The organism is Burkholderia ubonensis, assembly GCF_001718695.1.
Lineage (GTDB): Bacteria > Pseudomonadota > Gammaproteobacteria > Burkholderiales > Burkholderiaceae > Burkholderia > Burkholderia ubonensis_B.
This window is the reverse complement of sequence record NZ_CP013420.1, coordinates 2,044,170-2,158,542: the sequence shown is the minus strand read 5'-3', so window position 1 is coordinate 2,158,542 and position 114,373 is coordinate 2,044,170. Positions and strand designations below refer to the sequence as shown.

The window sequence follows — 114,373 nt, the reverse complement described above, 5'->3', positions numbered from 1 at the left end:
TCTGATCGGCGACGAGCGGCTGCGCGCGCGCGACGACGACGCCGTTCGGATCGGTCACCTCGGCAATCAGGTACGGATTGACGCGGAAGCCGCCGTTCGCGAACACCGAATACGCGCCCGCCATCTGCAGCGGCGTGACGAGGCCGGCGCCCAGCGCCATCGGCAGATAGGCCGGGTGGCGGTCGGCGTCGAAGCCGAAGCGCGTGATGTATTGCTGCGCGTACTTCGTGCCGATGTGGTTGAGGATCCGGATCGACACGAGGTTGCGCGAGCGCTGCAGCGCGGTGCGCATCGACATCGGGCCATCGAAGCCGCCGCCGTAGTTCTTCGGCTCCCACGGCTGGCCGCCCGTTTCCGCGGCGCTGAAGTAAAGCGGACCGTCGTTGATGATCGTCGCCGGCCCGAGCCCCTTGTCGAGCGACGCCGAGTAGATGAACGGCTTGAACGACGAGCCCGGCTGCCGCCACGCCTGCGTGACGTGGTTGAACTTGTTCTTGTTGTAGTCGAAGCCGCCGACGAGCGAGCGGATCGCGCCGTCCTGCGGGACGATCGAGATGAACGCGCCTTCGATCTGCGGCAGTTGCGTGATCGTCCATGCGCCGGCGTCGTTCTTCACGACGCGGACGATCGCGCCCGGACGAATGCGCCGGTTCGGCTGCGCATTGGCCGACAGCGCGCTCGCGGCGAAGCGCAGGTTGTCGCCTTCGAGCGTCGCGCTGCTGCCGTCGATGAACGCGACGGTGATCTGGCGCGGGCCGGCGGCGGTCACGACCGCCGCGATCAGTTCGCCGTTGTCCGGATGCTCGAGCAGCGCGTCGTCGATCGCCTGCTCGCGATCGTCGGCGCCGGCCGGCAGCTCGATGAAGCCTTCCGGCCCGCGATAGCCGTGGCGCCGCTCGTAATCCATGATCCCCTTGCGCAGCGCGCCGTAGGCGACCTGCTGATCGGCGGAATCGATCGTCGTGACGACGTTGAAGCCCCGCGTGTACGTCTCTTCGCGATACTGCGCGTACATCATCTGCCGCACCATTTCGGCGACGTACTCGGCGTGCACGCTGAATTCGCGGCCTGCGCCCTTGACGACGAGCGGCTGCGCGACCGCCTCGTCGTACTGCCCGCGCGAGATGAAGTTCAGCTCGAGCATCCGCTGCAGGATGTACTCCTGGCGCACCTTCGCGCGCTTCGGATTGACGACCGGGTTGTACGCGGACGGCGCCTTCGGCAGGCCCGCCAGCATCGCGGCTTCCGCCAGCGTGATGTCCTTCAGGTCCTTGCCGAAGTACACCCGTGCGGCGCTCGCGAAGCCGTACGCGCGCTGGCCGAGATAGATCTGATTCATGTAGACCTCGAGAATCTGATCCTTCGTCAGCGCGCGCTCGATGCGGTATGCGAGCAGCATCTCGTAGATCTTGCGCGTGTAGGTCTTCTCGCTCGACAGGAAGAAGTTGCGCGCGACCTGCATCGTGATCGTGCTCGCGCCCTGCGACGCGTGGCCGTTGGTCAGCGCGACGAAACCGGCGCGGATGATCCCGGTGAGGTCGACGCCGCCGTGATCGTAGAAGCGCGCGTCCTCGATCGCGAGGATCGCCTTCTTCAGCGAGTCGGGGACGTCCTTGAAGTGGACGATGTCGCGGCGCTCTTCGCCGAATTCGCCGATCAGCACGTGATCGGACGTATAGATGCGCAGCGGAACCTTCGGACGATAGTCCGTCAGCGCGTCGAGCGACGGCATGTTCGGCGACGCGACGACGAGCGCATAGCCGAGCACGAGAGCGCCGCACAGGACGAGCGCCACGCACACCGTCACGAGGCCGATCAGGATTTTCAGCCACCAAGGGCGTTTCTTCGGCTCCGGGGCGGGGGGCGGGGACGTAGGGGACGTGGATTGCATAGGCATACCGGAAAACAGTCCCGCGATTATAGCTGGCCGGTATGACCGGTCCTGACACGGCGCGCGCCCGCGGCGAAGCGGCCAATCGCGGTGTCGCCGACACAGTGTCCACGCGCTCGGCTCGCGCCACAACTGGCCATTCGGCCGACTGTCGGCCGCGCCCGCCGCTCAGCAGAATCAGTGCTCGGAAACGCGGCGTGGGCCGCAACGATCGCGGGAGGCTGGGATGGGCGGACGATGGGCGGTGCGATTCGCGATGGGCAGGCGCACGGCGACAGGGATCGACGTCGCCGCGGGCGACGTGAGGGTGGCGGTGTTGAGCCGGCGCGGCCGGGCCGCGGAGGTGCGTGTCGACGGCCTTGAACGGGAGTCGGTGGGCCTCGCGGGCGGCCCCGACGATGCGCGCTGGGCCGCGGTCGCGCGCGCACTGGCGGCGGCCGTGGCGCGGCTGTCCGCGGCAGGCGTGCGGTGCGACGCGCGCGGCGTGATGGCGCTGCGGGACGACGAGATGCGCACGGCGACGCTCGACCTGGCCGGGCGCAACGACATCCCCGATGCCGCGCGCCAGGCCGCGGAACGCATCTCCGGGCTGGCGCCGGACAGTCTCGCGTTCGACTGGCGGCAGGACGACGGCGCATGCGTGGGCGAGATTGCGGTCGCCGTGGCGCCGCAGGCGTTGCTCGAGCGGCGGATCGACGTCGCCGCGCAGGCCGGCATCGACCTGACGGCCGTCGACGCAGAGTCGGCGGCCGCGCTGCGCGCGCTGCGCTATGCCGCGCAGTTCGAACCCGATGCGCACGGGCCGTACGCAGCGTTCTGGTTCGGCGATTCGGGCGTGTACGGTTGGCGGGTCGACGGACCGGTCGCCGCCTCGGTGCTCGCGATGTCGGGCAACGAGCGGTCGGGGTTGCCGGACGCGTTGCGGCGCTGCGCTCTCGAGCCCGTGCGCTGCGCGCTGGTGGCCGGCGACGAGCGCTGCATGGCCCGCTGCGGCACGTCGGTCGCCGACATCGGCGATGCGCTCGGCGTAGCGGCGGTGCCGTTCGACTGCACCGGATGGGACGGGCTGCCCAGCGGGCCCGTAGGCTGCGCGGGCGAGCCGGCATTTGCGCTCGCGATCGGGCTGGCGTTGCGCGGGGTGTGGGAATGATGGCCGGCATGGGAGCCGGGCCGGCTATCGCGAGCCGAGCCGCGCTCGGCGGCTTCAATCTGCTGCCGTACCGAGAGCGCGTCGCCCAGGTGTTGCGCCGTCGGCGCGCGACGCATCTGGGCGCGGCCATCGTGCTCGGCGTGCTCGCGGCCGGTCTTTGGACGGGAGCCGCGACCGTGTGGCGATGGAACCTCGACGCCGAGCGCGCGCGGCTGGACGCGCAGTTGCGCCAGTGGCAGCCGCAGCTGGATGTCGCCCGGCGTGCCGCCGGCGTGGCCGCGGATGCCGCGCAACGCGACGCGCGGGCCGCCGAGCTGGCTGCACCGTCCCGGCGCGTCGTCGCGTTGCTCGCGATACTGGCGCATGCGTCCGACGACTCGGTGCGACTCGACGCGCTGCGGACGACTTCGTCCGGCGCCGTGCTCGACGCGCGCGCGCCGACCTACGCTGCGGCCGCACGGTGGCTTGCCCGGATCGCGGGCGGGGAGCCCGGCTGGCAATTCGACCTCGGCGCGCTGACGCCCGCTTCGCGTGCGCCGGACGCGGGCGCCGCCGCGCCGTTCCGGTTCTCCGTGCAGGTGCGCTGGCACGATGCGTCGTCGCGGCCGAACGTGAAGGGAGGCGGCGCATGACGGCGCTCGCGCATCGCTCCATGCCCGGCGCGGCGCAGCGCCTCGGCCGCGTGACGCGGATGTCGCCGGCCGCCGCCCACGCGATAGGCTGCGTGCTGGCATTCGCCGCCGTCGCGTGCGGCGTCATATATCTGATGGACGCGGCCGACGCGAGCGGGCTCCATCGCAGCCGCGCACTGCTGGCGACCGCGCACGCGCGCGTCGCGGCTGCCCGGCGGATGCTTCCGACGGCAGCCGCCCAGCAGCGCGACCGCGGCACCGCCGCGCAGCGCGACACCGACGCGCCAGCCACACCGGCGTGGCCCGCGCTGCTGCTGGAACTGGCGGACCTGGCCGGCGCGAGCGGCTTGCGGATCGTGTCGATCGAGCCGGGCAGCACCGACCAGACGGCGCCGGAAGGCCGGCGAACCGTTCGAATGGTCGCGGAAGGCGGTTTCGCGGCGCTGCTGCGGCTGACGGACGGCGTGGCGCGCTTCCAAGCGCTGGTGGTGCCGACGCGCCTGCAGATCGAGCGGAAGGCGTCCGCCGCCCGGATGGACGTGACGCTCGACGTGTTCCCGGGGTTGCGGCCCGCTTCGATGCCCGGCGATGCCGCTGCGCCGCCTGCCGTAACGGCGGCCGGCGATCCGTTCGGCGGCACGGGCGAGCCGATGTCCGACGATTCCGCACCGCGCCTCGCCGGCACGATTCGCGACGCTCGTGCGGCGCTCGCATTGTTCGAATCCGGCAACGGCAAGTTCTCGACGGTCGCGCCCGGCGACGCTCTCGGCGCGGCGCGCGTGACGCGTGTCGAGGCTGGCGCGGTAACGCTCGTGACGGCCGACGGCGCACGCCGGTTCGTCGTGGACGACGGAGGCAACCCATGAGCCGGCATGCATGGTGGGCGATCGTACTCGGCGCCGGGCTGGGCGCGTCGGCGGCACAGGCGACGCTGCCGCCTTTGCCGCCGTCAGGATGGCCGATCGCGTCGATATCGCTGCACGGCGCCGACGTGCCGTTGCCGCAAGGCGCGCCCGACGGCCCGACCGTTGCCGCCGACGCGCCGGCCCGCGCGTCGGCCGAGCCAGCGCCGTTCAACGCGGCGGCGCGCACGGTGCACGACGCAGGCGCGAGCGCGTCGTCGGCGTTGCCGCAGCAGCAGCCGGTGCTGGAAGGTCCGCCGATTCCATTGCCGCCGCCCACGCGGATGAACGACCCCGCGGCGCGGCATGCGGGCGACGCGGACGATGCACGGCGAATCTCGCTGAATCTGCAAGGCGCCGCGCTGGCCGCCGCGTTCGACGCGTTCGCCCGGTTCACGGGGCTCAACATCATCGTCAGCGAGCAGGTGCGCGGCACGGTATCGCTCCGTCTGAACCATGTCCGCTGGCGGAATGCGTTCGACACGCTGCTCGACACGCATGGGCTCGCGATGTCCCGGCGCGACAACGTGATCTGGATCACGCCCGCGGCGGAGCTGGCCGCGCGCGAGCGCGAACGCTTCGAGGCGCACGCGCGGGCGGCGGATCTCGAGCCGCTCGCCAGCCGCACCTTCGTGCTCCACTATCCGCGCGCGCAGGACGTGCAGCGGCTCCTGACCGGCGCGGCGGGGCAGCGCCTGCTGTCGAAGCGCGGGGCGGCGGCGGCCGACGCGCGCACGAACCAGCTGTTCGTCACCGATCTCGCGCCGCGCATCACGCAGATTGCGGGCCTGATCGACGCGATCGACCGGCCGTCGAGGCAGGTCCGGATCGAGGCGCGCATCGTCGAGGGCGAGCAGGGCTTTTCGCGCAATCTCGGCGCTCGCCTCGCGTTGCGCGCCCACGGGCGCGCCCCGGCGGCCGACGGCGCGACGGCCGCAACCGACACGCGCAATGCGCTCGATCTGACGGCCCGCGCCATCGGCGGCTTCGAAGCGGCCACGGCCGGCTTCACGCTGTTCGCCGCGCCGTTGAGCCGCGTGCTCGACGTCGAGCTGAGCGCACTCGAGGCGCAAGGTCGGGGACAGATCGTGTCGAGCCCGCGCGTCGTGACGGCCGATCGCGCGAAGGCGATCGTCGAGCAGGGCGCGGAGCTGCCTTACCAGGCGAAGGTCGGCAACGGCGTGAGCGGCGTGCAGTTCCGCCGGGCGACGCTGAAGCTCGAGGTCGAACCGCAGATCACGCCGGACGGGCGCGTCGTGCTCGACCTCGACGTCACGAAGGACAGCGTCGGCGAGCCGACGGCGGCCGGCCCGGCGATCCATACCAAGCACGTGCAGACCCGCGTCGAGGTGGAGGACGGCGGGACGGTCGCGATCGGCGGGATTTACGAGCAGTTGCGCCGGGACGATGTGACGCGGGTGCCGCTCTTGGGCAAAATACCGATTCTGGGCGCGCTGTTTCGGCATCGCGCGCAGCGCGACCAGCGCAGCGAGCTGGTCGTGTTCATCACCCCGACGGTGGTCGGCGCGCGTTGCGACGCGGCTGGCGGCGGCGAGCCGGCGGCCGGCGAAACCGCCCCGGACGCCGCCGGCCCAGGCTCGACAAGGCAGCCGCTTTGCCAGTAAGCTGCGCCACACACCAGCAAGATTGAAGCAAAGGAAAAGCCGTTGCAAGCGCGGGATCCACACGCAAACGTATTTTTCGTCGGCCTTATGGGGGCGGGTAAGACCACCGTAGGCCGCGCGGTCGCGCGCCGGCTCGACAGGACGTTCTTCGACTCCGACCACGAGATCGAGGCGCGGACGGGCGCACGCATTCCGGTGATCTTCGAGATGGAAGGCGAAGCCGGGTTTCGCGACCGCGAAGCGCAAATGATCGCCGAGCTCGCGCAGCGCGAGCACATCGTGCTCGCGACGGGCGGCGGCGCGATCCTGCGCCCCGAAAATCGCGAATGCCTCAAATCCCATGGCATCGTCGTCTATCTGCGCGCCAATCCGCACGATCTGTGGCTGCGCACGCGCAAGGACAAGAACCGGCCGCTGCTGCAGACCGACGATCCGAAGGCGCGTCTCGAAGCGCTCTACGAAGTGCGCGACCCGCTGTATCGGGAATGCGCGGATTTCGTCATCGAAACCGGCCGCCCGTCGGTCAACGGCCTCGTCAACATGGTGCTGATGCAACTCGAGATGGCAGGCGTCGTCGCCAAGCCTATACAAGCATGATTACTGTCAACGTCGACCTGGGCGAGCGCGCCTATCCGATTCATATTGGCGCCGGCCTGATCGGCCGCACCGAACTGTTCGCGCCCCACATCAAGGGCTCGTCCATCACGATCGTCACGAACACGACGGTCGATCCGCTCTACGGCGATGCGCTGCGCGCCGCGCTCGCGCCGCTCGGCAAGCGCGTGTCGACGGTCGTGCTGCCGGACGGCGAGGCGTACAAGAACTGGGAAACGCTGAACCTGATCTTCGACGGCCTGCTGACCGAACGTGCGGACCGCAAGACCACGCTCGTCGCGCTCGGCGGCGGCGTGATCGGCGACATGACGGGCTTCGCGGCCGCGTGCTACATGCGCGGCGTGCCGTTCATCCAGGTGCCGACGACGCTGCTGTCGCAGGTCGACTCGTCGGTCGGCGGCAAGACCGGCATCAATCACCCGCTCGGCAAGAACATGATCGGCGCGTTCTACCAGCCGCAGGCGGTGATCGCGGACATCGGCGCGCTGACGACGCTGCCCGAGCGCGAACTGGCGGCGGGCATCGCCGAAATCATCAAGACCGGCGCGATCGCCGACGCCGCGTTCTTCGACTGGATCGAAGCGAACGTCGACGCATTGAACCGTCGCGAGCCCGGCGCGCTCGCCGAGGCCGTCAAGCGCTCGTGCGAGATCAAGGCGAGCGTGGTCGCGGCCGACGAACGCGAAGGCGGCCTGCGCGCGATCCTCAACTTCGGCCACACGTTCGGGCACGCGATCGAGGCCGGGCTCGGCTACGGCGAGTGGCTGCACGGCGAGGCGGTCGGCTGCGGGATGGTGATGGCGGGCGACCTGTCGGTGCGGCTCGGCCTGCTGGACGAAGCGTCGCGGCAGCGCCTCGACGCGGTGATCGCGGCCGCGCACCTGCCGACCCGCGCGCCGGCGCTCGGCGACGCGCGCTACATGGACCTGATGCGCGTCGACAAGAAGGCCGAAGCCGGCGCGATCAAGTTCATCCTGCTGAAGCGCTTCGGCGATACGCTGATCGCGCCGGCGCCCGACGAGGCCGTGTTCGCCACCCTGGCGCAGACGACCCGGTAACTGCGGCCCGGATGCCCCGGCGCCCCTGACATGGAGGAGACGTGAGCGAGACATCCAGCAGCAAACTGCCCCAGGCCAGCCGTGCAGTCGCCGCGCCGGTGGTGGCCGAGCCGCCGACGCTGGCGGCGCTGGAAGCCCATCTCGCTCCGTATGCCGCGCACGCGTCGTGCTCGCGCGGCCGGCGCCATCCCGAGCCGCCGCCGGCGGCCCGCACCGAATTCCAGCGCGATCGCGACCGCATCGTCCACTCGACCGCATTCCGCCGGCTCGAATACAAGACCCAGGTCTTCGTCAATCACGAAGGCGACCTGTTCCGCACCCGCCTCACGCACAGCCTCGAAGTCGCGCAGATCGCGCGCTCGGTCGCGCGCAACCTGCGGCTGAACGAGGATCTCGTCGAGGCGATCTCGCTCGCGCACGACCTCGGCCATACGCCGTTCGGCCATGCGGGGCAGGACGCGCTCAACGCGTGCATGCGCGAGCACGGCGGCTTCGAGCACAACCTGCAGAGCCTCGCCGTCGTCGACGAGCTTGAGGAGCACTACGGCGCGTTCAACGGCCTGAATCTCTGCTTCGAGACGCGCGAGGGCATCCTCAAGCACTGCTCGCGCGAGAACGCGCGCAAGCTCGGCGCGCTCGGCGAGCGGTTCCTGCAGGGGCGCCAGCCGTCGCTCGAGGCGCAGCTCGCGAACATCGCCGACGAGATCGCCTACAACAACCACGACGTCGACGACGGCCTGCGCTCCGGGCTCGTCACGATCGAGCAGCTCGCGGAAGTCGAGCTCTGGCAGCGTCACCACGACGAGGCGCTCGCCGAATTCCCGCATCTCGAAGGCCGGCGTCTCGTGCACGAGACGGTGCGCCGCATCATCAATACGCTGATCGTCGACCTGATCGACGAAACCACGCGCAATCTCGCGCGCATCGCGCCGGCCTCGCTCGACGACGTGCGCGCGGCCCCGCCGATCGTCGCGCACAGCGAAGCGGTCGCCGCGCAGGCGGCGGCGCTCAAGCGCTTCCTGTTCAAGAACCTGTACCGCCATTACAAGGTCATGAGGATGGCGAACAAGGCGCAGCGCGTCGTCAGCGGCCTGTTCGACGCGTTCTGCGACGATCCGCGCCTGCTGCCGCCGCCGTACCAGTCCGACGATCCGGCGAAGCAGCCGCGCCTCGTCGCCCACTACATCGCCGGCATGACCGATCGTTTCGCGCTGAAGGAATACCAGCGGCTGTTCGTCGTCAGCGACAACTGACTGTCACATTCGATCACTAGACTTCGCCGGTTCGCTGGCAACGGGAAAGCCGTACATGCGGTTGGTATCGTTTTCATAGGAGAAGAGGTCGATGAAGAAGAAGCCCGTAGGGACGCTGGTTCGCTCGCTCGCACTCGGGGGCGTGCTGATGGCCGGCGCGCAGCACGCAGCATTTGCGGCGACGGAAATCCAGTTCTGGCATGCGATGGAAGCCGCGCTCGGCGAGCGGGTCAACGACATCGCCGCGCAGTTCAACGCGTCGCAAAGCGACTACAAGATCGTGCCGGTCTTCAAGGGCACCTACGACCAGGCGCTCGCGGCGGGCATTGCCGCGTACCGCAGCGGCAACGCGCCGGCGATCCTCCAGGTCTATGAAGTCGGCACCGCGACGATGATGCAGGCGAAGAAGGCGGTGGTGCCCGTCTACGACGTGTTCAAGCAGGCCGGCGTGCCGCTCGACGAAAAGGCGTTCGTGCCGACCATTGCAAGCTACTACAGCGACGCGAAGACGGGCCATCTGGTGTCGATGCCGTTCAACAGCTCGACGCCGGTGCTGTACTACAACAAGGACGCGTTCAAGAAGGCCGGGCTCGACCCGAACCAGCCGCCGAAGACCTGGGACGAAGTGAAGGCCGACGCGGAGAAGCTGCGCAAGTCGGGCATGGCGTGCGGCTTCACGACCGGCTGGCAGGGCTGGATCCAGCTCGAGAACTACAGCGCGTGGCATGGCGTGCCGTTCGCGAGCCGCAACAACGGCTTCGACGGCGCCGACGCGGCGCTCGAGTTCAACAAGCCGCAGCAGGTCGCGCACATCCAGTTCCTGCAGCAGATGGCGAAGGACGGCACGTTCACGTACGCGGGCCGCAAGGACGAGGCGTCGTCGAAGTTCTACAGCGGCGACTGCGGGATCATGACGACGTCGTCGGGCGCGCTCGCGACGCTGCGCAAGTTCGCGAAGTTCGATTTCGGCACCGGCATGATGCCGTACGACGCGAATGTGAAGGGGGCGCCGCAGAACGCGATCATCGGCGGCGCGAGCCTGTGGGTGCTGGCGGGCAAGGACCCGGCGACCTACAAGGGCGTCGCGAAATTCCTCGCATACCTGAGCTCGCCGCCCGTCGCCGCGAAGTGGCACCAGGACACGGGCTACCTGCCGGTCACGACGGCCGCGTACGACCTGACGCGCCAGCAGGGCTTCTACGCGAAGAACCCGAGTGCGGAAACCGCGATCAAGCAGATGATGAACAAGCCGCCGCTGCCGTACACGAAGGGGCTGCGGCTCGGCAACATGCCGCAGATCCGCACGGTCGTCGACGAGGAGTTCGAGCAGGTCTGGGCGCAGAAGAAGGCGCCGAAGGACGCGCTCGATTCCGCGGCCACGCGCGGCGACGAACTGCTGCGCCGCTTCGAGAAGTCGGGCAGCTGAGCGCGCTTCGCCCTGCGCCGCCGGCCGTGTCGCACGAACCCGCGCGACGGCCGGCGGCCGTTCATCCCTGCCTTCTGGCCTGACCGGATCTCCGCGATGCAATCCCGTTCCCGTTTCGGCACGAGCCTGTTGCCGTACCTGCTGATCGCGCCGCAGCTCGCGATCACCGGCGTGTTCTTCCTGTGGCCCGCCGGCGTCGCGCTGTGGCAGTCGACGCAGATGCAGGACGCGTTCGGCACGTCGAGCGAGTTCGTCGGCTTCGCGAACTTCGCGCACCTGTTCGCCGATCCGCTGTATCTCGACTCGTTTCGCACGACGCTCGTGTTCAGCGCGCTCGTCACCGTGAGCGGGCTCGTCGTGTCGCTGCTGCTCGCCGCGTGCGCGGACCGCGTGGTGCGCGGCGCGCGCGCGTACCGCACGCTGCTGATCTGGCCGTATGCGGTCGCGCCGACGATCGCCGCGGTGCTGTGGGCGTTCCTGTTCAACCCGAGCATCGGCCTCGTCACCTATGCGCTCGCGAAGTCGGGAATCGTCTGGAACCACGCGCTGAACGGCGGGCAGGCGATGTTCCTGGTCGTGCTCGCGTCGGTGTGGAAGCAGGTGAGCTACAACTTCCTGTTCTTCTACGCGGGGCTGCAGGCGATCCCGCGCTCGCTGATGGAAGCGGCCGCGATCGACGGCGCGGGCCCGGTGCGGCGCTTCTTCCACGTGGTGCTGCCGCTCCTGTCGCCGACGAGCTTCTTCCTGCTGGTCGTGAACCTCGTCTACGCGTTCTTCGACACGTTCCCGGTGATCGACGCCGCGACCGCCGGCGGCCCCGCGCAGAGCACCAAGACGCTGATCTACAAGATCTTCGCGGAAGGCTTCCAGGGGCTCGACATCGGCAGCTCGGGCGCGCAGTCGGTCGTGCTGATGGCGATCGTCGTCGGGCTGACGGTGATCCAGTTCCGCTTCGTCGAACGCAGGGTGCAATACGCATGATCGAGAATCGCAAGGGCTTCGACCTGTTCTGCCACGCGGTGCTGATCGCGGGCGTCGCGCTGCTCGTGTTTCCCGTCTACGTCGCGTTCTGCGCGGCGACGATGAGCGCGCAGGAAGTGTTCACGGTGCCGTTGTCGCTCGTGCCGAGCACGCACCTCATCGAGAACGTCGCGTACATCTGGCGGCACGGCAGCGGCGGCACGACCGCGCCGTTCGGCCTGCTGCTCGCCAACAGCTTCGCGATGGCGCTCGGCATCGCGGTCGGCAAGATCGCGGTGTCGATCCTGTCCGCGTACGCGATCGTCTATTTCCGCTTCCCGTTCCGCAATGCGGCGTTCTGGCTGATCTTCGTCACGCTGATGCTGCCGGTCGAGGTGCGGATCTTCCCGACCGTGCAGGTCGTGTCGACGCTGCATATGACCAACAGCTACGCGGGGCTCACGCTGCCGCTGATCGCGTCGGCGACCGCGACCTTCCTGTTCCGCCAGTTCTTCATGACGCTGCCCGACGAGCTGATGGACGCGGCGCGCATCGACGGCGCGGGGCCGCTGCGCTTCTTCTGGGACGTCGTGCTGCCGCTGTCGAAGACGAGCATCGCCGCGCTGTTCGTGATCACCTTCATCTACGGGTGGAACCAGTACCTGTGGCCGATCCTGATCACGACGGAGGCGTCGCTGTCGACGTCCGTGGTCGGCATCAAGACGATGATCGCGAGCGGCGACACCGCGACCGAATGGCATTACGTGATGGCGGCGACGCTGCTGGCGATGATTCCGCCGCTCGTCGTCGTGCTGGCGATGCAGCGCTGGTTCGTGCGCGGCCTCGTCGATTCTGAAAAGTAACCACGGACACGCTACGAGGAGAAGGACGACGTATGGCTGCGCTGAGCTTGAGAGGCGTCAGGAAATCCTATGACGGGAAGCAGCAGGTGCTGCACGGCATCGACGTCGACATTGCCGACGGCGAGTTCATCGTGCTGGTCGGGCCGTCGGGCTGCGGCAAGTCGACGCTCCTGCGGATGATCGCCGGGCTCGAGAGCGTGACTGACGGCGAGATCGCGATCGGCGAGCGGGTCGTCAACGCGCTCGAGCCGAAGGATCGCGACATCGCGATGGTGTTCCAGAACTATGCGCTGTATCCGCACATGACGGTCGCGCAGAACATGGGCTACGGGCTGAAGATCCGCGGCGTCGAGCGTGCGACGATCGACGCGCGCGTCGCCTCGGCCGCGAAGATCCTCGAGCTCGAGCCGCTGCTCGCGCGGCGGCCGCGCGAGCTGTCGGGCGGGCAGCGGCAGCGGGTCGCGATGGGGCGTGCGATCGTGCGCGAGCCGTCGGTGTTCCTGTTCGATGAGCCGCTGTCGAACCTCGACGCGAAGCTGCGCGTGCAGATGCGGCTCGAAATCCAGCGGCTGCATGCGCGGCTCGCGACGACGAGCGTATACGTGACGCACGACCAGATCGAGGCGATGACGCTCGCGCAGCGCGTGATCGTGATGAACCGCGGCCACGCGGAGCAGATCGGCGCGCCGGTCGACGTCTACGAGAAGCCGGCGACGGTGTTCGTCGCGGGCTTCATCGGCTCGCCGGCGATGAACCTGCTGCACGGGCGGCTGTCGGACGATGGCGCGACGTTCGAGGTCGCAGGCGGCGGCCCCGCGCTGCCGGTCGCCGGCGCGCCTGGAATCGGCACGGAGATCGCGACGGGCCGCGACTGGGTGCTCGGCGTGCGCCCGGAGCACATGACGCCGCAGCCGGGCTTGCCGAATGTCACCCTGCCGGTCGATTCGTGCGAGCTGCTCGGCGCGGACAACCTCGTGCACGGCCGCTGGGGCGCGCACGACGTCGCGGTGCGCCTGCCGCACGCGGACCGCCCCGCGCGCGGCACGGCGCTCGCGGTCGCGCTGCCCGCGCACCGGCTGCATTTCTTCGATCCCGAGACCGGCAAGCGCGCCGGCTGACCCGACGAACCTCCGAACGAGCGACGAGGCTGACGATGACTTTCCGCCCTGACTGGCCGTACCCGCGCGTCGTCGCCCATCGCGGCGGCGGCACGCTCGCGCCGGAGAACACGCTCGCCGCGCTCGACGAAGGCGCGCGGCGCGGCCACGCGATGGTCGAATTCGACGCGAAGCTGTCGGCGGACGACGTCACGTTCCTGCTGCACGACAATACGGTCGACCGGACCTCGGACGGCCACGGCCCGGCGGCCGCGATGCGCTATGCGGAGCTCGCGGCGCTCGACGCCGGCGCGTGGTTCGACGCGCGCTTCGCGGGCGAGCGGATGCCGACGTTCGAGGCGGCGGCGGCGCGCTGCGTCGCGCTCGGGCTGGCGGCGAACGTCGAGATCAAGCCGTGCCCGGGACGCGATCGCGAAACCGGGCAGCGCGTGGCCGCGGATGCGGCTGCCTGCTGGCGCGGCGCCGCGGTGCCGCCGCTGTTGTCGTCGTTTTCTTTCGATGCGCTGCAGCAGGCGCGCGTCACCGCGCCCGGCCTGCCGCGCGGCATGCTGTACGAGACGGTGCCGGACGACTGGTACGCGCAGGCGGTCGACGCGCTCGGCTGCGTGTCGCTGCACGCGGATCACACGCGGCTCGACGAGCCGCTCGTGCGCGCAATCAAGGCGGCCGGGCTGGGCATCCTGGTTTACACGGTCAATGACCTCGAACGGGCGCGCGAACTCGTGCGCTGGGGCGTCGACGCGGTCTGCACCGACCGGATCGACCTGATTGGCCCGCATGCGCTGGACGGAATCCTCTAGCGAGCGAACCTGACGCGAAAAAACGACGCCCCGGCGGGTTTCCGTCCGGGGCGTTCTGCTTTGCGGAGGGTAACGCCAGGAAAATTCCGCTACAAATTGCAGCGGGATTAACCATTCCCCAAATATTCGACTACGCTTAGAAACGGTAGCCGACGTTGAGGTACGTGACGATCGGGTTGAGGCTGATCTTGGCCTTTGACGTTTCGGTCAGGGTGCCGACCTGGGTCCGCTTCGCCGACGTGAAGGTCGCGGTGACGCTCACCGGGATGTACGAAATCGACAGGCCGGCGAACCAGTGGTTGGTGAAGTTGTACGTGAAGCCCGCGTTGAAGACAGGCGCCCACTGGTTGCTGGTCGTCGCGCTGGTCGGGCCGCCGAGCACGCCGTTCTCGAACGCGCCGTTCGTGATCTTCGCGCCGGTGAACCACACGTACGTCGCGCCGATGCCGACGTATGGCCGGAACTTGGCGTTGGCTTCGTTGAAGTGGTATCGGAGCAGCACCGCAGGGCTCCACTGATACGCGCGGCCGAGCACGCCGAAATTTTCGAACCGACCCTTGCCGGTGATGTCGAACTTCGGCGGTATCCCCATGACGAGCTCGGTGGAGATGTGATCGGTGACGAAGTAGCCGGCGGCCAGCCCGAGCGTGTCGGCGTCGCTGATGCCGGCGCCGGTGTTGGGAATGGATTGGTTGACGGGCGTTCCGCCGACGCGGTAGACGAACAGCGGATCGCTGCTGTCCTGCGGCGAAAGATGGAGCCAGCCGGTGCTGACGTAGAAGCTGCCTGCGGATTGCGCGTGTGCCGTACCACCCGCGAACGTGAACGCGAGCGCTGCGGCCCCCGTAATGGCCAGTTTTCGTTTCATTGTGTCTCCTCCGATCAAAGGCGTGCTCATTATGACTACTGCGTTTAAAACCAAACAAGCTCGTAAGTTAGAGTTTTCTCCCTAGGATTCGCACGACCGTACGATTCAGCGCCGAGAGCGGGAGGATTCTACGCAAGTGCGCACAATTGGACCTTCGGGTATTTCCTAACGCGATCAAACGGACATTCAGCATGGCACGGTTAGCACGACTCTACGTTCCCGACCAGCCGCAGCACGTGATATTGCGCGGCCTGGATCAGCAACCCGCGTTCGTCGACGACCAGGACTACGAGCTCTTCATCGATTGCCTGAAGGCCGCGGCGCGCGATCATCACCTGGCGGTGCACGCGTACGTGCTGTTGCCGCGCCAGGTGCAGCTGCTCGTGACGCCGAGCGACGAGGCCAGCCTGCCGAAGGCGATGCAGGCGGTCGGACGTCGCTACGTCGCGCATTTCAACCGCCGCTATTCGCGGCGCGGCACCCTGTGGGAAGGCCGCTATCGCGCGACGGTGATCGAAGGCGAGCGGTATTTCCTGCTCGCGAGCCGCGTGGTCGAGCTGAGCCCGGTGCGCGCGCAGCTCGTCGCGACGCCCGACGCCTATCGCTGGTCGAGCTACCGGCATCACGTCGGGCTCACCGTCGACAGCCTGATCACCGACCACCCGCTCTACTGGGCGCTCGGCAATACGCCGTTCGAACGGCAGCGCGCGTACAAGGAGCTGTGCGAGCAGCCGCTCGACGAGCGGCAGGCCGACCAGCTGCAGCAGGCGACGCTGAAGGGCTGGGTGCTCGGCGGCGAGACCTATCGCGAATGGGCGGCGCGCACCGCGAACCGGCGCGTGTCGCCGCTGCCGCGCGGACGCCCTCGAAAGGTGCGCGAGAACACGCCGCCGATCCAGCAATAAAGCGCGGGCAGGCGGACCAGGAGGCGGCGCCGCGGGCGCCGCTTCTTTTTGCACCAAAACGATACGGCCCCAATAAAACGGCACCAGATCGATGCATCTGTTTAAGTGGGGTCATATCAAGCGGTTTTTGTTGCTATTCCTTTGATTCGTCGCGTATATTCCGAATTCCGGTGGTTCCGGGCGAAGCCTGCCCAGCCCACTGTCGGCCGCGCCGACTCCTGCCGGGAGCGGGTAACGGCGGCAACAAGAAAATGGTTCAACGGCCCTCGAGGCCCCTTTACGACGGTGTCCCCATGAACGACCACCAGCAGCCGCTCACCGCGGTGCCCGCCGCGCAAGGTCTGTACGACCCGCAAAACGAACACGACGCCTGCGGCGTCGGCTTCGTCGCTCACATCAAGGGCAAGAAGAGCCACGAGATCATCGAACAGGGTCTGAAGATCCTCGAGAATCTCGACCACCGCGGCGCGGTCGGCGCCGATCCGCTGATGGGCGACGGCGCGGGGATCCTGATCCAGATTCCGGATGCGTTCTACCGTGAGGAAATGGCGAAGCAGGGCGTGACGCTGCCGCCCGCCGGCGAGTACGGCGTGGGGATGATCTTCCTGCCGAAGGAAAACGCGTCGCGGATCGCGTGCGAGCAGGAGCTCGAGCGCACCGTGAAGGCCGAGGGTCAGGTGGTGCTGGGCTGGCGCGACGTGCCGGTCGACCACGCGATGCCGATCTCGCCGACCGTGAAGGCGACCGAGCCGCTGATCCGCCAGATCTTCATCGGCCGCGGCAAGGACATCATGGTGACGGATGCGCTCGAGCGTAAGCTCTACGTGATCCGCAAGACCGCCAGCCACCGGATCCAGGCGCTCAAGCTGAAGCACGGCAAGGAATACTTCGTGCCGTCGATGTCGGCGCGCACGATCGTCTACAAGGGCCTGCTGCTGGCCGGCCAGGTCGGCGTGTACTACCGCGACCTGCAGGACACGCGCGTCGTGTCGGCGCTCGCGCTCGTGCACCAGCGCTTCTCGACCAACACGTTCCCGGCCTGGGAGCTGGCCCACCCGTACCGGATGATCGCGCACAACGGCGAGATCAACACCGTGAAGGGCAACGTCAACTGGCTGAACGCCCGCACCGGCGCGATCGCGAGCCACGTGCTCGGCGACGACCTGCCGAAGCTCTGGCCGCTGATCTACCCGGGCCAGTCGGATACGGCTTCGTTCGACAACTGTCTCGAACTGCTCGTCATGGCCGGCTATCCGCTCGTGCACGCGGTGATGATGATGATCCCGGAAGCGTGGGAGCAGCACACGCTGATGGACGAGAACCGCCGCGCGTTCTACGAATACCACGCCGCGATGATGGAGCCGTGGGACGGCCCCGCCGCGATCGCGTTCACCGACGGCCGCCAGATCGGCGCGACGCTCGACCGCAACGGCCTGCGCCCGGCGCGCTACATCGTGACCGACGACGACCTCGTGATCATGGCGTCGGAAGCCGGCACGCTGCCGATCCCCGAATCGAAGATCGTCAAGAAGTGGCGCCTGCAGCCGGGCAAGATGTTCCTGATCGACATGGAGCACGGCCGCATCATCGATGACAAGGAGCTCAAGGACAACCTCGCGAACGCGAAGCCGTACAAGAGCTGGATCGACGCCGTGCGCATCAAGCTCGACGAGATCGAGCCGAAGGCGGAAGAGGTCGCGGCCGGCCGCAGCCAGGGCGCGACGCTGCTCGACCGCCAGCAGGCGTTCGGCTATACGCAGGAAGACCTGAAGTTCCTGATGGCGCCGATGGCGCAGCAGGGCGAGGAAGCAGTCGGCTCGATGGGCAACGACTCGCCGCTCGCGGTGATGTCGAACAAGAACAAGACGCTCTATCACTACTTCAAGCAGCTGTTCGCGCAGGTCACGAACCCGCCGATCGACCCGATCCGCGAGAACATGGTGATGTCGCTCGTGTCGTTCATCGGCCCGAAGCCGAACCTGCTCGACACGAACAACATCAACCCGCCGATGCGGCTCGAAGTGTCGCAGCCGGTGCTGGACTTCAAGGACATCGCGAAGATCCGCGCGATCGACCAGTACACGGGCGGCAAGTTCAGCTCGTACGAGCTGAGCATCTGCTACCCGGTCGCGTGGGGCAAGGCCGGCATCGAGGCGCGCCTCGCGTCGCTGTGCGCGGAAGCCGTCGACGCGGTGAAGTCGGGCTACAACATCCTGATCGTGTCGGACCGCAAGACCGACGCCGAGCACGTCGCGATTCCCGCGCTGCTCGCGACCTCGGCGATCCACACGCACCTCGTCCAGCAGGGGCTGCGCACCAGCACGGGCCTCGTCGTCGAGACGGGTTCGGCGCGCGAGACGCACCACTTCGCGCTGCTCGCCGGCTACGGCGCGGAAGCGGTCCACCCGTACCTCGCGATGGAAACGCTCGCGCAGATGGCCGACGGCCTGAAGGGCGACCTGTCGCCGGAAAAGGCGGTGTACAACTTCACGAAGGCGGTCGGCAAGGGCCTGCAGAAGGTCATGTCGAAGATGGGCATCTCGACGTACATGTCGTACACGGGCGCGCAGATCTTCGAAGCGCTCGGCCTCGCGACCGACCTCGTCGAGAAGTACTTCAAGGGCACGGCGTCGAAGGTCGGCGGCATCGGCCTGTTCGAAGTCGCGGAAGAGGCGATCCGCCTGCACCGCGACGCGTTCGGCGACAACCCGGTGCTGCGCGACATGCTCGATGCGGGCGGCGAGTACGCGTATCGCGTGCGCGGCGAGGACCACATGTGGACGCCGGATTCGATCGCGAAGCTGCAGCACGCGACGCGCAGCAACTCGTACCAGACGTACAAGGAGTACGCGCACCTGATCAACGATCAGACGAAGCGCCACATGACGTTCCGCGGCCTGTTCGAGTTCAAGGTGTCGCCGGCGAAGGCGATTCCGATCGACGAAGTCGAGCCGGCGAAGGACATCGTCAAGCGCTTCGCGACGGGCGCGATGTCGCTCGGCTCGATCAGCACCGAAGCGCACGCGACGCTCGCGATCGCGATGAACCGGATCGGCGGCAAGTCGAACACCGGCGAGGGCGGCGAGGACGAGAAGCGCTACCGCAACGAGCTGCGCGGCATTCCGATCAAGTCGGGCGAGTCGCTGAAGTCGGTGATCGGCGACGAGATCGTCAGCGACATCCCGCTGAAGGACGGCGATTCGCTGCGCTCGAAGATCAAGCAGGTCGCGTCGGGCCGCTTCGGCGTGACGGCCGAGTACCTGGCATCGGCCGACCAGATCCAGATCAAGATGGCGCAGGGCGCGAAGCCGGGCGAAGGCGGCCAGTTGCCGGGCCACAAGGTGTCCGACTACATCGGCAAGCTGCGCTACTCGGTGCCGGGCGTCGGCCTGATCTCGCCGCCGCCGCACCACGACATCTACTCGATCGAGGATCTGGCGCAGCTGATCCACGACCTGAAGAACGTGAACCCGAGCTCGAGCATCTCGGTGAAGCTCGTGTCGGAAGTGGGCGTCGGCACGGTCGCGGCGGGCGTCGCGAAGGCGAAGGCCGATCACGTCGTGATCGCCGGCCATGACGGCGGCACCGGCGCGTCGCCGCTGTCGTCGGTCAAGCACGCGGGCACGCCGTGGGAGCTCGGCCTCGCCGAAACGCAGCAGACGCTCGTGCTGAACCGCCTGCGCGGCCGCATCCGCGTGCAGGCCGACGGCCAGATGAAGACCGGCCGCGACGTCGTGATCGGCGCGCTGCTCGGCGCGGACGAATTCGGCTTCGCGACGGCGCCGCTCGTCGTCGAGGGCTGCATCATGATGCGCAAGTGCCACCTGAACACGTGCCCGGTCGGCGTCGCGACGCAGGACCCGGTGCTGCGCGCGAAGTTCTCGGGCCAGCCGGAACACGTCGTCAACTACTTCTTCTTCGTCGCCGAGGAAGTGCGCGAGATCATGGCGCAGCTCGGCATCGCGAAGTTCGACGACCTCGTCGGCCGCGCCGACCTGCTCGACACCCGCAAGGGCATCGAGCACTGGAAGGCGAAGGGTCTCGACTTCTCGCGCGTGTTCCACCAGCCGGAAGACTGCGAGGACGTCGCGCCGCGTCACGTCGACGTGCAGGACCACGGCCTCGAACGCGCGCTCGACCATGTGCTGATCGAGAAGGCGAAGGCGGCGATCGAGAACGGCGAGCACGTATCGTTCATCCAGCCGGTGCGCAACGTGAACCGCACGGTCGGCGCGATGCTGTCGGGCGCGATCGCGAAGAAGCACGGCCACGAAGGCCTCGACGACGACGCGGTGCACATCCAGCTGAAGGGCACGGCGGGCCAGAGCTTCGGCGCGTTCCTCGCGAAGGGCGTGACGCTCGATCTCGTCGGCGACGGCAACGACTACGTCGGCAAGGGCCTGTCGGGCGGCCGGATCATCATCCGCCCGACCAACGACTTCCGCGGCAAGTCCGAGGAAAACATCATCTGCGGCAACACGGTGATGTACGGCGCGATCGAAGGCGAAGCGTTCTTCCGCGGCGTCGCCGGCGAGCGCTTCTGCGTGCGCAACTCGGGCGCGACGGCGGTCGTCGAGGGCACGGGCGACCACGGCTGCGAATACATGACGGGCGGCACGGTCGTCGTGCTCGGCGAGACGGGGCGCAACTTCGCGGCCGGCATGTCGGGCGGCGTCGCGTACGTGTACGACCCGGAAGGCACATTCGCGGCGAAGTGCAACAAGTCGATGGTCGCGCTCGATCCGGTGCTGCAGCAGGCCGAGCAGGAGCGCACGGTCGACCGCGCGCTCTGGCACGCGGGCACGACGGACGAAGCGCTGCTCAAGGGGCTCGTCGAGCGTCATTTCCAGTTCACCGGCTCGCCGCGCGCGAAATCGCTGCTGGAAAACTGGGACGCGGCGCGGCGCCAGTTCGTGAAGGTGTTCCCGCACGAATACAAGCGCGCGCTGGGCGAGATCGGCGCGAAGAAGGCGGCGAAGGAAGAACTGGCCGCCTGAGCGACGAACGACACAGCAGAGGCCGCGCGCGCCTGACGGGCCGCGCGGCTCCCCCACCCGATACACGGAATCAGAAGAGCACCTTATGGGCAAGGCAACCGGTTTTCTGGAGTTCGAACGCCGCCACGAGGCGTACGAGGCACCGCTCACGCGCGTGAAGCACTACAAGGAATTCGTCCAGGCGCTGTCCGACGCGGACGCGAAGGTCCAGGGCGCGCGCTGCATGGATTGCGGCATCCCGTTCTGCAACAACGGCTGCCCGGTCAACAACATCATCCCGGACTTCAACGACCTGGTGTATCGCCAGGACTGGAAGCAGGCGATCGAAGTCCTGCATTCGACCAACAATTTCCCGGAGTTCACGGGCCGCATCTGCCCGGCGCCGTGCGAGGCGGCGTGCACGCTCGGGATCAACGACGACCCGGTCGGCATCAAGTCGATCGAGCACGCGATCATCGACAAGGCATGGGCGGAAGGCTGGGTGCAGCCGCAGCCGGCCGCGCACAAGACGGGCAAGAAGGTCGCGGTCGTCGGCTCCGGCCCCGCGGGCCTCGCCGCCGCGCAGCAGCTTGCGCGCGCGGGCCACGACGTGACGGTGTTCGAGAAGAGCGACCGGATCGGCGGCCTGCTGCGCTACGGGATTCCCGACTTCAAGCTCGAGAAGTGGCTGATCGACCGCCGCATGCGCCAGATGGAGGCGGAAGGCGTGACGTTCCGCACCAGCGTGTTCATCGGCAAGGATGCGCTGCCGGACTCGATCGGCAACATGGCGAAGGAAACCATTTCACCGGCGACGCTGAAGGAAGAATTCGACGCGGTGGTGATCGCGGGCGGCTCGGAAACGCCGCGCGACCTGCCGGTGCCGGGCCGCGAGCTGGCCGGCATCCACTTCGCGATGGACTTCCTGCCGCAGCAGAACCGCGTGAACGCAGGCGACAAGCTCGTCGACCAGCTGCTCGCGAAGGGCAAGCACGTCGTCGTGATCGGCGGCGGCGACACGGGTTCGGACTGCGTCGGCACGTCGAACCGTCATGGCGCGAAGAGCGTCACGCAGTTCGAGCTGCTGCCGCAGCCGCCGGAGCAGGAAAACAAGCCGCTCGTGTGGCCGTACTGGCCGATCAAGCTGCGCACGTCGTCGTCGCACGAGGAAGGCTGCGAGCGCGACTGGGCGGTCGCGACGAAGCGCTTCGAAGGCAAGAACGGCAAGGTCGAGAAGCTGATCGCGGCGCGCGTCGAGTGGAAGGACGGCAAGATGCAGGAAGTGCCGGGCTCGGAATTCGAGATGAAGGCCGACCTGGTGCTGCTCGCGATGGGCTTCACGCAGCCGGCTTCTCCGGTGCTCGAGGCATTCGGCGTCGACAAGGACGCGCGCGGCAACGCGCGTGCGGCGACCGAAGGCGATCGCGCGTACTACACGTCGGTCGACAAGGTGTTCGCGGCGGGCGACATGCGCCGCGGCCAGTCGCTCGTGGTGTGGGCGATCCGCGAAGGCCGGCAATGCGCGCGGTCGGTCGATGCGTACCTGATGGGGCATTCGGAACTGCCGCGCTGATTTCGGCCGCGAGCAGGTTTCGACGAGACGGGCGTCCGCGAGGGCGCCCGTTTTTTTATGGCAGCCGACCGCCCGTGGTGCGCGGTCGCATCGTGCGCGTCGACGCATCTTCGCGATGCGTCGCCTAATCTGATCACATCGGGTCGCGATGTCATGCGAGCGCCGATCGTTTCCGTTTGCGGTTTTCGGGCGGGCTGCCCGATCCGATCATGTCGTCCCGACGGCGGCGTTCGCGCGGCCGGCGCATATGACCGAGCCCTGTAGAAGGATTGAGGATGAGCGCATCCGTGCCTGGTCTGTTCAACGCCGCCTACGGGATCGTGCCGGCGATGGCGGTCGTCAACTTCGTTGCGAGCCTCGCGCCCGGCAAGCATGCGCGTGCCGCGTGGGGAGACTATCGCCGGCAGCGCATCGCTAAGCCGGCGTTCGCGCGCCACACGATCCCGGCACGCGCATGCGTGCTGCCGGCCGGCGCCGATGCGCTGGCCGACCCGCGCGTCGCGGCGCGCGAATCATGAACGGCGACCGGCTCCGTGCATTCGTCGCGCTGATGCCCGACGCGGCGTCGCGCGACGCATTGCACGCGCTGCCGGTCGCGCGCGGCGCGCGGCGCACGCAGCTGGAGCAGCTGCACGTGACGCTCGCGTTTCTCGGCGCGATCGAGCGCGACCGGTGCGACGCGCTCGCCGCGCGGCTGCCGGCGCTGGCGGCCGAGCACGCGTTGCCGCTGCAGCAGGTCGAGCGGCTTGCGTGGTGGCCGAGTCTGCCGCGCGCCAGGCTGATCGTGGCCGAACTCGCGGCCGATCCCGCGTGCGCGGCGCTGAACGCGGCGTTGTCTGCGGTGTTGCGCGAGCTCGGCATGCCGACCGATCGCCGGCCGTTCCGGCCGCACGTGACGCTCGCGCGGCTGCCGCACTACGCGGTCGGGCAGCCCGCGCATGGCGGCGCGATCGGCCGGCCGCTCGCGCTGCGCTTCGAAGCGCTGACGTTGTTCGAAAGCCGGTTGTCGCACGAAGGCGTGTCGCATGTGCCGATCGTGTCGGCGCCGATCGCGGCTGCGGGCGGGTAGGGCAGAAGGGACGGCGAGCCGGTGCAGCGCGCCGGCTCGTTGCTTCGCTGCATAACGAGTGCAGCGCTAGTCAGGAATGCCGCGCCATGCAGGAGCGCAGCGTTACAGGGCGCTACGCGGCGACCTTGTCGCTGTCGCTCACGCGTTCGACGTTGATCGTGCCGCCGTGGTACGCCGCGAGCGATTCGCGGTGCGCGATGCTGACGATCGCGGCCTGCGGCAGCCGCTCGTTGAACAGGTGATAGAGGCGCGCTTCGTTGTCGGCGTCGAGCGCGCTCGTCGCTTCGTCGAGGAACAGGAAGTCCGGCTTGTGCAGCAGCACGCGCGCGCCGGCAAGACGCTGCTGCTCGCCCGGCGACAGTACGCGGGTCCAGTGCGCGGTCTCGCCGAGCCGGTCGACGTACTCCTCGAGCCGGCACGCGCGCAGCGCGTCGCGGCATGCGTCGTCGCTGTAAGCGTCGGCCGTGGCCGGATAGGTGAGCGCGGCCTTCAGCGTGCCGATCGGCAGGTAGCTCGTCTGCGGCACGAACATCATCCGCGCGCTGACCGGCGCGTCGATCGCGCCGTCGCCGAACGGCCATAGCCCCGCGAGCGCACGCATGAACGTGCTCTTGCCGGAGCCCGACTTGCCGATCACGAGCCAGCGCGAGCCGGGCTCGATCGTGACGCTGCCGATGTCGGCGAGCGCGTTGCCGTTCGGCAGCGCGAGCTTGAGCGACGACGTCGACAGACGCTCGCTATCGACGTAATGCAGGTTGATGCCGCCGTGCTCGGTCGCGGGCGACACGCTTTCCTTCAGGTGCGACGCGCGCATCACGCGCTTGAATTCGCGCAGACGGTTGACGGTCGCGCGCCATTCGACGAGCGTGCTGTAACTGTTGATGAACCACGAGAACGAGTCGCTGACGGTGTTGAACGCGGACGAGATCTGCATCAGCACGCCGAACGAGAACGCGCCCGCGAAGTAGCGCGGCGCGGCCACGACGAGCGGGAAGATGATCGCGATCTGCCCGTAGAAGCTCAGCACGAACGTGAGCCGCTTCGTGTACTTCATCACGCGCCACCAGTTGTCGCGGATGCGCATGAACAGGTTTCGCGCGTTGCCGGTCTCGGTCTGCTCGCCGTCGTAGAACGCGATCTGCTCGGCGTTCTCGCGCACGCGGATCAGCCCGAAGCGGAAGTCCGCCTCGACGCGCTGCTGCTGGTAGTTGATCGACACGAGCGGATGGCCGACCTTCTGGATGATCAGCGAGCCGACCACCGCGTACAGCGCGGCCGCCCACACCATGTAGCCGGGAATTGCGATCGGCGTGCCGCCGAGCGTGAACGTCAGCGCGCCGGCGAGCGACCACAGGATCGTGATGAACGACACCAGCGTGACGATCGTCGACAGCAAGTCGAGCGACAGCGAGAGCGTCGTCGTCGCGAACGATTGCAGGTCGTCGGTAATCCGCTGGTCGGGGTTGTCGGCGAGGCGGTCGCGCTCGATCCGGTAGAACGCGCGATCGCCGAGCCATTCGTTCAGAAAGCGGTTGGTCAGCCATTGCCGCCAGCGGAACCCGAGCATCTGGCGCAGGTAGCGTCCATACACGGCGAGGATGATGAAGCCGAACGCGAGCGCCGAGAACTGCATCAGCAGACCGGGGAAGTCGTGGACGTTCTTCGCCTGCAGCGCGTTGTAGAACTGCGCGTTCCACTGGTTCAGCTTGACGTTGATCCAGACGACGCAGAGATTGATCACGACGATCGTGACGAGCAATCCCCACGCGACTTTCCATTCGGACGAGACCCAGTAGGGCTTGATGAGGCTCCACGCGGAAACCGGGCGCTCGTCCTGCGGCGCGTCGGGGGCGGTATGGGTCGATTGGGTCATGTGCTTCCTGATGTGTAGCCGGCGCGCAGGCCGGGCGGTGCCGGGTGCGCGCCGCGAAACGGCGGGCCGGGAAAAGGTGCCGCATGACGGCGGGCGTCGCGCATTGTGGTCCGCCCGTCTTAAACGGGTCTTAACGGCCAGCGGTGAAACGGCAACCGGCGCGCCCAAGCGCACCGGCCTGCGGGCATTGTGCCAGAGCGGCGCGCGGCATCGGTGAAATTGCCGACCGGGGACAGTTTGCGGCGATTTCCGCTTTTATGGTCTAATGGCCGTCGACGAAACAGGGGTGCTTCGTGCACGGCCGGCAGAGATACCGGCGCCGCAGCGAGGCTGAGAGAGACCCTTCGCACCCGATCCGGGTAATACCGGCGCGGGAAGTTTCCGATCCCGCCGGGCTGCGCTGGCTGCGTCCCCATTGCCAGCGCGCTGTTCCGTCCGGCCGGCCTTTGCTGCCGGTTTCGTCCTTTTGGGTACGCGCGACGCGCGTTACGGAAGGATTCGATGGCCGATCAATCTTCAGTCTTTTGTCCCGCCCCGCGCGCGTTCGCACGGGATCACGCACGCGTGTCCGCTCCGCATGGACGCGCTTTTCGCGGGGAGGGCGTCCGATGAGCACGCCGACCTCTCGTCCGGATTTCGCCGTGCTGGGCGGCGGCCTCGTCGGCCGCCTGATCGCGTGGCGGCTCGCGGGCAACGGGCATCGCGTCGCGCTCTACGAGCGCGGCGGCCCCGACGGCGAGCAGTCGGCCGCGTGGATCGCGGCCGCGATGCTCGCGCCGCTCGCCGAGGCGGCCAGCGCGGAACGGCTGATCACCGAGCTGGGCGTGGCGTCGCTCGCACGGTGGCCGCAGTGGCTCGCCGAACTTCCCGAGCCGGTGTTCTTCCAGCACCACGGCACGCTCGTCGTCTGGCATCACGCGGATCGCGCCGAGGCGCCGCTGTTCGAGCGGCGCGTGCGCGCGAACGCGCCGGCCGCACTGCTCGACGGCGGCCTCGTCACGCTTGCCGGCGCGCAGGTCGATGCGGCCGAGCCGGCGCTCGCGGGCCGCTTCGCGCGGGGCCTGCTGCTGCCGCGCGAAGGCCAGCTCGACAACCGACAGGCGCTGCGCGCCATTGCCGCGGGCCTCGCGCAGCGCGGCGTCGCCACGCACTGGCACGTCGCGATCGACGCGCGCAACCTGCCGGACGCGCATTTCACGATCGACTGCCGCGGGCTCGGCGCGAAGCCGGTGCTGCCCGCGCTGCGCGGCATCCGCGGCGAAGTCGCGCGCGTGCATGCGCCGGGCATCGGCCTGACGCGGCCGGTGCGGCTGCTGCATCCGCGCTATCCGCTGTACATCGCGCCGAAGCAGGACGACCTGTACGTGATCGGCGCGACCGAAGTGGAGGGCGAGGACATGTCGCCCGTCAGCGTGCGCTCCGCGCTGGAGCTGCTGAGCGCCGCGTTCTCCGTGCATCCGGCGTTCGGCGAGGCGCGCATCCTCGAACTGAATTCGCAGTGCCGGCCGACGCTGCCCGACCATCGCCCGGCGCTGATCTGGGACGGCGCCGCGACGCTTGCCGTCAACGGCCTGTACCGGCACGGCTTCATGATCGCGCCGGAGGTCGCGCACGCGGCGGTCGCGTTCGCCGAGGCGGCGCTGTCCGGCGCGCCGTCCGGCGCGCCCGGAGGCACGTTCGGCGGCGCGGATGCGTTCGCCGCGTGGCGCGGCGCGGCACGCTGGCCGGATCTCCTTCATCACCGCGACGTTGCGCGCCAGCCGGCCTGACGCGCGTCGCCTCCCGTATTCGACGAAGCAAGCCATGAATATTCAGATCAATCAGCAGACCCTCACGCTGCCCGACGGCGCGACGGTTGCCGACGCGCTCGCCGCGTACGGCGCGCGGCCGCCGTTCGCGGTCGCGCTGAACGGCACGTTCGTCGCGCGCGCGCAGCATGCGGCGCGCGCGCTCGCCGCGGGCGACAAGCTCGACGTCGTGCACCCCGTCGCGGGCGGCTGAGCGCCGCCGGTGCATCCCCGATCTTTTCCAGGAACACGAGATGACGTCCCTCCCTTGCGCCGATGCGCTGACGCTGTACGGCGAAACTTTCGCAAGCCGCGTGCTGCTCGGCACGTCGCGCTATCCGTCGCTGCAGTCGCTGTCCGATTCGATCGCGGCTGCGCAGCCCGGCCTCCTGACGGTCGCGCTGCGCCGCCAGATGAGCGGCGGCACCGCCGAAGCCGGCTTCTTCGACCTGCTCAAGCGTCACGCGGTGCCGCTGTTGCCGAATACGGCCGGCTGCCAGACCGTCGCCGAGGCGGTGACCACCGCGCACATGGCGCGCGAGGTGTTCGAGACCGACTGGATCAAGCTCGAGCTGATCGGCGACGACTACACGCTGCAGCCCGACCCGGTCGGCCTGATCGAGGCCGCCGCGCAACTGGTCAAGGACGGCTTCAAGGTGCTGCCGTACTGCACCGAGGATCTCGTGATCGGCCGGCGCCTGCTCGACGTCGGCTGCGAGGCGCTGATGCCGTGGGGCGCGCCGATCGGCACCGGCAAGGGCGTCGTGAACCCGTACGGGCTGCGCGTGCTGCGCGAGCGGCTGCCGGACGTGCCGCTGATCGTCGACGCGGGGCTCGGCGTGCCGTCGCACGCGTGCCAGGTGATGGAGTGGGGCTTCGACGGCGTGCTGCTGAACACGGCGGTGTCGCAGGCGACCCATCCGGAAATCATGGCGCGCGCATTCGCGCAGGGCGTCGCCGCCGGCCGGGCCGCGTACCTCGCGGGGCCGATGGATGCGCGCGAAACCGCGCACGCGAGCACGCCGGTCGTCGGCATGCCGTTCTGGCACCAGGACGGGGGCGGCGCGTGAGCGCGGGGCTGGCCGCCGCATTCTGGCCGCCCGCGGACGAGCTGACGGAGGCGGCCGAGCGGATTCGCGCGCGGCTCGGCGAGTGGCCGCGCGGCGCGGCGTCGTGGCGGTTGTGCGTCGCGCCGCCCGACCTGCCGGCCGACGGCGACGTGCTGATCGTGTCGGCCGGCGACCGGGCGGCCCAGGTGCGCGCGTCGGCCGCATCGCGCCCGGCGTCCGCCGACGCGGTCGCGATCGAATTCGACGAGCGCGGCGCGGTGCTGCATGCCGCCGGCGCGCGCCATGCGCTCGAAGGTGCCCATCCGCTCGCGGACGACTGGATGCCCGCGCTCGCCGCGTTCCTCGATTGCGGCTTCGCGCCGCCCGACGCGCTGGTGCTCGCGCTCGCGTGGCGCGACGGCGACGAAACCGGCGACGCGGACCCCTGGCCCGTCGACCCGGCACGATTCCCGCGCGTCGCCGGGCTGCCGCCCGCGCCCGAGCCGGCCTTCCCGCCGTGTCCCGCGCGGCTCGGCCTGTATCCGGTCGTGCCGAGCGCGGAATGGGTCGAGCGGGTGCTGGACTGCGGCGTGCTGACCGTGCAGCTGCGCGTGAAGGGCGCCGCGCCGGATCTGCTGCGCGCGGAAATCGAGCGCGCGGTTGCCGCGGGGCGCCGCCGTCCGGACGCGCGCGTGTTCATCAACGATTACTGGCAGATTGCCGTGGAAGCAGGGGCATACGGCGTGCATCTGGGCCAGGAGGACCTCGAGACGGCCGACCTTGCGGCGATCGCGCGCGCGGGGCTGCGGCTGGGCCTGTCGAGTCACGGATATTACGAAATGTTGCGCGCGCTGCACGTGCGCCCGAGCTATCTCGCGCTCGGGCCGGTGTTCGCGACCACGACCAAGGCAGTCGCCGCGCCGCCGCAGGGGCTCGCCCGGATCGCCCGCTACGCGCGCTTCGCGGGCGCGCAGGCGCCGCTCGTCGCGATCGGCGGGGTCGGGCCGGACACGCTGCCGGCCGTGCTGGCGACGGGCGTCGGCAGCGTCGCGGTGGTCAGCGCGGTGACCGGGGCCGCGGATTATCGGGCAAGGATTATTGCGCTGCAGCAATTGTTTCCCGGATAATTTGACATTCATTGACCGGAAGGCCGAGGGCAACGTCACGACATCATTCCGATGCAGGCCCTATAATTCGGCGTTCTGCGTAAAAGGAATGTCAGCTCCGTGAGCGCCGCCCCCACCACTTCCGAGACCCTGCTGGAACTCCGCGATGTCGACTTCGGCTACGGCGACCGCCTCGTCCTGTCGAACCTGAACCTGCGCTTCGCGCGCGGGCAGGTGGTCGCGGTCATGGGCGGCTCGGGCTGCGGCAAGACCACCGTGCTGCGCCTGATCGGCGGGCTCGTGCGCGCACGTCGCGGCCAGGTGCTGTTCGACGGCGCCGACGTCGGCGCGCAGACGCGCGACGGCCTGTACGCGCTGCGCCGCAAGATGGGCATGCTGTTCCAGTTCGGCGCGCTCTTCACCGACATGTCGGTGTTCGACAACGTCGCGTTCGCGCTGCGCGAGCATACCGACCTGCCCGAGGAGCTGATCCGCGACCTGGTGCTGATGAAGCTCAACGCGGTGGGCCTGCGCGGCGCGCGCGACCTGATGCCGTCCGAGGTGTCGGGCGGCATGGCGCGGCGCATCGCGCTCGCGCGGGCGATCGCGCTCGATCCGCAGCTGATCATGTACGACGAGCCGTTCGCGGGCCTCGACCCGATCTCGCTCGGCATCACCGCGAACCTGATCCGCACGCTGAACCACGCGCTCGGCGCGACGTCGATCCTCGTCACGCACGACGTGCCGGAGTCGTTCGCGATCGCCGACTACGTGTACTTCCTGGCCAACGGCGGCGTGCTCGCGCAGGGCACCCCCGACGAGTTGCGCGCGTCGACCGATCCGAGCGTGCGCCAGTTCATCGACGGCGCGCCGGACGGCCCGTTCAAATTTCATTACACGAGCCCGCCGCTCGGCGTGGATTTCGGGCTCGGCGGAGGGCGCGCATGATCAGCGCGATCGGACGTTTCGTCATCGGCGGCCTCGTGCGCGCCGGCTATGGCGCCCGCATGTTCGTGCGGCTCGTGCTGGAATTCTTCCCGCTGCTGCGCCGGCCGCGGCTCGTCACGAAGCAGATCCACTTCCTCGGCAACTACTCGTTCGTGATCATCGCGGTGTCGGGCCTGTTCGTCGGCTTCGTGCTCGGCCTGCAGGGCTACTACACGCTGAACCGCTACGGGTCCGAGCAGGCGCTCGGCCTGCTCGTCGCGCTGTCGCTCGTGCGCGAGCTCGGGCCGGTCGTCACGGCGCTGCTGTTCGCGGGCCGCGCGGGCACGTCGCTGACCGCCGAGATCGGCCTGATGAAGGCCGGCGAGCAGCTCACCGCGCTCGAGATGATGGCGGTCGATCCGATCAAGACGGTGATCGCGCCGCGCATGTGGGGCGGGATCATCGCGATGCCGCTCCTCGCGGCGATCTTCAACGCGGTCGGCGTGCTCGGCGGCTATTTCGTCGGCGTGATCCTGATCGGCGTCGATTCGGGCGCGTTCTGGTCGCAGATGCAGGGCGGCGTGCAGGTCTGGGCCGACGTCGGCAACGGCGTGCTGAAGAGCATCGTGTTCGGGTTCGCCGTGACCTTCATTGCACTGTTTCAAGGGTACGAGGCGAAGCCGACGCCTGAAGGCGTGTCGCGCGCTACCACCAAGACGGTCGTGTTCGCGTCGCTCGCCGTACTCGGCCTCGATTTCCTGCTGACCGCGCTGATGTTCAGCTAAGCCTCAGCCAAGCCATATTTTGGGATGACGATGAAAAAGACTGCTCTCGACTTCTGGGTCGGCCTGTTCGTGGTGGTGGGCTTCCTGGCGGTACTGTTCCTTGCGCTGAAGGTCGGCAACATGAGTTCGCTGTCGTTTCAGCCGACCTACGCGGTGAAGATGAAATTCGACAACATCGGCGGGCTGAAGCCGCGCGCCGCCGTGAAGAGCGCGGGCGTCGTGGTCGGCCGCGTGCAGGCGATCGGCTTCGACACGAACACCTACCAGGCGCTCGTGACGATCGATCTCGACAAGCAATACCAGTTCCCGAAGGATTCGTCCGCGAAGATCCTGACGTCGGGCCTGCTCGGCGAGCAGTACGTCGGCCTCGAGCCGGGCGGCGATTCCGAGATGCTGAAGGCGGGCGACACGATCGCGATGACGCAGTCGGCGATCGTGCTCGAGAACCTGATCGGCCAGTTCCTGTACAGCAAGGCGGCGGACGCCGGCGGTGCGAAACCGGCCTCCGGCGCGCCTGCCGCGACGGCGCCCGCGGCGTCCGGCGCCCAATAACCACACGAGAGATCACAATAAGAGGGGAAACGAACATGCAGACGATTCGGATCAGGCACGCCGCGCTCGCGGTGGCTGCGGCAGCCGCGCTGAGCGGCTGCGCCACCGTGCAGACGCCGACCAAGGGTGATCCGCTCGAGGGCTTCAACCGGACGATGTACAAGTTCAACGACACCGTCGACACCTATGCGCTGAAGCCGGTCGCGAAGGGCTATCAGTACGTGGTGCCGCAGCCGGTGCGCGACAGCGTGACGAACTTCTTCTCGAACATCGGCGACGTCTACATCGCGGCGAACAACCTCGTGCAGCTGCGGATCGCGGACGGCGTCGGCGACATCATGCGCGTCGTGATCAACACCGTGTTCGGTGTCGGCGGCCTGTTCGACGTCGCGACGATCGCGAAGCTGCCGAAGCACACGGCCGACTTCGGCGTCACGATGGGCCGCTACGGCATGCCGGCGGGCCCGTACCTGGTGCTGCCGCTGCTCGGCCCGAGCACCGTGCGCGACGCGGCGGGCCTCGGCGTCGACTATCTCGGCAATCCGCTGACCTACGTGAAGCCGGACGGCGTGAGCTATGGCCTGTTCGGCCTGAACCTCGTGAATACGCGCTCGAACCTGCTCGGCGCGGGCGACGTGCTGGAAGCGGCGGCGATCGACAAGTACTCGTTCGTGCGCAATGCGTACCTGCAGCGGCGCCAGATGCTGATCAGCAATGCGCGCGGCGAAGCGGGCGGAGCGTCGGACGGCGACGCGCTGCCGAAATACGACCTGCCGGATGACGGCGCGGCGGCGCCGGCGGCTGCATCCGGTGCGGCCGCACCGGCGCCGGGGTCGGAAGCGGCCGTTGCGCCGAATCCGGCCAGCGCAACGAACGTGCCGCCGATGCAGGTGACGCCGCCCGCGCCCGGCGGGCTGCGCATCCCGAGCATCCGGCTGCATTGATCGGACTTACATTCGTTACAGCCGGAAACGATTATGCCGGCGGCGCACGCGAACTTGCGCGTAAGCTACCGGCTCCAACTTCCGCCTCGACTCATTCATGCAGGTCAATATTATGAAGAAACTGTTCCTGATCCCGGTCTTCGCGGCGCTGTTCTCGTTCGGCGGCGCAGCCTACGCGGAAGTCGACCAGTCGAACCCGCAGGCACTGATCAAGAGCGCCACGCAGCAGGTGCTCGATGAAGTGAAGCAGCAGACGATCAAGCAGGGCGACACGAACCGCATCATCACGATCGTCAACAAGGACATCCTGCCGTACACCGATTTCCGCCGCACCACGCAACTCGCGATGGGCCGCCACTGGCGCACCGCGACGCAGGCGCAGCAGCAGCAGGTGATGGAGCAGTTCAAGCTGCTGCTGATCCGCACTTACTCGGGCGCGCTTGCGCAGCTGAAGCCGGACCAGCAGATCCAGTACCCGCCGTTCCGCGCGAGCCCGGAGGACACCGACGTCGTGGTCAAGACGGTCGCGATGAACAACGGCCAGCCGGTCCAGATCGACTACCGCCTGTACAAGACGCAGCAGGGCTGGAAGGTGTATGACCTGAACGTGCTCGGCGCGTGGCTGATCCAGACGTACCAGCAGCAGTTCAACGAGAAGATCCAGCAAAGCGGCGTGGACGGCCTGATCCAGTTCCTCGCGCAGCGCAACCAGGAGCTTGCCGCCGGCAAGCAGGCGTCGTGAGCGGCTTCGCAGCCGGTTCCACGCTGACCCACGCGAGCGCGAAGGCCGCGCTCGCGGCGGGGCTCGCGCAGATCGGCGCGGGCGCCACCGCCGTCGATTGCGCGGCGCTCGCGGAATTCGACTCGTCCGCGCTCGCCGTGCTGCTCGCATGGCAGCGCGCCGCAAAGGCGCGCGGCGCCCGCCTCGACATCCTCAATTTCCCTCCGAAGCTCGCCAGCCTCGCGCAGGCCTACGGCGTCGACGCGCTCATCAACGGGCGACATTGACGCTGCCGCTGAACGCCGGCCCCCGCGGGGCGCCGGCTGCCGCACGGCCGATTCCGATGGCCGTCCCCTCCCGCCGGTTTGCCCTATAATCAAGCGTTTTGCGGGACTGCCGGTCGGCGTCGGGCCCTCATTTTCTTTCGCAGCAAGCACAGAATAGGCGTCGCGGCCGTTGCGCCGCGCACAGTCCCATGTCAGCCATAGAAATCCGTCACGTCAAGAAGCGCTACAAGTCGCTTCAGGCGCTCAAGGGCGTCAGCCTGTCGGTCGAGGAAGGCGAGTTTTTCGGTCTGCTCGGCCCGAACGGCGCAGGCAAGACCACGCTCATCAGCATCCTCGCCGGGCTCGCCCGGGCCGACGAAGGCAGCATCTCGGTGCGCGGCCATGACGTCGTCAAGGACTTCCGGGCCGCGCGCCGCGCACTCGGCGTCGTGCCGCAGGAACTGGTGTTCGATCCCTTCTTCACGGTGCGCGAGACGCTGCGGATCCAGTCCGGCTACTTCGGGCTGCGCCGCAACGACGACTGGATCGACGAGGTGATGGCCAATCTCGACCTGACCGAGAAGGCGGACGCGAACATGCGCGCGCTGTCGGGCGGGATGAAGCGCCGCGTGCTGGTCGCGCAGGCGCTCGTGCACCGGCCGCCCGTGATCGTGCTCGACGAGCCGACCGCCGGCGTCGACGTCGAGCTGCGCCAGACGCTGTGGAAATTCATCTCGCGCCTGAACCGCGAAGGCCACACGATCGTGCTGACCACCCACTACCTCGAGGAAGCCGAGTCGCTGTGCGACCGCATCGCGATGCTGCGCCGGGGCGAAGTGGTCGCGCTCGAGCGCACCGACGCGCTGCTGCAGCGCTTCGCGGGCCTGCAGCTGTACCTGCGCTTCGCGCTCGGCGCGCTGCCCGCCGAGCTGCGCGCGCTGGAAACCGATCCGGCCGCCCGTGCGAGCGGCGAGCACCTGCTGCGGCTCGCGAACTACGACGACGTCGAGCGCATCCTCGCGCAGTGCCGCGCCGCCGGCTGCACGTTCGACGAGATCGAGGTCAGGAAGGCCGACCTCGAGGATGTGTTCGTCCAGGTGATGAACGGGGCCGAGGCGATCGAGGGGCTGGCATGAGCGGTTTTCAGACGCTGTTCTACAAGGAAATCCTGCGGTTCTGGAAGGTGTCGTTCCAGACGGTGCTCGCGCCCGTCGTCACGGCGCTGCTGTACCTGACGATCTTCGGCCATGCGCTGACGGGCCGCGTCGAGGTGTATCCGGGCGTCGAGTACGTGAGCTTCCTCGTGCCGGGCCTCGTGATGATGAGCGTGCTGCAGAACGCGTTCGCGAACAGCTCGTCGTCGCTGATCCAGTCGAAGATCACCGGCAACCTCGTGTTCATGCTGCTGCCGCCGCTGTCGTACAAGGACATCTACGGCGCGTACGTGCTCGCGTCGGTCGTGCGCGGGCTCGCGGTCGGCGCCGGCGTGTTCGTCGTGACGGTCTGGTTCATCCCGATGCAGTTCGCGGCGCCCGCGTTCATCCTCGGGTTCGCGCTGTTCGGCGCGGCGATCCTCGGCACGCTCGGCCTCATCGCCGGGATCTGGGCGGAGAAGTTCGACCAGCTCGCCGCGTTCCAGAACTTCCTGATCATGCCGCTGACGTTCCTGTCCGGCGTGTTCTACTCGACGCATTCGCTGCCGCCCGTGTGGCGCGAAATCTCGCGTCTCAACCCGTTTTTCTACATGATCGACGGCTTTCGCTACGGGTTCTTCGGCGCGTCCGACATCAACCCGCTCGCGAGCCTCGCGATCGTCGCCGGTTTCTTCGTGCTGCTCGCGCTGTTCGCGATGCGGCTGCTCGCGACCGGCTACAAACTGCGTCATTGATATGAATCGGCCGCCGCGCGCGGCACCGCTCCCCTCGGGGAGCGCGGCGCCGCGCGCGGTCCGGCGCGCACCGACAGGAGCATCACATGTTGCCGACTCCCGAACAGGTCAAGCAATACATCGCGGGCGGGCTTGCCTGCACGCATCTGGAAGTCGAAGGCGACGGCCAGCACTTCTTCGCGACGATCGTGTCGCCGGCCTTCGAGGGCAAGCGGCCGATCCAGCGGCATCAGCTCGTCTACGCGGCGCTCGGCGACCGCATGAAGCAGGAAATCCACGCGCTCAGCATGAAGACGCTGACGCCCGCCGAATGGCAGAACGCATAACCGGAACCACTGAGTGCAAGTCACCGTCAACGAGCGCGACGCCGTCGAGAGCGTCGCCGCGGCACACCCGGCCGGCAATCGGGATACGCAGGGACATGGGATGGACAAGCTCGTGATCGAAGGCGGCCGCCGGCTGTCCGGCGAGATCGTCGTGTCGGGCGCGAAGAACGCGGCGCTGCCGATTCTGTGCGCGGGCCTGCTGACGGCCGATCCGGTCCACCTCGACAACGTGCCGAACCTGAAGGACGTCCGCACCACGCTGAAGGTCCTGAACCAGATGGGCGTGAAGAGCGAGACGGACGGCAGCCATGTGCAGCTCGACGCGTCGCGCGTCGACAACCTCGTCGCGCCGTACGAGCTCGTGAAGACGATGCGCGCGTCGATCCTCGTGCTCGGGCCGCTGCTGGCGCGCTTCGGCGAGGCGAAGGTGTCGCTGCCGGGCGGCTGCGCGATCGGTGCGCGGCCGGTCGACCAGCACATCAAGGGCCTGCAGGCGATGGGCGCCGAGATCAGCATCGAGCACGGCTTCATCGAGGCGCGCGCGAAGCGCCTGAAGGGCGCGCGCATCGTCACCGACATGATCACGGTGACGGGCACCGAGAACCTGCTGATGGCGGCGACGCTCGCCGACGGCGAGACGGTGATCGAGAACGCCGCGCGCGAGCCGGAAGTGAGCGATCTCGCACACTTGCTGGTCGAAATGGGTGCGAAGATCGACGGCATCGGCACCGACCGGCTCGTGATCCAGGGCGTCGAGCGGCTGCACGGCGCGCGTCATTCGGTCATTCCTGACCGCATCGAGGCCGGCACGTTCCTGTGCGCGGTCGCGGCGGCGGGCGGCGACGTGACGCTGACGGGCGTGCGCCCGCACATCCTCGACGCAGTGATCGACAAGCTGCGCGAGGCCGGCGTGACGGTCGAGGAAGGCGACACCTGGCTGCGCGTGAAGATGGATCGCCGGCCGTCCGCGGTGACGATCCGCACGTCCGAATACCCGGCGTTCCCGACCGACATGCAGGCGCAGTTCATGGCCCTCAATACGGTCGCGACGGGCACCGCGCAGGTCGTCGAAACCATTTTCGAGAACCGTTTCATGCACGTGCAGGAGCTGAACCGGCTCGGCGCGAACATCACGATCGACGGCAACACGGCGCTCGTGACGGGCGTCGAGAAACTGTCGGGGGCGAACGTGATGGCTACCGACCTGCGCGCGTCCGCGAGCCTCGTGATCGCCGGGCTGCGCGCCGACGGCGAGACGCTCGTCGACCGCATCTATCACCTCGACCGGGGATACGACCGGATGGAAGCCAAACTGACCGCCGTCGGCGCGAACGTGCGCCGCGTTTCCGGGAGCCAAGCATGACCCCGCCGCTGACCCTTGCCCTGTCGAAGGGCCGGATTTTCGAGGAAACCCTGCCGCTGCTCGCCGCGGCCGGCGTGCAGGTGGCCGAGGATCCGGAAACGTCGCGCAAGCTGATCCTGCCGACGACCGACCCGAACCTGCGCGTGATCATCGTGCGCGCGAGCGACGTGCCGACCTACGTCGAATATGGCGCCGCCGACTTCGGCGTGGCCGGCAAGGACGTGCTGATCGAGCACGGCGGCTCGGGCCTGTACCAGCCGATCGATCTGAACATCGCGCGCTGCCGGCTGTCGGTCGCGGTGCCCGCCGGCTTCGACTATGCGAAGGCGGTGCGCCAGGGCGCGCGCCTGCGCGTCGCGACGAAGTACGTCGAAGCGGCGCGCGAGCACTTCGCCGCGAAGGGCGTGCACGTCGACCTGATCAAGCTGTACGGGTCGATGGAGCTCGCGCCGCTCGTCGGCCTCGCCGACGCGATCGTCGACCTCGTCAGCTCGGGCGGCACGCTCCGGGCGAACAATCTGGTCGAGGTCGAGGAGATCATGCAGATCTCGTCGCGCCTCGTCGTGAACCAGGCTGCGCTGAAGTTGAAGCGCGCGGCGCTCAAGCCGATCCTCGACGCGTTCGAACGCGCGTCGCGCAATGGCGCGTGAGCGCACACCGTAACGGAACTTCCATGTCCATCACCATCCGCAAACTCGATTCGACGAGCGAAGGCTTCGACGCCGCGCTGCGCGCGGTGCTCGCGTTCGAGGCGAGCGAAGACGACGCGATCGAGCGCTCGGTCGCGCAGATCCTCGCCGACGTGAAGGCGCGCGGCGACGCCGCGGTGCTCGACTACACGAACCGCTTCGACCGGCTGGGCGCGGACAGCGTCGCCGCGCTGGAGCTGCCGCAGGAAGCGCTGCAGGAAGCGCTCGACGGCCTTGCGCCGAAGGCGCGCGCGGCGCTGGAAGCGGCCGCGGCGCGCGTGCGCGGGTATCACGAGAAGCAGAAGATCGAGTGCGGCAGCCATAGCTGGCAGTACACGGAAAGCGACGGCACGGTGCTCGGCCAGAAGGTCACGCCGCTCGACCGCGTCGGCCTGTACGTGCCGGGCGGCAAGGCGGCCTATCCGTCGTCGGTGCTGATGAACGCGATTCCCGCGCGCGTCGCGGGCGTCGGCGAGATCGTGATGGTCGTGCCGACCCCGGACGGCGTGAAGAACGACCTCGTGCTCGCCGCGGCGCTGCTCGGCGGCGTCGACCGCGTGTTCACGATCGGCGGCGCGCAGGCGGTGGCCGCGCTCGCGTACGGCACCGCGACCGTGCCGGCCGTCGACAAGATCTGCGGGCCCGGCAACGCGTACGTCGCGTCGGCGAAGCGCCGCGTGTTCGGCACGGTCGGCATCGACATGATCGCCGGGCCGTCGGAGATCCTCGTGCTGTGCGACGGCACCACGGACCCGAACTGGGTCGCGATGGACCTGTTCTCGCAGGCCGAGCACGACGAGCTCGCGCAGTCGATCCTGCTGTGCCCGGACGCGTCGTTCATCGAGCGCGTCGAGAAGGCGATCGACGAGCTGCTGCCGACGATGCCGCGCGAGGCCGTGATCCGCGCGTCGCTCGAAGGCCGCGGCGCGCTGGTCAAGGTGCGCGACATGGCGGAAGCGTGCAGGATCGCGAACGACATCGCGCCCGAGCACCTCGAGATTTCGGCGCTGGAGCCGCAGCAGTGGGGCCAGCAGATCCGCCACGCCGGCGCGATCTTCCTCGGCCGCTATACGAGCGAGAGCCTCGGCGACTACTGCGCGGGCCCGAACCACGTGCTGCCGACGTCGCGCACCGCGCGCTTTTCGTCGCCGCTCGGCGTGTACGACTTCATCAAGCGCTCGAGCGTGATCGAAGTCAGCGCCGAAGGCGCGCATACGCTCGGCGAGATCGCGTCCGAGCTCGCGTACGGCGAGGGGCTGCAGGCGCATGCGAAGAGCGCCGAATACCGGATGAAAGGCGGCGGCCAGGGCTGATTGCCCGGGCCGCAGACGGGCGCGGCGGCTGCCGCCGCGCTGACCCATTGACGCCGGCGCAATGCACGCCGGCCTGCAGACCATGACGACGCCACAAGACATCATTCGCCGCGACGTGCTCGCGATGACGAGCTACCCGGTGCCGGACGCGAGCGGGTTCGTGAAGCTCGACGCGATGGAGAACCCGTACCCGCTGCCCGAACCGCTCGCGGCGGCGCTCGGCGCGCGCCTCGCGCAGGTCGCGCTGAACCGCTATCCGGCGCCGCGCCCGGCCGCGCTCATCGACAAGCTGCGCCGCACGATGGGCGTGCCGGCCGCGTGCGACGTGCTGCTCGGCAACGGCTCCGACGAGATCATCAGCATGATGTCGGTCGCGTGCGCGACGCCGGGCGCGAAGGTGCTCGCGCCGGTGCCGGGCTTCGTGATGTACGAGCTGTCGGCGAAGTTCGCGCAGCTCGAGTTCGTCGGCGTGCCGCTCGCGGCCGACCTGACGCTCGACGTCGACGCGATGCTCGCGGCGATCGCCGAGCACCGCCCGGCGCTCGTCTATCTCGCGTACCCGAACAACCCGACCGGCACGCTGTACGACGCCGCCGGCGTCGAGCGGATCATCGCGGCCGCGCGGCACAGCCTGGTCGTGATCGACGAGGCATACCAGCCGTTCGCCGAGCGCTCGTGGCTGCCGCGCGCGGCGGAGTTCGACAACGTCGTCGTGATGCGCACGGTGTCGAAGCTCGGCCTCGCGGGCATCCGCCTCGGCTACCTCGCCGGGCTGCCGGCGTGGCTCGCGGAGTTCGACAAGGTGCGTCCGCCGTACAACATCAACGTGCTGACGCAGGCGACCGCCGATTTCCTGCTCGACCACCTCGACGTGCTCGACGCGCAGGCGGCCGAGCTGCGCGCCGAGCGCGCGCGCCTCGCGCAAGCGGTGGCCGCGCTGCCGGGCGTGACGGTGTTCCCGAGCGCCGGCAATTTCCTGCTGGTGCGCGTGCCGGACGCGGCGGCCGTGTTCGACGCGCTGCTGACCGAGCGGGTGCTGGTCAAAAACGTGAGTAAAATGCATCCGTTGCTGGCCGAATGCGTGCGGCTGACCGTCGGTTCTCCCGATGAAAACGCCCGCCTGCTGGCCGCATTGAAACTCGCGCTGCCCGGTCGAGCCTGACGGCGCCGCGGCGCGAAACGATCAATCCCCATTTACATCGACTCAGTCAAGGAATTGCCATGCGTGTGGCGGAAGTCGTTCGCAATACCAGCGAAACGCAGATCCGTGTGAAGCTCAATCTCGACGGCACCGGCCAGCAGAAGCTCGCGACCGGCGTGCCGTTCCTCGACCATATGCTCGACCAGATCGCTCGACACGGTCTGGTCGATCTCGAGGTCGAGGCGCATGGCGACACGCATATCGACGATCACCACACGGTCGAGGACGTCGGCATCACGCTCGGCCAGGCGGTCGCGAAGGCGATCGGCGACAAGAAGGGCATCCGCCGCTACGGCCATTCGTACGTGCCGCTCGACGAGGCGCTGTCGCGCGTCGTGATCGACTTCTCGGGCCGTCCGGGCCTCGAATTCCACGTGCCGTTCACGCGCGCGCGGATCGGCACCTTCGACGTCGACCTGTCGATCGAGTTCTTCCGCGGCTTCGTGAACCATGCGGGCGTGACGCTGCACGTCGACAACCTGCGCGGGATCAACGCGCACCACCAGCTCGAGACGGTGTTCAAGGCCTTCGGCCGCGCGCTGCGGATGGCGGCGGAGCTCGACGAACGCGCGGCGGGGCAGGTCCCGTCGACGAAGGGCAGCCTCTGAACCTCGCACCTCGCCTTCTGAACGGACGCACGTACAAGACAACCTCACGGCTTCGGCGCGTCGCGCCGGCTTGCGATGGATCTGCTCAAATCGTTCATTTCGCTGCTCGCGCTGATCAACCCGGTCGGCGCGGTGCCGTTTTTCCTGAGCCTGACCGCGCAGCAGACGGACGACGAGCGGCGCCGGACGATCAGGATCGCGTCGGTGTCGGTGTTCTGCGTGATCACGGTGACGACGCTGCTCGGCCAGCAGATCATCGACTTCTTCGGCATTTCGGTCGGCTCGCTGGAGGTGGGCGGCGGGATCATCATGCTGCTGATGGCGATCAGCATGCTGAACGCGCAGGCCGGCAACACCCGCTCGACGCCGGAGGAGCGCCACGAAGCCGAGCAGAAGGACAACATCGCGGTGGTGCCGCTCGCGATCCCGCTGCTGACGGGCCCCGGCTCGATCAGCACGGTGATCATCTATGCGGCGAACTCGCGTCACTGGTATGACCGGGTGGGGCTGGTCGCGATCGGCGCGGTCCTCGCCTGCCTGTGTTTCTTTGCGATGCGGCTCGCCGAGCCGATCGCGAACTGGATCGGCCGCACCGGCATCAACATCGCCACGCGGCTGATGGGACTGATGCTGTCGGCGCTGGCGGTGGAATTCATCGTCAACGGACTGAGGGCGCTACTGCCTGCACTGAGATGAAAACTTCGATTGCGATTGTGGATTATGGGATGGGCAACCTGCGCTCCGTCGCGCAGGCGCTCATGAAAGCCGAACCGGCTGCCGACGTGGCGATCGTCGACACGCCGGCCGCGATTCGCGCGGCCGACCGCGTCGTGCTGCCCGGCCAGGGCGCGATGCCGGACTGCATGCGCTGCCTCGGCGAATCGGGCCTGCAGGAAGCGGTGCTCGAGGCGTCGCGCACGAAGCCGCTGCTCGGCGTGTGCGTCGGCGAGCAGATGCTGTTCGACTGGAGCGCTGAAGGCGACACGAACGGCCTCGGGCTGCTGCCCGGCAAGGTCGTGCGCTTCGCGCTCGAAGGCCAGTTGCAGGACGACGGCTCGCGCTTCAAGGTGCCGCAGATGGGCTGGAACCGCGTGCGCCAGTCGCAGCCGCACCCGTTGTGGGACGGCGTGCCGGACGACGCCTATTTCTACTTCGTGCACAGCTATTACGTGACGCCGGACAACCCGGCGCATACGGTCGGCGAAACGGTCTACGGTGCGCCGTTTACGTCCGCGGTCGCGCGGGACAATCTCTTCGCGACCCAATTCCACCCGGAGAAAAGCGCGGAAGTCGGGTTGCGTCTGTATCGCAACTTCGTACACTGGAAACCGTAAACGTGGCGCGCGAACCACAGTCGGCGGGCGCGGAACGACCGTCGCACGGGGCTCGCCTGCCGAAGCGCCGAACGAGTTGTACTAAACTAGCGAGACGACGCGGCGCCGGAAACGGCCGGTGCGCGTCGAACCTTTTTCCTTTTCCCAGACGACAACCGATTGCTATGTTGCTGATTCCGGCCATCGATCTCAAAGACGGTCAGTGTGTGCGCCTCAAACAGGGCGATATGGACCAGGCCACGATTTTCTCCGAGGACCCCGCGGCGATGGCCCGCAAATGGGTCGACCTCGGCGCCCGGCGGCTCCATCTCGTCGACCTGAACGGCGCGTTCGCCGGCAAGCCGAAGAATCTCGACGCGATCGAGGCGATCCTCGAAGAGGTCGGCGATGAAATTCCCGTGCAGCTCGGCGGCGGCATCCGCAGCCTCGAGACGATCGAGAAGTACCTCGACGCCGGCCTGTCCTACGTGATCATCGGCACCGCGGCCGTGAAGGACCCGGGCTTCCTGCAGGACGCATGCAGCGCGTTCGCGGGCAACATCATCGTCGGCCTCGACGCGAAGGACGGCAAGGTCGCGACCGACGGCTGGAGCAAGCTGACGGGGCACGAGGTGATCGACCTCGCGCAGAAGTTCGAGGACTACGGCGTCGAATCGATCGTCTATACGGACATCGGCCGCGACGGCATGCTGCAGGGCATCAACATCGAGGCAACCGTGAAGCTTGCGCAGGCGGTCGGCATTCCGGTGATCGCGAGCGGCGGCCTGTCGAACCTCAACGACATCGAGAAGCTGTGCGAAGTGGAAGAGCATGGCGTCGAAGGCGTGATCTGCGGCCGTGCGATCTACTCCGGCGATCTCGACTTCGCGGCCGCGCAGAAGCGCGCGGACGAACTGAACGGCGAGCTCGACAACGCCTGATCCGGCCGTCGTCACCCTTGCCGGGGCTGCCCGCCGGGCGGCCCTGACCGGGAGGCCGCTCGCGGCCGCCCCTAATTGCGGCACTTGGCGCACATCATGGCTCTAGCTAAACGCATCATCCCCTGCCTGGACGTTACCGCCGGGCGCGTCGTCAAGGGCGTCAACTTCGTCGAACTGCGCGACGCGGGCGACCCCGTCGAGATCGCCCGCCGCTACGACGAGCAGGGCGCCGACGAACTGACGTTCCTCGACATCACCGCGACGTCCGACCAGCGCGACCTGATCCTGCCGATCATCGAGGCGGTCGCGTCGCAGGTCTTCATCCCGCTGACGGTCGGCGGCGGCGTGCGCGCCGTCGAGGACGTCCGGCGCCTGCTGAACGCGGGCGCGGACAAGGTCAGCATGAACTCGTCCGCGGTCGCGAACCCGCAGTTCGTGCGCGACGCGGCCGACAAGTACGGCTCGCAGTGCATCGTCGTCGCGATCGACGCGAAGCGCGTGTCCGCCGACGGCGAGACGCCGCGCTGGGAAGTGTTCACGCACGGCGGCCGCAAGGGCACCGGGCTCGACGCGATCGAGTGGGCGCGCAGGATGGCCGAGCTCGGCGCGGGCGAGATCCTGCTGACGAGCATGGATCGCGATGGCACGAAGTCGGGCTTCGACCTCGCGCTTACGCGCGGCGTGTCGGACGCGGTGCCGGTGCCGGTGATCGCGTCGGGCGGCGTCGGCTCGCTGCAGCACCTGGCGGACGGCATCAAGGACGGCCGCGCGGATGCGGTGCTCGCGGCGAGCATCTTCCACTACGGTGAACACACGGTCGGCGAGGCGAAGCGCTTCATGGCCGGCCAGGGCATTCCGGTGAGGTTGTGATGAGCACGGATACGCAATCCCTGCCGGCGTGGCTCGACAAGGTCCGCTGGGACGACAACGGCCTCGTGCCGGTGATCGCGCAGGAAGCGTCGACCAATGACGTGCTGATGTTCGCGTGGATGAACCGCGAGGCGTTGGCGAAAACGATCGAAACGCGGCGCGCGGTCTATTATTCGCGCTCGCGCAAGCGCCTGTGGTTCAAGGGCGAGGAGTCGGGCCACGTGCAGCACGTGCACGAGGTGCGCCTTGATTGCGACGAGGACGTCGTGCTGCTGAAGGTCGAGCAGGTGTCGGGCATCGCGTGCCACACCGGCCGGCATTCGTGCTTCTTCCAGAAATTCGAAGGCACCGTCGAAGGCGGCGACTGGGTCGCGGTCGAACCGGTGCTGAAAGACCCCGAACACATCTACAAATGACGCAAACGACCGAAGACACGCTGCTGCGCCTCGCGGCCGTGATCGACAGCCGCAAGGGCGGCGATCCCGACCAATCCTACGTATCGCGCCTGTTCCACAAGGGCGACGACGCGGTGCTGAAGAAGATCGGCGAGGAGGCGACCGAAGTCGTGCTCGCCGCGAAGGACGTGCGCCAGGGCGGCGCGCCGACGGCGCTCGTCGGCGAGGTGGCGGACCTGTGGTTCCATTGCCTCGTGATGCTGTCCCATTTCGACCTGAGCCCGGCCGACGTGATCGCCGAGCTCGAGCGTCGCGAAGGGATGTCCGGCATCGAGGAAAAGGCGCTGCGCAAGCGTCGCGAGCGCGAGGAAAACGGCGGCTGACACGCATCGTCGCGCGGCCGGCCGCCATATCGTGGCAAACTGTAAGAATTGTCATCGAACGGGGGTAGCATCATGACGGATACGCCAAGCCAGTTCCCGCCGCCGGTTCCGGGCAGCGCGGAAAGCGAGCGCCTGAACGGGCTGCGCACGCTGACTCACGTGCTGTACGGGCTCTATGCGGTGCACTGGCTGACGGGCGGCATCACGGGCCTCATCGCGATCATCATCAACTACGTGAAGCGCGGCGACACGGCCGGGACGCCGTACGCGGATCATTTCGAATGGCAGATCCGCACGTTCTGGCGCGCGCTGATCGCGTACGTGATCGGCTTCGCGCTGCTGTTCGTCGGCATCGGCTTTCTGGTGCTGGGAGCGGTCTGGATCTGGACGCTGTACCGTATCATCAAGGGCTGGCTGTATTTGAACGACAACAAGGCGCTCGATCCGCAGGCGTGGTTCTGACACCGCGACGCGCACCTTCAGGAGCAACATGAGTCACGATCCGAATTGCCTGTTCTGCAAGATCGCGGCAGGCGAGATCCCGAGCACGAAGGTGCACGAGGATGAAGAGTTCGTCGCGTTCCGCGACATCCGCCCGGCGGCCGAGACGCACGTGCTCGTGATTCCGCGCAAGCACCTGCCGACGCTGTCGTCGGCCGGGGAAGAGGACGCGCCGCTGCTTGGTAGAATGCTGGTGCTCGTCGCGCGCCTGGCCGAGCAGCTCGGCGTGGCCTATCACGGCGGCGAAACCGGTTTTCGCACGGTGATCAATACGGGCCCCGGCGGCGGGCAGGAGGTGTACCACCTGCACGCGCATATCCTGGCGGGTCCGCGCCCCTGGCACCGGATGGGTTGACGGCGCGGGGCGTTTCCCGCGTCGATGGTCGAAGCCGGCGCACTGCCGGCGATTTGCGCCGCAAGCGGCGTGGTTGAGGAGAGTTTCATCATGGGTGGATTGAGCATTTGGCACTGGCTGATCGTGCTGCTGATCGTCGCGCTGGTTTTCGGCACGAAGAAGCTGCGCAACATCGGCAACGATCTTGGCAGCGCCGTGAAGGGTTTCAAGGACGGCATGAAGGACGCCGACGCACCTTCGGCCGACGCGCAGCAACTGCCGCGTTCGGGCTCGGTGGACGTCAACGCGAAGGAAGCGACGCGTTCCGATTCGAACAAGGCATGACGCCGGCACGCTGACGGGCATTCTCCATGCTGGATCTCGGTCTTTCGAAGATGGCGCTGATCGGCGTCGTCGCGCTCGTGGTGCTCGGCCCCGAGCGCCTGCCGCGTGTCGCACGCACGGCGGGCGCGCTGTTCGGCCGCGCGCAGCGCTACATCAACGACGTGAAGGCCGAGGTCTCGCGCGAGATCGAGCTCGACGCGCTGCGGACGATGAAAAGCGATTTCGAGACCGCCGCGCGCAATGTCGAGACCACGATTCACGACAACCTGCGCGAGCACGAGCAGGACCTGAACGCCGCGTGGCATTCGGCGGTCGGCGGTCTTCATGAAGGCTCGGTCGATGCCGGCACGTCGGGCACCGATTCGCCCGCCGCGCCGTCGTCGTGGCGCGCCAGCACGATCGCGCTGGCGCGCAAGCGCCGTAACTGGCGGGTCAAGCAGGCGGCGACGCCCGCCTGGTACAAGCGCGCCACCACGCGCCGCACGCACGTGCAGTCCGGCGCCGCGCGCGTCGCGCGCCACCAGCCGGCAAGCCTGCGCCGGCCGGCGCGCTTCTTCTGAGCCGAGCGCATGCTCGCTCGTCAATCCAACCGAGGGCCGGTGTGAGCGACCCCCAGCAGAATCCGGACGAAGGCCCGGAAGAAACCTTCATCTCCCATCTCGTCGAGCTCCGCGATCGCATCATCCGCGCGGGGCTGTCCGTGATCGTCGTGTTCCTCGGGCTCGTCTACTGGGCGCCGGACATCTTCCGGCTGCTCGCGCGCCCGCTGATGGAGAACCTGCCGAAGGGCGGCAGGATGATCGTCACGGATGTCACCGGCTCGTTCTTCGTGCCGATGAAGGTGACGATGCTCGTCGCGCTCGTGATCGCGCTGCCGGTCGTGCTGTACCAGATCTGGGCGTTCGTCGCGCCGGGGCTGTATCAGCACGAGAAGAAGCTCGTCGTGCCGCTCGTCGGCAGCAGCTACGTGCTGTTCCTGTGCGGGATGGCGTTCGCGTACTTCCTCGTGTTCCCGACGATCTTCCGCGTGATGGCGCACTACAACGCGCCGCTCGGCGCGGAGATGTCGACCGATATCGACAATTACCTGAGCTTCGTGCTCGGAATGTTCATCGCGTTCGGGGTGACGTTCGAGGTGCCGATCGTGGTCGTGCTGCTCGTCCGGATGGGCGTGCTGACCGTGAAGAAGCTGAAGGAGATCCGGCCCTACGTGATCGTCGGCGCTTTCGTCGTCGCGGCGGTCGTCACGCCGCCGGACGTGTTTTCGCAGCTGATGCTCGCGCTGCCGCTCGTCGTGCTGTACGAGGCCGGAATCCTCGCGGCGCGATTCTTCGTGCCGAAGCCGGCGCAAGCCGAGCCCGAGAACGGCGAGGCCGCGAGCTGACGCTGACGTGCCCGAGCGGCGTGACGGAGCACGGTCGGGCGACTCCCCTCACGCGCAGCGATTCTCCCAGCAAAAATGGCAGCCAATCGGCTGCCATTTGTTTTATGCAGGAGAACCGGAAAAAAGGCGGCGCGCTGGCGGCGGCGTCATTCGGTGTCGCTGTCCTGCTCGTCGAGCGCCTGCTTCGGCGGCGGCGGGCGCTTGCCGATCATGACGTGCACGTCGAGCTCCTTGCCCTTGCGCACGACGTGCACCTTGGCCGTCGCGCCCGGCTTGATCTGCGCGACGACGTTCAGCAGCTTGGTCGTGTCGGTGATCTCCTCGCCGTTGACCGACACGAGGATGTCGCCCGGCTTGATGCCCGCCTTGTCGGCCGGGCCGCCCTGCAGCACGCCCGCGACGATCGCGCCCGATTTCTGCTGCAGGCCGAACGACTCGGCGATCTCCGGCGTGACGTCCTGCGGCTCGACGCCGATCCAGCCGCGCGTGACCGAGCCCGTCGTGATGATGCTCTCGAGCACGGTGCGCGCGGTCGACACCGGAATCGCGAAGCCGATGCCGAGCGAGCCGCCCGAGCGCGAATAGATCGCCGTGTTGATGCCGAGCAGGTTGCCGTTCACGTCGACGAGCGCGCCGCCGGAGTTGCCCGGGTTGATCGGCGCGTCGGTCTGGATGAAGTTCTCGAACGTGTTGATGCCGAGGTGATTGCGGCCGAGCGCGCTGATGATCCCCATCGTCACCGTCTGGCCGACGCCGAACGGGTTGCCGATCGCGAGCACGACGTCGCCGACGCGCGACTGGTCGGAGCGGCCGAGCGTGATCGTCGGCAGGTCGGTCATGTTGATCTTGAGCACCGCGAGGTCGGTCTCCGGATCGATGCCGATCACCTTCGCGGTGGCCGTGCGGCCGTCGGCGAGCGCGACTTCGATCTGGTCGGCGCCGTCGACGACGTGCTGGTTCGTTAGAATGTAACCTTCCGGGCTCACGATAACGCCCGAACCGAGGTTGGCCGCCGGCTCGTCCTGCTGCTTGCGGGCGTTGCGGTCACCGAAGAAATAGCGGAACAGCGGATCCTTCGCGCGCGGATCGGGCGGCAGCGAGCCGTCCTTGCTGGAGAACACGTTGACGACTGCCGGCATCGCCTTTTGCGCGGCGTCGGCGTACGACGTGGTCGCAGGTGCGCCGCCGATGCCGGGCGCGACTTCGCGCAGGGCGACGATCGGCGTGGCGAGCTGCTTGCCGAGCTGTCCTTGCCGTTGCAGCCATTGAGGCTTGAGCGTCACGACGATGAACATCAGCGCGAGCAGCACCGTGACCGCCTGCGCGAAGAACAGCCAGAAGCGTCTAAGCATCTGAATGGACTAGAGGTTTATATGGATCGGATCGAACTCGAATTGTACTTGAACAATACCCTCGAAACGGCGCGGTTCAAGGACTATTGCCCGAACGGGCTGCAGGTCGAGGGCCGCCGCAAGATCGAGAAGATCGCGACCGGCGTGACCGCGTCGGCGGCGTTTCTCGAAGCGGCGCTCGAATGGGGGGCGGATGCGGTGCTGGTCCATCACGGCTACTTCTGGCGCAACGAGGCGCCGCAGATCACCGGCCGCAAATACCGGCGCCTGAAGCTGCTGCTCGCGAACGACCTGAACCTGTTCGCGTTCCATCTGCCGCTCGACGCGCACCCCGAATTCGGCAACAACGCGCAGCTCGGCGAGAAGCTCGGGCTGATCGGTGAATCGCGTTTCGGCGACGGCGATCTCGGCTGGATGGCCACGCTGCCGATGCCGGTGACGCTCGAGCACTTCGTCGCGAAGGTCGAGCGCACGCTCGGCCGCACGCCGCTCGTGCTCGGCGACCCGGAGCAGCAGCTGCGCCGCATCGCGTGGTGCACGGGCGCCGCGCAGAGCTATTTCGACGCGGCGATCGACGCCGGCGCCGACGTGTTCCTCACCGGCGAGGTGTCGGAGCCGGTCACGCACGCGGCCGCGGAGAGCGGCGTCGCATTCGTTGCGGCGGGGCACCATGCAACCGAACGCTACGGAATCCAGGCGCTTGTGGGGCCCATTTGTCCGAGCGATTCGATCTCGAACACCTGTTTATCGATATCCATAATCCGGTCTGAACGGCCGGATTGCGGCGGCGCATCGAAAGCACGCAATGTAGCAAGCGCTTAAAAGAGAGTTGGATTATTCACTCGGGTGGTGGGGGAAAACCCTTGACTATCAACCACTTCGAAGGGATTTTCATTTCCGGGCCTTGTAAATGACGACTCCATTCGAGCAAACTAGCGGCGGAATGGAAAGTCGTGACGGAAAATCCAACTCAGAAGTGGGGCGTGTGATGCGAGACAAGGAAGAGAAACGCGTCGACAGCGGCCGCCGTACCTGGCTGATTGCGACATCCGTAGCAAGTGGAGTGGGAGGCGTCGCCACCGTCATCCCGTTCGCGGCGTCGCTGGCGCCGTCGGCGAAAGCGAAAGCGGCCGGCGCGCCGGTCGAAATCGATATCAGCGCGCTGAAGCCCGGCGAGATGCTCACCGTGCCGTGGCGCGGCAAGCCCGTCTGGGTGCTGAACCGCACCGACGCGATGCTCGCCGACGTGACCAAGGCCGACAAGGAAGTCGCCGATCCGACCAGCAAGACCCCCTATTCGATGCCGTTGCCGGCTTACTGCGCGAACGAATATCGCTCGCGGGCCGACCACAAGAACATCCTCGTCGTGATGGCCGTGTGCACGCACCTCGGCTGCACGCCATCCCAACGCTTCACGCCGGGTCCGCAGCCGAACCTGCCCGACGACTGGCCGGGCGGCTTCCTGTGCCCGTGCCACGGTTCGACCTACGACCTCGCCGGCCGCGTCTTCAAGAACAAGCCGGCGCCGCAGAATCTCGACGTCCCGCCCTACATGTTCACGTCGGCGACGACGCTCGTGATCGGCAGGGACGAGAAAGGAGAAGCGTAATGGCGACGACCGAGCACAACGAAGTCACGACGACGACGACGGGTCTCACCGCCTGGATCGATGCGCGCTTTCCATGGACGGTCATGCTCAAGAAGCATGTGACCGAGTACTACGCGCCGAAGAACTTCAACTTCTGGTACTTCTTCGGCTCGCTCGCGCTGCTCGTGCTCGTCAACCAGATCGTCACCGGCATCTTCCTGACGATGAACTACAAGCCCGACTCGACGCTCGCGTTCGCGTCGGTCGAGTACATCATGCGCGAAGTGCCGTGGGGCTGGCTGATCCGGTACATGCACTCGACGGGCGCGTCGATGTTCTTCGTCGTCGTCTACCTGCACATGTTCCGCGGGCTGATGTACGGCTCGTACCGCAAGCCGCGCGAACTCGTGTGGATCTTCGGCTGCGCGATCTTCCTGTGCCTGATGGCCGAGGCGTTCTTCGGCTACCTGCTGCCGTGGGGCCAGATGTCGTTCTGGGGCGCACAGGTGATCGTGAACCTGTTCTCGGCGATTCCGTTCATCGGCCCGGACCTGTCGCTGTGGATTCGCGGCGACTACGTCGTGTCCGACGTGACGCTGAACCGTTTCTTCGCATTCCATGTGATCGCGATTCCGCTCGTGCTGATCGGCCTCGTGATCGCGCACCTGGTCGCGCTCCATGAAGTGGGGTCGAACAACCCGGACGGCATCGAGATCAAGAAAAAGAAGGATGCGAACGGCATTCCGCTCGACGGCATCCCGTTCCATCCGTACTACTCGGTGCACGACTTCTTCGGCGTGTGCGGGTTCCTGATCGTGTTCGCGCTGATCGTGTTCTTCGCGCCGGAAATGGGCGGCTACTTCCTCGAGGCGAACAACTTCGTCCCCGCGAATCCGCTGCAGACGCCGCCGGAAATCGCGCCGGTCTGGTACTTCACCGCGTTCTACGCGATGCTGCGCGCGACCACCGACCCGTTCAAGATCGTGCTGATGATCGTGATCGCGCTGCTCGGCGTGCTCGCGCTGCTGCGCGCGCGCGGCAAGTGGCGGCTTGGGCTGCCGGTGCTGTCGGCAGCGATCGTCGTGTTCATGTACCTGACGGAATCGAAGTTCTGGGGCGTCGTCGTGATGGGCTCGGCGGTCGTGTCGCTGTTCTTCCTGCCGTGGCTCGACCGCAGCCCGGTGAAGTCGATCCGTTATCGCCCGCTGTTCCACAAGGTGTTCCTCGGAATCTTCGTCGTCGCGTTTCTGACCCTTGCGTTCCTCGGCACGCGGCCGCCGTCACCGACCGCGACGGTGATCGCGCAGGTGTGCGCGCTGATCTACTTCGCGTTCTTCCTCGGCATGCCGGTCTGGACGCCGCTTGGCACGTTCAAGCAGCCGCCGGAGCGGGTGCGCTTCAAGCCCCATTAACGTGAGCGAGGAGAGAACGACATGAAGAAACTGCTTTCGACGCTCGCGCTGATCGGGGCGACCGCCTGTGCGTTGCTGACGGCACCGCTGGCGGCCGCGGAGGGCAATTTTCCGCTCGACCGCGCGCCCGATAACACGGAAAATCTCGTTTCGCTTCAGCACGGCGCGCAATTGTTTGTAAACTATTGCTTGAACTGCCACAGCGCGAACCTGATGCGCTACAACCGTCTGACGGATCTGGGCATATCCCAGAAGGAGATCGAAAAGAATCTCCTGTTCACGACCGACAAGGTCGGCAACACGATGTCCGTTTCGATGCGGCCCGAAGATGCGAACAACTGGCTCGGCGTCACGCCGCCCGACCTGTCGGTCGAAGCGCGGGCGCGCGGCCGGGACTGGCTGTATACGTATCTGCGGAGCTTCTACCGCGACGATGCGCGGCCGACCGGCTGGAACAACGCGGTGTTCGAGAACGTCGGCATGCCCCATGTGCTCTGGCAGCTGCAGGGGCAGCGCATCGCGAAATTCGAGGAAAAGACGGACGAGGAGACGGGCGAGAAGGTGCGCGCGCTCGTCGGCTTCCAGCAGATGACCCCGGGGACGCTGTCGCCGGTGGATTATGATTCTGCGGTGGCCGACCTGGTGGCGTACATGACATGGATGGCCGAACCGGCCCAGCAGACCCGCAAGCGCCTCGGCGTCTGGGTGCTGGTGTTCCTCGGCGTCCTGACTTTCCTGGCCTGGCGGCTCAATGCCGCATACTGGAAAGATATCAAGTAATCACGCCTGACCGGCGTGGGGCCGGCGCAAGGCAGAACCCGGAGGAGGGTTCTTCCGCGCGCTGGCCCTCGGCTTTTTTGAGGAAACGCAAATATGATGGTTCTGTATTCCGGCACAACTTGCCCGTTCTCCCAGCGTTGCCGGCTGGTGCTGTTCGAGAAGGGCATGGACTTCGAGATTCGCGACGTCGACCTGTTCAACAAGCCGGAAGACATTTCGGTGATGAACCCGTACGGCCAGGTGCCGATCCTCGTCGAGCGCGATCTGATTCTGTACGAATCGAACATCATCAACGAGTACATCGACGAGCGCTTCCCGCACCCGCAGCTGATGCCGGCCGACCCGGTGCAGCGCGCACGCGCGCGCCTGTTTCTGCTCAACTTCGAGAAGGAACTGTTCGTGCACGTCAGCACGCTCGAGAACGAGAAGGGCAAGGCGGCCGAGAAGAACCACGAGAAGGCGCGCCTCGCGATCCGCGATCGCCTGACGCAGCTCGCGCCGATCTTCGTGAAGAACAAGTACATGCTCGGCGAGGAGTTCTCTATGCTCGACGTCGCGATCGCGCCGCTCTTGTGGCGTCTGGATCACTACGGGATCGAGCTGTCGAAGAATGCGGCGCCGCTGATGAAGTATGCGGAACGGATCTTCAGCCGTCCGGCGTATATCGAAGCACTGACGCCGTCCGAAAAGGTCATGCGTCGTTGATGGCATGACGAAGGGCAAGACGGAGCGGCGCGCGCGGAGGGCCGCGCGCTCCGCTCCGGTTAGAGGATTGTGATGCAAGAGATTTCAACGAAGCCTTATTTGCTGCGCGCGCTGTACGAGTGGTGCACCGATAACGGTTACACGCCGCACATCGCGGTGAGGGTCGACAATTCGACGCGCGTGCCGCGCCAGTTCGTTCGCGACGGCGAGATCGTGCTCAACATCAGCTTCGAGGCGACGAGCCAGCTGCAGATGGGCAACGAGTGGATCGAGTTCACCGCGCGGTTCTCCGGCAAGGCGCACAAGCTCGAGATTCCGGTGGCCAACGTGCTCGCGATCTATGCGCGCGAGAACGGGCAGGGCATGGCGTTCCAGGTCGAGGCGGTGGCGGGTGAGGGCGAGGATTCGGGCGTGGCCGAAGACGAGGGCATGCCGAGCGACGATGCTGCGTCGCCGTTGACGCCGGTCGCTGAAAGCGGGGCGAACGAGGAGCCGTCCGAAGGCGCCGACGAGCCGCCGAACACCGACGGCGACGGCTCGAAAGGCGGTAGCAGACCTCGCCTCAAGATCGTGAAATGAGGTAGAATCTCCCGCTTACGCCGGCTTAGCTCATCTGGTAGAGCAGTTGATTTGTAATCATCAGGTGGCGGGTTCGAGTCCTGCAGCCGGCACCAAACACTAGTTTCAAGTAGTACCCGGAAGTCCCAAAACCCGCGTCCAGTCTAGCGCTGACGCGGGTTTTTTGTTTCAGGACGTCCCGTGAGAGGCCGGGGCATCCCCAAAATTTGGGGGTAAGATTCGGGGTATGACTTCCGGGATTTGGGGGTATGCCGTACCCCCGACGAACAATGAAAACCAAACCTCTTACCGACGCCAAGTGTCGCAACGCTAGATTCGATGAGGCCGGGGGAAACAAACTCTTCGACGGCGGTGGCCTGTATCTCGATCTGCGCTCCAGTGGTTCGAAGAAATGGCGGCTCAAATACCGGTTCAATGGCAAAGAAAACCTGCTGACGTTCGGCGACTATCCCGCGACGTCGCTCGCCGATGCTCGGTCGAGGCGTGACGAAGCGAAGCGGCTGTTAGCGGAAGGGAAGAACCCTGCGTTCGAGCGTGACGTCGAGAAGCAGACTCGCGCCATTGCCGCACAGAACACCTTCGAGGCCGTCGCGCTGGAGTGGTACGAGGCGCAGCAAGCGACATGGAGCGCTTCGCACGCGAACCGAGTCAAGAAACAGCTCGATCGCGAGGTGTTTCCCCTGATCGGCCAGCGCCCGATTTCTTCGATCGGCGCCCCGGATTTGCTCGCGGTCATTCGACGAATCGAAGGACGAGAGGCGTTCGAGACGGCGCGCAAGACGTTGCAGACATGCGGCCAAGTCTTTCGCTATGCCGTTGCAACGAGCCGTGCCGAGCGAGATCCGTCGCCGGACCTGCGAGGCGCATTGAAGGCGGTGCCCGTCAAGCATATGGCGCGAGTCGGCGAAAGCGAGCTGCCGGAGTTGCTTCGCTCGATCGCTTCCTATGAAGGCGAGCCCGAGACCCGGCTCGCTTTGCGATTCCTGGCATTGACGTTCGTTCGCACCATCGAGCTGCGGCAGGCCGAGTGGACGGAGATCGACTTGGAGCGCCGAGAGTGGCGCATTCCGGCCGAGAAGATGAAGATGCGCCGCGTGCATATCGTGCCGCTCGCCGAGCAGACGATCGCGCTGCTTTCCGAGCTACGCGCGCTGACGGGCCACCGTCGCTGGCTGTTCCCGAACAGCCGCAGACCGTTGCAGCAGATGAGCGAGAACACGATCCTGTACGCGCTATACCGGATGGGCTATCGCAGTCGCATGACCGGGCACGGATTCCGTGGTCTTGCCTCAACGATCTTGAACGAGAAGGGCTTCAATTCCGACTGGATCGAGCGTCAGCTCGCGCACTCCGAACAGGACGGTGTGCGGGCGGCATACAACCACGCCGAGTATCTGTCCGAGCGCCATCGCATGATGCAGTGGTGGGCGGACTATCTCGACAAACAGGGTGGGGCGAAGATCATCCCGATCGCGGCGGCAAGATAGACCCGTGCTGCCACGCGTATGACCCCCTTGCGGCGCGCCTCCCACCGATTTTTCAGAGTTGGCACCGCACTGTCGGTCCCCTGCACGTTGGTATGAATATGACCCCCCTTAGGCGGGCCGGAAGTAGGAAAAACACGCGGGTGTGAGCCCCCGCGTCTTTGCCCTAGACGCAGGGTCCCCCGCTTTCCCGCCACCCCGACACTTGCGACCGGCGCAACAATGCCCGATCGGGGCGCGTCGCGGACACCCCCTCGAAAACACGTCATCGACGCCCTTCGAATCCCGGAGAGCCGCGCCCCGTCTGGCTTCGCGGTCGACGCAGACGGTCGACGCCTGTCCGCTCAGTGCAAAACGAGTTGGAGATTTGGAGATAAACGCCCGAATCGGCCGCAAAGCCTTATGGGGTAAGGCTTCGTGTGTCTCCAAACGATTTGGAGAACGCTGGAGATACTGGAGATAAACCGGGCTGGATTGTTACATCCCCAGCAAGAGTCGAGGCAACCGCCGACCCGGTTCCATCTGGAGCGTATCGCTCAAAGTAACTTTGACGCACGGGCCAAAAGTGCCGCGCAAAGGGATGCCCGCCACCGCCCTCCCGGACGGCGGCGGTGCAGCTTAGATTTCGAGTGAGAAGATGGACGGCAGGACGCGATAGACCATGAGGCGCTTTGTCATGCCGGGGATATGTTCTTGTCGATACGGACGCCCATCGCTACGCAGCATCAGCACACCCCGCTTCATCAAAGCCTTCTCGACGATCCTATGGTCGTAACCGGCGCATACTTCCTTGCGAAACACGGTTAACTCGATCAGGTATTCCGTCTCGACGCTTTCCGCGTCTTCGGCGCTCATCTTCTCGCCGAACTCAGCGTAATACGCTTGATCCGACTCGATGGCGATGCTGCTCTTATCGTGTTTCACGAGTCGCTTCCAGCCCGCACGGTGCGGCGCGTTCGGTCGATGGTCGTCCTGCGCCCGGTTCATCCAAACGAAACGGTTGTCGCCGTGCGCGACGAGGAAGTGCAGCACCTGCCGCACCGCATCCGCCTCGTCGGAATTACCCGTGCCGCCGCGCAGTTCGAGCCAGCCTTCGAAGCAGCGACGCGCGGCCTCGACCGCTTCGCCCTGCGGCCAGCCCGTTAGCCCGTGCGCCGTCGCCAGCTCGCCGGCCACCGCGACGAGGCAGAACCGCTTGGCGACGCGCGCGACCTGCGAATGCGAGCCGTCCGGCACCCATTGCCCGACCAGCTCATCGACGCGCATGCGCAGATGCTCGGCCAGCTCGTCGGCCTGCGACGACGCCCATTCGATAAACGCGGGGCCGGCCGTGCCGTAGTGCCGGCCGGCGTGCCGCTCTAGATGCTCGATCAGCGCGGCCGGCGTCGGGAAGCCGTGCAGGTTTTCTACGACGCCCATTTCGCCAACCTCGGCGGGAATCGCGGGCAAGCGCACCTCGATACCGCCTTTCATCGGCTTGTTGCCTTCGGCCATCAGCGCGGACACGCTCTTTTCGCCGTTCGACAGGAACAGCAGCCGCCACGTGAGAACCGGCTTTGCCGAGCCGCTACGCGACGCACGGGCCTTGCCCGACTCGTTCGCAAGCATGTAGATCACATCGCCAACCAAGCGCGGCTCGACCTGTCCGATTTCGTCGAGGATCAGCAGCGCGTCGCTATGCTGCGTGGCGACCGCTTCGAGCGCGTTGTCGGTCGCCTTCCAGCTCCGCACATAGTCCGGCGAGCCGAACACGGACGCGGCGATGACGCCGCCCGTCGACTTGCCCTTGGACGTCGTGCCGAGCAGGTGGAAGCCGCCCGACTGAAGCCCGGAGAAGTGCAGCAACGGACCAGCGAAGGCGGTAGCGACGCAGAACAGCAGCCGGCTATTGCCGACGCAGTAGGCTGCGACCTCGCGTTGCCAGTCGTCCAGCGTGCCACGCTCCTTGAACTGGCTCTGGATCGGCGTGTCGGCCTGATAGATCAGCGCCTCTTTGCCGGTGCCGATGACGCGATCGGGCAGCACGAACGCGCCGTGATGCCAGCCGACGCGCGGCACGCAGCGCACGCGCTCGTCCGGCTGCGCCATCTGCACATAGTTCGCGATCTGCGTGCGGGCGATCTGCGTCACTCCAAGCTTTACGCCCATATCGAGCAGCATGCGGCGCAGCTCCGTGCCGTCGCCGGCAAAGAGGCCGGCCGGCACCGCCCACCGTTTCAGGATGCCGTCGCGATCGGTGAATTCGAGCAGGTAGCCCCACTCGCTGTTCATCTCGTTGCGCGTCTCCGCAATCACGTCGATACGCGTGCTGACCCAATGCGGCGGGAGCGGGTCGCCCTGATTGTTGAAGCCGTGAAACCACACGCCCTTGTCGTCGACGACGAACCGCGACTTGCCGTCCTGCGCGCGGGCCGTTTTCGGGCGCTTGGCGGGCTTCGCGGCGGGCAGTGCAGCCTTGTCCTTGCCGGGATCCGCCGAGCCGGCTGGAGCGAGCGCAGCGTGCACGGCGGCGGCCACCGCATCGGGGCCGAGGTGCGTAGCCAGGTCGTTGAAGTCGGTGCCGGCCGCCGGGCGATTCGGACCGAAGTCGGGCACCGCGACGATGCCGGCGACGGCCTCGGCCGCCGCGCGGGCCTTCGTCACGCCCGGATTGCCCTTCGTCGTGTGGTCGTCATCGGCGCAAACGACGATCCGGGCGTCCGGATACTGGCCGCGCAGCGCCGTCGCGACCGCGTGCAGGTTGCCGGCGTCGAACGCAACGGCGGCCGGATAGCCGGTCGCGGCCGCGAGCGTCGCGCACGTGGCGTAACCCTCGCCAATCAGTACCGTCGACGGCGCGGAAGATAGCGTGCCGCCGATCAGCGAGAAGCAGCCCGCCTTGCGGCCGTTCGGCAGATAGCGTTTCTGGCCGTCCGTCAGGACGAACTCCAGCGTCCACAGCTTCCCGTCCGCGTCACGGGCTGGGATGACGAGTGCGCCGTCGCACGCGGCCGTGCCGATGCACAAGCCGCCGCGATAGACGCGCAGCGCGTCGACCGGGATGCGCTTGCGAACGAGATAGGGGTGATCGGCCGGCGCTGGCTCGGCCGCCGACCAGATCGATTCGGCGAGCGCCGACGCGGCTTGCTGCTTCTCGGTCAGTTCGGCCAGCTCGGCCGCTTCGCGGGCCGCGCGCTCGGCCTTCTGCCGCTCACGCTCCGCTGGATCGACCGGCTTCGCCCGATGCGCACGCGGATCGAAACCGCCTTGTTTGGCGAGGTGAAACAGCGTGTTGATGGTGATCTTGCCGCCCTTGAACGACTTCCACACATCGCGCGTGTCCTTGCCTTTGTAGTTCTGCGCGCCTTGGCTCCATTCGTTCCAGAGAGCGAAGCCCTCTTCGCCAAACTCGGCCTTAAGCGCCATCCCCACCTGACTCCACGTGTCGCGGTCGTCGGGCGGAACATAGCCGAGCGCGACTCTCGCCCGCTCGAATTCGGACATGGGTGCGTTACTCATAGGTTTCCACTGGACGCGCGTCGGTCGGCTTCCGATTAGTAGTCCATATCGGGTAAGCAGCTACCCGACGCGCGAAGAATTGAATGATGCGGCGATGCCTAGCGGCGAAGCGTCAACCGGCTGCGCGAGGCACCGACAGAACTGCTCCGCCGGCCGTGACGTCGTTGCTGTAGACGTAGCGGCCGAGCCGCGACTCGCCAAGGGCGTCGTTGGCCGCCTCCAGCGCCGCGCCGATCGACGGCAGGGACGCGCGGAACAGGCTCAGCACAAGCCAGTAGTCGTCATCGGACATAGCCTTGTCGGCCGCCCAATGCAGGCTGTCCAGCAGTTCCATGGCGTCACTGATCCGCGTGCCGATGCGGTTACGGTCAGGACGGTTCACCTCGGCCACAAAGTGCGACGCGAACGGTTGCACGGCATTCTTGTTCGTCTTTGCCATGACCGCCCCTCAGTGCGTCGTGCGCGGTTCGCGCGTGACAAGGCCGAGCGCAGCAAACAGGTGCTGCTGCACGCGCCCCATCAGGCCGGCCGCGAACGCCTGACGGCTGATCGTCACGCGGTGCGCGTCGACGTCGCCTGCGTCCTGCATGGCAGCTTCCATGCCGCGTGCGAACGCAGCGGCTTGATGCGCCGCGTAGTCGTGCAGCCGCACGTCGCCTTTCAGGTCGAGCCATGCGTCGGCGCAGATCGCGCCAAGGTCGACAGCGAATTGCAGCTCGATCGGTGCGCCGGTATCCAGCGGCGGTGCGTTGTCGAATCCGTCGACAACCGCGGTTCGGATGCGCTGGTCAGTCATGACACACCTCCGGTTGCGCGGTGCGGCGCATTTCGGCCGAATACCGGCTCGCGACGCTCTGCCCCATGTCGACGAGCGCTCGCTCGTAGGTGCCCTCCGCAAGATGCGAACGGACAGCATCGAACAGGGCTTCGAGCTGGGCGAACTGATGGGCCGCACACATGGCGATCATCGTGACTTCGTTCGGCAGGCGATATTTAGACATGGCGCACCTCCAGAATCGACGCGAGGAGTTGCCCGACATCGATCGCACAATCCAGCTCCGCTTCGCCGCGAATCGGCGTGAGGTTCCAGTCGTAGACGGCCGCGTGCGTGAATTCGCCGAACCGCCGGTCGTAGGCGCTGCGCCCCGAGACGGGGCCGCCCAAGATCCGCACGCGCCAATCGTGATCGGGCGTCGGGCGAGCTGATGCCACCTCGACCAGCATGCCGATGCGTGAACGCGCATCGCATTGCGTGACGATCGCCAGATCGCCAATCTTGCAGCGCAGGTCAGCCATGACGCACCTCCGCACGGACGAGCGCGGCGATGGCCGCCAATGCTGCGCCGGTTGCATCGAGCGCGTCCTGATACGTGTTGGCGGTTGCCGCGTCGCGCAGAGCTGCGCGGACAATGGATTGAATGAGGTGGGATTGCTGCCCGGTACGGGCGTGCGACGACTGGCGCATTGGGTGCGACCTCCTTTTGCTGAGTTCGGAACCCGGCCCCCAACGCCAATTGGGGTGGCCGAGCACATGACGGAGTTGGCGTACCGGCGCAAAAGGAAACCGGCGTGCCCGAAGGCACCCCCGCCAAGGCCCGACCATTGAAGGCGCTTAGCGTGCGGACGTAAAAAAACCGCGCTGCGGCGGTTGTCCGCCTTTTGCATGTTCCGGACGCCAATCCGGGTCGCTGTTGTCTCAACGACGTGCACAGGATACTGCGCACCGCCGCGATGTGCAAATCGGGGAGGGACGGGCCAGCGGCGGCCGCATGAGGCGGCCGACTCGCCGCACCCTTCACCACGGCAAAGTAACTTTGGCGAGACGTCATGCCGGGGCCTTCGGATCAAGCATGAAAACCGCGTGCTTGAGGAGTTCGACAGCACGCTTGGCACGCGACGGCATGCGTTCGGCATCGCGTTCGAACACCGTGGCCGCCGCCGCGATCCAGCAAGCGGCCTCGCGACGGGCTTCGTCAACGCTTTGCCCAAGCGCTTTGGCGAACCGCTCGCGCTGACGCGTCAATTCACTTTTGTAGAAAGCAGCGTCGGCTCGCTTTTTCTCGTCGCGTGCTACTGCGCGTGCGTTCGATGTGTCGTTCGTCATTGTGGTTGGCCCCGATTCGCACGCGCAGCGAGCCATGCCTCGATGTCGCGCTCGAGCCAGCCAACAGCGCGCACGCCAAGCGGAATGGGCCGAGGAAACGTTCCGGCCTGAATTTGCCTATAGATCTCGCTTTTGCTTAATCCGATGCGTTCGGTAAGTGGACGCAGGCGAACAACTCGATTTGTAGTGAGGGAAGGGTGCGGGTTTTGTATTTCCATTTGCGCTCCGGTGAAATGGAACCGCGCGGGACTGCACGGCACGAGAGTAGTGTCGTCATTTCCACGACAGCGCAAACGTCAGGTTTGAGGAAGCTATATTTATAGGGCTGAGGTTTCTACCTTGACACCGGTGCTCCTCTCATGATCGGTAACACTCGATAGTCGTGCTCTATATATCGGCGAGCCGCGTCGAGCGCGTTTCTTGCATCTTGCACATAGTCGACGTCGTCGACGTCCAGTTTTTCGTTCATGAACTGATCTGCCAATTCGTTTAGTGCCTGTGCTTCGGATAACCCGAGGTCTTTCATTGCGCGAAACCCGTCGAATGCACGCAGATATCGAGGCAACAAATTCCATCGAGGTCTAGCAGCTTTCCGCGCAGCAGGGAGTTTGGATTGCTGGAATTCCAGCACGGATTTCACTTGCTCTAGCTGCCGAGAAATTGGCATAGAGGCATCAAAAATCACCCTGTACTCAGTGTCGCGCAACGGTCGGTCAAAGTATCGTGACGAGTCTACGGGGCCACTAATGAACCCGCATGGTGCGTCGAATTCCATGTTCACAAATTGTTGGGTTCCATCGTCGAGAGTTAGCGGCCAGCCCCACACCCAAGACGGCGGGTACCAATAGTCAATACCCCAGTCCATGAGGAATTTCGAATGCGCGTCGAAGTCGGGGTGAGATGCAAGGCGCTGCTCGCGAGGAATGCGTGCTAACCGGTTACAGAAATCGGCCTGCTGCTTGATGAACTTTTCATTCCGACGCAGGAATTCCCACGCCCACCTGTCGCCGCTGACGGATGGTGGTGGGTACGCGGCTGGGTTACGCCAATCGGGAATTCGAAACCAACTCCGAACGCGACGCCGCGCATGAATAGAACCAAGTCGCCTACCATTAAAGACAAACAATGCGTGCTCTCCATACGCCCTTCAGACCCGAAGCCGAGTCAGCCGGAGAAGGTGTCCGGCTTTCGGGCGATCGCCCTAGGCCCGGCGGGCGGTATTTTCTCACGGGTCAACTTGGTTTGATCTTGACGTATTTGGAGCCCGTTACATCCATATGGCTTGTGCAACCGTATTCTTGATGCGGAAAAAGAACTTGGTGCCAATGCCCGACAGTTTTCGAAGGTCCTCGTCTGGCGCGGTGGCCAAATCTGCAATGGTTACTATGCCTGCATCGCGAAGCGTTCTGATTTTCTGCTCGGTCAATCCATAGGGATATACGTTTCTATTTCCAAGTACTTCTATGCCGAGCGCGAGGACAGCCAGGTTGCGCGACAGGTCTGGCTCGGGAACAGAAACATTGAGTACATCATTGGCGGAGTAAATCTCCGCCGGCTCGTCCGTGGCGGCTGACCAGTCGAGAAACAAATCTTGCGTTATCCGGCGCTGCGGTACGTGGTCGAGGAGCGTGCAGAGGTTGGATGCATACCGCCCACCTCGTCCACCGGATTTCAGAGCTCTAGACGCTTCGCGCCGAGAGATGAATCCCACGTATTCAAGAATTTCGAGTACCTTAACGAGGCGATGCTGATGGTCTTTGTGTAATAGCACCGATGTTGCACGTTTTTCCGCAAGATGCTTGAACAATCGCTCGGCAACGTCCTGCGCTGGATCCAGGAGCGGTTCATAAATTCCAAGCTTTGGCTTCAATTCGTCAAGCAGCGGCCAGTAGTAGTCTGCTCCGAGTTTAACGAAGGAGGAAGTCAATTCATTTAACCCGATAGTCTCGTGCTCGCTCAAAATATTGCAGGTGAAGATGAACGCTCGGGCATTTCCAAGTACTGCGCGACCAAGAAATCTGAAAATTCGTTCCTCGTCCACGAGTACGGATTTCGTAAATCTGCTTTCTAATCCGGTGTATCTTGCGGCGATCACTTCTCGAAAGAATTCCGAAAAGGCCGGGGTGCGTTCGTCTCTGGCTAAGTCGATAACGGTCGCATCGTTGTAGACGTCGAAACGCGTTCCAAACTTAGTTACTCCAGGATAGATTGCTGCTTTGCATGAAACTCCGTTCCCGGAAAGAGTGCGGAATAATCCAAAGAAATCTCCAAGATCTGTTTCACGGCCGATGTGAGCTGCATCGTCGAACATTAAAATTAGCCGCTTGTTTATCTTGGAAGCCAACCCAACGAGAGCGGATCTTATGTCTTCCGGTCCAATTCCTGACGCTAGTTGTTCGGCTGATCCAGTGCTGCTCAGAGCCTCGTTTACCGCTTCAACAAGGAGGCGCGTAAAGAATTGTTGATAGTCATTGCCGGTCGACTGCAACAACGGAAGATGGCGCAGGCTGAGATAGACTGGCAAGGCCGTAGGCAACGAAATCCGGGCGCGACGCGTCGCTTCGATGAGAAGTGCGCTCTTGCCGCTACCGCGACCACCACGTAGCAGAACGGGGCCGTGTGCCATTAGACTTTTGATGATCCTGTCTTCGTATTCCGTGAAGCGATGGAGACGAACGAAATCCGTCTCTTCACAGTCTTCTGCGGCGAGGACCAAACCGTCGTCATTCATTTCCAAAAACCCCCAATTCTATTTGCGAAGTCGATCGCCTTTTGCTCACTCCATCGGTATAGGAAGTGATCGCTAAAATGGCTTAGCAGCGCAAAGCACGTTAATCGTTGGGCAACAGTGTGAAAGTCGCTCTCAATTGATACGGCATCGAAGGCCGCGGCCGGATTGGACAGTAGTTCACTATGGACGCCCTTTGAGAATTTTGAGAAGAGTCCCTCTAGGCTGCTGCGAAGTTCGGCGCAAAATCGCTCCGGCTGCTTATTCGATAGGTCGGAAATCCAGTCGTGAACAACGCCAAATTTCGCAATGGCGTCACTTAATCTATCGAATGCGGGAATCCAAATTAGCTCGTTTGTCCATGGACCTAACAGAGAGCGACATCCATTCTCCCTCGTGTTTATGGACCACATTTGTGTTCCGGGCTTTTCGGGTGAAATGATATCGCCGGTCCACTGGATTCCGGATTTACTTCGTGCTTCGAACTCGTAATAGGACGCTTCCTGATGTCGCTTTGCTGCAAGAACCCTAAAGGGGTCCAAGCGCGCCAAAAGAGCGGTACACGCCGTTTCAAGATACGCTCGCCCCAGGTAAGGGCCATACAGAGGGATCGAATGAGCGTTCTCTTGCTTTCCTCGCAAAGTACGCGAGGCAATTTCCATGCGCAACAGTCGCAAGCGCAGGTCTCTCAAAACGCCTTGCAATTCGCTATCGGCGCTTGCAAGGTCCCCGACGACAATCCTGTTTAACATTTTCGAGCTTCCGAGTCTCGTTATGAGCATTGGCATCGCCGATCGTGTGACGACCCGGACCAGGCGAAGCCAGGGAAGTATAGCCGGTTCAACAGCCACGCCAGATAGACGACATACGGAACGCTGTTGGAAAGAGCTCATCGGAATGCACGGAGCCATGCGTCAAGCGATATGCCCTGGCTCATAGTCGGCAACAGTGTCCAAAACCGATCCTTTGCGGACAGGGGCATTTTGCCCTGTCCGTAAATAAGGGTTGAAATGTTTTGGACATTGCCTTACATTCGGACATCTATTTCGTACAGATTGAGTGCCCGATATGTCCCGAACCTTTGCCTATGCCCGTGTCAGTACGTCCGACCAGACCACCGCGAACCAGTTACGAGAGATCGAGGCGGCCGGCTTCTCGGTCGACAAGCGCCGCGTTGTGTCGGAAAGCATTTCGGGAAGCGTAAGCGCCGATCAGCGGCCGGGGTTTGCGCAGTTGCTCGTCAAGATGGAAGAAGGCGACGTGTTGATCGTGACGAAGCTCGACCGACTCGGCCGCAATGCGATGGACGTGCGGGCCACGGTCGAGGGATTGGCCGAACGCGGTATCCGGGTTCATTGTCTCGCCCTGGGCGGCGTCGATCTGACTAGCGCGGCCGGCCGGATGACGATGCAGGTGTTGAACGCGGTGGCCGAATTCGAGCGGGATCTGTTGATTGAGCGCACACGCGCTGGTATCGCTCGCGCGAAGGCGGAAGGCAAGGCGATGGGGCGGCCGTCCGCACTCTCGGACGAGCAGCGGGCGGACGTGCTGCGCGAGTTGGACGCGGGGGCAAGCGTGGCCGCGCTTGCTCGGCGATTTGGCACGAGCCGCCAGACGATCATGCGGGTGCGCGACGCAGTCTAAGCGGCGCGCGCCGTTCAACTCACGCCCTGCTAGAGCCCGGCTCAGCGGACCAAGCAGACAGTGTCAGGTTGTCTGGCTCAGTTCGGCCAGTTTGAGACATTCCACACCCCTGCTAGGATTGTCAACAATCGTGTATTGACGTAGCGCCGCACTACGTCACGCGACAAAGGTATCATCGCGTGTTATGGAAAAAATGACAAAAATCAAGGCGTTCATTGAACGCTGGCAAGGGGTAACAGCGAGCGAATTGGCGACCGCACAGTCTTTCGTGTTGGACCTGTGCGAGCTGCTCGAGGTGCCCAAGCCGCACCCTAATGCCGCGCAGGACTACATGTTCGAGCGTCCCGTTACTTTTTTGCACGGAGACGGCTCCAGGAGCGCCGGTCGCATCGATTGCTACCGGCGAGGGAATTTTGTGCTGGAAGCGAAGAAGCTGAAGGCTGGTACACATACTAAGGGGTTTGACGATGGCCTCTTGCGCGCCCGTAGTCAGGGTGAGGCCTATGCGAGGGCTTTGCCGCTCGCTGACGGACGACCGCCATTCGTGCTGGTTGTGGATGTTGGCACCGTAATAGAGGTGTATGCGGAATTCAGTCGCACGGGCGGGACGTACATCCCGTTTCCCGACCCTCGCAGCCACCGTATTATGCTCGCCGATTTGACCGACCCGGCCAAACTGGAGCGTTTGCGCCTGATTTGGACGAACCCGGACGCGCTTGACCCGGCCCGTATCAGCGCCAAAGTGACGCGTGAAGTCTCGGAACGCTTGGCAACGCTGGCGCGGTCGCTGGAACAGGCCGGGCACGCATCGCACGACGTTGCAGCCTACCTATCTCGCTGTTTGTTCAGCATGTTTGCCGAGGACGTCGGGTTGTTGCCCGAAGGCTCATTTCATGAGTTGTTAAAGCGGCATCGTGATGACCCCGCCACCCTCCAGCAAATGCTGCGCATCCTTTGGGCCGACATGGACAAGGGTGGCTTCTCCGCGGCCCTAGTTCGGCAGGTCTTGCGGTTCAACGGCAAGCTCTTTAAGGGAGCCACTTCCGACGTCTACAGCCTGCGCTTGTCAAGCGAGCAAGTGGACCTGCTCATTCTCGCGGCGCGAGCTAACTGGCGTGAGGTGGAGCCCGCCATTTTCGGCACGTTGCTGGAACGGGCGCTTGACCCGGACGAGCGGCACGCGCTCGGCGCCCATTACACGCCGCGCTCATATGTCGAGCGCCTCGTGTTGCCGACGGTGGTTGAGCCCCTACGAGCTGAATGGGCCGATGCGCAGGCCGCGGCTTTGTTGTTGGCGCATGAGGCTGCTGAGCTCGAAACGCGCCCTCCTGAAGTGAAAACGAAAAAGGATTTCGCCGCGCTCGATCGTCACAGCGCTGCCGTGCGAGCCAAGTGGCGGGATGCTCAGCAGCAGGTAAAAGATTTCCTGCACCGGCTATGCACGTTACGTGTGCTTGACCCTGCGTGCGGTAGCGGCAACTTTCTCTACGTGGCGCTGGAACATCTGAAGCGCCTGGAGGGCGAGGTCCTCAACCAGCTTGCAGCACTTGGTGACACGCAGACCGCTCTCGACCTTGGGCGCGAGACCGTCACACTGCAGCAGTTGCTGGGCATCGAAGTGAACGAACGCGCGGCGACCCTTGCCGAACTCGTGCTGTGGATTGGTTACCTTCAATGGCATATCCGGACCAACGGCAACAGCGCCGTCGCTGAGCCTGTGGTGCACGATTACGGCAACATCGAACATCGCGATGCCGTCCTGGCGTACGAACGACGCGAGCATATCCTCGATGCTAAGGGACACGTGATGACACGCTGGGATGGCGAGACCATGAAGTCTCATCCCGCGACGGGTCAGCAAATTCCGGACGAGTCGGCTCAGCTCGCTCAGTGGCGTTACGTGAATCCACGCCAATCACCTCCATGGCCAACTGCAAATTTCATCGTCGGTAATCCCCCTTACATCGGCAACAAGCGCATGCGCCTTCTGTTGGGCGATGGCTATGTCGATGCTCTTCGTGCGGCGTGGCCTGAAGTACCTGAAAGTGCAGATTTCGTGATGTACTGGTGGCAGCGTGCGGCAGAGGCTGTACGCAACGGAGAAGCTGAACGATTTGGCTTTATCACGACCAACAGCCTCACAATGATTTTCAATCGGCGGGTCGTCGAGTTTCACCAGTCGGCTACCCCGCCACTTAGCTTAGTTTTTGCCATACCTGACCACCCTTGGGTCGACAGTTCTGACGGTGCGGATGTGCGAATTGCCATGTCTGTCGGGGTTTCGGGAGCTGTTGAAGGGCGGCTTCTTACCGTCACCGAAGAGGTCGAGGCCGAAAATGGCGAAGTTGCAGTGCAACTGTCATCCCGGCAGGGCATGATTCACCCGGACCTGAAGGTCGGAGCCAACCTTACCAGCACAGCAAAACTGCGCTCGAATGCTGGCTTGAGTTCCATGGGCATGATGAGGGCTGGCAACGGGTTCATCGTGAAAAGTGAATCTGAGGTGCGCAACTTGGGCCTCGGAGAGACCCCTTTACTCAATGAGCGGATCCGGCCGTTTTGCAGCGGGAAAGACCTGACAAACCGCCCACGTGGATTCTGGCTGATTGACCTTTACGGATTGAGTGAGGAGGAAGTGCGAGCGCAGTTTCCACGCGTTTACCAATGGGTGCTTGAGCGCGTGAAACCGGAGCGCGATGTTAATCGACGGGCCCGGTTGCGTAACCAATGGTGGACCTTCGGCGAGCCCCGGCAAGGACTGCGTGCCGCACTTACGGGATTGCCGCGCTACATTGCTACGGTCGAAACGGCCAAGCACCGCCTGTTCGTTTTTCTCGACGCTTCTGTGCTCCCGGACCATAAGCTGGTTGTCATTGCCAGCGACGATGCATTTCACCTCGGTGTCTTATCCAGTGCTGCACACGTCCATTGGGCGCTCGCAGCTGGGGGCCGGTTGGGCGTTGGGAACGACCCCGTCTACAGCAAGTCCCGCTGCTTTGATCCGTTCCCTTTTCCCAGCACAGATACTGGCTTAACTGTCGAACTGGCGGACCGAATTCGTCAACTTGGCGAGAGCATTGACGCGCACCGAAAGCGTCAGCAGGCGGACCACGCTGATTTGAAGCTCACTCCTCTCTACAACGTTGTGGAGAAGTTACGTAGCGGTGAAGCATTGACCCCTAAAGAGAAGTCAACAAATGAAGCGGGGTTGGCTGGCGTCCTCAAGAGTCTTCATGATCAGCTGGATGCCGCTGTCCTCCAAGCCTATGGCTGGGCTGACCTGCATCTCCCTGCCGATGTCGATACGCTTCTGGATCGACTTGTTGCACTCAATGCCAAGCGCGCTGCAGAGGAAACGGCTGGTGCGGTTCGCTGGCTGAGGCCTGAGTTCCAGCAAGCGCAGGCCTTAGGCGAACAGGTGGCCCTTGAGGTCGAAACTGAAAGCGATCTTGACGAAGAGGCGGAGGGATTGCCCGTTAGCGCTGGGGCCGTGACTACGCGTCCGTGGCCCTCTAGCCTGACTGAGCAAATTAAGGCCGTCGCCGAAGTGCTGGCGCAATCGGGCGCGGGCCTCGATCGAGACGCGGTGGCTGCACGCTTTAGCGGCCGCGGTCGATGGCGCGAGCGCCTTCCGACGTTGCTGGAGACATTGGCGGTACTCGGTCGCGCTCGGGTGAGCGCTGATGGGAGGTGGACAGATGCCGGCCGTTGACGGGAGCCTACGATGACCCACCTGGCAAGTTTCACCTCTGTCGCAAGGCATATTCGATGACGATTGCACTGTCACTCGTACCCGCTTCCATAATGTCTGCCGGTGGTGAATTCGATCTAGCCTATCACGTCGGAGTGTCCGTTCTGGAGTGAGTTGGAGGGCGGCTGTGGGTCGGCAACCGTCGGCCACATCCGTCGGTTGGCGGCCAGGAACAGCCACTCGACGTCGCCCGCTGAATCGTTTCAATCTTGCCTTCTGCGGCCACGCAAAGGCATCATCCGATAAATCCCGCAACAGCTCCGAAGGGCAGATCATGTTTAACTGCAAAGCTAAACGAGCCCAAGCCGAAGTCGACGTCAACGCAATGATCGAACTGGACGATGTTTTGCGGAGCGTCATCGCCATACTGAAATCGGCGCCTGAGGGCTCAACCATTTCGCAGGTCCGCATCACGTTTCATCAAGATTCGTCATCAGGTTCCATGACGATGAATCCAATCTCTTTCGAGCGCGGTGGCAGCCCCTCGGCTGCGGCGGAGGCTGATTGGAACAAGCTGGATCAGGTCGTCATCAGCAAGATCAAGCATACGAACCTGGGAGCGGCGGTGAGGATTTATACGAAAAAATACTCTCGCCTCCGCGAGCACGACGAGATATTGATTACCGCCACGAAAGTTACCCATATCTATCGGCACGTATCCATTCCGATCTAGGGCCGTGAACGGCCGTCTTGGGGAAACCCGACTGGCCGCTGCGGGTCGGCTACGGCCGACCGCGTCGGGCGGCAGTCGGCCACTAGCTGACATTTGGCGTCTGAAGTCGAAAATGCTGGCTTCTCGGCTATCTCCGGCCGCTCCTGATATGAGACCCTCCCGGACAAGCGCACGTCTGCTGCCGAGCAAGCGAGCAGACTATTTCCCGACCGACAGATCCGGGAGAGACAGGAAACGAGGGCATTCACCCCCAAGGAAGAGGCCGACTATCAAACTCAAACTCGACTACGTTAGCGCGTCGTTGCGAATACCCATCACGTAACGAGCATTGCGCGCCACGGACGGGTCTGGATCGGCGGCCAGCCGGGCAAGCAGGGCCGACGCCGTGCCATTGAATTCGGCGAGCGCCTGACAAATACGTACACGGGTCTGGACATCGGCTTGACCGTCTGAGATCGCTGCTTCAAAGCGCTCCACAATTTGCTTTGCGATCGCAGGGTCTTCCGCCAAATCGGCTAACGCATCGGCCGCCTCGACATCGTGAGTCCCGCCAAGAACCTGCTCGATCAGCAGGGGAATGGCGTCGCGTATCCCCCATCCGCCAAGCACCCGCGCAGCGCGATACCGCACGCGCTCCGCGGGGTCGAGGAGCGAGCCACGCAAGGTCTCCACCGCATCGGAACCTCCGAGTTTCGCCAGCGCGAGCACGGCCCGTTCGCGTACTACCGGATCGGGCTGTTGAAGCGCCGCGCCAAGTACGCTGGCACCGCTGCCTATGGTTCTTGCCAGCGCCCAGTGCAGCGCACCTGCGACATTCGGCTCTTGTTCCTGGAGCAGTGCGTGGGCGATGAGTGCTGCAAGCGGGGCATCGCTGGACGCGGCGTCAAATGCAGCACGCTGTCTCTCAGGCGCATGCGTCGAGTCCAGTCCTTTCAGCAGATGCACGACCTCAAGCACTGCGGACCAATCCTCGGGGGAGGTGGCGGACACAGCAGTCAGCCGGCAAAGCAACGCTTGCTCTGCGGCCAGCCGCTCGCGGCTGCGAACCATCAGCGCGTCAATGAGCACATCGGGGTGAGGCGCTTGTTGGCTGAGCGCCTGACGCACCTCGGCCAGCCCGAGGCCCAGCGAACGCAGGCTTTCCACTTGGAACAGGCGCAAGGCATCGGCTTGCGAATACTCGCGATATCCCGCTTCCGTACGTCCCGATGGGCTGACCAGTCCGACCGCGTCGTAGTGCCGCAGCATGCGCGCGCTGACGCCGGAACGATTGGCCAACTCGCTGATGCGCATCACTTGTCTCCGGTGTCATCTGGTTCACGCCGCCTCGTGTCTCGGCCTTGGCTCCAATCGAGCCTCGAAAATTCTAACAAACCGCCAACGGCTTCCATCACCTCGGCCAACACGTGGCTCATCACATCGATCGCCGTAAACCCGCCTATTCATCGGCGTAGGGCAACGGTGCACCTGCGCGCCACGCATCGGCTGGATCGAGCACAAACGCACTCTCCGGGTCGGCGATGAGCCTGAGGCTCGCGCAGGCATGCACGCGAACCGCCGGGTCCGTGTGTCGGGCCGCCGCCGCATCGAGCGGGGCCATGGCGTCGTCTCCAAGCATGAGTAATGCCCGGCTCAGACTCCGCTTGAGGTCCTTGTCGCCGCGGCCTAGCTCGCGAACCAGTTCGCGAGCCAAGGCGGCTCGTTGCCAGGTGGGCACCAGCCCCGCTGCGGTGCGCCACGCAGTTCGTGCCACCTCCGGATCGGGGTCATGTAGATGCCTGAGGCCGGTCGGAAAAAATGGAAGCCAACGTTTCGTAAAATCGAGAAACGGAGGCATGGATGAATCGAATTCCAAGAGCGGTCTATACGAAGGAGCTTCGCGACGAAGCGGTCAAGTTGGCGTTGGCCGAAGGTGTGGGGGTATCGGAAGCTTCCCGGCGCTTGTCGATCCCAATCAAGACGCTGGCAAACTGGGTGCGCGCGGCGAAGGCCGGTAAGCTGAAAGATGTCGGCCGGCACCAGAGGCCACTGACGGAAATGGAGGCCGAGCTGGCGCAGGTCAAGCGCGAACTGGCCGAGGTCAAAATGGAGCGCGATCTGCTAAAAAAGTTCGCGACGTACTTCGCGAAGGAGTCGCGGTGAAGTACGGCGTGATCGAACAAATGCGACAGGACTATCCCGTGCCGCCGATGTGCCGCGTGCTGGGTGTATCGGTGAGCGGCTACTATGCGTGGCGCAAGCGCGGGCCGTCCGAAAGAACGCAGCAGGAGCCTCGCCTGGAAGCGGAGGTACTTGCGGCACATCAGCGAACTCGGGAAAGCTTCGGGCCCGAGCGCCTGAAGCAACATCTCGATGAACGTGGCGTGCGAATCGGCGTGCACCGGATCAGGCGACTGCGTAGAAAACTGGGACTGCGCTGCAAGCAGAAACGCCGGTTCAAGGCCACGACGAATTCGAAGCACGACCTGCCTGTCGCGCCGAATCTGTTGAACCAGGATTTCTCAGTGACCGCGCCCAATCAGGCCTGGTGCGGTGACATCACCTATATCGCGACCGACGAGGGCTGGCTGTATCTTGCCGGCCTGAAGGACCTGTACAGCGGCGAAATCGTCGGCTATGCGATGAGCGAACGTATGACGAAAAATCTGGTCATGCAGGCACTGTTTCGCGCTGTCGCAACCCGACGACCGCCGGCGGGCCTGATTCATCATAGCGACCGTGGGTCGCAATATTGTGCGCTGGCTTATCAAGCACTCATCGGCCAGTTTGACATGCGCGCGTCGATGAGCCGCCGTGGCAACTGCTACGACAACGCGCCCATCGAATCCTTCTGGGGAACGCTGAAGAATGAACTGGTCTATCATCAACGCTTCGCCACGCGCGAGCAGGCGCGCCTGGCGATCAGCGAATACATCGAAATCTTCTACAACCGGCAGCGCACGCAGGCGCGTCTGAACTACCAATCGCCTGTCGCGTTCACGCAGCGCTTCTATTTGAATCAGATCGCTGCTTAACCCGTTGGCCTCCACGAATTCCGTCCGACCTCAGCCCGCTTGTGATCGCTGACCAGGTTGCCGGGTCTCCGATCTTTGAGAGCGTATGTAGCGCCTGGCTACGCGCTTGCGCCAACGGCGAGCGCAGCTCGTCAAGCAGCAATGGCAATGTCAGATCCTGCGCATGCCGGGTGAGCGCCCAGGTGAGCATGTCGCGAACGAAGAAATCCGGTTCGACACCGCAACGCTTCACCAGTAGCGTAATCTGGCCTGGATCGGGAGCTGTGCCGGCACCAAGCGCAGCCGCAAGACGGAGCGAAGCGTCTGGATGCTCGAGTGCCGTGGTCAGTGCGTGACGGGAAGTCGGGGGAAAGTGACGGGTCATGAACGCCTCCTCGCCCGACAGTGGACGCCTTGTCACTGTGACAAGGTCAAGTGTTTTCGGGCGAGGCGCGAATTGCACGCCCAGGCAGCCGTACGTGGGGCCGATCACCGCCTCCTCCGCAGGTGACGGGCGACGGGCGACCACAAACCGACGTTCCGACGTAACAATCGCAAGTCCGCTTATGGACAGTCACGCCTGTTGCATGATGCTCAAGCTTCAATCACTGCATGAGTCCGGCCGACGCTGCTGTGAGCCAATTATTTTGGCGTCTGATACATTCGGTTGGCATCCATTTCGGGGATACGTCATGAAACTTCGGACCGTGTATTTGAAGGTGAGTGATATGGAGACGTCCACTTCCTTCTGGGAGCGACTTCTCGGATATGAACCGCTGAAGCGGTCCGGCAAGTGGACTGAATTCATGATCGGCACAAACAGACTGGGCCTTTTGTTAAACGATTTTGGAGATGAGATAAAAGGTAGCAGCTCCGTCCCTGCCTTTGAGTTCGAAGAAAATGCACTTCACGAATTCGTGAATCGGGCAACAGAAAACGGGGCCTCCATCGTGATGGACGGATTGAAGATCGAGTCCATGAAAAGCATTGTATTGAGCAGCCCCGACGGACACGAGTTCGAGCTTTGCATGTGCCGCAACTAACCAACGGCTGTGCAGTTCATCGCATGTCCTACGAACGACCGCTTGGCGGCGACGAAGGGCCGTTGCAAGAGCCACGACGAATGTCCCTTCCGGGTCGATCACGGCCCTTGATGAGGTGACGTCCAGGCAATCTCAGACCTGATCTGCCTCCGACTGAGAGGTTAGGTCTGGACTTGCACATCTCGGTCCCCGAATCACCAATTTTGTCGCGATTATGCCGCGCTTGCTTGCGCCAATCACTGACGTGATGCGACGGTTGCAAAGTAACTTTTCATTGAACACAAGGCCAGCTTTTGCCGTCGCATCGGGGAGGGCTGCGGCACGGGAGTTTCTTTGCGCGCAGCGTTCCAGATCGCAGGGTGCTTCTCGACACGGCTGGCGTCATGCGACGTATTTGCCGGCTATCTCCAACTTTGTCTCCAAGTAAATGAGTGTTTTGGAGATACACTTGGAGATAGTTGGACCCTTGACCAGTAAGGCTTTCGGGGTGAATTGAGCATATATCTCCAAATCTCCAGAAGTTTTCTGTTCGGGCGGCCGATGATCGGCGACTTACGCCACAATTTTTCGCTCGATGGCCTCATCCGCATTGGCTCACCCGTTTGGGGGTATGTTTGGGGGTTCATGTTCCAACCGTCGATTTCATTTTCTTTTTGAATCAATGGGTTGGATATGGATTGTTGATCCTGCAGCCGCACCATATTGAACGAAGGGCCGGGAGATTGATTCTCCCGGCCCTTCGTCTTTTCTGCTTCCCCGCGCGACACACGTGATTCCGGGCGCATGCTTGCTTCGCGACCCGACGCCCGCATCCCCCGATTGCCGCCGCACATCGCTAACCGACGCCGTTGCGCTGCAGCCAGTCTCGAAGGCAGTGCTTGCATACCGATGTCCCGCTTTCGAGCAGGGCGCGGCTGCGGTCGCCCGATTCCATTCGATAGATGCCTGTAGAGAGATCGATATCCGGTCCCAGCGCACGAAGAAGGAAGGCTTCGTCGAACCAGAATCTGTTTTCTGCTTTCGTTGAGATCACGACTACATTGATTAGTCGGCCATGCGGCCCCGCGTCACGCTGATCGATCAAGCCTGCCAGGGCGGGCGATGTACGCGAACCGAACGTAATCCCGTGGATATCGCACTTGACGAGTGGACCCTCCACCGTCGCATTGTCGGCGACGACCGCCGTGTCGAACGCGCGTGACACGTGCGTTGGCGAGTCCGGTTGTTCGCCTGAACGTACGAGCAATTCATCCAGGCAAGCCGGGCAAACATGCTCGCACGCCCGGTCGAGCAACGCGAACTTTCGCAACTCGGTGACATGCGCGACGCCGTCGACATGGTTGGCGGTGACAGCATGCTCGTCCAGATCCGCGCGCGTCATCCATACGACGTGGCTGCGTTTGGGTCGATCCAGCGATACCCGCACCAATTCATCGGGCTCGAATCGTCCGCGCTCGCGAATTTGGTCGCCGATGCGTTTCGCAGCCACCGTGAATGGCCGCACGCCGTGTCTGGCGCACAACGTTTGAGACCTCCTCTGTCGTTACCTCGTCATCGACTACTTCACGCGTGGACCGACGCCATGTCGGTTGCGGAACGCCCACGCATGTCTGCCCTTCGCCGGAGCGTCGGCTCCCCCGGCGTTCAACACGTCCATCCCGTACGTCATGCAGCTGTTGTTGGACACGTCCTAGGCACCGTCTGGGTTGTCGCGAGTGGTGCGCACCATGCGCAGCGACGTGGCGGCAGCGTGTCATCGTCAGGAACGGCCGACCGAGTTCTCGCGCCCAGCAGGTGCCAACGCGTCACGCCCTCCCCAACGCGAAGAACGTGACGCATCGCCCGCCACAAGAGACGCCCTACTGCGCGACCGGCACGGTCACATCGCTGCCGAACCAGTGCATCGAAATCTTCTTCAGCGTTCCGTCCTGCTTCAGCGACGTCAGTGCGTCGTTGATCGCCTTCTCGAACTTCGGATTGCCCTTGCGGAACGGGATCGCCATTTCCTGCTTGCCGCCGTTCAGCACGGCGCCCGGGCGCAGCGGCAGGTTCGACGTCTTGATCATGTAAGGCAGCATCAGGCGATCGTCGAGGGTCGCCTCGATCCGGCCGGCCGCGAGGTCGCGCAGCTTCTCCGGCGCGCCCGGATAGGTCTGCACCTCGATGCCGGGCACGGCCCGCGCCATCTGGTCATAGTTGGTGCCGAGCGTCACGCCGAGCTTCTTGCCCTTGAAATCCTCGAGCGACTTGAAGTCGCGCTTGTCGTCCTTGCGCTGGATCAGCTGCGCGGCGGAATACGTGTACGGCTGGCTGAAGTCGAGGACTTCCTTGCGCTGCGGCGTGATGGTGACCTGGTTGACGATCACGTCGAACTTGCCGGCCTGCAGGCCCGCGATGATGCCACTCCATTCGGTCGGGACGAACTGCGTCTTCACGCCGAGCTTGGCGGCGACCGCCTTCGCGACGTCGACGTCGAATCCTTCGAGCTGCCCCGACGTGCCGCGCGAGTTGAACGGGGGATACGTGCCCTCCAGGCCGATCCTGAGCACGCCGGCCTGCTTCACCGAATCGAGCAGGTCCTCCGCGTGGGCGGCAACGGCTGTGAAGCCCAGGGCCGATGCGAGCAGCAGGCCCGAGAGCAGGAACTTCGAAGGTTTCATCGCGTATCTCCAGTGTTCAATGTGGTCAGAGGGCGCCGGGCATCGTCGTGCCCGAACCGGGCCGGACTACGGGCACGTAGACATTACGCGCAACCGGCCCCGACCGGAAGTCGAATTGGCCCCGATTGCAATCGATTTCAGCGAACGGAATGCGGGCGAACCGGTCGTCGACGCCATTCAGGACACGCTTAAAAGTACCCATTCGAGTCAGGGAATTTTTCCGAATCGCGCCGTAATTTGTCTGTAAAATCGCGCGAGCGAAATCGCTCAACGCGCCATCCGAGGGTGCGTCAAAAGAAGAAAAGGCCGTTGCCATGAACATGCAGAACACTGTTGCCGCATTGCGCGGGGGCTTGCTTCAGCACGACCGGCTGCTGAAGCTCGACACGCCACTGGGTGCCAACGTGCTGACCGTGCAACGAGCGGTCGGCCGTGCGCGCATCGGCCGCGCATACGAATTCACGCTGGACGTGCTGGCGGCGGACGGCGATGTGGAACTCAAGAAGCTGATCGCGCAGCCGGTGACGTTGTGGATCCAGCAGGCCGATCGCGACTACCGGCCGATGCACGGCTACGTGCATACCGCGCGCCGGCTGGGCGCCGACGGCGAGCTCACGACCTACCAGCTCGTGTTCGCCGATTTCACCCATTTCCTGAAGTTCCGCCGCGATCAGCGGATCTGGAGCGACGCGCCCGTCGACCAGATCATCAGCGACGTGCTGAACCGCCATCCGCAGGCGCGGGGACGTTTCCGCTTTGCGCTGTCGCAGCCGCTGCCGAGCCGCTCGTACACGCGCCAGCATGAGACCGACTGGCATTTCGTGCACCGGCTGATGGAGGACGAGGGCCTCTATTGCACATGGCAGCAGGCCGACGACGGCAAGTCGCACACGCTCGTGATCACCGACAACCTGCAGGCGTTCGCACCGCTGTCGCCGGAGATGGTGCGCTTCTATCGCGCGGGCACCGCGAGTGAGACGGACGCGTTCACGCAATGGAGCGGCACGCGCACGCTGCAGAGCGTCACGCGCACGACGCGCACCTTCGATTACAAGAATCCGTCCGTGCCGTCGAACCCGAAAGGCACGACGCTGCCGACGATGGGTACGCAGGGCGAGCTGCCCGACCAGCTCGAGGTGTACGAGTACACCGGCGCGTACACCTATCTGGACCAGTCGCGCGGCGACCACCTGACGAAGGTCCGGATGGAGGCGTGGGAATCCGAGGCGAAGCGCTTTCGCGCCGCGGGCGGTGTGCGCGGCATCGATGCGGGACGGCGCTTCACGCTGTCGGATCACCCGGAGCACGATCGCGACCCGGCCGACCAGCGCGAATTCGCGGTGATCGAGGTCGCGTGGTGGATCGAGAACAACCTGCCGGTGTCGAGCGGCAGCGCGAGTTTTCCGCATAGCCTGAGCGAGGCGCTGATGCAGGCGCAGGCCGGCTGCGCCGCCGATCCGGCATTTCGCGTGCCGCACGGCGACGGCTCGGTCGGCTTCTACCTCGTCGAGGTCGAAGCGCAGCGCGCGAGCATCCCGTATCGCAGCCCGTTCGAGCATCACAAGCCGCAGATGCATCTGGAGACGGCGATCGTCGTCGGGCCGCAGGGTGAGGAAGTCTATACCGACGAGCTGAATCGCATCCGCGTGCAGTTTGTCTGGGATCGCGTGAATCCGGGCAACGAGAACGCGTCGTGCTGGGTGCGCGTCGTGCAGTCGGATACCGGCGGCGGCTATGGCGGCGTGCACATCCCGCGCATCGGCGAGGAAGTGCTGATCGACTACGTCGGCGGCGATTGCGATCGGCCGTTGGCCGTGGGCCGCGTCTATAACGGCGCAGCGAAGCCGCAATGGCATAGCGACGGCATTCTGTCCGGGTACCGGTCGAAAGAGTATTCGGGCAGCGGCTACAACCAGCTCGTGATGGACGACGCGACCGGGCAGAACCGCGTGCAGCTGATGAGCAGCAGCGCGAACAGCCTGCTGCATCTCGGCTATCTCATCGACCAGAACGGCAACACGCGCGGGTCGTATCTCGGCAGCGGGTTCGATTTGCGCTCGGATGCGTATGGCGCAGTGCGCGCGAGCCAGGGCCTGTACGTGACAACACACCCGAAAGCGCCGAACAGCCAGCCGCTCGACGTGAAGGAAACGCAGCAGCAGCTCGTGAACGCGGAGAGCCTCGTCGAGGCGCTGTCGGGCGTCAGCGAACAGCATCAGGCCGAAAACCTGAAGGACGCGCACGAAGCGCTGCGCGCGTTCACCGACGCGACGCAGGGCAGCATGCCGGGCGCGGCGTCAGGCGGACGCACGGCGGGCGGCGGCACGGGCAATGCGAATGCGTTCAAGGAGCCGGTGATGCTGTTCGGCAGCCCGTCCGGGATCGGGATATCGACGCAGCAGTCGGTGCACGTGGTCGCAAACGATCACGTGAACGTTGCCAGCGGGCAGAGCGTGCATGTGGCGGCGGGCAAGTCGCTGCTGGCGAGCATCGGGCAGAAGCTGAGCCTGTTCGTGCAGAACGCGGGGATCAAGCTGTTCGCGGGCAAGGGCAAGGTCGAGATCCAGGCGCAGTCGGACAGCATCGAAGTGACTGCGCAGAAGACGGTGAAGGTGCTGTCGGCGACAGACAAGGTCGAGATCGCGGCCGACCAGGGCATCCTGCTGACGAGCGGCGGGGCGTACATCCGAGTCAAGGATGGCAACGTCGAAATCCACGCACCGGGCAAGATCGATGTGAAAGGCGCGTCGCATGCGTTCAGCGGGCCGGCGAGCATGGGGTATCCGCTGCCGAGCCCGCGGCCGGATCAGCCGGGGCAACTGGAGCTGCTGCACAAGTACATGAACGGCGAGGCCGTGAAGGGCGGGCTCTTCACGGTGAAGGACGTGAATGGCACGGTGCTGAAGAAGGGCGCGCTCGACAACAGCGGCTATACCGTCGTCAGCGGCTTGCCGCCGGGCGCGGTGCGCGTCGAGTTCGGCAAGGATCCGCGCGCGTCGGACCAGCCGGCGAATTACTTCAAGCAGGCGAAGTGGCCGGCCGAGCCGGTGGCGCCTTCGCCGGAAGCCGCGCAGGCGGCGGCGAGCGGACAGCTTGCGAGCCAGTTGCAAGGCATGGCGCCGGCGGCATCCACGGCGGCGATGGGGTTCGCGAGCGGCAGCGGCGCCGGCGCCGCACTTGGCGGGCTCGCGGGCGCCGCGTTGCCGGCCGCGGCGGCTGCGGTCGGCGGAGCGGGCGTCGCGTCGGCCGTGCAGACGGCCTCCAGCCTTAGTGGCGCGGCAAAGCAGGTGGCTGCAATGGTGCAGACCGCGCGCCAGGGCGGCCTGGCTGCGCTCGCCGCGCCTGCCGCAAATGCTGCGTCGGGCGCGCTCCAGAGCGCGTTGCCCAGTGTCGCCGGAGTTGCGGGCAAGGCCGCAACGACGACGGCGACGGCGTCGGCAGCAGGCGGCATGAAGCTGCCGACGAGCGGCTTCGGCGGACCGTTGAAATCCTGAGAGGGCGGCGCGTCAGCCGTCTTGAGAAAACGAATTGAACGAACCACGACATGGCACAACAACTTCCACCCGGCGCCGAGAAGGAAGAAGCCGTCACCTGGCTCAGTGACGTTTCGGCGAAGGACGTCGCGGCGGTCGGCAACCGCTTCGACGCATGGCTGCGCCGCATCAGCGGCAATCACATCACGTTCGAGGACGTGAAGACGTTTGCCGGCGCGGTGCCGATCGTCGGCAACATCATGGCGATGGTCGATGCGCTCGGCGACATCGCCGAGATCGTCGAGAAGCGCGGCGGGCAGGTGCTCGACTACATGAGCCTCGCGATCAACCTGCTCGGCATCATTCCGATTCCGCCGACGCTCGCGCCGTTCCGGATGTCGGCGCGCCCGTTGCTCGCGCTCGTGCGTCACGAGTTGCTGGCCACGCGCAGCAATCTCGGCGCGGCGATCATCTCCGTGCTGGTCACGCACGTCAACGCGACGTGCGCGACCGAGATCGAGGATTTCCTCAACAAGCTGAAGGCGGGCCTCGTCGAACTGCTGGACGGCTGCGCATCGAAATCCGAGGAGCTCATGCTCGCGCTGGCGACGGGCATGGACCGCGCGCTGCACGGGCAACTGCTCGACGCCAACGCGAACCTGAAGCGCCAGCAGCAGCTCGCCACCAAGATGGCCGACGACCGGCCGTGGTACAGCCCGAGCCGGGTCGGCGATGGCATCCAGTTCGCATACGAAGGCACCAAGGCGCTCGGCAAGCAGGTCGTCAACAAGACGGCCGGGACGATGGCGAAGCTCGCGCCCGACGCGTGGCTCGAGCCGTTTCGCGGCGCGGTGACGTTCCTGCGGACCGAGGCGCCGAAGATCGCGACGTCGATCCGTTCGCTTGCCGGCAGCGAAGAAGGCAAGATGATGTGGCTGGTGTTGCAGCTGATCGAGGCCGTCGGGCGCGTCAAGGCACGCGCGAAGCTCCATGAGCAGACGGCCGACGTCAAGGCTGCCGGGACGAGCCAGGCAAAGAAGACGCGCGGGCAGGAAGGTCTCGAGAAGACCAGCGGCCAAGCGCCGGCCGAAGGTCCGGGCAAGAGCGCGTGCAAGGCGTGCGGCATCGGCGCGTCGCCGGCTTCGATCGATTTCGCGTTCGGCGACGAAACCTTCTCGCACGTGGATTTCGATCTGCCGGGCGCGCTGCCGCTCGTGTGGGAGCGTACGTACCGTTCGCGGCTTTCCGCGTATGACGACGGCGAGCTCGGTGCGCGATGGATCACGCCCTATACGACGCGGATCGACATCGCGGACGGTCAGTGGATCTATCGCGATGCGGAAGGACGCAGCATCGAGTATCCGGCGCTGGCGGCCGGCGCAGTGCACGACGATCTGTCGGAAAACCTGACGCTGTCGCGACTCGACGACACCTGGGTGACGATCGCCTATGGCCATGACGCGCTGCATGCGTACGAGCGTCGTGGCGACGCGTTCCGGCTGGCGATGCAGAAAGATCGCGCCGGCAACACGATCACGCTCGACTACGACGCGCTCGACCGCCTTGCGCGGCTGATCGACGCGAGCGGCAACGTGCTCGCATTCGAGCACGACCGACATGGCCGGATCGTACGGATCGAGCATGTGCTGAAGGACGGTGCACGCCGGACGCTGGCGAGCTACGAGTACGACACCGCGGGCGACCTCGTGCGCGCGGTCGATCGTCATGGCAATGCGCGGACGTATCGGTATCACCGTCACCTCGTGACGCGCTACACCGACCGCACCGGCCGCGGGATGACGCTCGAATGGGATGGCGCGGATGCCGACGACAACGCGAACGCGAAATGCATCCGCGAATATGCCGATGACGGCAGCCTCGATCTGCGTCTCGCGTGGAACCCGAATATCCGCCTCACCTACGTGACCGACGCGCTCGGTCATATGACGCGCTACTACTTCAACATTCATGGCTACGTGTACCGGATCGTCTATCCGGACGGCAACCAGGAGTGGTTCCGGCGTGACGCGCATCACAATCTGGTGATGCATATCCGTCAGGACGGCAGCGTCGAGCGGCGCGAGTATGACGCGCGCGGCAATCTTGTCGAGCACGAACGCGCGGACGGCAGCGTCGTCGAAATGGCCTACGACGACAAGGACCAGATGATCCGGCTCGTCGATCCGAACGGGCACGTGTGGCAACGCAAGTACGACGATGCGGGCAATCTCGTCGAAGAGATCGATCCGCTCGAGCGCTCGACGAAGTACGCGTACAACGACAAGGGGTTGCCGACGCAGATCACCGATGCGAAGGGCGGCTCGAAGGCGCTCGAGTACAACGATGCCGGGCAGGTCACGAGCTACACGGATTGCTCCGGCAAGAAGACGGAGTGGCGGTACGACGATATCGGCCGCGTGATCGAGACGAAGGACGCATCCGGCGGCGTGATCGCTTATGCATACGGCGCGAGCGGCCAATTGAGCGAGATTCGCTCACCGGCCGGTGTCGAGCACGTGCAGTACGACGCCGAAGGCCGATTGCTCGCGCATACCGATCAGCTCAATCGGTCGACGCGCTATGGCTACGACGCGGTGGGCCGCATCGCGAGCCGCGCGGATGCGCTCGGGCAGACGATCGCTTACCGCTACGACCGCCTGGGACGTTTGACGGCGCTCACCGATGCGAACTTCGCGACGTACCAGTTCCACTACGATCCGGCGGGGAGGTTGATCGAGGAAGTCGCGTTCGACGGCAAGTCGACGCGCTATCAATACGATCCAGACAGCGGCAGCCTCGTATCGATGGACGAAGCGGGTTGCGTGACGTCCGTCGACGTCGATGTGAACGGCCGTCTGCTGAAGCGCGTCGCGGGGGACAGCGAAGAGCGGTTTGCGTATGACCGCAGCGGCCGGTTGATTGACGCGGTGAATCGATACAGCCGCGTGCAGTTCTTCTTCGATCCGGTCGGCAATCTGGTGCGTGAGCATCATGCATACGACCTGTTCGGCGAACAGCGCAGCTACGTGTGGCATCACGACTACGACGAACTCGGCAACCGGCGTCGGAGCGTGCGGCCGGACGGGCATGTCGTGGACTGGCTGACTTACGGCTCCGGGCATGTGCACGGCATGATGCTGGACGGCAAGGAACTCGTGCAGATCGAGCGGGATGATCTGCATCGGGAGACGTTGCGCGTGCTGTCGAGCAAGGTGGGGCAGCGCACGCACTACGATCCGGCGGGGCGCGTGCTGCAGCAGACGATTCAACGGTCGACGGCGCCCGCGCCACTGGTCGAGCGGCGGTATCGCTATGACGCGGTGGGACAACTGTCGCGAATCGAGGACAGCCGCAAGGGCGGGACCGACTATCGGTACGATCCGGTCGGACGGTTGGTCGAGGCGATCAGTCCGGTGGCGAAGGAGCGGTTTGCGTTCGATCCGGCGAGCAACATCATCGATCCGGTGCGGACTGCCGAGACGCCGGCATCGCGTCCGAGCCCGGTGCGTCCGGAAAGCACGTTGCCGGCCGAGGTGCCGAAGGTACTCGGCAACCTGTTGAAGGCGTATGCGGGGATGCACTTCGAGTACGACGCGCGCGGGAATTTGGTGCGCAAGCGGACGCCGGTGGGCGAGCAGCAATACGAGTGGGATGAGTTCAATCGCTTGCTGTCCGCGCGTGTTGCGGAGACGTCTCGGCAGAGCGAGGCGCGGTATTTCTATGACGCGTTCGGCCGGCGTATTGCGAAGGAGGTGGACGGCGAGCGGACCACGTTCGGGTGGGATGGCGACAGGCTGGCGTACGAGAGCGACGGCGAGCGCGGTACGCACTATCTGTACGAGCCGCGGACGTTCGTGCCGCTGGCGCAGTATGTTGCGGAGCCGGTGGAGGGCATTGCGACGCCGCAGTGGAAGAGCACCGATCGCTATGTGCCGGAGGAGGATCCGCTACAGAAAATGCCGGAGCGGCGGGGCGACGCGGCAGTGTTTTACTACCACTGCGACCAGATCGGGACGCCGCAGTTGCTGACCGATGACGACGGTGACGTTGTGTGGGAAGCGTCGTACAAGGCGTGGGGCGAAGCGCGGGAGGTGATTGCGCGGGCGTCGAAGGCGGCGGGGATCGTGGCGAAGAATGCGCTGCGGTTTCAGGGGCAGTGGGGGGATGATGAGACGGGGCTGCATTACAACCGGTATCGGTACTATGATCCTCATTCTGGCCGGTTCGTTAGCAAAGATCCGATTGGTTTGCAAGGCGGCCCGAACATCTATCAATACGCTGATAACCCGACGGGCTGGATTGATCCACTTGGTCTCGCGAAGCGATGCGGGTGCCCATGTGGCGTTGAGCCACACGGTAATCAACCGAGCCCCCGGCCGTCTGCCTATCAGAGTCACCACATCATTCAGGATCGTTGGGCGAAGGCGAACGAAATCAAGGGGTACAACTATCGAGAAGCTCCTGCAATTCTCATCCCACAAAACCCGATCCACAAAACGATCAGCGATAGCCAGAACGCACGTCGTGATGCAATGACGGCCGCAGGACAGGACCCGTGGGCTACAAGCATTCAGGATCAATTCAACTATTCGTCGCAAGATATGCGGGCTGCTGGGATCTCGGACGATTGCCGTAAGCGTGCCTTGAAGAAGGCGTACAAGTACTTCGACAAACTCGGAGCCATCAAATGACGGATTTCACAGCGTTGCTGGGTGTCGACTTTCACAGAAGTGCCCCCTCCACCCTCGCAGAAATCGCTGGCTTGGAAAAGACACTAGGCGTTCTGCTTCCATTGAACTATAAGGACTTCCTTGCGTGGTCGGATGGGGGCGAGGGCGAAGTTGGCGAGCTCTATCTGTCCATGTGGACCGTTGAGCAGGTCATCGAACTCAATGCCTTGTACTCGATCGCGACACGCATGGGCCGGGGCTTTGTGGGCATCGGTACGGACGGTGGGGATTATTGCTTTGCTCTGGATCTCCGAAGGGACGAACGTTTCGTTGTCGTGCCGCTCGGAGCGCTAGCTGAGGATGAAGTCAAATCACTGGCAAGCGATCTCGTTGCCGGGCTGACCGCCATCCGCGACGGCCGCATAACGGGCAACGATCTATAACCGGCACAGGCCCCATGATCCCAACACCGGTCGGTTTGTCAGCGTCAGCAAGGACGCGATCGGCTTGGCCGGTGGCTTCAACGTTTATCAGTACGCGCCCAACCCGATCTTGTGGACAGATGCACTCGGTCTAGCGCGTGAGCTGTCTGGATGCGATAGTTCAAACCGCCCTTTAAGCAGTAGCCAATATTCAGTGCTTCATGAGGTTCAGCTTGCTCCTGGTCAGGAGGTGGGTAGCGACCCATCGCATTTCAGGGAAGCAAATCGACAGTTCGATGCAGCAATGCAAAGCGATCCACAGTTCAAGCAAATGATGGATCAACATTATTCCGGGGTTTCGGATCACGTTGCGGCTGGCCCACGAGGCGGATACAAATCAAGTGCCCCGCCCGGGTTCTCGTGGCATCATCATCCGTGCCGTAAGGGGGTTCTGCAGTTGGTCCCGATGTCTCAGCATCAGGCGCCTGGCCCTGTTCAAGCTGTGCTGCATCCGGGCGGCCAAGGTGGCAAACAAAATTGGGGAGGCGGACGCGCTCGCTAATGAACAAGATCACGACCCTTCGAGACGTGCTTGACGGCATCGACAGGCAACCTTGGGACTTCGCGCTATACATGCCACACGGAGTCGACTGGAATGAAGGCACGCCTTGCGCAGTGCTCAATCCAGACGATTTCGACAATGAGCCAGATCCCGACAGGCCGAGATTCGCCGTCGATCACGGATTGCACTACGCACTTGGAATTCAAGTGATCAAAAGCGTCGTCGAAAATGCTAGAGCACAGCGGCAAGGCGCGACTGTGTCGGACTTGGTAAGCGCCTTCGTCTACTACTACGACAACGACGCCTACATCGACTGGTCAAACGGATGATGTCACACGTCTGCGAATTCGGCACGGTACCGAAACTGGCTGCACTATAACCGGCACAGGTACTATGATCCCAACAGCGGCCGGTTCGTCAGCAAGGACCCGATCTGTAGTGGTCAACTGATTGGCTGCTTGCTGTTTGAACTCGGGGGAAAACGAACGACGTTGCTTCGGCATCAGACACCTCTCCATGGGGACCTATCCGTGATTTCGTGGGCGGGGCATATCATGAGGTGTAAAAGTCATGGATATGCCAATGAAGAAGAAAAGGCAAACTGTAGCGCGTCAGGCAGCGGCCCGCGGGCCGCGGCCTGAACTGCCCAAGGAACTGCTGGACCAACTGGTCAAGGGGCCGATGACGCCGGCCGAGGTGCAGGACCTGATGCTGGCGTTCAACAAGGCGCTCATCGAACGCGCAATGGGCGCCGAGATGAATCTGCATCTGGGCTATCAGCCGGGCCAGTCCAAGCCGCCCGGCCAGGCCAACGAACGCAACGGCGCGAGCGGCAAGACCGTCATCACCGATCGCGGCCCGGTCCGGGTCGAGGTGCCTCGTGACCGCGATGGCAGCTTCGAGCCGATCCTGATTCCCAAGCACGAGCGCCGCTTCACCGGCTTCGACGAGCGCATCATCGCGATGTACGCGCGCGGCATGAGCGTGCGCGAGATTCAAGCCTTTCTGGCCGAGAGCTACGGCACCGAGGTCTCGCCCGACTTCATCAACTCAGTCACCGACGAGGTCATGGCCGATGCGCTGACCTGGCAGAGCCGCCCGCTCGAGGCGATGTATCCGGTGGTGTTCTTCGACGCGCTGCGGGTCAAGATCCGCGACGGCGTGGCCAGCAACAAGGCCGTGTATCTGGCGCTGGGCATCCAGGCCGACGGCCAGCGCGACGTGCTGGGCCTCTGGATCGAGCAGACCGAGGGCGCCAAGTTCTGGCTCAAGGTGTTCAACGAACTCAAGACGCGTGGCTGTCAGGACATCCTGATCGCCGTGGTCGATGGCCTGAAGGGGCTGGCCGAGGCCATCAGCGCAGCCTATCCCCGCACGACCGTTCAGACCTGCATCGTGCATCTGATCCGCAACAGTCTCGAATACGCCAGCTACAAGGACCGTAAGGCGCTCGCCGCAGCGCTGCGCCCGATCTACGCGGCCGCCAGCGAGGAGGCGGCAAGGCAGGCACTGCAAGACTTCGCTGACGGCCCTTGGGGCGCGAAGTACCCGACCATCGTGCAGTCGTGGCAGCGTGCATGGGAGCACGTCATACCGTTCTTCGTGTTTCCGCCGGAGATTCGACGAGTTGTCTACACAACGGATGAAATGCACAAGTCCCGCACCGCGCTTCGCTCGTTCGCTATGTTCGCGCCTGCGGCCACCGTATCGGCGCGCTGTCTGATTTGGGGCGCGACTGTTTCCACCGGTTAAACAGTCTCTGATAGGTTCGCTCAGACTGCTCGGCCACGGCTCGCTCTTGCTGACGCACACTCTTCAGACTGTAGGCCGCAGCCGAACCTTTGCGCGGGCCATGCTGCGCCGGCATTCCAGCCTGCAGTTCCAGCGCACGCAGTTTGTGCGCAGTCAACGCCGGGCGATCCCACGCGAACGGTTCACCGCGTGTCAGCACATACCATACGATTACTGCGAGTTTGCGAGCAGTCGCGACGGCGGCAATTTGCTGGCCGCGGCGATCGCGCACGCGCAGGAAGAAGGCGCGCAGCGGCCCGGGCGCTTGCGTTGCACCCCAAGCGGCTTCGACCAGCATCGCCCGAGCATAAGAGCGCCCGCGCTTGGTGATGTGACCATGCCTGGCCGGTGCCGGACCGGATTGATAGACTGATGGATTGAGACCGAAGTAGCTCACCAACTTCTCCGGATTCGGAAACCGCGCGATGTCGCCGATGGCCGATAGCAGTCCGATCGCCACTGTGGTGTTCACGCCAGTGATCGTTAGCATCACGCGCAATCGCGCATCGTCGATGGTCGCTTGCGCGAGCGCTTGCTCCACCTCGCGCAGATCGTCGCCGAGGCGGTCCAGTTCGCGCAGTCGCTGCTCAACACCCAGTCGTTCATCCAGTGGCAGCGGTTGAACACCGAGCCACGCACGCCCCTTCTTGCCAAAAAGATCGGTGGCGGGACACCGCTCGATCAGGTGTGCAATCAGGACTGCGTGAATCTCGTTCTTCAGCCGTGTACGTTGCCGCACCAGCTGTGAGCGGCGCGCGATCTGTCGACGCAACGCCAGCGTGTGCTCGTCCGGCATCCATACTTCCGGCAGAAAACCGCTCGCATACAGCTGTGCCAGCACGGCTGCATCGATCTTGTCCGTCTTGACGCGAGCCTCCGCGATCAGCCTAACTTGCAGCGGATTGGCAATCGCCACACGCGCGACATGCGCGCGCAAGACGTTGACGATGGCAGTGGTATTGCCGGTCGCTTCGAGTACCACATGATCGGTGGCACGCAGCTTTGCCGCAAAGCGCTCCAGTTCATCGCGTCGCAACCCGGTGCGGCCGCCTGCATGCAGCGTGCCATCCTCCAGGTACGCGATCTCGGCCACGGAGCGCGACACATCTAACCCTACGATTCGCATAACCGTCTCCCGTTTCAGATCACTGTTGGGAGCCGGTGGGACAGCACGACAACTACGGATTCGCGCTCGCAGCGCAACCGGGCGGGTCGCAGGGGCGGCCAACTACTAACACGAGCTCGCGGCTCATCGTATAGGAACGGCCTGCCCACCCGAAGTGCTCCCCAGTGCCCCATGTCCCGGATGGTCACACCATACGCTCAAACCGCTCGGCGCGGGAACGCGAGGCACCGGCTATATCATGCCGGTTACGAACGCCATTGAAAGTCTGAACATGCAATTGCGCAAGATCATCAAGACTCGTGGTCACTTCCCGAATGACGAGGCCGCGATCAAGCTGCTCTGGCTGGCGCTGCGCAACGTGCTGGCCAAGACCGTGCGGGCCGCCTTCGACTGGAAATCAGCAATGAATCAGTTTGCTATCCTGTTTGGCGAGCGATTCACGCAGGCGCGCGGATAACGTGCTGTTCAACCGCCTCGCCCACAAAAATGCGGACAGGTTCGGATTCCACGGCAGCTCCGCAATCGATCGAATCACACGCTGTCCCGCGTACGATTTCGCGCAGCGGACCGCTCCACCGGCCAACCGCCCGACACTCTCCCCCGAACCCACGCGCCGCACACGAAATTGGCATAATCCCCCCTCACCGCCGCAAGCGGCTACCCCGCAGCCCCTACGCGCCCCTTCCCGATCGCCCAACGCATCGATTCGACTCCCGTCACCACCGCAACATCCATGTCAACGATCACCGCGACCACCGTGTCGCTGAAGCACATTCTTGAACACCCTGGCGATTTCCACGGGTGGCTCTGCTTGCCGCAGATGCCGTGGACGCTCGATACGGAGGGCGAGTTCGCCGAAGGCACCGCTCACGCCGAAGGCGCGACGCCACCCGCCACCGCTCCACTAGAAGGTTGGCGCGTGACCTTGAACAGCGCGACGATCGAGGACATCGTGATCAACGCGCACGAGCAGGTCGACGATCCGAGTCTCTCGCAACTGCTCGACGCATTCGTCTTCTACGTGGAGAACGACGCGTTCATTCTTCTCTGAACGCGCCCGCCACGCCACGCCCCACGCCACAGCAAAAAAGGACCGCCAAGCGGTCCTTCCCTCCAACGCGACAACGTCCGCTCACCGCAAGCTCAAGGCAGCGAAATCGTCAAATTCGCCGATTCCGGCCCGACCTTGATGACCTGCGAATACGGCGCGAGCGCCTGCAGCGTCTTGTCCTTCAGATACGTATTGAGCCCGAGATACGCGAGCAGCGCGACGAGCCCGAACACCGCGCCGATCGCCCACACCGGCACTTCGCGCTTCAGCCGGTGCGCGATCTGGTCCGGCAGCGTCCAGTGCGGCGCGAACGGCGCGCGCTTGCCCTTCATGTGCGCGATCTCGTCGCCGATGCGCGCGGTCAGGTAAGCGAGCTTCTCCGGCCCTTCGAGCAGGTACTTGCCCTGGAAGCCGAGCAGCAGGCACATGTGGAACACCTCGAGCGACTGCAGCCGCGCCGCGCCCTTCGCGCGGCAATCCTCGAGATGCTGGAAGAACTTCTCGCCCGCGAGCTGCTCGCCGAACAGCGCGAGCTGCAGCGGCCGGCGCTCCCAGTCCGGGCGGATCTTGTACTGCGACGACAGCACCGTCTCGTCGACCGCCGCGCAGAACGCGAACTTCGCGCTGTACACGTCCTCGGCCGAGATGTTCAGCTTCTTCGCGCCGCGCTCGTAGTCGGCGAGGAATTCCTGGATGCGCGTGCTGAACTCGCTCGCGCTCTCCGGCTCGCGGCCGTTCTTGAGCAGGAACAGCATGTAGAAGCCGTCGTACAGCAGGTCGAGCAGCGAGCGCGCCTGGAACGCGGAATCGGTCGATGCCGGGGTGATGGGGGGCGGCGCGTTGTCGCCGAACAGGGAAGGCGCGTAGCTCATGATGTGACCGCGATCAGTTCGAACTTCAGGTCATTGATGCCAGTCGGCGCGTAGATCATCGCGGACTGGGCCTGCAGCATGCGCTCGTACAGCGCGCCGCGCGAATCGAGCGCGAAGTAGCACGCGCCCGGGCGCACCGGAATCGCGGGCGGCACCTGCGGCGTGTACGCGAGGCGCACGCCGGGCATCGCCGACAGCACGAGCTTGTCGACGTCGTCGGGCGCGCCGACCTTGAAGCGGGCCGGCACGGCCTCGACGAGCTCGACGCTCGGCAGGTCCGCGGACACCGCGAGGTAGAACGCGGTCTTCTCGTCGATCTTGCCGGAATCGAGCCGGCCGAGATGGAACGACGGGCGCACTTCGTCGAGCGTGATCGCGAAGTAGCGCGTCGAGATCACGGTGTCGAGGAGCTCGCGCAGAATCAGGTCGAGACGCGCGAAGCCCGGGCCCGGATCGTCGTGGCGGTACGCGGGCAGGTCGGCGAGCGTGTAGCCCTTCGAGAACGTCATCAGCTGGCCGGCTAGGCGCAGCAGCTCCTGGAACAGCCGCTCCGGATGCAGCGCGGCATGCTGGTGCAGGTGCGCGAGCGTCGCGAACGCGGCGTTCGCGGTGTGCAGCAGCCAGAACGACGCGATGTCGCCCGAGCGGAATTCGATGATGTTCTTCGACGGCTCGCGGTGAAAGCCGTACAGCGCGTTCACCTTCGCCTGCAGCGCGTCGATCAGCTGGCGCAGCCGCTGGTGCAGGATCGGCGACGCCTCGATCGCGAGGCACGGCGGCACGAAGCTGTCGTCGATCTCGAAGCCGGACGTCGCGGTGCGGCGCACGCGCACGAGCGGCACCGACAGCAGCTGGTCGCGCGGCTCGCTGTGCGCGATCAGCTTGACCTGCGTCTTCAGGAACGTGACGTCGGCCTCGGCCGCGTCGGTGAAGTTGTCGGCGACGCTCGTCTGTTCGCTGACGAAGCGCGTCGTGAAGCCGGTCGCCGGATCGTCGTTGTAGTTCGCGCCGTTCTCGCGCAGCGGGTGCAGCGCGAGGTAGAACACGAACTCGTTGATGCCCTCCGGCAGCGTGTCGAGCGCGACCGGCGGCGGCAGGTCGTCCGCCTGCGGCGCCGCGTACAGCGCGCCGTCCGGGAACACGAGCGACAGCTCGGCGAGGCGCAGCACGTTGCTGCCGAGCGCGTCGCGGTCGAAGCGCACCGTGCGCACGCCCCAGTTGTACGGCTGGATCGCCTGGATGGATTCGAACAGGCGCGCCTCATGGTACGCATCCTGTCGCTGGAAGTGTTGAGGCCGGAGGAACAGCCCCTCTCCCCATAGCACCTTGGCCGAATAACTCATGTCAAACCCGGTTAATGTCGTGATGCGAAGTAATCGATTGGTCGCGCCCGAATTAAATCGCCAATTTGTTAACTCTTGTTAATTGACATTCATGCGTCATGCTTAACCGCAGCGGACCGACGAAAGCAAATTGAGCGGTTGCGAAGGCGCGCCTTGTTGCGGCGCGATGACGGCGCCGCCGGTGACGGTCATCGCGCAATTATGCAGGCCGATGATTATGCCGGATTTCTCCGACTTCGCCGGATCGAATGTCAATTTCCAGCGCTGCAGCGCCGGGTCGCGGAACAGCGCGACGATGCCGAACGCCTGCGCTTCGCGCGACACCTTTTCGGTCGCCGTATAGCGCTGGCCCGGGATCAGCGTGATTTCGCGCACGTTCAGCAGGTCGGCGCCCAATGCGGCCTTTTCCTTGTTCGGATCGGTAAAACTGTCGAACGGCGCCTGCTGGAACGAGGTCGGGTCCTTCAGCGCATAGAGGCGCACGACGAGCGCGAGCGGCTTGTTGTCGTTCGCGGCGTTCAGGTTCGAGGCCGCGGCGAGCGTGATGCCGACGTTGCGCGGCGGCTTCTGCGAATCGGGCAGGTCGGGCTTGCCGACGCCGGCGGCCTGCATCACGGCGCTCGCGGCCGAGCCGATGAGCGGGGCGGCCGCGCATCCGGCCAGAAGCGCGCAGGCGGCCAGCGGCAGCGCGTAGCGAATCATGAGCGATTTCATCGTTTGTTTCCGGCTTGCCGCCTTTTACTCCCTGTCAAAACTACCAGCCGTTGCCGCACCCGTCGGAATGGCGGAATTTCATCGTTCAGCTATTAAGCAAGGCGCGCATCCGTCACTGCGATCGCCCGGCAAATTTTTCCGCATTCCGGGTCGCGTGCCGCGGAATGAGTAAAACTTGCGCGCCCGATCCGGGCGAATGCTTCCCACTCTGACGCGCGGCGTCATGCGAGGTGGTACGCGCGGTTTTAAAACGAGTTACTCTGCACGCGGCGATTGAATTATGAAAAATTGATCGGTACTATACCCGCGCGCTTCTCGCAAAGCAAAAGAACCAGATTCTCAACGATTTAAAACTCACGCGCCGGTGGATATAACGATGAAAGACCGTCTCTTCGCAAAACTTTCTGGGGTCGTGGTGGCTTGCGGCGTGATCGCCGGTTGCGCAAGCACGCCCACGCCGCCGAGCGCCGAGGTGTTCAACAAGTCGCTGGCCGACGCGGACGCCGTGGCGAAGTCAGGCGACCAGGAGCGCGCGCTGGGCCTGTACCAGGCGCTGGCGAAGGCGGACCCGACGCGCGAGGAGCCGTGGTCGCGCATCGCGCAGATCCAGTTCGCGCAAAACCATTACGGCCAGGCGATCGTCGCCGCGCAGGAAGCGCTGGAGCGCGACAAGACCGACCGCCAGGCGAAGAGCGTGCTGGCCGTTGCCGGCCTGCGGATCGCGACGCAATCGCTCGGCGAGCTGCGCCAGGATTCGTCGCTCGCGGGCGACGCGAAGTCGGATGCGCAGCAGCTCGCGAAGCAGCTGCGCGACACGCTCGGCGAGTCCTCGCTGTTCCCGCCGGAGCAACGCGTCGCGAAGCCGCGCACGTCGCGCCGCATCATTCATCGTCCGAAGGCCGGCGCGGCGCCGGCCGCCGAGGCTGCAGCGCCGGCGCAGTCGGCTCCGCCGCAGGCCGCCGCCGCGCAGAAGGGCGGCGCCGATCCGTTCAGCGCGCTGCGCAACTGAGCGCAACAGCACGCAACTGACGCGATAACCACAACTAACCTGGGAGCCGTCGATGGCCAAGAACGAGAGCATTCAGAAGCGCCTGCAGAAAATACGGCCGCCGCGCGTCCAGCTGACCTACGAGGTCGAGAAGGGCGACGCGATCGAGGTGAAGGAGCTGCCGTTCGTCGTCGGGGTGGTCGGCGATCTGGCGGGCCAGTCGGAAATCGAGCAGCCGAAGCTGCGCGACCGCAAGTTCGTCAATATCGATCGTGACAACTTCGACGACGTGATGAAGGCGATCGAGCCGCGCGCCGTGTTCCAGGTGGAAAACCGCCTGAGCGAAGGCGGCGGCAAGTTCGCGGTCGACCTGAAGTTCCGCGCGCTGTCGGATTTCAGCCCGGATGACGTGGTCCAGCAGGTCGAGCCGCTGCGCCGCCTGCTCGAGGCGCGCTCGAAGCTCGCCGACCTGCGCAACAAGCTCGCCGGCAACGACAAGCTCGAGGACCTGCTCTCCGAGGTGCTGCAGAACACGCAGCAGCTGCAGGAGCTCGCGAAGGGCACGGGCGGTGACAAAGACGGCGAATGACGACGGGGTGTTGAGATGAACCAGCAAACGGCTGCGGCCCAGACGAGCGGCGCGGAATACGCCGCCGGGACTTCGCTGCTCGACGAGATCGTCGAGAAGAGCAAGGTCGCGAAATCCGATTCCGAGCATGCACGCGCGAAGGACCTGATCGGCGAACTCGTGCACCAGGTGCTCGACGGCACGGTGATCGTGTCGGACAACCTGTCGGCGACGATCGACGCGCGCGTCGCGGAGCTCGACAGCCTGATCTCCGCGCAGCTTTCGGCCGTGATGCATGCGCCGGAATTCCAGCGCCTCGAAGGCACGTGGCGCGGCCTCGACTATCTGGTCAAGGAAAGCAACACCGGCCAGACGATCAAGATCAAGGCGCTGCACGCGCCGAAGCGCGAGCTCGTGCGCGACTTCAAGAGCGCGAGCGAGTTCGACCAGAGCGCGCTGTTCAAGAAGGTCTACGAAGAGGAATTCGGCACGTTCGGCGGCTCGCCGTTCGGCACGCTGATCGGCGACTACGAGATCTCCCGCCAGCCGGAAGACATGTACTTCATCGAGCAGATGTCGCACGTTGCGGCGGCCGCGCACGCGCCGTTCATCGCGTCGGCGTCGCCGGAGCTGCTCGGCCTCGAGACGTTCTCCGACCTCGGCCGGCCGCGCGATCTCGGCAAGGTGTTCGACACGGTCGAATACACGAAGTGGAAGTCGTTCCGCGATTCCGAGGATTCGCGCTACGTCGGCCTGACGCTGCCGCGCTTCCTCGGCCGCCTGCCGTTCAATCCGAAGGACGGCCAGATCGCCGAAAGCTTCAACTTCGTCGAGGACGTCGACGGCACCGACCACGACAAGTACCTGTGGTGCAACGCGGCATGGGCATTCGCCGCGCGCCTGACGGCGGCGTTCGACGACTTCGGCTGGTGCGCGGCGATCCGCGGCGTCGAAGGCGGCGGCCTCGTCCAGGACCTGCCGACCCACACGTTCAAGACCGACGACGGCGAGGTCGCGCTGAAGTGCCCGACCGAGATCGCGATCACCGACCGCCGCGAGAAGGAGCTGAGCGACCTCGGCTTCATTCCGCTCGTCCATTGCAAGAATTCCGACTACGCCGCGTTCTTTGCCGCGCAATCGGTGCAGAAGCCGAAGAAATACAGCACCGACAGCGCCAACGCGAACGCCGTCCTGTCCGCCCAGCTTCAATACATCTTCTCGGTATCGCGCGTCGCGCACTACCTGAAGGCGATGATGCGGGACAAGATCGGCAGCTTCGCGTCGGCACAGAACGTCGAGACGTTCCTCAACCGGTGGATTTCGCAATACGTCCTGCTCGACGACAACGCGACGCAGGAGCAGAAGGCGCAATTCCCGCTGCGCGAGGCATCCGTACAAGTGTCAGAGATTCCGGGCAAGCCGGGCTCGTATCGTTCGGTCGCGTTCCTGCGCCCGCACTTTCAGCTCGACGAACTCTCGATTTCTCTGCGGCTTGTCGCTGATCTGCCCAAACCGGCAAATTCATAAGCGAAGAATCGCCCGGGCGGGCCGCCTGGGTAGGACGTTAAAACCACCTCTTTGGGGAGTCGAAGGCCATGTTAGACATGTATCTGAAGTTCGGTAATCCGGCCATCAAGGGCGAGTCTGCGGACAAAGACCACGATGCCTGGATTGAACTGAAATCGTGGGACCATTCCATCATCCAGCCGCGCTCGGCGACTGCATCGACGGCCGGCGGCCATACGTCGGAGCGTTGCGAGCACGGCGACATGGTGTTCACGAAGGAGATCGATTCGTCGAGCCCGCTGCTGTACCAGCACGCGTCGGGCGGCACGACGTTCGATGAAGTCACGATCGACTTCATGCGTTCGGACGGCGAAGGCCAGCGCGTCAAGTACCTCGAGGTCAAGCTGAAGTACGTGATCATCTCGAGCGTCACGCCGAGCGTGCAGAAGGAAGGCCTGCCGCACGAGACCTTCTCGCTGAAGTACGCTGCCGTGCAGTGGAAGCAGACGCAGCAGAAGATCGGCGGCAACCAGGGCGGCAACACGCAGGGCGCCTGGAGCCTGACGAAGAACGACAAGACCTACGCGGTCTAAGGTCGGTTGCGGCAACGGGGCGTCGCGTCCCGTTGCCGTTTTTCGCAGCGTATGCCGGCCTGATGAAACGATTCGAACCGAGCTTTCTCGACAAGCTGTTCGACGATGAACCGCACCTGCCGGCTTCCGCGGCGATGCGGCAATTGTCGCTGGAAGAGCTGAAGAACACGGTCGCCCGCGATGTCGAGGCGATCCTCAATACCCGTATCGCGCATACCGATCACGAACTGGCGACGCTGCCGGAATGCCAGAAGTCGGTGCTGACCTACGGGCTGAACGATTTCGCGGGCCTGAGCCTCGCGAGCCATTACGACCGCACCTACATCTGCAAGTCGATCCAGCTGGCGATCGCGCGCCATGAGCCGCGCCTGCAGCAGGTGCAGGTGACGTTCGAGCTCAACGAGCAGTCGACCAACGCGCTCTATTTCGCGATCCAGGCGCTGCTCGTCGTGCATCCGGCCGAAGAGCCGGTCAATTTCGACGCGATGCTGCAGCCGTCGACGCTGCAGTATTCGGTCACACGCGCGCGCGCCGCGAAAGCGCAGTAACTTACGCCGCCGCGCGGGCCGGACCGTCCGGCGCGGCACGCAATGAATGAGGTTCGGGGTCGTCGATGGAAGAATTGCTGCCGTATTACGAGCGCGAATTATCGTTTTTGCGGCGCTATTCGCGCGATTTCGCCGAACGCTACCCGAAGATCGCGGCGCGTCTCGCGCTCTCCGGCGAGCATTGCGAGGATCCGCACGTCGAGCGGATGATCGAGTCGTTCGCGCTGCTCGGCGCGCGGATCAACAAGAAGCTCGACGACGACTACCCTGAATTCACCGAAGCGCTGCTGGAAGTGCTGTATCCGCACTACCTGCGGCCGTTCCCGTCGTGCTCGATCACGCAGTTCGCGCTCGGCGCGCCGGGCCAGCAGACCGAGCCGGTGGTCGTCGAGCGCGGCACCGAGCTGAAGAGCCGGCCGATCCGCGGCGTGCAGTGCCGGTTCCGCACCGCCTACGACGTGACGCTCGCGCCGATCCGCATTTCCGAGGCGCGCTACACGCCGGTCGCGCTCGCGCCGAGCGCGACGGTGCTGCCGCCCAACGCGACCGGCGTGATCTCGATCACGTTCGAATCGCTCGCGGCGCAGCTCGACCTCGGCGCGCTGAAGCTGCCGACGCTGCGCGCGCACCTGCACGGCGAACAGTCGTTCGTCGCGGCGCTCACCGATTGCCTGTTCGTCAACGTGCTCGGCGCGTACGTCGAGCCGGAGCGCAACGGCCGCTGGACCGCGCTGCGCAAGCTGCCGATCGCGCAGGCGGGCTTCGACGAGGGCGACGCGCTGATCGACTACCCGGCGAAATCGCATCCGGCGTACCGGCTGCTGACCGAGTATTTCGCGTTCCCCGACAAGTTCGACTTCGTCGATTTCGACCTCGCCGCGATCGCGCGCGCGTCCGGCCGCTGCCAGCGCTCGACGCTGCATCTCGTGCTGCAGGACGTGCGCGGCGACTCGCACGTCGCGCGCCTGCTCGAACTGCTGAGCGCGAACCATTTCCGGCTGTTCTGCACGCCGATCGTCAACCTGTTCCGCCAGCACGGCGAGCCGATCCGCATCACGCACCGCGCGGTGTCGTATCCGGTGATCGCCGAGGCGCGCCGCGCGTTCGCGTACGAGGTGTATTCGATCGACTCGGTGAAGCTCGTGCGCCAGCAGGCGCACGAGGAATCGGTGATCGAGTTCCGGCCGTTCTATTCGCTGCACCACGGCGAATCGGCGCGGGTCGGCCATTACTGGTTCGCGCGCCGCAACGACTGGGTCGCGCAGAAGAGCCCCGGCTACGAGACCGAGATCTCGATCGTCGACATCGATTTCGAGCCGACGTCGCCGCAGACCGACACGCTGAGCCTCGACCTGACCTGCACGAACCGCGACCTGCCGGCGATGCTGGCGTTCGGGCTCGAGGGCGGCGACCTGTTCCAGGAAGGCGGCGCGCAGACGAGCAGCATCGCGATGCTGCGCCGGCCGACGCCGAGCGTGCGCTTCGAGCGCGGCCGCTCCGCGCACTGGCGGCTCGTGTCGCATCTGGCGCTCAACCACGTGTCGCTCGTCGATCACGGCCTCGCGCCGCTGAAGGAAATGCTGACGCTGTACGACCTGCGGCGCACCGCGGTGTCGATGCGGCAGATCGACGGGCTCGCGGGCATCGAGCAGCGCGGCGCCGTGCAATGGCTGCCCGGCAAGCCGTTCGCGACCTTCGTGCGCGGCATCGAGATCCGCGTGACGATCGACGAGGAGCATTTCGTCGGCTCGAGCCTCGCGTCGTTCGTGCGCGTGCTCGACAGCTTCTTCGGGCTGTACGTCCACCTCAACAGTTTCGTTCAACTAGTCGTCGTGTCGAAGCGCACCGGCGAGGAGATCATCCGATGCAAGCCCCGGACCGGCGAATCGATCCTGGCGTAGTCGGCGCGCTGCTCGACGAGCCGCACCGCTTCGAGTTCTTCCAGGCGGTGCGCGTGCTCGAAGGGCTGTTCGCGCGGCAGGCGACCGATGCGCCCGGCGCGTGGCGGCACGGCGACGTCGTCGCGCAGCGCATCGCGTTCCGCAACACGCTGTCGCTCGGCTTTCCGGCGAGCGAGATCGAGCGCGTGCGGTCGTTCGACGACGACGGCGCGCCGCTCGACGCCGACGATGCGCGCGACGCGGCGCTCGCGGCCGGCGAGCTCGGCCGCGTCGAGCTGACGCCCGCGTTCTTCGGGCTGCTCGGCGGGCAGGGCGCGCTGCCGCTGTACTACACCGAGCAGATCGGCGCGCGCGAGTACCTGAAGCGCGACCACGCGGCGCGCGCGTTCTTCGACGTGTTCTCGAACCGTGCGACCGCGCTGTTCTACGCCGCGTGGAAGAAATACCGGCTGCCGTTCCATTACGAGCTCGACCGCGACGAGCGCTACCTGCCGCTGCTGCTCGCGATCGCGGGCGTGACGAGCGACGAGGTGCGCGACAGCCTGCAGGCGGGCGCGGGCGGCGTGCTCGACGAGGCGGTGGCCGGCTACGCGCTGGCCGCGCGGCACCGGCCGATGTCGGCCGCGTACCTGCAGCGCACGCTGTCCGACTACTTCCGCGTGCCGGTGAAGATCGACCAGTTCGTCGGCAAGTGGTACGACGTGCCGGCCGACCAGCTGAGCGTGCTCGGCGAGGTCAACGCGGTGCTCGGCGGGACCGCGCTCGTCGGCGAGCGCGTGTGGCAGCGCGACATGCGCGCGCGGATCGTGGTCGGCCCGCTGGCGAAGCGCGACTACGAGGCGTTCCTGCCCGGCGGCCCGCGGGCGGTCGGCCTCGAACGGATGCTGACGCTGCTCGCGGGCGTCACGCTCGAATACGAGGTGTCGCTCGTGCTGAAGCGCACCGAGGTCGGCCCGAGCCGGCTCGGCGCGGGCGCGCGGCTCGGCTGGGACGCCTTCCTCTGCACCCGCGACGCGGCCGAGGATCGCTCCGACGCCCGCTACGAGCTGCACGTGATTCACTGACTGACAACAAACAAGCAATCGAACCTGAGATCGACGCCATGAGCACGCCCCTGAAGACCCTGATCACGAAACTGAATCCGCTGTGCCGGCAGGCGGCGCAGCACGCGGCGAGCGCGTGCCTTGCGCGCGGCCACTACGAGGTCGATCTGGAGCACCTGTTCCTCGCGCTGCTCGACGAGCCGGCCGGCGACCTGCCGCTGGCGCTGCGCGCGAGCCGCATCGATCCGCACGCGCTGCGCGCGGACCTCGAGCGCGAGCTGACGCGCCTGAAGACCGGCAACACGCGCACGCCGGTGTTCTCCGTGCACCTGATCGCGCTGTTCGAGCAGGCGTGGCTGATCGCGTCGCTCGATTCGCAGCTCGGCCGCATCCGCTCGGGGCATCTGCTGCTCGCGCTGCTGACCGCGCCGGACCTCGCGCAATTCGCGCAGCGGATGTCCGCGCAGTTCGCCGAGATCCGCGTGACGGACCTGAAGCACAAGTTCGACGAAATCACCGCCGGGTCGAGCGAAGCCGAGCCGCGGCAGGCGGAAGCGGCGGGCGACGGCGACGGCGGCGACGCGCCGGCGCTCGACGCGGCGCCCGCGGGCGGCCAGTCGAAGACGCCCGCGCTCGACACCTACACGACCAACCTCACGCAGCGCGCGCGCGACGGCAAGATCGATCCGGTGATCGGCCGCGAGGCGGAGATCCGCCAGGCGATCGACATCCTGATGCGGCGGCGCCAGAACAACCCGATCATGACGGGCGAGGCGGGCGTCGGCAAAACGGCCGTGGTCGAGGGGCTCGCGCTGCGCATCGCGGCCGACGACGTGCCGCCGCCGTTGCGCGGCGTCGCGCTGCACGTGCTCGACATGGGCCTGCTGCAGGCCGGCGCGAGCGTGAAGGGCGAGTTCGAGAACCGGCTGAAGAGCGTGATCGACGAGGTGAAGAAGAGCGCGCATCCGATCATCCTGTTCATCGACGAGGCGCACACGATCATCGGCGCGGGCGGCCAGGCCGGCCAGAACGATGCGGCGAACCTGCTGAAGCCGGCGCTCGCGCGCGGCGAGCTGCGCACGATCGCCGCGACGACGTGGAGCGAATACAAGAAGTATTTCGAGAAGGACGCGGCGCTCGCGCGGCGCTTCCAGGTCGTGAAGGTCGAGGAGCCGAGCGAGCCGCTCGCGGCCGCGATGCTGCGCGGGATGTCCGGGCTGATGGAGAAGCACTTCAACGTGCGGATCCTCGACGACGCGATCACCGAGGCCGTGCGCCTGTCGCACCGCTACATCAGCGGCCGCCAGCTGCCGGACAAGGCGATCAGCGTGCTCGACACCGCGTGCGCGAAGGTCGCGCTCGCGCAGAGCGCGACGCCGGCCGCGATCGACGACACCAGGAAGCGCATCGAGCGGATCGACGCGGAGATCGCGTCGCTCGAGCGCGAGGCGGCGAGCGGCGCGTCACACGACGAGCGGCTCGGCGAGCTGCGCGGCGCGCGCGACGCGGCGCTCGCACAGCTCGCGGCGGACGAAGCCCGTTACGAAGGCGAGCGCGCGATCGTCGCCGAGATCACCGAATTACGCGCGGCGCTCGACCGCGCGCGCGGCCCGTCGGAGGACGGCGAGCCGGTCGACGTGCAGGCCACCCGCGACAAGCTCGCCGAGCGCGTCGCGACGCTGCATGCGCTGCAGGGCGGCGAGCCGATGGTGCCGCTGCAGGTCGACGGCCACGTGGTGGCCGAGATCGTCGCGTCGTGGACGGGCATCCCGCTCGGCCGGATGGTGAAGGACGAGATCGGCACGGTGCTGAACCTGCAGCCGCTCCTCGCCGCGCGCGTGATCGGCCAGGACCACGCGCTGGAGGCGATCGCGCAGCGCGTGCGCACCGCGTCGGCGAGCCTCGAGGACCCGAACAAGCCGCGCGGCGTGTTCATGTTCGTCGGGCCGTCGGGCGTCGGCAAGACCGAGACGGCGCTCGCGCTGGCCGACATCCTGTACGGCGGCGAGCGCAAGATGGTCACGATCAACATGAGCGAGTATCAGGAGGCGCACAGCGTGTCGGGCCTGAAGGGCTCGCCGCCGGGCTACGTCGGCTACGGCGAGGGCGGCGTGCTGACCGAGGCGGTGCGGCGCAATCCGTACTCGGTCGTGCTGCTCGACGAGGTCGAGAAGGCGCACCCGGACGTGCTCGAGATGTTCTTCCAGGTGTTCGACAAGGGCGCGATGGACGACGCGGAAGGGCGCGAGATCGATTTCCGCAACACGCTGATCATCCTGACGTCGAACGTCGGCTCGTCGGCCGTGATGCAGGCCTGCCTGAACAAGCCGGCCGAGGAGCTGCCCGATCCCGACGCGCTTGCCGAAGCGCTGCGCCCGCAGCTGTACAAGACGTTCAAGCCCGCGTTCCTCGGGCGCATGAAGGTCGTGCCGTACTACCCGATCTCCGACGACGTGCTCGCCGAGATCATCGAACTGAAGCTCGACCGCATCCGCCGCCGGATCGACGCGAACCACAAGGCCGTGTTCGAGTGGGACGAGTCGCTGGTCGACGCGGTGCTCGCGCGCTGCACCGAGGTCGATTCGGGCGCCCGCAACGTCGACCACATCCTGAACGGCACGCTGCTGCCGGAGATCGCCGGCCACGTGCTGGGCCGGATCGCCGACGGCGCGGCCATCGCGCGCATCGCGGTGCGCGCGGACGACGCGGGCGCGTTCGAATACACGGTCGAATGAGCGGTCGGATGAGCGCCGCGCGCGAAACCTCCTGCATCAACGGATTCACTGAACCATGCCGATCAATCTCCCCGACTTGCTGACGCCGATCAGCGACGCGTCGCCGTGCGGCGACGACCTGCTGTTCTCGAACGATTTCGACGCGATCCAGGAGGCGCGGCGCTTCGACGACCCGTCGCTGGACCAGGGCGAATGGGTGACCGAGATCAAGGAAGCCGACTGGAGCTTCGTCGTCGCGCGCTCGAGCGAGCTGCTGCGCACGCAGACGAAGGACCTGCGGCTGGCCGTTTGGCTGACCGAGGCGCTCGCGCTCGAGGACGGCATCACGGGCCTTACCGACGGCTACTCGCTGCTCGAAGGGCTGTGCCGCCAGTACTGGGACACCGTGCATCCGCTGCCGGAGGGTGACGACACCGAATACCGGCTCGGCAACGTCGCGTGGCTCGCCGGGCGCACCGCCGAGCTGCTGCGCGCGGTGCCGTTGACGGACGGCGCGTCGAACGCGTTCAGCACGCTCGACTGGGAAGTCGCGCAGCACGTCGCGCAGGCGGTGAAGCGCGACCCGGAGCACGCGAACGACATCGCGCGCGGCAAGCCGTCGGTCGAGCAGATCGACGCGTCGCGGCGCGTGACGTCGCTCGCGTTCTATTCCGCGCTGCTCGGGAACCTGAAGGCGTTCGAATTTGCGCTCGACGCGTTCGAGGAGACGCTCGACGCGCGCGCCGGCGATGCGGCGCCGAGCTTCCGCCAGGCACGCGACGCGTTCGAGACCGTGTACCGGCTCACCGAGCGCTTCGCGCGCGAGCAGGGCTATACGGGCAGCGCACCGCACGCGCCGTCGGCGCAGCAAGCGCAGCCGGAGCGCGTCGAACCGAGCTTCGGCGACGCGTTCCACACCGAGGAGACCCATGTGCAGACGCAGACCGCTTCGCGTGCGCCGGTGGCGCAAATGATCGCCGGCATCCAGAACCGTGCGCAGGCGGTCGACCAGCTGCGCGCGGTCGCCCGCTATTTCCGGCAGACCGAGCCGCACAGCCCGGTCGCGTATCTCGCGGACAAGGCGGCCGAGTGGGCCGACATGCCGCTGCACAAGTGGCTCGAGAGCGTGGTGAAGGACAGCGGGTCGCTGTCGCATATCCGCGAGCTGCTCGGCGTGAGGCCCGACGAGCAGTCGTGAGCGATGATCGTTTGGCCTGAGAGCCTCAGGTTCCGCAGCGACATGCGGTACTGGCAGGAGCAGAACCGAATCCACGCGAGCCGGAGTGGCCTGCGTTCCTCGAGACACTGAAAACCTCGGCCACACGTACAGACGACGCAGTAGCGCGATGCGGTTTTACGTACTCGCCGATACGCTATCGGCGAGCTCGCACGTTGCGTCATAAACCGCTGACGCGACTCCGCGCTCGCCGTGCCTTGTGTTTCACCGCCTGCTTTTTGCGATCCTCGCCCCACGGCAACAGCGAAACGCTCACCGCACACAGCATCAACCCGCCAACCAGACCGAACAGCGCGAATCCGGTTTCACGCACCCATGCTCCGCCAACAACCGCATCGTTACGCCGAGCAACGCCGGGAAACATCGGCGAAACGCGCAGCCCGTCGGTCGCGGCCGCGCTGCAATATGTATGGGTGAATGCGCCGAACTGTTCGCGGCTGAGCTTGGACGCTTCCGAACGCGAATACACCGGCGATCCGGCCGGCCGCCACGTCGTGTCGTACTGCCGCGTATGTTCCGCGCCATACCGGAACACGGCGCGCGCCTCCCAGGTCACGGCGGATTTCCCATACCGGAGCGACAACTCGCATCGCTCGACGACGGCGGGCACGCGAGGCCACGCACGGGCGCGAACGAGGATGGCGGAATCGATCGCGTCCGCCGCACCCATCAGCACGAGCGTCGCGCCAACGAGCAGCAGAACGGCCGACCGCAGGCAGCGCAGTGCGTCTTTCACGGGAACGGCCGGATCGAACGATCGACCGACCAGCGGACCGGCGCATTGGCCAGGACGCGGCCCATCGATCGCGCCCGCGCGATCCACGGGCTGCGTTCACCGGCGTCCTGCCGTCGGCTCGCCATGCCCACACCCGCGCGTCTACTGCCCCACCCGGAAATCAATCCTCCGATTCCGCGCCCGCCCTTCAGCCGTATCATTCGGCGCGATCGGCTGATCCGGGCCCACCCCCGTCGTGGTCATCTGCTGCGACGCGATCCCCTTCGTGATCAGATAGCCCTTCACCGCATCCGCGCGCGCCTGGCTCAGCGCGATATTCGACGCGCGGTTCCCCGAATTGTCGGTATGCCCGATGAGATCGACCGTGCGGTTCGGCATCTTCGAGAGCGCCGCGGCCATCTGGTCGAGTACCACCTTGCCCTGCGGCGTGAGCGTCGCGCTGCCGGTCTCGAACTCGATCGTGCGGTTCGCGAGCGTCTGGTCGAGCAGCCCCTGCTCCGACGCCGACACGCGCAGCCCGTTCTTGATCGTGTACGTCGGGTTCAACGTGTTCGCCATGTCGCTCGCGAGCTGCTGGCGCTGCGCCTCGTTGCGCACCTCGCCCTTCATGTCGATCTGCGTGCCGTTGATCTTCAGCTGCCCCTTGCTGATCTGCTTGAGCTGCGGGCCGATCAGCTTCTGCACGTTCGCGCTCCAGTTCGGCGGCGTCGCGACGTCGCCGATCTCGATCTGGTCGACGACGTTCGCGGCGCCGTAGGTGTCGCGCAGCTTCTGCAGCACGGCGGCCTTGGTCGCCTCGTCGGGCACCTTGCCGCCGACGACGACCTGGCCGGGCGTCGCGTTCGCGGGCGGCGGCGCCAGTGCCGTCGTCGCGGCGGCCGGATGCGCGGCCGTGCCGGACGTCAGCGATGCGGGGGCGGCGGTCGCCGGCAGTGCGCTCGTCTGGACGGTGCCGTTGCCGACCGGCGTGACGGTCGCGCCGCTGTTCTGCGCGAAGCTGCTGGCGCCGGCGGCGAGCAGGCCGGCGGCGACGAGGGCGGCGATGACGGGCGAAAAGCGCGCGCGGCGGGCGTGATTCGTGTTGCGCATGCTGTCAGCCTCCGATGAACGCTTCGCGGAACGCGTCGATCGCGAAGCGCAGCGACAGTTGCGGTTGGTCGAGATAGCTGACGAGCTTGCTGATCTGTTGATCGTTTTGCGCATGGGCGTCGATCCACTCCGGATCGTCGATGTCGATGTTGTGGGCGGCGTAGGTCTGCGGGTCGACGACGCTCAGCAGCGTTTTCGCCGACGCGCCGTTGAAGCCGATGATGAGCCGTTCGCGTTCGGCGATCGAGCCCATGAAGATCGCGAGCTCGAAGTCGGCCTGCGCGACGAACGGCGCGATCAGTTCGAGCCAGAACGCCGCGACGAGGCTGCGGTAGAACGGGTCGACCGGCAGCGGCAGCGTGAGGCCGCGCTCGATGTGCGACGAGCCGCTCTGCATCACCGGGCGCAGCAGCGAGCCGAGCGCGAGCATCGCGCCGCGCAGCCGCACCGGATGGCCGCTCGCGAGCAGCATCTGCTCGAGGCCGTACAGCGACTGGTGCTCGATGAAATCGTTGAACGTGCCGTCGTGCGCGTTGCCGGGGCCGCTGCCGACTTCGATCGGCACCTGCGTGTCGCCGAGCGCCTGCAGCGCGCCGGGCGGCTCCTCCTTGCCGAGCAGCGGCGGGATCTGCTGCGCGACGCGCGACCACAGCCGCGCGAACGCGAGCGGGCTGCGCGCGAGGAACGCGACGGGCCGCTCGACTTCGAGCGCGGCCGCGCCGAGGAACGGGAAGCGGCGCATCGACACGTCGTGGCTCGCGACCATGTGCCCGGCGATCGCGAGCCGGCTGCGCGAGCCGAGGAACGCGAAATGCATCGGCTGCGCGTCTTCGTAGACGATCTTCCAGCGCGGGTCCTCGGCGAGCAGCTCGAGCGCCTGCGCGATCCAGCGGTCGAGCGTCTGCAGCAGCTGCGGGTTGTGCGGGCTTTTGACGAAATCGCCGCGCGACGGGATCTTGCCGAAGTAGGCGATCTGCGCCTGAACGGTTTGCGTCATTGCGCCCCCTGTGCATTCGATGCGGTGGCGGCCGCAACGGCCGGTGCCGCGGCCGGCGCGCCGGCGCCCGCCTGCGTCGCGTTCTGTGCGGCGCCGGCGCTCGCGTCGGCGACCGACGACGGCAGGCGCAGGCCGCGCAGGCTCTGCTGCTGCGGCTGGTCGCCGCCGCCGCCCGTCGGCTGCGACGTGCTGATGATGCGCATCGTGACCGACACGTTCACGTTGCCCTGCGTCCACGTGAGGTCGAAGGTGCCGTCCGGGCGGCGCTTGCGCTGCGCGGAGTTGATCAGCTTCTCGAGACCGTAGCGGCCCGGCTCGTTGACGAGCTGGATCGTGCGGCCGTCGAAGGTGGTCGCCGACAGCGTCGCGCCCGGCGAGCCCTGCGGGTTCGGCCACACGAAGTTGGTCCACTGCGGCGGCGTGTTGCGGTAGCGCAGCTGCTGGCCGTCGATCGCGACCGTGTACTCGGTCGTGCCGCTGCTCGGCTGCGGCAGGATCTGGAACACGGTCTGCGGTTCCGACGACGCAGCGCCGCCGCCGGCGCCCGCCGCGCCGCCCGAGAGCGGCGCGACCCAGCGCGCGAAGCCGTTCGTGAAGTCCGGCGCGAGCGCGAGGCCCATGTCGCCCCAGGTGCGGGCCGCGAGCGTGTCGCCGCGGCGCACCGCGAGGGGCCCGAGCGTCGTGCCGACGAACTTCGCGATCGAGCCGTCCGGACCGAACACCTGCGCGATCTCGCTGGCGCCGGCCTCGACCTTCGCGCTCGCCGCGAACGGGTACTTGGTCGCGAGCGAGCCCTGGAACGGCTGGTAGACCTGCGCGTTCCACACCTTGTTGACTTCCGCGCTGGCCGGCTGGATCACGACCGAGAACGCCTGCATCAGCGGCCGCACCAGCAGCGGGCGCAGCGACTTGCGTTGCGTGTCGGTCAGGCCGGTCAGCATCTGCTCGTCGACGAACTTCAGCGAATCGGCCAGCTCCGAGCCGCTGCCGTCGAGCGTCTGCTGCATCAGCTGGCGCGCGCCCGGGCCCGGGTCGCCCTGGTTCTTGATCACGTTGAAGCGCGTGCGGACCTTCGACAGCGTGTCCATGTAGCCCTTCAGCAGCGACGTGCCGTCATGCGTCGCGACGATCCGCGCGAGGCCGACGAACTCCTGGCCGACCGGGCCCATCGGCACGTCCGCCGGATTGCCGTTGATGTCGATGTTGGCGGCCGCCACCTGGCCCGCCTTCGTGCGCGTGAACAGCTGCTTGAACCAGTTCACGACGCCCGTCTGCGCCTTCTTGATCGTCGCGTTCGCGAGCGACGGGTTGTCCCACGAGGTCTGGTCGTACGCGGTCTCGAGCACCTTGCGGATCGGCGAATCCTGCGGGTCGCCCAGGCGGTTCATCCCGTCGACCGCCTGCCCGAAGCTGCTGAAGCCCTGCACCGCGATGCCCTGCATGAACTTCTGCCAGTGCTGCGCGTATTCGGTCTTGTACATGCCGACCAGCGTCTTCTGGATCTGCTCGGGGCTGCCCTCGAGCGTCAGGTCGTCCTGCGTCGACGTGTTCAGCACCCAGTCCTTCGCCTGCAGCTCCTTGGTCGCGGCGTCGCGGATCGCCGGCTGCACGTACTCGAACCACGCGTCGCGCGTGAACGTGCCGGGGATCGCGTAGCTGCCGGCGATCAGGCCGCCGTTGCCGTCGCCGACGATGCGCGCGATGGTCATCGGCGCGAAGCGGGTCGACGCGCGCGCCTTGATTTCCTCGTACACGCGCTGGCGGGCCGGCATCCCGCGCACGACGCGGCGCAGGTTCTCGCGGGTCTGGTCGACGAGCGAGAGGTTCGCTTCGATCATCGGCCAGTCGTTGTCGTTCACGCGCGCGAGGTAGAACGAGATCATGCGCTCGGCGCTCCGGATCATCTCGTCGCGCGGCATGTTGCCGCGATTCGTCTCCAGCCAGCCGCGCCAGAAGCGCGCGACCTGGTCGGTCAGGTGCGCCTGCTCGACGTGGCGCTTGTCGGACAGCATCAGGTAGGTCTTCAGCGCGTTGTACGCGTCCTGCACGTTGGTCGGCGACGCGTCGCTGTACAGGCCGCCCTGGGGGGCTGCGGCCGGCTGCGCGGCGGCGGCCTGCGGTGCGGCCCCGGCCGGATTCGTCGAGACCGGGATGGCGCCGCCCTGCACCGCGCCGGACTCCGGCGGGCGCGTCATCGGCACGAGCTGGTCCGGATGCGCGTTCACGTCCTTCAGGAACGACGCGAGGTTCTGCGACACCGGGCTCAGCAGGATCTGGCGCACGCCGTTGTAGTACTCGGTCAGCAGGTGCTGCTCGAGACGGTCGCCCTGGTAGAGGCCGAGCGACACCGACACCGGCTTGTCGCGGCGGAACTGCTCGAGCTGCTCGATGCGGTCCTCGAGGATGTCCATCGCCTGCAGGCGCGACTGCAGGTCGTTGCGGCCCTGCTGCATGCGCGAGACGTTGTCGAGGTCGGCCTGCACGTTCGCGACGAGCTGCTGGTTGCCGATCGTCGACCAGGTCCAGCCGCCGAGCGCGAGCGCGAGCGCCGCGACGAAGCCGAAGAAGGTCGCGTAGCGCAGGCGCGTCTTGGTCGGGCTCGCGAACTGGCGCACCGTCTGGCGGTCCGCGAAGACCACCTTCGAGAACAGGTCGCGCAGGAAGAAGCCGTTCTTCGAGAACGCGCTGTGCGGCTTCGGCAGCGCGCTCGCGTCGAGGCCGAAGCGGTGCGCGATGCGCTGCGCGGCGGCGCTGCTGGTCTCGCCTTCCTGCAGCGCGCTGGTGAAGTAGAAGCCGCGGAAGATCGGCTTGTACTGGAACGGGTTGTTCTCGAACAGCGTCGCGAGGAACGCGCGCAGCGCCGGCTTGATCGTCGAGAACTCGAGCGGGAAGCTCAGCTGGCCCGGCGACGCCAGGTTGCCGCGCGACAGCGACAGCTGCGCGACGCTGATCTCCTTCAGCCCGTCGTACAGCTCCTCGAAGCGCTCGTCGAACAGCGCGACGACGTCGCGCTTCTCGTCCGGCTCGTAGGGCAGGGTGGCGCCCCACACGCGGTCGTATTCGTGCTTGTCGCTGCTGCTGAAGAACTCGGTGAAGCCGGTGATCAGGTCGGCCTTCGTGAACATCACGTAGACCGGCGCGAACACTTCGAGCTTCTCGGTCAGCTCCTGCACGCGCTGGCGGAGGTTTTTCGCGAGGTTGATCGCGAATTCGGGGCGGTTGCCGGTGAGTTCGGCGATGCTCGCGGTGACGATGATGCCGTTGATCGGCGCCTTCGGGCGGTAGCGCTTGAGCAGGCCGAGGAAGCCGAGCCACTCGCTGCGGTCTTCCTCGTGCACCGAGTAGCGGCCCGCGGTGTCGAGCAGGATGCCTTCGGTCGTGAAGAACCAGTCGCAGTTGCGGGTGCCGCCGATGCCGTGGATCACCGCGCTGTTCTTGTCCGCAAACGGGAACTGCAGGCCGGAATTGATCACCGCGCTGCTCTTGCCCGCGGCCGGGTTGCCGATCACGATGTACCAAGGCAGCTCGTACAGCGCGGAGCCGCCGGACACCTGGCCGATCTTCGAGGTCTTGATCGTCTTCACCGCGTCGGACAGGCGCGTGCGCAGCACGTCGAGGTCGGCCGTCTTCGCGTCCGTCGTTGCCGCGGCGGCGGCCGGCGCGGCGATCTTGCCGGTTTCGGCCTGCTCCTCGAGCATCTCGCCGAGCTGGCGGTTCGCGCGCTTCACGCGCCAGCGGCGCCACAACGCGACGCCGAGCCACAGCGCGAGGATCGCCGCGAAGGCGAGCGCCGCCCACAGGAGCGGCAGCTGCAGCGTATCGGCGGCGATGAAGAGGATCGCCGCGAGCGCGACGATCCCGACGATCGAGAGCGTACGCGGGTGAGTCAGCACGTTGAGGATGCGTTGCATAGGAAGTTCAGGTTCCGGTGCGATTCGATGAGGCGACACAGGCGCGTCGAGCGGCAAGGGTGGCGCCGCGATGTGTCGCCATGCTGTCAAACGGGGTGAAAGAGGCCGGCATCAATGCGCCCGCGGCATCGGAGAAGGCGCGCGCATTGATGAAAGGACGCTGTGAGATTTAAAACGGGACCGGCGGCCCGGGAAAATCGCGCACCGGAATGCACGACCGCTTGCACAGCCCATATCGTTTCCTGCCGGGATATTAGAAAGCCCCATGCCGCCCTCATTATTTCCTGTCCGGCCAGCCCTGGCTAGCTGCCGCGTCCCAGTTTAAAACCGGGTTTATGGTATTCAACGTGCCCCAGATCCATCATTTTCCAGCGCCCGCCCCAGGTCAGGCCGACCTGTTCGGCGGTCTGTCCGTATAACTGGTAGCCGCGCATTGCCCACGGATCTTTCTCGGAAATGACCAGCTTGCCGTCGCGCAGGAACGCGTTGTCGGACGCCAGCCCGAATTGGTGATAACTCTGGAACGCCGCCGCATTGGTCACGCTGCTGCCCATTTGCGCCAGCCGGTTTTGCCGTTCCGGGCTCCGGTAACCTTCCAGCAATGCCATTTCGTAACCGTGCTGCTCGCGCATGATCTTGTAGACCAGCAGCAAGCGCGTGCGGAAATCCGGGTCCAGCAGGTTCCAGTCGCGGCTGGCGTCTTTCAGCGCCGGCCGCACCTGCTCGACTTCCTTGGTGGCAAAGACTTCCGGCGGCAGCGGCGGGGGCGGCACGAGCTGCTCGCCCTCCAGCAGGGCGGCGATCTTCTCGTCAGGCGCGCGCGCCGTGTCGTCGAATTGGAATAATTGCCGGCCGCGCAACGCAATGGCGACCAATGGCGGCGTCGCAAGAATACCTGTCGACACCATAATCAGCAAGCGCCGCCGGACAAGTAAATTTTGCATGTCGTTTAAAGCACCCCGGGTAACGCTTGCCGATTTAACAATCTGACTGCGGGTGCGACTGGCGCGATCGCTCGCACGGCGCGTGAGACGGCCGTGAAACTGGGCGACGGATTCAAAAACGGTTGCCCGGACGCCGGGTAAAAGCAGCAGCGCCGCGATGGCGACTGCAAGGGCGAAATAGGCGACGAGTGCGACGGCAATCAACGAAATCCCCGGAAATTGGAATTGATTGTGTTTTGCAATGCTTGCTCTTAGAATCAGGCCCTGCTCTGAGAGGCCGGGCTATATTATCGCGGCGAATTAAACCAGGATTCAATGAGACACTGAATGAGTGCGCCGGACAATTCGAATTCAAAAACTCCGCCCAGCCTGCTGTCCGACACGAAACAGGCCGACGGGTCCCAGCATTCGCGGATTCTCGCGGATCTGGAGGGACGCGTCGCACCGCAGCCCGAACCGCCGCGCCGTTCGCTGAAGGCGCCGATCGCAGCCGTCGTCGCGCTCGTGGTCGCGGTCGGCGGCTGGGGCGCGTGGCGCATGCAGCAGGCGGACGACACCACCACGGCGGTGGCTGCCGCACCCGCGGCACCTGCCGCGCCGGTGCCGGCGAAGGCCGCGCCCGCCAGCGCCGTTGCGCCGCAGGTCGCGAGCGCGCCGCAGCCCGCCACGATCGTCAACGACGACGCAGCTTCCCGAACCGTTGCATCCGCATCGTCCGCGCCCGCCGCGGACAACGGCCGCCTGTCGCGCGCGCTCGCGAGCGGCGCCGATGACGCGTCGGGCGCCGCTGCGTCGGGCGCCGCCGCGCCGGCCGTCGCGCCGGCCGCGGCAGCCAAAGCCGATGCCGCGAAGGGCGCGAAGCCGGCAGCGAAGGCGACCTCGGCCGCCACGGTCGCCGCCCGCAGCAAGACCGATGCCGCGCGCGCGAAGGCCGACGCAAAAGCCGAAGCAAAGGTCGAGGCCAAAAAGCGTCGCAAGGAGCAGCAGGCCGAAGTCGCGCAGGCGAAGAAGCGTCGCGACGCGTCGACGCGCACGGCGAGTGCGAAGGACGATCCGGATGCCGACCTGCTCGCGGCGCTTGTCGCGCGCACGAAGCCGGCCGACAAGAAGCCCGCGGCGCAGGCTGCGCCGACCAAGACCGCCGCGACGGCGGGCGGCGCGACGCTCGGCGCGCGCGTGAAGGAGTGTTCGGAGCGCGGCTTCTTCGAGGATCAGCTGTGCCGGTGGCGCGTGTGCGACGGCCACTGGGGCAAGGATCCCGCGTGCCCGTCCGCCGAGCAGTCGCAGAACCGCCAGTAAGCCGCCCCCGTTGCCGATGCTTGCGCCGCCCGCCGGGCGGCGCGTTGCGTTCGACGCCGCGACGCCGTTCGTGACATCGTCACGAAAACGTCACATCGGTCGGGCATACGTCGTGGTTCCTTTCCCTGCGCGGCGTCCGGGCGCGTGCGGCGCGCCCGCCGATGATGCCCGTCCGCCGCGCGCCGCACGACCTTCGACATGATCGTACAGACTTACGGCGCGGATACCTCCGGCATGGTGTGCGGGTTCCGGTTCATGCCCGGCGAGCCCGGGGCGATGCTCGACGCCGAGGCCGCCGCCGACTGGCTGCGCGGGCACCGCGCCGCTGCGCCGGACGATGCGTTCGTCTGGCTGCACTTCAACCTCGCGCACGGCGCGAGCGAGCGCTGGATGCGCACGCACCTCGGGCTGCCCGACAGCTTCTTCGAATTCCTGCACGAAGGGTCGCGCTCGACCCGCATCGAACAGGAAGACGGCGCGCTGCGCGCGATCGTCAACGACGTGATGTTCAATCTCGAACTGACGCCGTCGGAGATCGCGACGCTGTTCGTCCACGTCGAGCGGCGCATCATGGTCACCGCGCGGCTCAAGCCGCTGCGCTCGGTCGACACCTTGCGCGCGAGCGTGCGGGACGGCGAGCGTTTCCGTTCGCCCGCGGAGCTGCTCGTGCACCTGCTGCGCGACCAGGCCGACCTGCTGATCCAGATCATGCGGCGCACGAGCGTCGACGTCGACCGCATCGAGGATCGCTTCCTGTCGCAGCGCCTGACCGCGAGCCGCGTCGAGCTGGGCGCGATGCGCCGCACGCTGACGCGGCTGCAGCGCATGCTCGCGCCGGAGCCCGGCTCGATCTTCCGGCTGCTCGCGAAGCCGCCCGCGTGGCTGCATGCGGAGGACGTGCAGGAGCTGCGCGAGTCGACCGAGGAATTCTCGCTGGTGCTCGCCGATCTCGCCGGGCTCGTCGAGCGGATCAAGCTGCTGCAGGAAGAGATCGGCTCGCGCCTCGACGAGCAGAACAACCGCACGCTGTTCACGCTGACGCTCGTGACCGTGATCGCGCTGCCGATCAACATCGTCGCGGGGTTCTTCGGGATGAACGTCGGCGGGATTCCGTTCTCGGAGAACAAGCACGGCTTCTGGCTGATGGTGCTGCTCGTCGCCGGCTTCACGGCGCTTGCCGCGTGGTGGGCGTTCCGGCGGCGCGGCGACCGCTAGCGGCGCGCAAAAAAAACGGGCCCCGCATGCGGGGCCCGGCGCCGGACCAGACGGTTCGAACGCCGGCCGGCGCCGCGCATGCGGCGGCCCCGGCCGGGCGAGCGCCGCCGTCGCCGTTACTGCACCAGCGTCCTGCGCGGCTTGAACATGCCCTGGTAGCGCAGCGACGGACGCTCCTTCGTCGTCGGTGCGATGCCGCCGAAGCTCGGCGTCTGACGCAGCTTCATCGCGGCCGGCGAGGCGACCGAGCCGATCGACGTCGAGCGCGAGGCCGGCGCGAGGTTGTTCGCGACCAGCAGCGCGGCTTCGCTCTTCAGGTTCGCGAGCAGCACCGGATCGGTCGAGCGGTTGACCTGCGTGAGCAGCCCGCTCCATGCCGCGTCGCTATAGTTCACGACGTAGTAGTCGAGCCCGCTCGGGTCCGCCACCACGCCCGTGCAGCCGTCGATCCGGATCTGCGCCTGCGTATCCTTCAGCGCGTAGGTCGTGCGATTGGCGAGACCCTGGCCGTATGCGAG

104 protein-coding genes, 1 tRNA gene, 6 pseudogenes and 1 riboswitch (2 of these 112 only partly in view) are annotated in these 114,373 nt (G+C 65.7%); of the genes and pseudogenes, 79 read left to right on the top strand and 32 right to left on the bottom strand.

The annotated features are described in order from the left end of the window. On the bottom strand, window positions 1–1,891 hold the 5' portion of the coding sequence (locus WJ35_RS09855; protein WP_080434883.1) for a penicillin-binding protein 1A. 497 nt of this gene lie to the left of the window's left edge; the window shows 1,891 of its 2,388 coding nt (coding positions 1–1,891); the start codon lies at window positions 1,889–1,891; its stop codon lies beyond the left edge, outside the window. Window positions 1,892–2,117: 226 nt separating this feature from the next. Between WJ35_RS09855 and WJ35_RS09850 the strand changes: the two genes are divergently transcribed. The 12 genes from WJ35_RS09850 to ugpQ all read left to right on the top strand — a co-directional run bounded on the left by WJ35_RS09850 (window position 2,118) and on the right by ugpQ (window position 14,293). Further along, the gene (locus tag WJ35_RS09850; RefSeq protein ID WP_069239099.1) at window positions 2,118–3,041 is read left to right on the top strand and encodes a competence protein ComA; all 924 of its coding nucleotides are present in this window, start codon (window positions 2,118–2,120) and stop codon (window positions 3,039–3,041) included. An 8-nt stretch (window positions 3,042–3,049) separates the two neighbouring features. Next, window positions 3,050–3,673 carry a hypothetical protein gene (locus WJ35_RS09845; protein WP_060091975.1) on the top strand — a complete coding sequence of 208 codons (624 nt, stop codon included), beginning with the start codon at window positions 3,050–3,052 and terminating at the stop codon, window positions 3,671–3,673. Continuing rightward, entirely contained in the window at window positions 3,670–4,539 is an 870-nt protein-coding gene (locus WJ35_RS09840) for a pilus assembly protein (RefSeq protein ID WP_069239098.1), read from the top strand. The genes WJ35_RS09845 and WJ35_RS09840 overlap by 4 nt, the downstream gene beginning before the upstream one ends. Continuing rightward, window positions 4,536–6,200: a type IV pilus secretin PilQ gene (locus WJ35_RS09835; RefSeq protein WP_069239097.1), complete on the top strand. Its 1,665-nt coding sequence runs from the start codon at window positions 4,536–4,538 to the stop codon at window positions 6,198–6,200. The genes WJ35_RS09840 and WJ35_RS09835 overlap by 4 nt, the downstream gene beginning before the upstream one ends. A 42-nt stretch (window positions 6,201–6,242) precedes the next feature. Then, window positions 6,243–6,797, top strand: coding sequence for a shikimate kinase (locus WJ35_RS09830; protein ID WP_059830709.1), 555 nt, complete (start codon window positions 6,243–6,245; stop codon window positions 6,795–6,797). Beyond that, window positions 6,794–7,873, top strand: a complete 1,080-nt coding sequence (gene aroB / locus WJ35_RS09825; RefSeq protein ID WP_060234191.1) for a 3-dehydroquinate synthase — start codon at window positions 6,794–6,796, stop codon at window positions 7,871–7,873. The genes WJ35_RS09830 and aroB overlap by 4 nt, the downstream gene beginning before the upstream one ends. A gap of 41 nt (window positions 7,874–7,914) precedes the next feature. Further along, window positions 7,915–9,126, top strand: coding sequence for a deoxyguanosinetriphosphate triphosphohydrolase (locus WJ35_RS09820; protein WP_069239096.1), 1,212 nt, complete (start codon window positions 7,915–7,917; stop codon window positions 9,124–9,126). A 91-nt stretch (window positions 9,127–9,217) separates the two neighbouring features. Beyond that, window positions 9,218–10,552, top strand: coding sequence for a sn-glycerol-3-phosphate ABC transporter substrate-binding protein UgpB (gene ugpB / locus WJ35_RS09815; protein WP_042582928.1), 1,335 nt, complete (start codon window positions 9,218–9,220; stop codon window positions 10,550–10,552). A 96-nt stretch (window positions 10,553–10,648) separates the two neighbouring features. After that, complete coding sequence (gene ugpA, locus WJ35_RS09810) at window positions 10,649–11,533, top strand: sn-glycerol-3-phosphate ABC transporter permease UgpA (RefSeq protein ID WP_010092917.1); 885 nt, start codon at window positions 10,649–10,651, stop codon at window positions 11,531–11,533. Further along, window positions 11,530–12,375, top strand: coding sequence for a sn-glycerol-3-phosphate ABC transporter permease UgpE (gene ugpE, locus WJ35_RS09805; RefSeq protein WP_060234193.1), 846 nt, complete (start codon window positions 11,530–11,532; stop codon window positions 12,373–12,375). The genes ugpA and ugpE overlap by 4 nt, the downstream gene beginning before the upstream one ends. 32 nt (window positions 12,376–12,407) lie before the next feature. Continuing rightward, window positions 12,408–13,493 (top strand): sn-glycerol-3-phosphate import ATP-binding protein UgpC, encoded by a 1,086-nt coding sequence (locus WJ35_RS09800; protein WP_060234194.1) that lies wholly within the window; start codon window positions 12,408–12,410, stop codon window positions 13,491–13,493. Between the two features lie 35 nt (window positions 13,494–13,528). Then, window positions 13,529–14,293, top strand: a complete 765-nt coding sequence (gene ugpQ / locus WJ35_RS09795) for a glycerophosphodiester phosphodiesterase (RefSeq protein ID WP_060234195.1) — start codon at window positions 13,529–13,531, stop codon at window positions 14,291–14,293. A 136-nt stretch (window positions 14,294–14,429) separates the two neighbouring features. On the opposite strand, the gene WJ35_RS09790 is transcribed toward ugpQ, so the two are convergent. After that, complete coding sequence (locus WJ35_RS09790; RefSeq protein ID WP_060234196.1) at window positions 14,430–15,161, bottom strand: OmpW/AlkL family protein; 732 nt, start codon at window positions 15,159–15,161, stop codon at window positions 14,430–14,432. Window positions 15,162–15,352: 191 nt separating this feature from the next. On the opposite strand from WJ35_RS09790, the gene WJ35_RS09785 reads away from it, so the two are divergent. The 5 genes from WJ35_RS09785 to thpR all read left to right on the top strand — a co-directional run bounded on the left by WJ35_RS09785 (window position 15,353) and on the right by thpR (window position 23,684). Then, on the top strand, window positions 15,353–16,066 hold the full coding sequence (locus WJ35_RS09785; protein WP_010092912.1) for a transposase: 714 nt from the start codon (window positions 15,353–15,355) through the stop codon (window positions 16,064–16,066). A 293-nt stretch (window positions 16,067–16,359) separates the two neighbouring features. Beyond that, the gene (locus WJ35_RS09780; RefSeq protein ID WP_060234197.1) at window positions 16,360–21,063 is read left to right on the top strand and encodes a glutamate synthase-related protein; all 4,704 of its coding nucleotides are present in this window, start codon (window positions 16,360–16,362) and stop codon (window positions 21,061–21,063) included. Between the two features lie 85 nt (window positions 21,064–21,148). After that, a complete protein-coding gene (locus tag WJ35_RS09775) occupies window positions 21,149–22,615 on the top strand; it encodes a glutamate synthase subunit beta (protein WP_042582935.1) in 1,467 nt (488 codons plus the stop codon). A gap of 275 nt (window positions 22,616–22,890) precedes the next feature. Then, complete coding sequence (locus WJ35_RS09770; RefSeq protein ID WP_043290718.1) at window positions 22,891–23,133, top strand: hypothetical protein; 243 nt, start codon at window positions 22,891–22,893, stop codon at window positions 23,131–23,133. Then, window positions 23,130–23,684 (top strand): RNA 2',3'-cyclic phosphodiesterase, encoded by a 555-nt coding sequence (gene thpR, locus WJ35_RS09765; RefSeq protein WP_069239095.1) that lies wholly within the window; start codon window positions 23,130–23,132, stop codon window positions 23,682–23,684. Before WJ35_RS09770 ends, thpR begins: the two co-directional genes overlap by 4 nt. Window positions 23,685–23,796: 112 nt before the next feature. On the opposite strand, the gene WJ35_RS09760 is transcribed toward thpR, so the two are convergent. After that, on the bottom strand, window positions 23,797–25,557 hold the full coding sequence (locus WJ35_RS09760; protein ID WP_060234201.1) for an ABC transporter ATP-binding protein/permease: 1,761 nt from the start codon (window positions 25,555–25,557) through the stop codon (window positions 23,797–23,799). Window positions 25,558–25,829: 272 nt separating this feature from the next. After that, window positions 25,830–25,951: riboswitch (TPP riboswitch) on the top strand. A gap of 214 nt (window positions 25,952–26,165) precedes the next feature. Between WJ35_RS09760 and WJ35_RS09755 the strand changes: the two genes are divergently transcribed. The 29 genes from WJ35_RS09755 to tatC all read left to right on the top strand — a co-directional run bounded on the left by WJ35_RS09755 (window position 26,166) and on the right by tatC (window position 47,548). Further along, complete coding sequence (locus WJ35_RS09755; RefSeq protein ID WP_069239094.1) at window positions 26,166–27,326, top strand: FAD-dependent oxidoreductase; 1,161 nt, start codon at window positions 26,166–26,168, stop codon at window positions 27,324–27,326. Window positions 27,327–27,360: 34 nt separating this feature from the next. After that, window positions 27,361–27,558: a sulfur carrier protein ThiS gene (thiS, locus tag WJ35_RS09750; RefSeq protein WP_042582940.1), complete on the top strand. Its 198-nt coding sequence runs from the start codon at window positions 27,361–27,363 to the stop codon at window positions 27,556–27,558. Window positions 27,559–27,598: 40 nt separating this feature from the next. Then, a complete protein-coding gene (locus WJ35_RS09745) occupies window positions 27,599–28,414 on the top strand; it encodes a thiazole synthase (RefSeq protein ID WP_060234203.1) in 816 nt (271 codons plus the stop codon). Continuing rightward, entirely contained in the window at window positions 28,411–29,520 is a 1,110-nt protein-coding gene (thiE, locus tag WJ35_RS29860) for a thiamine phosphate synthase (protein ID WP_080484276.1), read from the top strand. The genes WJ35_RS09745 and thiE overlap by 4 nt, the downstream gene beginning before the upstream one ends. Window positions 29,521–29,619: 99 nt before the next feature. Continuing rightward, a complete protein-coding gene (locus WJ35_RS09735) occupies window positions 29,620–30,447 on the top strand; it encodes an ABC transporter ATP-binding protein (RefSeq protein WP_069239093.1) in 828 nt (275 codons plus the stop codon). Further along, window positions 30,444–31,211 (top strand): lipid asymmetry maintenance ABC transporter permease subunit MlaE, encoded by a 768-nt coding sequence (gene mlaE, locus WJ35_RS09730; protein WP_060234204.1) that lies wholly within the window; start codon window positions 30,444–30,446, stop codon window positions 31,209–31,211. Before WJ35_RS09735 ends, mlaE begins: the two co-directional genes overlap by 4 nt. 24 nt (window positions 31,212–31,235) lie before the next feature. After that, the gene (gene mlaD / locus WJ35_RS09725; protein WP_060234205.1) at window positions 31,236–31,763 is read left to right on the top strand and encodes an outer membrane lipid asymmetry maintenance protein MlaD; all 528 of its coding nucleotides are present in this window, start codon (window positions 31,236–31,238) and stop codon (window positions 31,761–31,763) included. A gap of 35 nt (window positions 31,764–31,798) precedes the next feature. Continuing rightward, the gene (locus WJ35_RS09720; protein WP_010092897.1) at window positions 31,799–32,707 is read left to right on the top strand and encodes a VacJ family lipoprotein; all 909 of its coding nucleotides are present in this window, start codon (window positions 31,799–31,801) and stop codon (window positions 32,705–32,707) included. 112 nt (window positions 32,708–32,819) lie between these two features. Continuing rightward, window positions 32,820–33,449, top strand: a complete 630-nt coding sequence (locus WJ35_RS09715; protein ID WP_060234206.1) for an MlaC/ttg2D family ABC transporter substrate-binding protein — start codon at window positions 32,820–32,822, stop codon at window positions 33,447–33,449. After that, window positions 33,446–33,715, top strand: a complete 270-nt coding sequence (locus tag WJ35_RS09710) for an STAS domain-containing protein (RefSeq protein ID WP_010092895.1) — start codon at window positions 33,446–33,448, stop codon at window positions 33,713–33,715. The genes WJ35_RS09715 and WJ35_RS09710 overlap by 4 nt, the downstream gene beginning before the upstream one ends. A 188-nt stretch (window positions 33,716–33,903) precedes the next feature. Then, entirely contained in the window at window positions 33,904–34,830 is a 927-nt protein-coding gene (locus WJ35_RS09705) for an ABC transporter ATP-binding protein (RefSeq protein ID WP_060234216.1), read from the top strand. Continuing rightward, window positions 34,827–35,582, top strand: a complete 756-nt coding sequence (locus WJ35_RS09700) for an ABC transporter permease (protein ID WP_060234207.1) — start codon at window positions 34,827–34,829, stop codon at window positions 35,580–35,582. Before WJ35_RS09705 ends, WJ35_RS09700 begins: the two co-directional genes overlap by 4 nt. An 86-nt stretch (window positions 35,583–35,668) precedes the next feature. Further along, window positions 35,669–35,908 (top strand): BolA family protein, encoded by a 240-nt coding sequence (locus WJ35_RS09695; RefSeq protein WP_006406983.1) that lies wholly within the window; start codon window positions 35,669–35,671, stop codon window positions 35,906–35,908. A 13-nt stretch (window positions 35,909–35,921) separates the two neighbouring features. Then, the gene (gene murA, locus WJ35_RS09690) at window positions 35,922–37,271 is read left to right on the top strand and encodes a UDP-N-acetylglucosamine 1-carboxyvinyltransferase (protein WP_059614067.1); all 1,350 of its coding nucleotides are present in this window, start codon (window positions 35,922–35,924) and stop codon (window positions 37,269–37,271) included. Continuing rightward, the gene (gene hisG, locus WJ35_RS09685; RefSeq protein WP_010092890.1) at window positions 37,268–37,921 is read left to right on the top strand and encodes an ATP phosphoribosyltransferase; all 654 of its coding nucleotides are present in this window, start codon (window positions 37,268–37,270) and stop codon (window positions 37,919–37,921) included. The genes murA and hisG overlap by 4 nt, the downstream gene beginning before the upstream one ends. A gap of 23 nt (window positions 37,922–37,944) precedes the next feature. After that, entirely contained in the window at window positions 37,945–39,273 is a 1,329-nt protein-coding gene (hisD, locus tag WJ35_RS09680; protein WP_010092889.1) for a histidinol dehydrogenase, read from the top strand. Window positions 39,274–39,355: 82 nt separating this feature from the next. Then, entirely contained in the window at window positions 39,356–40,435 is a 1,080-nt protein-coding gene (hisC, locus tag WJ35_RS09675; RefSeq protein ID WP_060234217.1) for a histidinol-phosphate transaminase, read from the top strand. Between the two features lie 59 nt (window positions 40,436–40,494). Further along, entirely contained in the window at window positions 40,495–41,082 is a 588-nt protein-coding gene (gene hisB, locus WJ35_RS09670) for an imidazoleglycerol-phosphate dehydratase HisB (protein WP_010092887.1), read from the top strand. 75 nt (window positions 41,083–41,157) lie between these two features. Next, the gene (locus WJ35_RS09665) at window positions 41,158–41,778 is read left to right on the top strand and encodes a YchE family NAAT transporter (protein ID WP_010092886.1); all 621 of its coding nucleotides are present in this window, start codon (window positions 41,158–41,160) and stop codon (window positions 41,776–41,778) included. Further along, window positions 41,775–42,416, top strand: coding sequence for an imidazole glycerol phosphate synthase subunit HisH (gene hisH / locus WJ35_RS09660; RefSeq protein WP_010092885.1), 642 nt, complete (start codon window positions 41,775–41,777; stop codon window positions 42,414–42,416). Before WJ35_RS09665 ends, hisH begins: the two co-directional genes overlap by 4 nt. A gap of 164 nt (window positions 42,417–42,580) precedes the next feature. Continuing rightward, window positions 42,581–43,336 (top strand): 1-(5-phosphoribosyl)-5-[(5-phosphoribosylamino)methylideneamino]imidazole-4-carboxamide isomerase, encoded by a 756-nt coding sequence (hisA, locus tag WJ35_RS09655; RefSeq protein ID WP_010092884.1) that lies wholly within the window; start codon window positions 42,581–42,583, stop codon window positions 43,334–43,336. A 96-nt stretch (window positions 43,337–43,432) separates the two neighbouring features. Next, a complete protein-coding gene (gene hisF / locus WJ35_RS09650; RefSeq protein WP_060234208.1) occupies window positions 43,433–44,206 on the top strand; it encodes an imidazole glycerol phosphate synthase subunit HisF in 774 nt (257 codons plus the stop codon). Beyond that, complete coding sequence (gene hisI, locus WJ35_RS09645) at window positions 44,206–44,622, top strand: phosphoribosyl-AMP cyclohydrolase (protein ID WP_069239092.1); 417 nt, start codon at window positions 44,206–44,208, stop codon at window positions 44,620–44,622. The genes hisF and hisI overlap by 1 nt, the downstream gene beginning before the upstream one ends. Beyond that, a complete protein-coding gene (locus WJ35_RS09640; protein ID WP_010092881.1) occupies window positions 44,619–44,984 on the top strand; it encodes a phosphoribosyl-ATP diphosphatase in 366 nt (121 codons plus the stop codon). The genes hisI and WJ35_RS09640 overlap by 4 nt, the downstream gene beginning before the upstream one ends. Before the next feature lie 72 nt (window positions 44,985–45,056). Beyond that, window positions 45,057–45,446: a DUF4870 family protein gene (locus WJ35_RS09635; RefSeq protein ID WP_010092880.1), complete on the top strand. Its 390-nt coding sequence runs from the start codon at window positions 45,057–45,059 to the stop codon at window positions 45,444–45,446. Window positions 45,447–45,474: 28 nt separating this feature from the next. Then, window positions 45,475–45,840 (top strand): histidine triad nucleotide-binding protein, encoded by a 366-nt coding sequence (locus WJ35_RS09630; RefSeq protein WP_010092879.1) that lies wholly within the window; start codon window positions 45,475–45,477, stop codon window positions 45,838–45,840. A 90-nt stretch (window positions 45,841–45,930) separates the two neighbouring features. Further along, on the top strand, window positions 45,931–46,164 hold the full coding sequence (tatA, locus tag WJ35_RS09625) for a Sec-independent protein translocase subunit TatA (RefSeq protein WP_010092878.1): 234 nt from the start codon (window positions 45,931–45,933) through the stop codon (window positions 46,162–46,164). Between the two features lie 26 nt (window positions 46,165–46,190). Further along, entirely contained in the window at window positions 46,191–46,724 is a 534-nt protein-coding gene (gene tatB / locus WJ35_RS09620; protein WP_069239091.1) for a Sec-independent protein translocase protein TatB, read from the top strand. 41 nt (window positions 46,725–46,765) lie between these two features. Beyond that, window positions 46,766–47,548: a twin-arginine translocase subunit TatC gene (gene tatC, locus WJ35_RS09615; RefSeq protein ID WP_042582954.1), complete on the top strand. Its 783-nt coding sequence runs from the start codon at window positions 46,766–46,768 to the stop codon at window positions 47,546–47,548. Window positions 47,549–47,694: 146 nt separating this feature from the next. Here the strand turns inward: tatC and WJ35_RS09610 are convergent, their stop codons facing one another. Beyond that, window positions 47,695–48,900 carry a Do family serine endopeptidase gene (locus WJ35_RS09610; protein WP_010092875.1) on the bottom strand — a complete coding sequence of 402 codons (1,206 nt, stop codon included), beginning with the start codon at window positions 48,898–48,900 and terminating at the stop codon, window positions 47,695–47,697. 21 nt (window positions 48,901–48,921) lie between these two features. Between WJ35_RS09610 and WJ35_RS09605 the strand changes: the two are divergent. The 8 genes and pseudogenes from WJ35_RS09605 to WJ35_RS09570 all read left to right on the top strand — a co-directional run bounded on the left by WJ35_RS09605 (window position 48,922) and on the right by WJ35_RS09570 (window position 55,451). Further along, window positions 48,922–49,670 (top strand): annotated as a pseudogene (locus WJ35_RS09605) (Nif3-like dinuclear metal center hexameric protein). Window positions 49,671–49,888: 218 nt separating this feature from the next. Then, window positions 49,889–50,509 carry a ubiquinol-cytochrome c reductase iron-sulfur subunit gene (gene petA / locus WJ35_RS09600; protein WP_010092873.1) on the top strand — a complete coding sequence of 207 codons (621 nt, stop codon included), beginning with the start codon at window positions 49,889–49,891 and terminating at the stop codon, window positions 50,507–50,509. Continuing rightward, window positions 50,509–51,900, top strand: coding sequence for a cytochrome b (locus WJ35_RS09595; RefSeq protein WP_060234210.1), 1,392 nt, complete (start codon window positions 50,509–50,511; stop codon window positions 51,898–51,900). Before petA ends, WJ35_RS09595 begins: the two co-directional genes overlap by 1 nt. A 21-nt stretch (window positions 51,901–51,921) precedes the next feature. Beyond that, window positions 51,922–52,680, top strand: a complete 759-nt coding sequence (locus WJ35_RS09590) for a cytochrome c1 (protein ID WP_059963044.1) — start codon at window positions 51,922–51,924, stop codon at window positions 52,678–52,680. A 93-nt stretch (window positions 52,681–52,773) separates the two neighbouring features. Next, window positions 52,774–53,385 carry a glutathione S-transferase N-terminal domain-containing protein gene (locus tag WJ35_RS09585; protein ID WP_006400565.1) on the top strand — a complete coding sequence of 204 codons (612 nt, stop codon included), beginning with the start codon at window positions 52,774–52,776 and terminating at the stop codon, window positions 53,383–53,385. 72 nt (window positions 53,386–53,457) lie between these two features. Beyond that, entirely contained in the window at window positions 53,458–53,964 is a 507-nt protein-coding gene (locus WJ35_RS09580; protein ID WP_069239090.1) for a ClpXP protease specificity-enhancing factor, read from the top strand. 19 nt (window positions 53,965–53,983) lie between these two features. After that, window positions 53,984–54,059: transfer RNA gene (locus tag WJ35_RS09575), tRNA-Thr, on the top strand. Between the two features lie 174 nt (window positions 54,060–54,233). Continuing rightward, window positions 54,234–55,451, top strand: coding sequence for a tyrosine-type recombinase/integrase (locus WJ35_RS09570; RefSeq protein ID WP_069239089.1), 1,218 nt, complete (start codon window positions 54,234–54,236; stop codon window positions 55,449–55,451). A gap of 615 nt (window positions 55,452–56,066) precedes the next feature. Here WJ35_RS09570 and WJ35_RS09565 read toward each other — a convergent pair. From WJ35_RS09565 to WJ35_RS31140, 12 genes and pseudogenes are all read right to left on the bottom strand, one after another. Further along, window positions 56,067–58,931, bottom strand: coding sequence for a DUF927 domain-containing protein (locus WJ35_RS09565; RefSeq protein ID WP_069239088.1), 2,865 nt, complete (start codon window positions 58,929–58,931; stop codon window positions 56,067–56,069). Between the two features lie 127 nt (window positions 58,932–59,058). Further along, a complete protein-coding gene (locus WJ35_RS09560) occupies window positions 59,059–59,385 on the bottom strand; it encodes a hypothetical protein (protein ID WP_069239087.1) in 327 nt (108 codons plus the stop codon). Window positions 59,386–59,394: 9 nt separating this feature from the next. Further along, window positions 59,395–59,742 (bottom strand): hypothetical protein, encoded by a 348-nt coding sequence (locus WJ35_RS09555; protein WP_009908645.1) that lies wholly within the window; start codon window positions 59,740–59,742, stop codon window positions 59,395–59,397. Beyond that, entirely contained in the window at window positions 59,735–59,947 is a 213-nt protein-coding gene (locus WJ35_RS09550) for a hypothetical protein (protein WP_006765346.1), read from the bottom strand. Before WJ35_RS09550 ends, WJ35_RS09555 begins: the two co-directional genes overlap by 8 nt. Then, window positions 59,940–60,242 (bottom strand): hypothetical protein, encoded by a 303-nt coding sequence (locus WJ35_RS09545; protein ID WP_069239086.1) that lies wholly within the window; start codon window positions 60,240–60,242, stop codon window positions 59,940–59,942. Before WJ35_RS09545 ends, WJ35_RS09550 begins: the two co-directional genes overlap by 8 nt. Continuing rightward, the gene (locus tag WJ35_RS31155; RefSeq protein WP_111442231.1) at window positions 60,235–60,411 is read right to left on the bottom strand and encodes a hypothetical protein; all 177 of its coding nucleotides are present in this window, start codon (window positions 60,409–60,411) and stop codon (window positions 60,235–60,237) included. The genes WJ35_RS09545 and WJ35_RS31155 overlap by 8 nt, the downstream gene beginning before the upstream one ends. Window positions 60,412–60,771: 360 nt before the next feature. Then, a complete protein-coding gene (locus tag WJ35_RS09540; protein ID WP_069239085.1) occupies window positions 60,772–61,050 on the bottom strand; it encodes a hypothetical protein in 279 nt (92 codons plus the stop codon). Then, window positions 61,047–61,268 carry a helix-turn-helix transcriptional regulator gene (locus tag WJ35_RS29840; RefSeq protein ID WP_080484275.1) on the bottom strand — a complete coding sequence of 74 codons (222 nt, stop codon included), beginning with the start codon at window positions 61,266–61,268 and terminating at the stop codon, window positions 61,047–61,049. The genes WJ35_RS09540 and WJ35_RS29840 overlap by 4 nt, the downstream gene beginning before the upstream one ends. Before the next feature lie 116 nt (window positions 61,269–61,384). Further along, window positions 61,385–61,915, bottom strand: coding sequence for a hypothetical protein (locus WJ35_RS31150; RefSeq protein ID WP_134163167.1), 531 nt, complete (start codon window positions 61,913–61,915; stop codon window positions 61,385–61,387). A 45-nt stretch (window positions 61,916–61,960) separates the two neighbouring features. Then, a pseudogene (locus WJ35_RS32725) lies at window positions 61,961–62,176 on the bottom strand (transcriptional regulator domain-containing protein); the annotation flags it as partial. 141 nt (window positions 62,177–62,317) lie between these two features. Then, entirely contained in the window at window positions 62,318–63,781 is a 1,464-nt protein-coding gene (locus tag WJ35_RS31145; protein ID WP_124259946.1) for a helix-hairpin-helix domain-containing protein, read from the bottom strand. Continuing rightward, a complete protein-coding gene (locus WJ35_RS31140) occupies window positions 63,778–64,530 on the bottom strand; it encodes a hypothetical protein (protein ID WP_124259947.1) in 753 nt (250 codons plus the stop codon). Before WJ35_RS31140 ends, WJ35_RS31145 begins: the two co-directional genes overlap by 4 nt. 316 nt (window positions 64,531–64,846) lie before the next feature. Here WJ35_RS31140 and WJ35_RS09530 point away from each other — a divergent pair, with 316 nt between their 5' ends. From WJ35_RS09530 to WJ35_RS31135, 3 genes are all read left to right on the top strand, one after another. Next, window positions 64,847–65,422 carry a recombinase family protein gene (locus WJ35_RS09530; RefSeq protein ID WP_069239083.1) on the top strand — a complete coding sequence of 192 codons (576 nt, stop codon included), beginning with the start codon at window positions 64,847–64,849 and terminating at the stop codon, window positions 65,420–65,422. 193 nt (window positions 65,423–65,615) lie between these two features. Then, the gene (locus WJ35_RS09525; RefSeq protein WP_155121890.1) at window positions 65,616–69,134 is read left to right on the top strand and encodes a class I SAM-dependent DNA methyltransferase; all 3,519 of its coding nucleotides are present in this window, start codon (window positions 65,616–65,618) and stop codon (window positions 69,132–69,134) included. 166 nt (window positions 69,135–69,300) lie between these two features. Then, the gene (locus WJ35_RS31135; protein WP_124259949.1) at window positions 69,301–69,846 is read left to right on the top strand and encodes a hypothetical protein; all 546 of its coding nucleotides are present in this window, start codon (window positions 69,301–69,303) and stop codon (window positions 69,844–69,846) included. Window positions 69,847–70,131: 285 nt separating this feature from the next. Here WJ35_RS31135 and WJ35_RS09515 read toward each other — a convergent pair whose 3' ends face one another. After that, entirely contained in the window at window positions 70,132–71,139 is a 1,008-nt protein-coding gene (locus WJ35_RS09515; RefSeq protein WP_069239080.1) for a HEAT repeat domain-containing protein, read from the bottom strand. A gap of 145 nt (window positions 71,140–71,284) precedes the next feature. After that, window positions 71,285–71,539: a hypothetical protein gene (locus WJ35_RS31130; RefSeq protein ID WP_155121889.1), complete on the bottom strand. Its 255-nt coding sequence runs from the start codon at window positions 71,537–71,539 to the stop codon at window positions 71,285–71,287. 146 nt (window positions 71,540–71,685) lie between these two features. Between WJ35_RS31130 and WJ35_RS09500 the strand changes: the two genes are divergently transcribed. Further along, window positions 71,686–72,860, top strand: a protein-coding gene (locus WJ35_RS09500) for an IS3-like element ISBvi4 family transposase (protein ID WP_155121863.1) whose coding sequence is annotated in 2 segments (ribosomal slippage) — window positions 71,686–71,947 and window positions 71,947–72,860 — 1,176 coding nt in all. Because the reading frame shifts where the segments join, the coding sequence is not laid out codon by codon here. Here the strand turns inward: WJ35_RS09500 and WJ35_RS29835 are convergent. Further along, complete coding sequence (locus WJ35_RS29835) at window positions 72,823–73,224, bottom strand: hypothetical protein (RefSeq protein ID WP_196773731.1); 402 nt, start codon at window positions 73,222–73,224, stop codon at window positions 72,823–72,825. The genes WJ35_RS09500 and WJ35_RS29835 overlap by 38 nt on opposite strands. 343 nt (window positions 73,225–73,567) lie before the next feature. Between WJ35_RS29835 and WJ35_RS09495 the strand changes: the two genes are divergently transcribed. Continuing rightward, a complete protein-coding gene (locus WJ35_RS09495; RefSeq protein WP_230459658.1) occupies window positions 73,568–73,882 on the top strand; it encodes a VOC family protein in 315 nt (104 codons plus the stop codon). A gap of 835 nt (window positions 73,883–74,717) precedes the next feature. Here the strand turns inward: WJ35_RS09495 and WJ35_RS09490 are convergent. The 3 genes from WJ35_RS09490 to WJ35_RS31125 all read right to left on the bottom strand — a co-directional run bounded on the left by WJ35_RS09490 (window position 74,718) and on the right by WJ35_RS31125 (window position 76,858). Further along, entirely contained in the window at window positions 74,718–75,404 is a 687-nt protein-coding gene (locus WJ35_RS09490) for a hypothetical protein (RefSeq protein WP_155121888.1), read from the bottom strand. Window positions 75,405–75,741: 337 nt separating this feature from the next. Beyond that, window positions 75,742–76,542: a transporter substrate-binding domain-containing protein gene (locus tag WJ35_RS09485; protein ID WP_045566772.1), complete on the bottom strand. Its 801-nt coding sequence runs from the start codon at window positions 76,540–76,542 to the stop codon at window positions 75,742–75,744. Window positions 76,543–76,567: 25 nt separating this feature from the next. Then, the gene (locus WJ35_RS31125) at window positions 76,568–76,858 is read right to left on the bottom strand and encodes a hypothetical protein (protein ID WP_124259952.1); all 291 of its coding nucleotides are present in this window, start codon (window positions 76,856–76,858) and stop codon (window positions 76,568–76,570) included. Here WJ35_RS31125 and WJ35_RS09480 point away from each other — a divergent pair. The 7 genes and pseudogenes from WJ35_RS09480 to WJ35_RS09460 all read left to right on the top strand — a co-directional run. After that, the gene (locus WJ35_RS09480) at window positions 76,857–80,036 is read left to right on the top strand and encodes a type VI secretion system Vgr family protein (RefSeq protein ID WP_069239076.1); all 3,180 of its coding nucleotides are present in this window, start codon (window positions 76,857–76,859) and stop codon (window positions 80,034–80,036) included. The genes WJ35_RS31125 and WJ35_RS09480 overlap by 2 nt on opposite strands. 50 nt (window positions 80,037–80,086) lie before the next feature. Beyond that, window positions 80,087–84,706 (top strand): RHS repeat-associated core domain-containing protein, encoded by a 4,620-nt coding sequence (locus WJ35_RS09475; protein ID WP_080484274.1) that lies wholly within the window; start codon window positions 80,087–80,089, stop codon window positions 84,704–84,706. Then, entirely contained in the window at window positions 84,703–85,128 is a 426-nt protein-coding gene (locus WJ35_RS09470) for an SMI1/KNR4 family protein (protein WP_059460809.1), read from the top strand. The genes WJ35_RS09475 and WJ35_RS09470 overlap by 4 nt, the downstream gene beginning before the upstream one ends. Continuing rightward, window positions 85,124–85,669 (top strand): annotated as a pseudogene (locus WJ35_RS31120) (RHS repeat-associated core domain-containing protein); the annotation flags it as partial. The gene WJ35_RS09470 and the pseudogene WJ35_RS31120, both read left to right, overlap by 5 nt. Further along, on the top strand, window positions 85,669–85,998 hold the full coding sequence (locus WJ35_RS09465; protein WP_011883097.1) for a DUF7716 domain-containing protein: 330 nt from the start codon (window positions 85,669–85,671) through the stop codon (window positions 85,996–85,998). The pseudogene WJ35_RS31120 and the gene WJ35_RS09465, both read left to right, overlap by 1 nt. Before the next feature lie 39 nt (window positions 85,999–86,037). Continuing rightward, a pseudogene (locus tag WJ35_RS32720) lies at window positions 86,038–86,103 on the top strand (RHS repeat-associated core domain-containing protein); the annotation flags it as partial. A 142-nt stretch (window positions 86,104–86,245) separates the two neighbouring features. After that, window positions 86,246–87,343, top strand: a pseudogene (locus WJ35_RS09460) (IS256 family transposase); the annotation flags it as partial. A 7-nt stretch (window positions 87,344–87,350) separates the two neighbouring features. Here WJ35_RS09460 and WJ35_RS29825 read toward each other — a convergent pair. Beyond that, complete coding sequence (locus WJ35_RS29825) at window positions 87,351–88,586, bottom strand: IS110 family transposase (protein WP_059606722.1); 1,236 nt, start codon at window positions 88,584–88,586, stop codon at window positions 87,351–87,353. Window positions 88,587–88,821: 235 nt separating this feature from the next. On the opposite strand from WJ35_RS29825, the pseudogene WJ35_RS09440 reads away from it, so the two are divergent. Further along, window positions 88,822–89,043, top strand: a pseudogene (locus WJ35_RS09440) (transposase); the annotation flags it as partial. A 276-nt stretch (window positions 89,044–89,319) separates the two neighbouring features. Continuing rightward, on the top strand, window positions 89,320–89,637 hold the full coding sequence (locus WJ35_RS09435; protein WP_069239074.1) for a DUF7716 domain-containing protein: 318 nt from the start codon (window positions 89,320–89,322) through the stop codon (window positions 89,635–89,637). Between the two features lie 92 nt (window positions 89,638–89,729). Here the strand turns inward: WJ35_RS09435 and WJ35_RS09430 are convergent, their stop codons facing one another. The 3 genes from WJ35_RS09430 to tssJ form a co-directional block, all read right to left on the bottom strand. Next, window positions 89,730–90,509 carry a DotU family type IV/VI secretion system protein gene (locus WJ35_RS09430; RefSeq protein WP_069239073.1) on the bottom strand — a complete coding sequence of 260 codons (780 nt, stop codon included), beginning with the start codon at window positions 90,507–90,509 and terminating at the stop codon, window positions 89,730–89,732. Beyond that, window positions 90,506–91,852 (bottom strand): type VI secretion system baseplate subunit TssK, encoded by a 1,347-nt coding sequence (gene tssK / locus WJ35_RS09425; RefSeq protein WP_010099665.1) that lies wholly within the window; start codon window positions 91,850–91,852, stop codon window positions 90,506–90,508. The genes WJ35_RS09430 and tssK overlap by 4 nt, the downstream gene beginning before the upstream one ends. A 102-nt stretch (window positions 91,853–91,954) precedes the next feature. Continuing rightward, a complete protein-coding gene (gene tssJ / locus WJ35_RS09420; RefSeq protein ID WP_029227080.1) occupies window positions 91,955–92,554 on the bottom strand; it encodes a type VI secretion system lipoprotein TssJ in 600 nt (199 codons plus the stop codon). A gap of 388 nt (window positions 92,555–92,942) precedes the next feature. Between tssJ and WJ35_RS09415 the strand changes: the two genes are divergently transcribed. The 9 genes from WJ35_RS09415 to tssA all read left to right on the top strand — a co-directional run bounded on the left by WJ35_RS09415 (window position 92,943) and on the right by tssA (window position 103,625). Next, window positions 92,943–93,575, top strand: coding sequence for a tetratricopeptide repeat protein (locus WJ35_RS09415; protein WP_069239072.1), 633 nt, complete (start codon window positions 92,943–92,945; stop codon window positions 93,573–93,575). A 52-nt stretch (window positions 93,576–93,627) separates the two neighbouring features. Continuing rightward, window positions 93,628–94,143: a type VI secretion system contractile sheath small subunit gene (tssB, locus tag WJ35_RS09410; protein WP_060232690.1), complete on the top strand. Its 516-nt coding sequence runs from the start codon at window positions 93,628–93,630 to the stop codon at window positions 94,141–94,143. Between the two features lie 15 nt (window positions 94,144–94,158). Then, window positions 94,159–95,649: a type VI secretion system contractile sheath large subunit gene (gene tssC, locus WJ35_RS09405; protein WP_010096528.1), complete on the top strand. Its 1,491-nt coding sequence runs from the start codon at window positions 94,159–94,161 to the stop codon at window positions 95,647–95,649. Window positions 95,650–95,717: 68 nt separating this feature from the next. Further along, window positions 95,718–96,221 carry an Hcp family type VI secretion system effector gene (locus WJ35_RS09400; RefSeq protein ID WP_010096526.1) on the top strand — a complete coding sequence of 168 codons (504 nt, stop codon included), beginning with the start codon at window positions 95,718–95,720 and terminating at the stop codon, window positions 96,219–96,221. 62 nt (window positions 96,222–96,283) lie between these two features. Then, on the top strand, window positions 96,284–96,769 hold the full coding sequence (gene tssE / locus WJ35_RS09395) for a type VI secretion system baseplate subunit TssE (RefSeq protein ID WP_010096524.1): 486 nt from the start codon (window positions 96,284–96,286) through the stop codon (window positions 96,767–96,769). 65 nt (window positions 96,770–96,834) lie between these two features. Further along, window positions 96,835–98,670, top strand: coding sequence for a type VI secretion system baseplate subunit TssF (tssF, locus tag WJ35_RS09390; RefSeq protein ID WP_010096523.1), 1,836 nt, complete (start codon window positions 96,835–96,837; stop codon window positions 98,668–98,670). Beyond that, entirely contained in the window at window positions 98,634–99,734 is a 1,101-nt protein-coding gene (gene tssG / locus WJ35_RS09385) for a type VI secretion system baseplate subunit TssG (protein ID WP_069239071.1), read from the top strand. The genes tssF and tssG overlap by 37 nt, the downstream gene beginning before the upstream one ends. Before the next feature lie 38 nt (window positions 99,735–99,772). Further along, window positions 99,773–102,448 (top strand): type VI secretion system ATPase TssH, encoded by a 2,676-nt coding sequence (gene tssH / locus WJ35_RS09380; protein WP_069239070.1) that lies wholly within the window; start codon window positions 99,773–99,775, stop codon window positions 102,446–102,448. Window positions 102,449–102,503: 55 nt separating this feature from the next. After that, a complete protein-coding gene (gene tssA / locus WJ35_RS09375) occupies window positions 102,504–103,625 on the top strand; it encodes a type VI secretion system protein TssA (RefSeq protein ID WP_069239069.1) in 1,122 nt (373 codons plus the stop codon). A 199-nt stretch (window positions 103,626–103,824) separates the two neighbouring features. Here the strand turns inward: tssA and WJ35_RS09370 are convergent, their stop codons facing one another. From WJ35_RS09370 to WJ35_RS09350, 5 genes are all read right to left on the bottom strand, one after another. Then, complete coding sequence (locus tag WJ35_RS09370) at window positions 103,825–104,400, bottom strand: hypothetical protein (protein ID WP_045578564.1); 576 nt, start codon at window positions 104,398–104,400, stop codon at window positions 103,825–103,827. 141 nt (window positions 104,401–104,541) lie between these two features. Further along, on the bottom strand, window positions 104,542–105,489 hold the full coding sequence (locus WJ35_RS09365; RefSeq protein ID WP_060077007.1) for an OmpA family protein: 948 nt from the start codon (window positions 105,487–105,489) through the stop codon (window positions 104,542–104,544). Window positions 105,490–105,493: 4 nt separating this feature from the next. Then, the gene (tagF, locus tag WJ35_RS09360; protein WP_010092853.1) at window positions 105,494–106,486 is read right to left on the bottom strand and encodes a type VI secretion system-associated protein TagF; all 993 of its coding nucleotides are present in this window, start codon (window positions 106,484–106,486) and stop codon (window positions 105,494–105,496) included. Next, window positions 106,483–110,397: a type VI secretion system membrane subunit TssM gene (gene tssM / locus WJ35_RS09355; RefSeq protein WP_069239068.1), complete on the bottom strand. Its 3,915-nt coding sequence runs from the start codon at window positions 110,395–110,397 to the stop codon at window positions 106,483–106,485. The genes tagF and tssM overlap by 4 nt, the downstream gene beginning before the upstream one ends. Window positions 110,398–110,699: 302 nt before the next feature. Beyond that, window positions 110,700–111,545, bottom strand: a complete 846-nt coding sequence (locus WJ35_RS09350; RefSeq protein ID WP_060232674.1) for a M15 family metallopeptidase — start codon at window positions 111,543–111,545, stop codon at window positions 110,700–110,702. 123 nt (window positions 111,546–111,668) lie between these two features. Here WJ35_RS09350 and WJ35_RS09345 point away from each other — a divergent pair, with 123 nt between their 5' ends. Both WJ35_RS09345 and WJ35_RS09340 read left to right on the top strand, forming a co-directional pair. Next, window positions 111,669–112,640: a hypothetical protein gene (locus WJ35_RS09345; protein WP_060232672.1), complete on the top strand. Its 972-nt coding sequence runs from the start codon at window positions 111,669–111,671 to the stop codon at window positions 112,638–112,640. A 198-nt stretch (window positions 112,641–112,838) separates the two neighbouring features. After that, on the top strand, window positions 112,839–113,855 hold the full coding sequence (locus WJ35_RS09340) for a transporter (protein ID WP_029226619.1): 1,017 nt from the start codon (window positions 112,839–112,841) through the stop codon (window positions 113,853–113,855). A gap of 116 nt (window positions 113,856–113,971) precedes the next feature. Here WJ35_RS09340 and WJ35_RS09335 read toward each other — a convergent pair whose 3' ends face one another. Further along, window positions 113,972–114,373, bottom strand: the end of a protein-coding gene (locus WJ35_RS09335) for a M1 family metallopeptidase (protein WP_069239067.1). The gene runs 1,764 nt beyond the window's last position; only the last 402 of its 2,166 coding nucleotides appear in the window; its start codon lies off the right edge, out of view; it ends in the stop codon at window positions 113,972–113,974.

Coding starts and splice junctions, on each gene's coding strand:
- WJ35_RS09850 (WP_069239099.1), top strand. CDS start 2,118: ATGGGCGGACGATGGGCGGTGCGATTCGCGATGGGCAGGCGCACGGCG.
- WJ35_RS09845 (WP_060091975.1), top strand. CDS start 3,050: ATGGGAGCCGGGCCGGCTATCGCGAGCCGAGCCGCGCTCGGCGGCTTC.
- WJ35_RS09840 (WP_069239098.1), top strand. CDS start 3,670: ATGACGGCGCTCGCGCATCGCTCCATGCCCGGCGCGGCGCAGCGCCTC.
- WJ35_RS09835 (WP_069239097.1), top strand. CDS start 4,536: ATGAGCCGGCATGCATGGTGGGCGATCGTACTCGGCGCCGGGCTGGGC.
- aroB (WP_060234191.1), top strand. CDS start 6,794: ATGATTACTGTCAACGTCGACCTGGGCGAGCGCGCCTATCCGATTCAT.
- ugpB (WP_042582928.1), top strand. CDS start 9,218: ATGAAGAAGAAGCCCGTAGGGACGCTGGTTCGCTCGCTCGCACTCGGG.
- ugpA (WP_010092917.1), top strand. CDS start 10,649: ATGCAATCCCGTTCCCGTTTCGGCACGAGCCTGTTGCCGTACCTGCTG.
- ugpE (WP_060234193.1), top strand. CDS start 11,530: ATGATCGAGAATCGCAAGGGCTTCGACCTGTTCTGCCACGCGGTGCTG.
- WJ35_RS09800 (WP_060234194.1), top strand. CDS start 12,408: ATGGCTGCGCTGAGCTTGAGAGGCGTCAGGAAATCCTATGACGGGAAG.
- ugpQ (WP_060234195.1), top strand. CDS start 13,529: ATGACTTTCCGCCCTGACTGGCCGTACCCGCGCGTCGTCGCCCATCGC.
- WJ35_RS09790 (WP_060234196.1), bottom strand. CDS start 15,161: ATGAAACGAAAACTGGCCATTACGGGGGCCGCAGCGCTCGCGTTCACG.
- WJ35_RS09785 (WP_010092912.1), top strand. CDS start 15,353: ATGGCACGGTTAGCACGACTCTACGTTCCCGACCAGCCGCAGCACGTG.
- WJ35_RS09780 (WP_060234197.1), top strand. CDS start 16,360: ATGAACGACCACCAGCAGCCGCTCACCGCGGTGCCCGCCGCGCAAGGT.
- WJ35_RS09775 (WP_042582935.1), top strand. CDS start 21,149: ATGGGCAAGGCAACCGGTTTTCTGGAGTTCGAACGCCGCCACGAGGCG.
- WJ35_RS09770 (WP_043290718.1), top strand. CDS start 22,891: ATGAGCGCATCCGTGCCTGGTCTGTTCAACGCCGCCTACGGGATCGTG.
- thpR (WP_069239095.1), top strand. CDS start 23,130: ATGAACGGCGACCGGCTCCGTGCATTCGTCGCGCTGATGCCCGACGCG.
- WJ35_RS09760 (WP_060234201.1), bottom strand. CDS start 25,557: ATGACCCAATCGACCCATACCGCCCCCGACGCGCCGCAGGACGAGCGC.
- WJ35_RS09755 (WP_069239094.1), top strand. CDS start 26,166: ATGAGCACGCCGACCTCTCGTCCGGATTTCGCCGTGCTGGGCGGCGGC.
- thiS (WP_042582940.1), top strand. CDS start 27,361: ATGAATATTCAGATCAATCAGCAGACCCTCACGCTGCCCGACGGCGCG.
- WJ35_RS09745 (WP_060234203.1), top strand. CDS start 27,599: ATGACGTCCCTCCCTTGCGCCGATGCGCTGACGCTGTACGGCGAAACT.
- mlaE (WP_060234204.1), top strand. CDS start 30,444: ATGATCAGCGCGATCGGACGTTTCGTCATCGGCGGCCTCGTGCGCGCC.
- mlaD (WP_060234205.1), top strand. CDS start 31,236: ATGACGATGAAAAAGACTGCTCTCGACTTCTGGGTCGGCCTGTTCGTG.
- WJ35_RS09720 (WP_010092897.1), top strand. CDS start 31,799: ATGCAGACGATTCGGATCAGGCACGCCGCGCTCGCGGTGGCTGCGGCA.
- WJ35_RS09715 (WP_060234206.1), top strand. CDS start 32,820: ATGAAGAAACTGTTCCTGATCCCGGTCTTCGCGGCGCTGTTCTCGTTC.
- WJ35_RS09705 (WP_060234216.1), top strand. CDS start 33,904: ATGTCAGCCATAGAAATCCGTCACGTCAAGAAGCGCTACAAGTCGCTT.
- WJ35_RS09700 (WP_060234207.1), top strand. CDS start 34,827: ATGAGCGGTTTTCAGACGCTGTTCTACAAGGAAATCCTGCGGTTCTGG.
- WJ35_RS09695 (WP_006406983.1), top strand. CDS start 35,669: ATGTTGCCGACTCCCGAACAGGTCAAGCAATACATCGCGGGCGGGCTT.
- hisG (WP_010092890.1), top strand. CDS start 37,268: ATGACCCCGCCGCTGACCCTTGCCCTGTCGAAGGGCCGGATTTTCGAG.
- hisD (WP_010092889.1), top strand. CDS start 37,945: ATGTCCATCACCATCCGCAAACTCGATTCGACGAGCGAAGGCTTCGAC.
- hisC (WP_060234217.1), top strand. CDS start 39,356: ATGACGACGCCACAAGACATCATTCGCCGCGACGTGCTCGCGATGACG.
- hisB (WP_010092887.1), top strand. CDS start 40,495: ATGCGTGTGGCGGAAGTCGTTCGCAATACCAGCGAAACGCAGATCCGT.
- WJ35_RS09665 (WP_010092886.1), top strand. CDS start 41,158: ATGGATCTGCTCAAATCGTTCATTTCGCTGCTCGCGCTGATCAACCCG.
- hisH (WP_010092885.1), top strand. CDS start 41,775: ATGAAAACTTCGATTGCGATTGTGGATTATGGGATGGGCAACCTGCGC.
- hisA (WP_010092884.1), top strand. CDS start 42,581: ATGTTGCTGATTCCGGCCATCGATCTCAAAGACGGTCAGTGTGTGCGC.
- hisF (WP_060234208.1), top strand. CDS start 43,433: ATGGCTCTAGCTAAACGCATCATCCCCTGCCTGGACGTTACCGCCGGG.
- hisI (WP_069239092.1), top strand. CDS start 44,206: ATGAGCACGGATACGCAATCCCTGCCGGCGTGGCTCGACAAGGTCCGC.
- WJ35_RS09640 (WP_010092881.1), top strand. CDS start 44,619: ATGACGCAAACGACCGAAGACACGCTGCTGCGCCTCGCGGCCGTGATC.
- WJ35_RS09635 (WP_010092880.1), top strand. CDS start 45,057: ATGACGGATACGCCAAGCCAGTTCCCGCCGCCGGTTCCGGGCAGCGCG.
- WJ35_RS09630 (WP_010092879.1), top strand. CDS start 45,475: ATGAGTCACGATCCGAATTGCCTGTTCTGCAAGATCGCGGCAGGCGAG.
- tatA (WP_010092878.1), top strand. CDS start 45,931: ATGGGTGGATTGAGCATTTGGCACTGGCTGATCGTGCTGCTGATCGTC.
- tatB (WP_069239091.1), top strand. CDS start 46,191: ATGCTGGATCTCGGTCTTTCGAAGATGGCGCTGATCGGCGTCGTCGCG.
- WJ35_RS09610 (WP_010092875.1), bottom strand. CDS start 48,900: ATGCTTAGACGCTTCTGGCTGTTCTTCGCGCAGGCGGTCACGGTGCTG.
- petA (WP_010092873.1), top strand. CDS start 49,889: ATGCGAGACAAGGAAGAGAAACGCGTCGACAGCGGCCGCCGTACCTGG.
- WJ35_RS09595 (WP_060234210.1), top strand. CDS start 50,509: ATGGCGACGACCGAGCACAACGAAGTCACGACGACGACGACGGGTCTC.
- WJ35_RS09590 (WP_059963044.1), top strand. CDS start 51,922: ATGAAGAAACTGCTTTCGACGCTCGCGCTGATCGGGGCGACCGCCTGT.
- WJ35_RS09585 (WP_006400565.1), top strand. CDS start 52,774: ATGATGGTTCTGTATTCCGGCACAACTTGCCCGTTCTCCCAGCGTTGC.
- WJ35_RS09580 (WP_069239090.1), top strand. CDS start 53,458: ATGCAAGAGATTTCAACGAAGCCTTATTTGCTGCGCGCGCTGTACGAG.
- WJ35_RS09570 (WP_069239089.1), top strand. CDS start 54,234: ATGAAAACCAAACCTCTTACCGACGCCAAGTGTCGCAACGCTAGATTC.
- WJ35_RS09565 (WP_069239088.1), bottom strand. CDS start 58,931: ATGTCCGAATTCGAGCGGGCGAGAGTCGCGCTCGGCTATGTTCCGCCC.
- WJ35_RS09560 (WP_069239087.1), bottom strand. CDS start 59,385: ATGGCAAAGACGAACAAGAATGCCGTGCAACCGTTCGCGTCGCACTTT.
- WJ35_RS09555 (WP_009908645.1), bottom strand. CDS start 59,742: ATGACTGACCAGCGCATCCGAACCGCGGTTGTCGACGGATTCGACAAC.
- WJ35_RS09550 (WP_006765346.1), bottom strand. CDS start 59,947: ATGTCTAAATATCGCCTGCCGAACGAAGTCACGATGATCGCCATGTGT.
- WJ35_RS09545 (WP_069239086.1), bottom strand. CDS start 60,242: ATGGCTGACCTGCGCTGCAAGATTGGCGATCTGGCGATCGTCACGCAA.
- WJ35_RS31155 (WP_111442231.1), bottom strand. CDS start 60,411: ATGCGCCAGTCGTCGCACGCCCGTACCGGGCAGCAATCCCACCTCATT.
- WJ35_RS09540 (WP_069239085.1), bottom strand. CDS start 61,050: ATGACGAACGACACATCGAACGCACGCGCAGTAGCACGCGACGAGAAA.
- WJ35_RS29840 (WP_080484275.1), bottom strand. CDS start 61,268: ATGGAAATACAAAACCCGCACCCTTCCCTCACTACAAATCGAGTTGTT.
- WJ35_RS31150 (WP_134163167.1), bottom strand. CDS start 61,915: ATGGACTGGGGTATTGACTATTGGTACCCGCCGTCTTGGGTGTGGGGC.
- WJ35_RS31145 (WP_124259946.1), bottom strand. CDS start 63,781: ATGAATGACGACGGTTTGGTCCTCGCCGCAGAAGACTGTGAAGAGACG.
- WJ35_RS31140 (WP_124259947.1), bottom strand. CDS start 64,530: ATGTTAAACAGGATTGTCGTCGGGGACCTTGCAAGCGCCGATAGCGAA.
- WJ35_RS09530 (WP_069239083.1), top strand. CDS start 64,847: ATGTCCCGAACCTTTGCCTATGCCCGTGTCAGTACGTCCGACCAGACC.
- WJ35_RS09525 (WP_155121890.1), top strand. CDS start 65,616: ATGACAAAAATCAAGGCGTTCATTGAACGCTGGCAAGGGGTAACAGCG.
- WJ35_RS09515 (WP_069239080.1), bottom strand. CDS start 71,139: ATGCGCATCAGCGAGTTGGCCAATCGTTCCGGCGTCAGCGCGCGCATG.
- WJ35_RS29835 (WP_196773731.1), bottom strand. CDS start 73,224: ATGACCCGTCACTTTCCCCCGACTTCCCGTCACGCACTGACCACGGCA.
- WJ35_RS09495 (WP_230459658.1), top strand. CDS start 73,568: ATGGAGACGTCCACTTCCTTCTGGGAGCGACTTCTCGGATATGAACCG.
- WJ35_RS09485 (WP_045566772.1), bottom strand. CDS start 76,542: ATGAAACCTTCGAAGTTCCTGCTCTCGGGCCTGCTGCTCGCATCGGCC.
- WJ35_RS09480 (WP_069239076.1), top strand. CDS start 76,857: ATGAACATGCAGAACACTGTTGCCGCATTGCGCGGGGGCTTGCTTCAG.
- WJ35_RS31125 (WP_124259952.1), bottom strand. CDS start 76,858: ATGGCAACGGCCTTTTCTTCTTTTGACGCACCCTCGGATGGCGCGTTG.
- WJ35_RS09475 (WP_080484274.1), top strand. CDS start 80,087: ATGGCACAACAACTTCCACCCGGCGCCGAGAAGGAAGAAGCCGTCACC.
- WJ35_RS09470 (WP_059460809.1), top strand. CDS start 84,703: ATGACGGATTTCACAGCGTTGCTGGGTGTCGACTTTCACAGAAGTGCC.
- WJ35_RS09465 (WP_011883097.1), top strand. CDS start 85,669: ATGAACAAGATCACGACCCTTCGAGACGTGCTTGACGGCATCGACAGG.
- WJ35_RS29825 (WP_059606722.1), bottom strand. CDS start 88,586: ATGCGAATCGTAGGGTTAGATGTGTCGCGCTCCGTGGCCGAGATCGCG.
- WJ35_RS09435 (WP_069239074.1), top strand. CDS start 89,320: ATGTCAACGATCACCGCGACCACCGTGTCGCTGAAGCACATTCTTGAA.
- WJ35_RS09430 (WP_069239073.1), bottom strand. CDS start 90,509: ATGAGCTACGCGCCTTCCCTGTTCGGCGACAACGCGCCGCCCCCCATC.
- tssK (WP_010099665.1), bottom strand. CDS start 91,852: ATGAGTTATTCGGCCAAGGTGCTATGGGGAGAGGGGCTGTTCCTCCGG.
- tssJ (WP_029227080.1), bottom strand. CDS start 92,554: ATGATTCGCTACGCGCTGCCGCTGGCCGCCTGCGCGCTTCTGGCCGGA.
- WJ35_RS09415 (WP_069239072.1), top strand. CDS start 92,943: ATGAAAGACCGTCTCTTCGCAAAACTTTCTGGGGTCGTGGTGGCTTGC.
- tssB (WP_060232690.1), top strand. CDS start 93,628: ATGGCCAAGAACGAGAGCATTCAGAAGCGCCTGCAGAAAATACGGCCG.
- tssC (WP_010096528.1), top strand. CDS start 94,159: ATGAACCAGCAAACGGCTGCGGCCCAGACGAGCGGCGCGGAATACGCC.
- WJ35_RS09400 (WP_010096526.1), top strand. CDS start 95,718: ATGTTAGACATGTATCTGAAGTTCGGTAATCCGGCCATCAAGGGCGAG.
- tssE (WP_010096524.1), top strand. CDS start 96,284: ATGAAACGATTCGAACCGAGCTTTCTCGACAAGCTGTTCGACGATGAA.
- tssF (WP_010096523.1), top strand. CDS start 96,835: ATGGAAGAATTGCTGCCGTATTACGAGCGCGAATTATCGTTTTTGCGG.
- tssG (WP_069239071.1), top strand. CDS start 98,634: ATGCAAGCCCCGGACCGGCGAATCGATCCTGGCGTAGTCGGCGCGCTG.
- tssH (WP_069239070.1), top strand. CDS start 99,773: ATGAGCACGCCCCTGAAGACCCTGATCACGAAACTGAATCCGCTGTGC.
- tssA (WP_069239069.1), top strand. CDS start 102,504: ATGCCGATCAATCTCCCCGACTTGCTGACGCCGATCAGCGACGCGTCG.
- WJ35_RS09365 (WP_060077007.1), bottom strand. CDS start 105,489: ATGCGCAACACGAATCACGCCCGCCGCGCGCGCTTTTCGCCCGTCATC.
- tagF (WP_010092853.1), bottom strand. CDS start 106,486: ATGACGCAAACCGTTCAGGCGCAGATCGCCTACTTCGGCAAGATCCCG.
- tssM (WP_069239068.1), bottom strand. CDS start 110,397: ATGCAACGCATCCTCAACGTGCTGACTCACCCGCGTACGCTCTCGATC.
- WJ35_RS09345 (WP_060232672.1), top strand. CDS start 111,669: ATGAGTGCGCCGGACAATTCGAATTCAAAAACTCCGCCCAGCCTGCTG.
- WJ35_RS09340 (WP_029226619.1), top strand. CDS start 112,839: ATGATCGTACAGACTTACGGCGCGGATACCTCCGGCATGGTGTGCGGG.